Source organism: Granulicatella elegans (assembly GCF_020735385.1).
GTDB classification, from domain to species: Bacteria; Bacillota; Bacilli; order Lactobacillales; family Aerococcaceae; genus Granulicatella; species Granulicatella elegans_B.
Genome location: NZ_CP085953.1, coordinates 1,266,929 through 1,382,271 on the forward strand (window position 1 = coordinate 1,266,929; position 115,343 = coordinate 1,382,271).

The 115,343-nt window shown below is 32.8% G+C and carries 112 protein-coding genes, 2 pseudogenes and 1 other annotated feature (2 of these 115 running past the window's edge); of the genes and pseudogenes, 99 read left to right on the top strand and 15 right to left on the bottom strand.

The window, feature by feature from the left end; all coding sequences use genetic code 11:
- The 6 genes from pgfS to LK443_RS06360 form a co-directional block, all read left to right on the top strand.
- A protein-coding gene (gene pgfS / locus LK443_RS06335) for a glycosyltransferase PgfS (protein ID WP_227931101.1) crosses the window boundary here: on the top strand, positions 1–696 show its 3' portion. 246 nt of this gene lie to the left of the window's left edge; only the last 696 of its 942 coding nucleotides appear in the window; its start codon lies beyond the left edge, outside the window; it ends in the stop codon at positions 694–696.
- Positions 689–3,310, top strand: coding sequence for a YfhO family protein (locus LK443_RS06340; protein WP_227931102.1), 2,622 nt, complete (start codon positions 689–691; stop codon positions 3,308–3,310). Before pgfS ends, LK443_RS06340 begins: the two co-directional genes overlap by 8 nt.
- A 742-nt stretch (positions 3,311–4,052) precedes the next feature.
- On the top strand, positions 4,053–4,736 hold the full coding sequence (locus LK443_RS06345; protein WP_227931103.1) for a 5-bromo-4-chloroindolyl phosphate hydrolysis family protein: 684 nt from the start codon (positions 4,053–4,055) through the stop codon (positions 4,734–4,736).
- A 12-nt stretch (positions 4,737–4,748) separates the two neighbouring features.
- Positions 4,749–5,942, top strand: coding sequence for a toxic anion resistance protein (locus LK443_RS06350; RefSeq protein WP_227931104.1), 1,194 nt, complete (start codon positions 4,749–4,751; stop codon positions 5,940–5,942).
- Positions 5,943–6,091: 149 nt separating this feature from the next.
- Positions 6,092–6,610: a helix-turn-helix domain-containing protein gene (locus LK443_RS06355; RefSeq protein ID WP_227931105.1), complete on the top strand. Its 519-nt coding sequence runs from the start codon at positions 6,092–6,094 to the stop codon at positions 6,608–6,610.
- Between the two features lie 11 nt (positions 6,611–6,621).
- Positions 6,622–7,080, top strand: a complete 459-nt coding sequence (locus LK443_RS06360) for a hypothetical protein (RefSeq protein WP_227931106.1) — start codon at positions 6,622–6,624, stop codon at positions 7,078–7,080.
- 54 nt (positions 7,081–7,134) lie between these two features.
- Here the strand turns inward: LK443_RS06360 and LK443_RS06365 are convergent, their stop codons facing one another.
- A complete protein-coding gene (locus LK443_RS06365; protein WP_227931107.1) occupies positions 7,135–8,037 on the bottom strand; it encodes a TDT family transporter in 903 nt (300 codons plus the stop codon).
- 181 nt (positions 8,038–8,218) lie between these two features.
- On the opposite strand from LK443_RS06365, the gene LK443_RS06370 reads away from it, so the two are divergent.
- Both LK443_RS06370 and ileS read left to right on the top strand, forming a co-directional pair.
- Positions 8,219–10,402, top strand: a complete 2,184-nt coding sequence (locus tag LK443_RS06370) for a peptidoglycan D,D-transpeptidase FtsI family protein (RefSeq protein ID WP_227931108.1) — start codon at positions 8,219–8,221, stop codon at positions 10,400–10,402.
- Between the two features lie 414 nt (positions 10,403–10,816).
- Positions 10,817–13,606, top strand: a complete 2,790-nt coding sequence (ileS, locus tag LK443_RS06375) for an isoleucine--tRNA ligase (RefSeq protein WP_227931109.1) — start codon at positions 10,817–10,819, stop codon at positions 13,604–13,606.
- A gap of 274 nt (positions 13,607–13,880) precedes the next feature.
- Here ileS and LK443_RS06380 read toward each other — a convergent pair.
- From LK443_RS06380 to LK443_RS06400, 5 genes and pseudogenes are all read right to left on the bottom strand, one after another.
- A protein-coding gene (locus LK443_RS06380; protein WP_227931110.1) for an IS3 family transposase occupies positions 13,881–15,244 on the bottom strand; the annotation gives its coding sequence in 2 pieces (ribosomal slippage) (positions 13,881–14,803 and positions 14,803–15,244; 1,365 coding nt in all).
- Positions 15,244–15,636 carry a DUF5960 family protein gene (locus LK443_RS06385; protein ID WP_227931111.1) on the bottom strand — a complete coding sequence of 131 codons (393 nt, stop codon included), beginning with the start codon at positions 15,634–15,636 and terminating at the stop codon, positions 15,244–15,246. Before LK443_RS06385 ends, LK443_RS06380 begins: the two co-directional genes overlap by 1 nt.
- Entirely contained in the window at positions 15,611–15,991 is a 381-nt protein-coding gene (locus LK443_RS06390) for a hypothetical protein (RefSeq protein ID WP_227931112.1), read from the bottom strand. The genes LK443_RS06385 and LK443_RS06390 overlap by 26 nt, the downstream gene beginning before the upstream one ends.
- A pseudogene (locus LK443_RS06395) lies at positions 15,988–17,402 on the bottom strand (Y-family DNA polymerase). Before LK443_RS06395 ends, LK443_RS06390 begins: the two are co-directional and overlap by 4 nt.
- Positions 17,403–17,411: 9 nt before the next feature.
- Positions 17,412–18,095 carry a LexA family transcriptional regulator gene (locus tag LK443_RS06400; protein ID WP_227931113.1) on the bottom strand — a complete coding sequence of 228 codons (684 nt, stop codon included), beginning with the start codon at positions 18,093–18,095 and terminating at the stop codon, positions 17,412–17,414.
- Between the two features lie 136 nt (positions 18,096–18,231).
- Between LK443_RS06400 and LK443_RS06405 the strand changes: the two genes are divergently transcribed.
- The 3 genes from LK443_RS06405 (at position 18,232) to LK443_RS06415 (ending at position 21,757) form a co-directional block, all read left to right on the top strand.
- Positions 18,232–19,488: a hypothetical protein gene (locus LK443_RS06405; RefSeq protein ID WP_227931114.1), complete on the top strand. Its 1,257-nt coding sequence runs from the start codon at positions 18,232–18,234 to the stop codon at positions 19,486–19,488.
- 12 nt (positions 19,489–19,500) lie between these two features.
- Positions 19,501–20,205, top strand: a complete 705-nt coding sequence (locus tag LK443_RS06410) for a CpXC domain-containing protein (protein ID WP_227931115.1) — start codon at positions 19,501–19,503, stop codon at positions 20,203–20,205.
- A 232-nt stretch (positions 20,206–20,437) separates the two neighbouring features.
- A complete protein-coding gene (locus LK443_RS06415) occupies positions 20,438–21,757 on the top strand; it encodes an ISL3 family transposase (protein ID WP_227931116.1) in 1,320 nt (439 codons plus the stop codon).
- Positions 21,758–21,809: 52 nt separating this feature from the next.
- On the opposite strand, the gene LK443_RS06420 is transcribed toward LK443_RS06415, so the two are convergent.
- The 3 genes from LK443_RS06420 to LK443_RS06430 all read right to left on the bottom strand — a co-directional run bounded on the left by LK443_RS06420 (position 21,810) and on the right by LK443_RS06430 (position 23,898).
- A complete protein-coding gene (locus LK443_RS06420; protein ID WP_227931117.1) occupies positions 21,810–22,316 on the bottom strand; it encodes a phosphatidylglycerophosphatase A in 507 nt (168 codons plus the stop codon).
- Positions 22,317–22,384: 68 nt separating this feature from the next.
- Positions 22,385–23,386, bottom strand: coding sequence for an NAD(P)/FAD-dependent oxidoreductase (locus LK443_RS06425; RefSeq protein ID WP_227931118.1), 1,002 nt, complete (start codon positions 23,384–23,386; stop codon positions 22,385–22,387).
- 2 nt (positions 23,387–23,388) lie between these two features.
- Positions 23,389–23,898: a divergent PAP2 family protein gene (locus LK443_RS06430; protein WP_227931119.1), complete on the bottom strand. Its 510-nt coding sequence runs from the start codon at positions 23,896–23,898 to the stop codon at positions 23,389–23,391.
- A 152-nt stretch (positions 23,899–24,050) separates the two neighbouring features.
- Between LK443_RS06430 and LK443_RS06435 the strand changes: the two genes are divergently transcribed.
- From LK443_RS06435 to LK443_RS06450, 4 genes are all read left to right on the top strand, one after another.
- Positions 24,051–24,698 (top strand): CpXC domain-containing protein, encoded by a 648-nt coding sequence (locus tag LK443_RS06435; protein ID WP_227931120.1) that lies wholly within the window; start codon positions 24,051–24,053, stop codon positions 24,696–24,698.
- 94 nt (positions 24,699–24,792) lie between these two features.
- Positions 24,793–25,386, top strand: a complete 594-nt coding sequence (locus tag LK443_RS06440) for a peptidylprolyl isomerase (RefSeq protein WP_227931121.1) — start codon at positions 24,793–24,795, stop codon at positions 25,384–25,386.
- Positions 25,387–25,395: 9 nt separating this feature from the next.
- On the top strand, positions 25,396–25,788 hold the full coding sequence (locus LK443_RS06445; RefSeq protein WP_227931122.1) for a CvfD/Ygs/GSP13 family RNA-binding post-transcriptional regulator: 393 nt from the start codon (positions 25,396–25,398) through the stop codon (positions 25,786–25,788).
- A 60-nt stretch (positions 25,789–25,848) separates the two neighbouring features.
- Positions 25,849–27,195: a glucose-6-phosphate isomerase gene (locus LK443_RS06450; RefSeq protein WP_227931123.1), complete on the top strand. Its 1,347-nt coding sequence runs from the start codon at positions 25,849–25,851 to the stop codon at positions 27,193–27,195.
- A 203-nt stretch (positions 27,196–27,398) separates the two neighbouring features.
- Here the strand turns inward: LK443_RS06450 and LK443_RS06455 are convergent.
- Positions 27,399–28,012 (bottom strand): annotated as a pseudogene (locus tag LK443_RS06455) (response regulator).
- Positions 28,005–29,054, bottom strand: coding sequence for a sensor histidine kinase (locus LK443_RS06460; RefSeq protein WP_227931124.1), 1,050 nt, complete (start codon positions 29,052–29,054; stop codon positions 28,005–28,007). The pseudogene LK443_RS06455 and the gene LK443_RS06460 overlap by 8 nt, the downstream one beginning before the upstream one ends.
- Before the next feature lie 160 nt (positions 29,055–29,214).
- On the opposite strand from LK443_RS06460, the gene LK443_RS06465 reads away from it, so the two are divergent.
- The 11 genes from LK443_RS06465 to LK443_RS06515 all read left to right on the top strand — a co-directional run bounded on the left by LK443_RS06465 (position 29,215) and on the right by LK443_RS06515 (position 42,328).
- On the top strand, positions 29,215–30,159 hold the full coding sequence (locus LK443_RS06465; protein WP_227931125.1) for an ABC transporter ATP-binding protein: 945 nt from the start codon (positions 29,215–29,217) through the stop codon (positions 30,157–30,159).
- Complete coding sequence (locus LK443_RS06470; protein ID WP_227931126.1) at positions 30,156–31,220, top strand: ABC transporter permease; 1,065 nt, start codon at positions 30,156–30,158, stop codon at positions 31,218–31,220. The genes LK443_RS06465 and LK443_RS06470 overlap by 4 nt, the downstream gene beginning before the upstream one ends.
- Positions 31,207–32,346, top strand: a complete 1,140-nt coding sequence (locus tag LK443_RS06475) for an ABC transporter permease (RefSeq protein WP_227931127.1) — start codon at positions 31,207–31,209, stop codon at positions 32,344–32,346. Before LK443_RS06470 ends, LK443_RS06475 begins: the two co-directional genes overlap by 14 nt.
- Before the next feature lie 163 nt (positions 32,347–32,509).
- The gene (gene coaE / locus LK443_RS06480; protein ID WP_227931128.1) at positions 32,510–33,115 is read left to right on the top strand and encodes a dephospho-CoA kinase; all 606 of its coding nucleotides are present in this window, start codon (positions 32,510–32,512) and stop codon (positions 33,113–33,115) included.
- A 29-nt stretch (positions 33,116–33,144) separates the two neighbouring features.
- Complete coding sequence (gene nrdR / locus LK443_RS06485; RefSeq protein WP_227931129.1) at positions 33,145–33,621, top strand: transcriptional regulator NrdR; 477 nt, start codon at positions 33,145–33,147, stop codon at positions 33,619–33,621.
- Positions 33,622–33,633: 12 nt separating this feature from the next.
- Entirely contained in the window at positions 33,634–35,121 is a 1,488-nt protein-coding gene (locus LK443_RS06490; RefSeq protein ID WP_227931130.1) for a replication initiation and membrane attachment family protein, read from the top strand.
- Between the two features lie 2 nt (positions 35,122–35,123).
- On the top strand, positions 35,124–36,047 hold the full coding sequence (gene dnaI, locus LK443_RS06495; RefSeq protein ID WP_227931131.1) for a primosomal protein DnaI: 924 nt from the start codon (positions 35,124–35,126) through the stop codon (positions 36,045–36,047).
- A 59-nt stretch (positions 36,048–36,106) separates the two neighbouring features.
- Positions 36,107–36,317: a binding site (T-box leader), on the top strand.
- 76 nt (positions 36,318–36,393) lie between these two features.
- The gene (gene thrS / locus LK443_RS06500) at positions 36,394–38,337 is read left to right on the top strand and encodes a threonine--tRNA ligase (RefSeq protein WP_227931132.1); all 1,944 of its coding nucleotides are present in this window, start codon (positions 36,394–36,396) and stop codon (positions 38,335–38,337) included.
- A gap of 74 nt (positions 38,338–38,411) precedes the next feature.
- Positions 38,412–39,791 (top strand): MATE family efflux transporter, encoded by a 1,380-nt coding sequence (locus tag LK443_RS06505; RefSeq protein ID WP_227931133.1) that lies wholly within the window; start codon positions 38,412–38,414, stop codon positions 39,789–39,791.
- Positions 39,792–39,889: 98 nt separating this feature from the next.
- A complete protein-coding gene (locus LK443_RS06510; protein ID WP_227931134.1) occupies positions 39,890–41,269 on the top strand; it encodes a deoxyguanosinetriphosphate triphosphohydrolase in 1,380 nt (459 codons plus the stop codon).
- Between the two features lie 24 nt (positions 41,270–41,293).
- Entirely contained in the window at positions 41,294–42,328 is a 1,035-nt protein-coding gene (locus LK443_RS06515) for a M42 family metallopeptidase (protein ID WP_227931135.1), read from the top strand.
- A 56-nt stretch (positions 42,329–42,384) separates the two neighbouring features.
- Here LK443_RS06515 and LK443_RS06520 read toward each other — a convergent pair whose 3' ends face one another.
- Entirely contained in the window at positions 42,385–43,230 is an 846-nt protein-coding gene (locus LK443_RS06520; protein ID WP_227931136.1) for a DegV family protein, read from the bottom strand.
- A gap of 152 nt (positions 43,231–43,382) precedes the next feature.
- On the opposite strand from LK443_RS06520, the gene LK443_RS06525 reads away from it, so the two are divergent.
- The 4 genes from LK443_RS06525 to rpsO all read left to right on the top strand — a co-directional run bounded on the left by LK443_RS06525 (position 43,383) and on the right by rpsO (position 46,449).
- Positions 43,383–43,943 (top strand): DJ-1 family glyoxalase III, encoded by a 561-nt coding sequence (locus tag LK443_RS06525; RefSeq protein WP_227931137.1) that lies wholly within the window; start codon positions 43,383–43,385, stop codon positions 43,941–43,943.
- Positions 43,944–44,129: 186 nt separating this feature from the next.
- On the top strand, positions 44,130–44,564 hold the full coding sequence (locus LK443_RS06530; RefSeq protein WP_227931138.1) for a Fur family transcriptional regulator: 435 nt from the start codon (positions 44,130–44,132) through the stop codon (positions 44,562–44,564).
- Positions 44,565–44,583: 19 nt separating this feature from the next.
- The gene (locus LK443_RS06535) at positions 44,584–46,038 is read left to right on the top strand and encodes a polysaccharide deacetylase family protein (RefSeq protein WP_227931139.1); all 1,455 of its coding nucleotides are present in this window, start codon (positions 44,584–44,586) and stop codon (positions 46,036–46,038) included.
- Between the two features lie 141 nt (positions 46,039–46,179).
- On the top strand, positions 46,180–46,449 hold the full coding sequence (gene rpsO, locus LK443_RS06540) for a 30S ribosomal protein S15 (protein WP_006702365.1): 270 nt from the start codon (positions 46,180–46,182) through the stop codon (positions 46,447–46,449).
- A 98-nt stretch (positions 46,450–46,547) separates the two neighbouring features.
- Here the strand turns inward: rpsO and LK443_RS06545 are convergent, their stop codons facing one another.
- Complete coding sequence (locus tag LK443_RS06545) at positions 46,548–47,267, bottom strand: Type 1 glutamine amidotransferase-like domain-containing protein (protein WP_227931140.1); 720 nt, start codon at positions 47,265–47,267, stop codon at positions 46,548–46,550.
- 112 nt (positions 47,268–47,379) lie between these two features.
- On the opposite strand from LK443_RS06545, the gene LK443_RS09475 reads away from it, so the two are divergent.
- From LK443_RS09475 to LK443_RS06645, 21 genes are all read left to right on the top strand, one after another.
- Entirely contained in the window at positions 47,380–47,511 is a 132-nt protein-coding gene (locus tag LK443_RS09475) for a hypothetical protein (protein ID WP_322563552.1), read from the top strand.
- 173 nt (positions 47,512–47,684) lie between these two features.
- The gene (locus tag LK443_RS09480) at positions 47,685–47,930 is read left to right on the top strand and encodes a GNAT family N-acetyltransferase (protein ID WP_322563553.1); all 246 of its coding nucleotides are present in this window, start codon (positions 47,685–47,687) and stop codon (positions 47,928–47,930) included.
- Between the two features lie 114 nt (positions 47,931–48,044).
- Entirely contained in the window at positions 48,045–49,025 is a 981-nt protein-coding gene (locus LK443_RS06555) for a rhodanese-related sulfurtransferase (RefSeq protein ID WP_227931141.1), read from the top strand.
- 124 nt (positions 49,026–49,149) lie between these two features.
- Positions 49,150–49,626, top strand: a complete 477-nt coding sequence (locus LK443_RS06560) for a VanZ family protein (protein ID WP_227931142.1) — start codon at positions 49,150–49,152, stop codon at positions 49,624–49,626.
- A 96-nt stretch (positions 49,627–49,722) separates the two neighbouring features.
- Positions 49,723–50,781 carry a competence type IV pilus ATPase ComGA gene (gene comGA / locus LK443_RS06565; RefSeq protein ID WP_227931143.1) on the top strand — a complete coding sequence of 353 codons (1,059 nt, stop codon included), beginning with the start codon at positions 49,723–49,725 and terminating at the stop codon, positions 50,779–50,781.
- Positions 50,729–51,799, top strand: coding sequence for a competence type IV pilus assembly protein ComGB (comGB, locus tag LK443_RS06570; RefSeq protein WP_227931144.1), 1,071 nt, complete (start codon positions 50,729–50,731; stop codon positions 51,797–51,799). Before comGA ends, comGB begins: the two co-directional genes overlap by 53 nt.
- A 1-nt stretch (position 51,800) precedes the next feature.
- A complete protein-coding gene (gene comGC / locus LK443_RS06575) occupies positions 51,801–52,097 on the top strand; it encodes a competence type IV pilus major pilin ComGC (protein ID WP_227931145.1) in 297 nt (98 codons plus the stop codon).
- Positions 52,098–52,119: 22 nt separating this feature from the next.
- Positions 52,120–52,566: a competence type IV pilus minor pilin ComGD gene (comGD, locus tag LK443_RS06580; RefSeq protein WP_227931146.1), complete on the top strand. Its 447-nt coding sequence runs from the start codon at positions 52,120–52,122 to the stop codon at positions 52,564–52,566.
- Positions 52,544–52,939 (top strand): hypothetical protein, encoded by a 396-nt coding sequence (locus LK443_RS06585; RefSeq protein WP_227931147.1) that lies wholly within the window; start codon positions 52,544–52,546, stop codon positions 52,937–52,939. The genes comGD and LK443_RS06585 overlap by 23 nt, the downstream gene beginning before the upstream one ends.
- Positions 52,940–52,946: 7 nt before the next feature.
- Positions 52,947–53,456, top strand: a complete 510-nt coding sequence (locus LK443_RS06590; RefSeq protein WP_227931148.1) for a hypothetical protein — start codon at positions 52,947–52,949, stop codon at positions 53,454–53,456.
- Positions 53,416–53,805 carry a hypothetical protein gene (locus LK443_RS06595; RefSeq protein WP_227931149.1) on the top strand — a complete coding sequence of 130 codons (390 nt, stop codon included), beginning with the start codon at positions 53,416–53,418 and terminating at the stop codon, positions 53,803–53,805. Before LK443_RS06590 ends, LK443_RS06595 begins: the two co-directional genes overlap by 41 nt.
- Positions 53,806–53,870: 65 nt before the next feature.
- On the top strand, positions 53,871–54,752 hold the full coding sequence (locus LK443_RS06600; RefSeq protein WP_227931150.1) for a helix-turn-helix domain-containing protein: 882 nt from the start codon (positions 53,871–53,873) through the stop codon (positions 54,750–54,752).
- Between the two features lie 10 nt (positions 54,753–54,762).
- A complete protein-coding gene (gene pgsA / locus LK443_RS06605) occupies positions 54,763–55,350 on the top strand; it encodes a CDP-diacylglycerol--glycerol-3-phosphate 3-phosphatidyltransferase (RefSeq protein WP_227931151.1) in 588 nt (195 codons plus the stop codon).
- Between the two features lie 59 nt (positions 55,351–55,409).
- The gene (locus LK443_RS06610) at positions 55,410–56,651 is read left to right on the top strand and encodes a competence/damage-inducible protein A (RefSeq protein WP_227931152.1); all 1,242 of its coding nucleotides are present in this window, start codon (positions 55,410–55,412) and stop codon (positions 56,649–56,651) included.
- An 83-nt stretch (positions 56,652–56,734) separates the two neighbouring features.
- Positions 56,735–57,790 carry a recombinase RecA gene (gene recA, locus LK443_RS06615; protein ID WP_227931153.1) on the top strand — a complete coding sequence of 352 codons (1,056 nt, stop codon included), beginning with the start codon at positions 56,735–56,737 and terminating at the stop codon, positions 57,788–57,790.
- A 198-nt stretch (positions 57,791–57,988) separates the two neighbouring features.
- Positions 57,989–58,678 (top strand): response regulator transcription factor, encoded by a 690-nt coding sequence (locus LK443_RS06620; protein ID WP_227931154.1) that lies wholly within the window; start codon positions 57,989–57,991, stop codon positions 58,676–58,678.
- 20 nt (positions 58,679–58,698) lie between these two features.
- On the top strand, positions 58,699–60,159 hold the full coding sequence (locus LK443_RS06625; protein ID WP_227931155.1) for an ATP-binding protein: 1,461 nt from the start codon (positions 58,699–58,701) through the stop codon (positions 60,157–60,159).
- Between the two features lie 4 nt (positions 60,160–60,163).
- Positions 60,164–60,757, top strand: a complete 594-nt coding sequence (locus LK443_RS06630) for a 5-formyltetrahydrofolate cyclo-ligase (protein ID WP_227931156.1) — start codon at positions 60,164–60,166, stop codon at positions 60,755–60,757.
- Positions 60,729–61,427, top strand: a complete 699-nt coding sequence (locus LK443_RS06635; RefSeq protein ID WP_227931157.1) for a rhomboid family intramembrane serine protease — start codon at positions 60,729–60,731, stop codon at positions 61,425–61,427. The genes LK443_RS06630 and LK443_RS06635 overlap by 29 nt, the downstream gene beginning before the upstream one ends.
- 46 nt (positions 61,428–61,473) lie before the next feature.
- A complete protein-coding gene (locus tag LK443_RS06640; protein WP_227931158.1) occupies positions 61,474–62,442 on the top strand; it encodes an ROK family glucokinase in 969 nt (322 codons plus the stop codon).
- A gap of 18 nt (positions 62,443–62,460) precedes the next feature.
- Complete coding sequence (locus tag LK443_RS06645) at positions 62,461–62,841, top strand: rhodanese-like domain-containing protein (RefSeq protein ID WP_227931159.1); 381 nt, start codon at positions 62,461–62,463, stop codon at positions 62,839–62,841.
- A 514-nt stretch (positions 62,842–63,355) separates the two neighbouring features.
- Here the strand turns inward: LK443_RS06645 and LK443_RS06650 are convergent.
- The gene (locus LK443_RS06650; protein ID WP_227931160.1) at positions 63,356–63,655 is read right to left on the bottom strand and encodes a DUF1827 family protein; all 300 of its coding nucleotides are present in this window, start codon (positions 63,653–63,655) and stop codon (positions 63,356–63,358) included.
- Positions 63,656–63,928: 273 nt separating this feature from the next.
- Here LK443_RS06650 and LK443_RS06655 point away from each other — a divergent pair, with 273 nt between their 5' ends.
- The 25 genes from LK443_RS06655 (at position 63,929) to LK443_RS06775 (ending at position 94,872) form a co-directional block, all read left to right on the top strand.
- A complete protein-coding gene (locus LK443_RS06655; RefSeq protein ID WP_227931161.1) occupies positions 63,929–64,195 on the top strand; it encodes a phosphocarrier protein HPr in 267 nt (88 codons plus the stop codon).
- Between the two features lies 1 nt (position 64,196).
- Positions 64,197–65,924: a phosphoenolpyruvate--protein phosphotransferase gene (gene ptsP, locus LK443_RS06660; RefSeq protein WP_227931162.1), complete on the top strand. Its 1,728-nt coding sequence runs from the start codon at positions 64,197–64,199 to the stop codon at positions 65,922–65,924.
- Between the two features lie 166 nt (positions 65,925–66,090).
- Positions 66,091–66,690: an ECF transporter S component gene (locus tag LK443_RS06665; RefSeq protein WP_227931163.1), complete on the top strand. Its 600-nt coding sequence runs from the start codon at positions 66,091–66,093 to the stop codon at positions 66,688–66,690.
- The gene (gene coaBC / locus LK443_RS06670) at positions 66,683–67,891 is read left to right on the top strand and encodes a bifunctional phosphopantothenoylcysteine decarboxylase/phosphopantothenate--cysteine ligase CoaBC (protein ID WP_227931164.1); all 1,209 of its coding nucleotides are present in this window, start codon (positions 66,683–66,685) and stop codon (positions 67,889–67,891) included. The genes LK443_RS06665 and coaBC overlap by 8 nt, the downstream gene beginning before the upstream one ends.
- A 226-nt stretch (positions 67,892–68,117) precedes the next feature.
- On the top strand, positions 68,118–68,810 hold the full coding sequence (locus LK443_RS06675; RefSeq protein WP_227931165.1) for a sugar transferase: 693 nt from the start codon (positions 68,118–68,120) through the stop codon (positions 68,808–68,810).
- A gap of 27 nt (positions 68,811–68,837) precedes the next feature.
- Positions 68,838–70,052: a DegT/DnrJ/EryC1/StrS family aminotransferase gene (locus LK443_RS06680; RefSeq protein ID WP_227931166.1), complete on the top strand. Its 1,215-nt coding sequence runs from the start codon at positions 68,838–68,840 to the stop codon at positions 70,050–70,052.
- A 20-nt stretch (positions 70,053–70,072) separates the two neighbouring features.
- The gene (locus tag LK443_RS06685; RefSeq protein ID WP_227931167.1) at positions 70,073–71,878 is read left to right on the top strand and encodes a polysaccharide biosynthesis protein; all 1,806 of its coding nucleotides are present in this window, start codon (positions 70,073–70,075) and stop codon (positions 71,876–71,878) included.
- Positions 71,879–71,939: 61 nt separating this feature from the next.
- Positions 71,940–72,953, top strand: coding sequence for a glycosyltransferase family 2 protein (locus LK443_RS06690; RefSeq protein ID WP_227931168.1), 1,014 nt, complete (start codon positions 71,940–71,942; stop codon positions 72,951–72,953).
- A gap of 89 nt (positions 72,954–73,042) precedes the next feature.
- A complete protein-coding gene (locus tag LK443_RS06695; protein ID WP_227931169.1) occupies positions 73,043–74,362 on the top strand; it encodes an LCP family protein in 1,320 nt (439 codons plus the stop codon).
- 32 nt (positions 74,363–74,394) lie between these two features.
- Positions 74,395–75,435, top strand: coding sequence for an LCP family protein (locus tag LK443_RS06700; protein ID WP_227931170.1), 1,041 nt, complete (start codon positions 74,395–74,397; stop codon positions 75,433–75,435).
- A 15-nt stretch (positions 75,436–75,450) separates the two neighbouring features.
- Entirely contained in the window at positions 75,451–76,158 is a 708-nt protein-coding gene (locus tag LK443_RS06705; protein ID WP_227931171.1) for a 2-C-methyl-D-erythritol 4-phosphate cytidylyltransferase, read from the top strand.
- Positions 76,159–77,187, top strand: a complete 1,029-nt coding sequence (locus LK443_RS06710) for an alcohol dehydrogenase catalytic domain-containing protein (protein WP_227931172.1) — start codon at positions 76,159–76,161, stop codon at positions 77,185–77,187. It begins immediately after the preceding gene.
- Positions 77,188–77,202: 15 nt separating this feature from the next.
- Entirely contained in the window at positions 77,203–78,036 is an 834-nt protein-coding gene (locus tag LK443_RS06715) for a LicD family protein (RefSeq protein WP_227931173.1), read from the top strand.
- The gene (locus LK443_RS06720) at positions 78,026–79,150 is read left to right on the top strand and encodes a glycosyltransferase (protein WP_227931174.1); all 1,125 of its coding nucleotides are present in this window, start codon (positions 78,026–78,028) and stop codon (positions 79,148–79,150) included. The genes LK443_RS06715 and LK443_RS06720 overlap by 11 nt, the downstream gene beginning before the upstream one ends.
- 4 nt (positions 79,151–79,154) lie before the next feature.
- Positions 79,155–80,630, top strand: a complete 1,476-nt coding sequence (locus tag LK443_RS06725; RefSeq protein WP_227931175.1) for an O-antigen polysaccharide polymerase Wzy family protein — start codon at positions 79,155–79,157, stop codon at positions 80,628–80,630.
- Positions 80,623–81,657: a prephenate dehydratase gene (locus tag LK443_RS06730; protein ID WP_227931176.1), complete on the top strand. Its 1,035-nt coding sequence runs from the start codon at positions 80,623–80,625 to the stop codon at positions 81,655–81,657. The genes LK443_RS06725 and LK443_RS06730 overlap by 8 nt, the downstream gene beginning before the upstream one ends.
- Before the next feature lie 212 nt (positions 81,658–81,869).
- Entirely contained in the window at positions 81,870–83,042 is a 1,173-nt protein-coding gene (locus tag LK443_RS06735; protein ID WP_227931177.1) for an ABC transporter permease, read from the top strand.
- 10 nt (positions 83,043–83,052) lie between these two features.
- Complete coding sequence (locus LK443_RS06740) at positions 83,053–83,688, top strand: ABC transporter ATP-binding protein (protein ID WP_006702415.1); 636 nt, start codon at positions 83,053–83,055, stop codon at positions 83,686–83,688.
- Positions 83,689–83,708: 20 nt separating this feature from the next.
- On the top strand, positions 83,709–85,082 hold the full coding sequence (locus LK443_RS06745; RefSeq protein ID WP_227931178.1) for an ABC transporter permease: 1,374 nt from the start codon (positions 83,709–83,711) through the stop codon (positions 85,080–85,082).
- 188 nt (positions 85,083–85,270) lie between these two features.
- On the top strand, positions 85,271–85,927 hold the full coding sequence (locus tag LK443_RS06750; RefSeq protein ID WP_227931179.1) for a response regulator transcription factor: 657 nt from the start codon (positions 85,271–85,273) through the stop codon (positions 85,925–85,927).
- Positions 85,924–87,231 (top strand): sensor histidine kinase, encoded by a 1,308-nt coding sequence (locus tag LK443_RS06755; protein ID WP_227931180.1) that lies wholly within the window; start codon positions 85,924–85,926, stop codon positions 87,229–87,231. The genes LK443_RS06750 and LK443_RS06755 overlap by 4 nt, the downstream gene beginning before the upstream one ends.
- Before the next feature lie 111 nt (positions 87,232–87,342).
- The gene (locus LK443_RS06760) at positions 87,343–89,970 is read left to right on the top strand and encodes a helicase C-terminal domain-containing protein (RefSeq protein ID WP_227931181.1); all 2,628 of its coding nucleotides are present in this window, start codon (positions 87,343–87,345) and stop codon (positions 89,968–89,970) included.
- A 173-nt stretch (positions 89,971–90,143) separates the two neighbouring features.
- Positions 90,144–91,562: a glycogen synthase GlgA gene (gene glgA, locus LK443_RS06765; protein WP_227931182.1), complete on the top strand. Its 1,419-nt coding sequence runs from the start codon at positions 90,144–90,146 to the stop codon at positions 91,560–91,562.
- Between the two features lie 20 nt (positions 91,563–91,582).
- The gene (locus LK443_RS06770) at positions 91,583–93,976 is read left to right on the top strand and encodes a glycogen/starch/alpha-glucan phosphorylase (RefSeq protein ID WP_227931183.1); all 2,394 of its coding nucleotides are present in this window, start codon (positions 91,583–91,585) and stop codon (positions 93,974–93,976) included.
- Between the two features lie 203 nt (positions 93,977–94,179).
- Positions 94,180–94,872, top strand: a complete 693-nt coding sequence (locus tag LK443_RS06775) for a DUF554 domain-containing protein (RefSeq protein WP_227931184.1) — start codon at positions 94,180–94,182, stop codon at positions 94,870–94,872.
- A gap of 52 nt (positions 94,873–94,924) precedes the next feature.
- Here LK443_RS06775 and LK443_RS06780 read toward each other — a convergent pair whose 3' ends face one another.
- Complete coding sequence (locus tag LK443_RS06780) at positions 94,925–96,775, bottom strand: glycoside hydrolase family 13 protein (protein WP_227931185.1); 1,851 nt, start codon at positions 96,773–96,775, stop codon at positions 94,925–94,927.
- A gap of 284 nt (positions 96,776–97,059) precedes the next feature.
- Here LK443_RS06780 and glgB point away from each other — a divergent pair, with 284 nt between their 5' ends.
- From glgB to LK443_RS06895, 23 genes are all read left to right on the top strand, one after another.
- Positions 97,060–98,913, top strand: a complete 1,854-nt coding sequence (gene glgB, locus LK443_RS06785; protein WP_227931186.1) for a 1,4-alpha-glucan branching protein GlgB — start codon at positions 97,060–97,062, stop codon at positions 98,911–98,913.
- A 41-nt stretch (positions 98,914–98,954) separates the two neighbouring features.
- Positions 98,955–100,127: a glucose-1-phosphate adenylyltransferase gene (locus LK443_RS06790; RefSeq protein WP_227931187.1), complete on the top strand. Its 1,173-nt coding sequence runs from the start codon at positions 98,955–98,957 to the stop codon at positions 100,125–100,127.
- A 1-nt stretch (position 100,128) separates the two neighbouring features.
- Positions 100,129–101,241, top strand: coding sequence for a glucose-1-phosphate adenylyltransferase subunit GlgD (gene glgD, locus LK443_RS06795; protein ID WP_227931188.1), 1,113 nt, complete (start codon positions 100,129–100,131; stop codon positions 101,239–101,241).
- Positions 101,242–101,411: 170 nt separating this feature from the next.
- Complete coding sequence (locus LK443_RS06800; RefSeq protein ID WP_227931189.1) at positions 101,412–101,846, top strand: DUF5590 domain-containing protein; 435 nt, start codon at positions 101,412–101,414, stop codon at positions 101,844–101,846.
- 12 nt (positions 101,847–101,858) lie between these two features.
- Positions 101,859–103,046: a pyridoxal phosphate-dependent aminotransferase gene (locus LK443_RS06805; RefSeq protein ID WP_227931190.1), complete on the top strand. Its 1,188-nt coding sequence runs from the start codon at positions 101,859–101,861 to the stop codon at positions 103,044–103,046.
- Between the two features lie 29 nt (positions 103,047–103,075).
- Positions 103,076–104,377 (top strand): asparagine--tRNA ligase, encoded by a 1,302-nt coding sequence (gene asnS, locus LK443_RS06810; protein ID WP_227932461.1) that lies wholly within the window; start codon positions 103,076–103,078, stop codon positions 104,375–104,377.
- 63 nt (positions 104,378–104,440) lie between these two features.
- Complete coding sequence (locus LK443_RS06815; protein WP_227932462.1) at positions 104,441–105,133, top strand: DnaD domain-containing protein; 693 nt, start codon at positions 104,441–104,443, stop codon at positions 105,131–105,133.
- Between the two features lie 13 nt (positions 105,134–105,146).
- Entirely contained in the window at positions 105,147–105,785 is a 639-nt protein-coding gene (nth, locus tag LK443_RS06820) for an endonuclease III (RefSeq protein WP_227931191.1), read from the top strand.
- 195 nt (positions 105,786–105,980) lie between these two features.
- Positions 105,981–106,331 (top strand): DUF2187 domain-containing protein, encoded by a 351-nt coding sequence (locus LK443_RS06825; RefSeq protein ID WP_227932463.1) that lies wholly within the window; start codon positions 105,981–105,983, stop codon positions 106,329–106,331.
- 41 nt (positions 106,332–106,372) lie between these two features.
- Entirely contained in the window at positions 106,373–107,284 is a 912-nt protein-coding gene (locus LK443_RS06830; RefSeq protein WP_227931192.1) for a hypothetical protein, read from the top strand.
- A gap of 99 nt (positions 107,285–107,383) precedes the next feature.
- Positions 107,384–107,596: a cold-shock protein gene (locus LK443_RS06835; protein ID WP_227932464.1), complete on the top strand. Its 213-nt coding sequence runs from the start codon at positions 107,384–107,386 to the stop codon at positions 107,594–107,596.
- Positions 107,593–107,997 carry a ribonuclease HI family protein gene (locus LK443_RS06840; RefSeq protein ID WP_227931193.1) on the top strand — a complete coding sequence of 135 codons (405 nt, stop codon included), beginning with the start codon at positions 107,593–107,595 and terminating at the stop codon, positions 107,995–107,997. The genes LK443_RS06835 and LK443_RS06840 overlap by 4 nt, the downstream gene beginning before the upstream one ends.
- 12 nt (positions 107,998–108,009) lie before the next feature.
- On the top strand, positions 108,010–108,291 hold the full coding sequence (locus tag LK443_RS06845) for a glutaredoxin (RefSeq protein ID WP_227931194.1): 282 nt from the start codon (positions 108,010–108,012) through the stop codon (positions 108,289–108,291).
- Positions 108,292–108,349: 58 nt separating this feature from the next.
- Entirely contained in the window at positions 108,350–108,562 is a 213-nt protein-coding gene (locus LK443_RS06850) for a DUF1294 domain-containing protein (RefSeq protein ID WP_265416413.1), read from the top strand.
- A 10-nt stretch (positions 108,563–108,572) separates the two neighbouring features.
- Positions 108,573–109,250 carry a YoaK family protein gene (locus LK443_RS06855; RefSeq protein WP_227931196.1) on the top strand — a complete coding sequence of 226 codons (678 nt, stop codon included), beginning with the start codon at positions 108,573–108,575 and terminating at the stop codon, positions 109,248–109,250.
- On the top strand, positions 109,247–109,768 hold the full coding sequence (locus tag LK443_RS06860; protein ID WP_227931197.1) for a cysteine hydrolase family protein: 522 nt from the start codon (positions 109,247–109,249) through the stop codon (positions 109,766–109,768). The genes LK443_RS06855 and LK443_RS06860 overlap by 4 nt, the downstream gene beginning before the upstream one ends.
- 15 nt (positions 109,769–109,783) lie before the next feature.
- The gene (locus LK443_RS06865; RefSeq protein ID WP_227931198.1) at positions 109,784–109,975 is read left to right on the top strand and encodes a hypothetical protein; all 192 of its coding nucleotides are present in this window, start codon (positions 109,784–109,786) and stop codon (positions 109,973–109,975) included.
- Positions 109,976–109,987: 12 nt separating this feature from the next.
- Positions 109,988–110,338, top strand: a complete 351-nt coding sequence (locus LK443_RS06870) for a thioredoxin domain-containing protein (RefSeq protein WP_227931199.1) — start codon at positions 109,988–109,990, stop codon at positions 110,336–110,338.
- A gap of 33 nt (positions 110,339–110,371) precedes the next feature.
- Positions 110,372–111,724, top strand: a complete 1,353-nt coding sequence (locus LK443_RS06875; protein ID WP_227931200.1) for a DUF2130 domain-containing protein — start codon at positions 110,372–110,374, stop codon at positions 111,722–111,724.
- Positions 111,725–111,735: 11 nt separating this feature from the next.
- Positions 111,736–112,446: a B3/4 domain-containing protein gene (locus tag LK443_RS06880; RefSeq protein WP_227931201.1), complete on the top strand. Its 711-nt coding sequence runs from the start codon at positions 111,736–111,738 to the stop codon at positions 112,444–112,446.
- A gap of 72 nt (positions 112,447–112,518) precedes the next feature.
- Positions 112,519–113,577 (top strand): DNA polymerase IV, encoded by a 1,059-nt coding sequence (gene dinB, locus LK443_RS06885; protein WP_227931202.1) that lies wholly within the window; start codon positions 112,519–112,521, stop codon positions 113,575–113,577.
- Positions 113,578–113,891: 314 nt separating this feature from the next.
- Positions 113,892–114,998, top strand: coding sequence for a pyruvate dehydrogenase (acetyl-transferring) E1 component subunit alpha (gene pdhA, locus LK443_RS06890; protein WP_227931203.1), 1,107 nt, complete (start codon positions 113,892–113,894; stop codon positions 114,996–114,998).
- Between the two features lie 2 nt (positions 114,999–115,000).
- Positions 115,001–115,343, top strand: the 5' portion of a protein-coding gene (locus tag LK443_RS06895) for an alpha-ketoacid dehydrogenase subunit beta (RefSeq protein WP_227931204.1). It continues 635 nt past the right edge of the window; 343 of the gene's 978 nt are visible here — the first part of the coding sequence; its start codon is at positions 115,001–115,003; its stop codon lies beyond the right edge, outside the window.

The following is a 115,343-nucleotide window of genomic DNA, read 5'->3' on the forward strand; positions in this document are numbered from 1 at the left end:
TATGCAACGGGTGAAGCCGTTATTTTAATGGATGGAGATTTACAACATCCACCTGCACTGGTTCCTCAAATGATTGAAGCTTACCGTGAAGGGTACGATGTAGTGAGTGGTCGTAGAACTAGAACAGGTGAAAGTCAGTTTCGTACTTTTCTAGCGAATCGTTTTTATAAATTAGCGAATCGACTAATGGATACACCTTTAACGGATGGAATTTCTGAGTTTCGTCTATTTAGTCGAAAAGCAGTGCGAGCGATTTTATCATTGAATGAATATAATCGTTTTTCAAAAGGACTTTTCTCATGGATTGGTTTCAAGGAAAAAGTCATTGAATATGAAAATCATGTACGTGAAATTGGAGAAACGAAATATTCTTTAAAATTTTCATGGAATTATGCGATTCAAGGGATTTTATCATTTAATGATAAACCATTACGCGCGTGTATTAATTTAGGACTGGGTTGTTTATTATTATCTGTGCTATATATCGTGTGGATGTTCATTAAATATCTTATCGATCCGACTTCTTTAGTGAGTGGCTATTTTACAACGATTTTTGCAGTTGTCTTACTAGGAGGAATTCAGTTAATTTCAATTGGAGTTTTAGGAGAATATATCGGGAAAATTTATTATGAAGTGAAAAAACGTCCTCACTATTTAGTGGATAAAACGAATTTTGAGGAGGAGAAAGATGAGTAAAAAGAAAGTAGTTTACTTAACGAGTTTCTTCCTACCAATTGGCATTATGCTTGTTTCGTGGATCATTAATGGATTTTTCCCTTTTGGTGCAAAATCATTGATGGCAGTGGACTTTAATGCGCAATATATTGGTTTATATGCTTATTTAAAACATTTCTTTTTAAATGGAAATTGGAATAGTTTTTTCTATTCCTTTTCAAAATCCATTGGTGGGGGAATGTTGGGTATTTGGGGATTTAATTTAATTAGTCCGTTTAATGTATTGTATTTTTTCTTTTCAGAGCAAAATTTTCAATGGGCAGTTATGTTAACCATTGGTCTTCGATATGGAGTGATGGGACTTACTTGGACACATTTTTTTGTGAAGCGATATAATGGTTTAGAAAAAAATCCAGCATTTCTTCCTATATTTGGAAGTTTGTATGCTTTGAATGGTTTTAATGTCAGTTATCAAATGAATCCTATCTTTTATGATGGCATGATTATGTTGCCACTGGTATTAATGGGGGTAGAAGAAGTATTGGATAGAACAGGTGCTAAACGATATATGTTATTGTTAGCCCTAGCTTTATTACTGCATTTTTACATGGGATATATGATTTGTATATTTGTAGTTATCTATGCCTTATTTTATTTATTCAAATCAAAAGATAGAACGTTTAAACAAGGATTTCTTCAATTGCTTCAACTAGGATTTTATTCGATTTTAGCTGTCGGATTAGTGGCATTTATTCTTGTTCCGATTTTGATGAGTTTAGTTTCTACTAAAGGTGGACTTGAAAGTAAGTTATTATTTGAATGGAAATTACAAATTGATCCATTAGATATTTTTTCTAAATTATTTTTAGGAGCATTTGATAATTCTTCTTGGCCGGCAGGCCCAAATTTACCAAATATTTATGTGGGAACGCTCGGAATAATGGGGACGATTTATTATTTTATCAGTTCTACTATTCAACGCAGAGAGAAAGTAGCTTCACTTTTTGTTTTAGCTATTTTTATCCTATCTTGTATTCATGAATTTACGAGTAAATTATGGCATATGGGACAAAATCCTGCAGGATTTTTTTATCGCTTCTCATGGATAATGGCGTTTTTCTTAGTTTATTTAGCGTATTTAGCTTTAAGAGAAGTCGACCAATTACATTGGAAATCGTCCATCGTTATTGCAGGTGGGACATTAGTACTGTTTGCTATCGTAATGACGAGACAGTATTCCTTCTTAATTGTTCCACAAAAAATTGCAACAGTCGCATTAATTTTTGTGATGTTATCGATTTTAGTATGGCCTCAAATCAATAAAAGATGGGCATTTTTGGCAGCAGTCACAGCAATTGAATTAATGATGAATGCAACGATTGTCCAATCGAGAGTAGGATATACGGATGCGTATAAATATCAAGATGCGGTAAAACAATTACAAACGGCAGTAGCACCTATTCGACCAAATGATAAGGAATTTTATCGTATTCAAGGAAGCTTCCATTTAAGTAAAAATGATCCCTTTATGGCAGATTATCCAGGAATGTCTGTATTTAGTTCTAATCTTGAAAATTCCACAAGAGATTTATTTGAACAATTAGGTAATACCGGTATTAATGCGACGACTTATTATTATGGAACCCCATTAAGTGATGCCATTTTTAGTTTGAAATATTGGATGACACCAAAGCCGGTCTACACGAAGGATTATCCCGATACAAGTAAAATGTATGTATTTGGAAACTATGCCACTCGTTTAGATTTAACAGAAAACACGCCTGTTGTTTACGAAGAAGAGCGTACAGAAGTATTTCAAATTCCACAAACTCTTCCAATAGCATTTGGAGTGAATGAAAAACTAGCTTCATTAGAATTTAAAATGAATCAACCAATACAGACCTATAACAAAATTACAATGGCACAACTAGGAGAACAAGAGAAATATTTGGAAATGTTAGCGGCAAATGATATTACAACGGATAATTTTCAAGCAACCGATCGAACAGAAACTTATCGTAGAAAGGATTCGACCAAACCAGCTAGTATCACGTATCATTTAACGCCACAAACAGATGAAGAATATTGGGTTACGTTACCAACACGTTTTTCAAGAACGGATACAAATCTTATTCGAATTTTTCTGAATGGTGAAGAATTTCATTTCTTAAATAATTATCAAGCGACTCAATTCCTCAATATTGCTTCTCAATCAATGGATAAGCCAATTGAATTTAAAATCGAAGTGAATACGGACGAAGATTATTCCTTTAGTGGCGTTCGATTGGTCAAATCCAATCGCTCTGTTTCCAATCGTTTTATTCAGGAACGTCAAAGTCAAGCATTGAAGCTGACTCATTGGGATAATTCTCATATTCAAGGTACCGTTACAATTACAGATGATAGTAGTGTAATGTTTACTTCGATTCCATACGATAAAGGATGGAGTGTAAAAGTCGATGGAAAAGTCGTTGAAACAAGAAAGATTTGGAATAGTTTACTAGGTTTTGCGATTTCGAATGGAGAACATACGATTGAATTAAGTTTCATTCCAGAAGGATGGAAGATAGGAGTAGTGATTTCCATCGTTTCACTGATTGTATTTCTTGGCTTGATTTACAAGAAGTGGGTATAGTTTTTTTACAATAAGACTTCTATTGGTTACTCAGTTAACGGATAGGAGTCTTTAGTTAATATTAAATGAAAGAGGAATATTTGAGACCGAGGCTCAAATTTTAGCCAAGAGCTTCGCTTCTGCGAAGCTGCTGGCGTCCTTTGCAAGCTAAAAAATTTTTTTCTTTAATATTTATTCGATAATTTCGCTTGTTCGGTAAATCCAAGCGTTATTTTTAAAAATAAATAATGGCGGAGCAATTAAAAGAATAACTAAGCAGAAACCTATAAAAGCTTTTGTTAATTTAGAAAACTTTTTACTTAGAGATGATTTAAAACATAAATAGTAAATTCCTATTGCTACGAAAAATTCATAGAGAATCCACAGAAATGAACATCTACTATAAAAATAAGAAAATAGTAAATTGAAAATAAGAAGGATTGAAAACAATTTGTCATCTTTCGTTAAAGACTTAATCTTACACATTATAACCAACTCCTTTTATTATATTATACTTACATTATAATATAAAACACTTTTTTGAAAACGTTTTTAAAACAGACGTAAAAAATATTAAAGAAAAAATTTTGTACTAGCCATGAGATTCGCAATGCGAAGCTGCTGGCGTCCTTTGCAAGCTAAAAAATTTTTTCTTTAATATTTAGTTTCTTTAGAGAAATTACGAAATCATACTTTTGTCCCATTGTTGTAGGACGAGAATATGCTATAATTTTCTTAAGAGAGTTGATAAAGGAGAAGTCTTATGAAGAAACATATGATTCAAGCCATTAAGCTATTTTTCTTTGTAGCCGTTAGTGTAGGTGTTTATGAAAAAATGGATAATACAGCAGAAATGTTTTTATTCGCTCTGCTTTGTTATGGAATATTTTTCTATGTGCTATTCCGCAAAGAAATGAATCCACCAAATTGGAAAACATACCTACATAAGGAAAAAGAATTACAAGGCCCGTCAGAAAAACAACAAGAGATTTATGAAAAAGCAGGTTTAACAGAAAGTGATGTTTCTTTCTTTAGAGAAAAGATGAATCGAGCAAAAATTCAAATTCAACAAATTGAAGTTTATACAAAACAAAATAATAAACTAGAAGCGATTGCAAATCGTTATCAAATCATCACCGTTTTAAAAGATTATTTCAAGGAAATCGTCCAACATCCGGAACGATTGCATGCCGTTGATAAGTTTTTAAATACTTATTTGCCAGGTTTAGAAGAAATGATGGAAAAATATATTGAAATTGAACAACATATCTCTAAAACACAGGAAACTTACCAAATGTTGGATCAAACAATGGACTTCATAGGTGACTGTTGTCTACAGATTGAAGCAGATTATCAAAAATTCCAAGCACAAGATTTTAGTGATTTAAATTTAGAACGAGAACATCTTCAACAACAATCTCAAAAAGAAGAATTTGAAGACTTTTAGGAGGAACTATATATGACAGAAAAACAAACAACAGTGGAAGATTTAATTCAAAATCCATTTGGAGAACAAGTGAGTGTAACACCATTATCAGAGGTATCTCACGATTTTCCAGCAACACAAACGGAAGCAAGTCCAAAGAAATTAATGGATACATTGGATGAAAAACATCAAGAGCAAGCTCGTGCATTAGCGAAGCAAATTGATGAAAAAAATTTACAAGCGATTATTAGTTATGGGGCTGCAGCTCAAAAACAATTAGGAGAATTTTCTCACCAAATGCTTTCTCATGTACAAGCAAAAGACACTGGAGAAATTGGGGATATTTTAAATGACTTAATGGAGCGTTTAAATGAAACAGATCCAAATGATTTAGTAGCTGAAAATCAAGGATTCTTCCAAAAATTCTTTGGAAAAATTAAGAAGAGCATTTATGAAATGCAAGCTAAATATCAAGAAGTTGGTTCTCAGGTGGATAAAATTGCAATTCGTTTAGATCACGAGAAAAATGGTTTATTAAATGATAATTTATCATTGGAACAATTATATCAACGTAATAAAGATTTCTTTGATGCTTTAAATATTTATATTGCAGCGGGAGAAATAAAATTAGCGGAATTACAAGAGACATTAATTCCTGAAGCTTTAGAAAAAGCACGAGTAACAGGAGACCAAATGGATGTACAAGTCGTAAATGACTTAGAACAATTTTTAGACCGTCTAGAAAAAAGAAATCATGACTTAAAATTAACGCGACAAATGACGATTCAACAAGCACCACAAATTCGTTTAATTCAAAATACAAACCAAGCATTAGCTGAAAAAATTCAATCATCGATTACAACAACCATTCCATTATGGAAAAATCAAATTGCAATTGCGATGACCTTATTACGTCAAAAAGATGCTGTAACGGCACAAAGACAAGTTTCAGAAACAACAAATCAATTAATTCAAAAAAATTCAGAAATGTTGAAAATTTCTACAATTGAAACAGCTCGTGAAAATGAACGAGGCATTATTGATTTAGAAACATTACAAAAAACTCAAAAAGATTTAATTGAAACATTAGAAGAAACATTGAAGATTCAACAAGAAGGTAGAGCAAGAAGAAGAAAAGCAGAAGTTGAATTAACGAATATGGAAGAAGATTTAAGACAAAAATTATTAGTGTTAAGTCATAAAGAAAAACAAATTCACCAAGATTAATATGGAAAAACGTGGAGTAATTTTCTTATTTTGTAATAGGAATTATGATTCAGTAGTAAAGATGTAATCTGTTTTTAATAAAATAAACTTGCGATTTTTAAGAACATTCTTTACAATGGTAGTAAATATATTTTTAATGAGGTGAGAAAATGCACGTTTGGATCGTAGTAGTAGCATTATTAGCTTTAGCAGTATTTTTCTTATTCATTTCATTGTTCTTAAAAGACAATCAATATGAAGATGAATTAGATGAATTAAGTGAAGGCTTGTTAGAATTAAATCGAGAAGTGTATTCTTTAAAGAGAAAAATTCAAGAGTTGGAAGGAACACCAATTTATCGTGCTCCTGTTGAACAAGCTCAACAACCTGAACCGGAATTTACATTTATTCCACAACCAGTAGTTGGGCCAGAACCAACTTTTACTCCAAGATTTGAAGAAAAAGAAGAGAAAGTTCAACCTATGTTTGAACCAAAGCCAACAGTTTCTGAGCCAACTGTTTCACAAACAGAACAACCAGAAGAAGAGTTACACAGTATTACTCGTAAACACATTTTGACTTTATTTAGTCATGGTGGTTCATATGAAGAAATTGCTGAACAATTAAATTTACCAGTTTCAACTGTTCAATTAGTGATTGATAGCTATTTTGAATCAGATTCACATTAAGGAGGGGTATTATGAGTAAAACAAAATTTCGCTCTTTAGGTGTAGGTTTCCTTTTATCAGCAATTTTCTTAGCTTTAGCAACTGTAGCATGGCCATTTGTTCCTGAATCGTTGAAAAGTCAATTAGACAGTGTTCATTTACCATTAGTAACAGACACTGTTAAAACGACTGAAGAAACGACTAAAGAAACGACTGTAGCATCAACAAAAGCTACTCAAACAACTGAAGCCACTACAAAAACAACAGCAAAAGTTGCGAATAAACCTGTAACAATTACGGTTGAGAGTGGAGAAGTTTCAAGTGATGTTGCTCGTAAATTAAAAGAAGCAGGAGTAATCACTGATTCGAAAGCTTTTGTAGATTATTTATTAGAAAATAATATTGCAGAAAATATTTTGGCAGGAACATTTGAAATTCAACCAAATAGTAGTTTTGAAGAAATTGCTCGTACATTAGGAGCTTTACGTTAATTGATAAAAATAAGAGGTAGACACTGAGAAAATCGTGTCTACCTCTTTCTTGTTTTAAGACGAAGATTTTTTCATCCAGACTAGATAACTAAATAAGACAAAGATTAAAATCGTTAAGCTAATGAACACTTCAATAGTAACGAATAAATTCAGTAGAGGAAATTGTAAAATTCCTTGAGCCATTTTTAGTGAAGTTGCTGTAACAATTGTTGGGAATGTTAAAGATGAAAATGCAGGTTGAAATCCTTGCTTTAAAATTTGTGGTAAACGACTTAAGACTAAAAAGAAAAATATTTGAGATGAAATGATCATCATGATGATGGAGTAAGTTAATAATTGATGTCCACCTACACGTACTAATGAAGCTAGTAGTAACGAAAATGGAGCACAATAGATTCCTTCTTGTCCTAATAATTCATTTGGCAGTGGCCTTTTCTTCAAATCTTTGTAAATCCGTGGATATAAATAAAACGTTAAGATAAAGCCGAAAATAATCGTTGCATAGGCGATTTCAATGATTCTTACAACAGGATAAGTGAGCGCGGCTACTGCGATACCAACATATAATACGGTCCAAGATGGCGTTGCATAAATTTTTTCTTTTGAAGATAATAATTGAATAGTAAAATAAGTGATTAGTCCAATATCTAATAGGAATGAGAACCACCAAAGAACTTGTGCTAAGAGAGGTACACTTGGAACGGTACGTAGTAAATAAGTAGCTAAAATCATTCCTGCCATAGGGAAAGTAGCCATTCCAGATAAAACTGGTGGTTTCTTTAATTCATTTGCAGTATTTTGCCAATTTAATAAATGTGAGATTAAGAAGATAATCCATAATCCTAATCCAAGTACACTAAATACATGAGATAATTCAGGCAAGGTATCTGAGATAAGATTTCCAGCGCCAGCTAATCCTAGAAGGCAACCAGAAAATGCTAAAGGTAACTTTTTCATAAAATCCTCCAATAAACTTTTTGAGAAAAATATAACATAAAAATGAATGAAGTGAAATTTTTAAATTTTAAATTTATTTGATTAAGTTTAAATAATTTTAAATTCTGATAGAAATAGTACGAAACCCATCCTAAATTATGCTATAATAGAGCAGTGAATATTAAAAGATGGATGTGAATACATGATTAATAAAAGAAAGAATCGTCCTATAAAGAAAAAATCACATATTCCATTTCGATTAAATTTATTATTTTTTATCGTGTTTTTTTCATTTATGGTATTAATCGGACGATTAGCGTATGTTCAATTAGTCAAGGGTGATGATTTTATCGCTTTAGTGAAACGTACAGAAACTTCTACTGCTAAAAAAGCAGTTCCAAGAGGGTCGATTTATGATAGTAAAGGTAAAATATTAGTTGGAAATAAACCAAAATTAGCCGTTAATTATACACGTTCTTCAGATGCCACAGCGAAAAGCATGCTGGAAACTGCTAAAAAATTAACGGAATTCATTACAGTAGATACTAGCAAATTAAGAGAGCGAGATTTAAAAGATTATTGGTTTGCTACTCATCCAGACGATGCTAGTAAGTTATTAACCGCTGAAGAGAAGAAGCGCATTACAAAAGAAGGCTTATCGAATAGTCAAACATATGAAATGCAATTAGCACATATAACTGAAGATCAAATTAATTATTCAGATAGTGATAAACAAACGATTGCCATTTTTACGAAGATGAATAGTGCTTATGCTTTATCAACTGTTACGATTAAAAATGATTCTGTAACAGAACAAGAAGTTGCTCGTATAAGTGAACGTCTTGGAGAGTTAAAAGGTGTTGATATTGATTCGGATTGGGATCGTGAATATCCAATGGGTGATATGCTGAAAACGATTCTAGGTTCTGTATCATCTGAAACAACTGGGTTACCTTCTGATAGAGTTCGTTCTTTATTGACACAAGGATATTCATTAAATGACCGTGTAGGAACAAGTTATTTAGAAGAACAATATGAATCAGTATTAAGCGGAACAAAAACAGTGGTTCAAAGCCAAACGAATAATCGTGGTGAAATAGTCAATCGTGAAGAACGTTATGGTGGAAAAGCCGGTTCGAATTTAGTGATGACAATTGATACTGATTTTCAAAAGAAATTAGAAGATATTGTTACAAAAGCTGTAGAAGGTTTATCTGATGCAACAGCTGACCGTGTATATGTCGTAGCAATGAATCCAAAATCTGGAGATATTTTAGGAATTACTGGTAAAAAGAAAAAATATAATGAAAATTACGTGGTTACTGGAATTGAAGATGATGCTCTAGGTGCGATTAATGGTTCTTTCGGGATGGGATCTGCAGTTAAAGCAGCTACAGTTTTATCTGCTTACATGGATGGAGTTATTACACGAGAAGATAATACGATTGTCGATGAGCCGATTGAATTTGAAGCTTCTGCTCCAAAAAGTTCTGTATTTAACCGTGATGGGAAAATTCCATTAACCGATTTGGATGCGATTGAACGTTCTTCAAACGTTTATATGATTAAATTGGCGATGCGTATGGGCGGTCAATATGAATATAAAAAAGGCGGAAAATTAAATATTAATCTTAGCGTCTTTGATAAATTACGTGAGTACTATGCTCAGTTTGGTTTAGGAGTACGTACCGGAATTGATTTACCAAATGAAGGAAAAGGTTATAATGGTGGAACAGGTGCTGCCTTCTCTGCACTGGACTTTGCATTCGGTCAGTTCGATTTATACACGCCATTACAATTAGCGCAATATATGGCGACGATTGCCAATGGAGGAACACGTATTGCACCACGTTTAGTAAAAGAAATTCATGCAACAGGAAAAGATGGTGGAATTGGTGAATTAGAAACAGTTATTCCAACTAAAATTATGAATTCTTTACAAGTGGAACCAAGTTTGATTGATCATATTAAAGAAGGTTTGTATCGTGTAACTCATGGTTCTAATGGGACTTCAGCGTATACTTTTAAAAATTATACACCATCTGTTTCTGGTAAGACTGGTACGGTAGAGGCGTTCTATGGAGGTCCATTACCTCAATTTAAACAAAAGGAAGTAGAAAATTCGACATTTGCTTCTTATGCACCTTCTGATAATCCAGAAATTGTTGTATCAGTTGTTGCACCATATTTTTCAAATGGAATTCCATCAGACTTTGCAGCAGGAATTACAAAACAAGTGTATGATGCGTACTTCCATCAAGAAAGTTCAACGACATCAACAAATTCTACAACAGCTAATGGACAAACGAATGCACAACAAGCAACACAACAACAAACTACGAACAATCAAGTTCCTGTCGCTCCAGTAAGAAGACAAGGACAATAATTTTTGAAGGTTCTATAATTTATGACTTTTCTGATGTAGCGGTGGACGCTAGCAGCTTCGCGGTGCGAATCTCATGATTTCTGCTACGGCGAAAAGACATTTCTTCAAACTTAAGTACTTGCATTTTTAATAAAAATAGCGTATTATTTTGATATTCGTAGAAGAGAACGTTCTATTTTTGGATACAATTAGCGAGCTAATGATTGGTGAAAGTTTAGCATGTCCCTCAAAGATAGAGAATCATCTCTGAGATATATTTCCGAAATAATAGTAAGAAATATCGCCTAAATAGCGTTAACAATTTACCAAGTTGAAAAGTACTGAATACTTTTCAAGAATTTGGGTGGTACCGCGAAATTTTCGCCCCTGCTTTTGCAGGGGATTTTTTATTTTATAGACAAAGGAGGAAATGCAATGAAAATGAAAGAAACATTGCAAATTGGAAAAACAGAATTTCCAATGCGTGGAAATTTACCTACAAAAGAAATCGATTATCAACAAGAATGGGAAGAAGCAAACCTTTATGCGCAACGTCAGTTAAAGAATGAAGGTAAACCTTCTTTCGTATTACATGATGGTCCTCCATATGCCAATGGGGATGTTCACATGGGACATGCATTAAATAAAATTTCAAAAGACTTTATCGTTCGTAGTAAATCAATGAGCGGATTCCGTGCACCATTTGTTCCAGGTTGGGATACACACGGTTTACCAATTGAACAAGCTTTAGCAAATGCTGAAGGTGTCAATCGTAAAAAAATGTCTGTAGCAGAATTCCGTAAATTATGTGCAGAATATGCTTGGCGTCAAATCGATAATCAAAGAACAGTGTTCAAACGTTTAGGTGTAACTGGTACATGGGATAATCCATATGTAACATTAAAACCTGAATTTGAAGCAGAACAAATTCGTGTATTTGGTAAAATGGCTGAAAATGGCTATATTTATAAAGGATTAAAACCAATTTATTGGTCACCATCTAGTGAATCTTCATTAGCAGAAGCAGAAATCGAATATAAAGATGTAGAAAGTGCTTCTATTTATGTAGCATTCAAAGTAAAAGATGGAAAAGACTTACTTGGTGAAGATACTTCATTTGTTATTTGGACAACAACTCCATGGACACTTCCTGCAAACTTAGGAATTTTCGTTCATCCTGACTATGTTTATGCACAAGTGAAAACTTCTGCGGGTACATTCGTTGTAGCTAAAGATTTAGTAGAATCATTAACAGCTACATTATCATGGGAAAATGTCGAAATTTTACAGGAATTCCCAGGTAGTGCATTAGAATATATGACTGCTTGGCATCCATTCTATGAACGTGAATCTTTAGTAATGAATGGGGATTATGTAACTTTAGATGCGGGTACTGGTTTAGTACATACAGCTCCTGGACACGGGGAAGACGACTTCTATTATTCTCGTAAATATCATTTAGCAGTATTATCTCCAGTAGATAGCCAAGGTTGTTATACAAATGAAGCACCTGGATTTGAAGGTATGTTCTATGCAGATGCGAATAAAGTCATTACAGATTTATTAACTGAAAAAGGTGCACTATTAAACTTAAGTTATTTTGTACATAGTTATCCACATGACTGGCGTACGAAAAAACCAGTTATTTTCCGTGCGACACCTCAATGGTTTGCTTCAATCGATGCATTCCGTCAAGAAATTTTAGATGTGATTGAAAACGACGTTAAATGGTATCATCCATCCGGTCAAGTTCGTATTTATAATATGGTTCGTGACCGTGGCGACTGGGTTATTTCTCGTCAACGTGTTTGGGGAGTTCCATTACCTGTATTTTATGCTGAAAATGGTGAACCAATTATTACACCTGAAACAACAGAACATGTTGCTCAAATTTTTGAAAAACATGGTTCAGATGTATGGTTTGAATGGGATGCAAAAGACTTATTACCAGAAGGCTTTACTCATCCAGATTCTCCAAATGGTATCTTTACAAAAGAATTAGATATCATGGATGTATGGTTCGACTCAGGTAGTTCTCATGCTGGAGTTTTAGGAACTCGTGAAGAATTATCATTCCCAGCAGATATGTATTTAGAAGGTAGTGACCAATACCGTGGATGGTTTAACTCAAGTTTAACAACAAGTGTGGCGGTTCATAAAAAAGCACCTTATAAAGCAGTTCTTTCTCAAGGATTCGTAATGGATGGGGAAGGAAAGAAAATGAGTAAATCATTAGGAAATGTTATTTCTCCAGCTAAAGAAATGAAGAGTAAAGGGGCAGATATTATTCGTTTATGGGTAAGTTCTGTTGACTATGAGTCAGACGTTCGTATTAGTGATGAAATTTTAAATCAAGTATCAGAAGTTTATCGTAAAATCCGTAATACAATGAGATTTATGTTAGCTAATACAACTGATTTTGATCCTAAAACTCATGCAGTAGCATTTGAAAATTTACGTACAGTGGATCAATATATGTTAGTACGATTCAATCAATTAGTAGATAGTATTCGTAAAGCATATGATCACTATCAATTCTCAACGGTTTACCAAGGAGTTATTAACTTCTGTACAGTTGACTTATCACAATTCTATTTAGACTTTGCGAAAGATGTTGTGTATATTGATCAAGAAAATGGCTTTGAACGTCGTGCAATGCAAACAGTATTGTATGATATCTTAGTGAAATTAACAAAATTATTGAGTCCAATTTTAGTGCATACAACTGAAGAAGTATGGAAATACTTAAAAGAAGAGGAATCTTATGTTCAATTAGCAGAATTCCCTGAAGTAACTCATTATGAAGGAGAAGAAGCGATTTTAGCTCGTTGGGCTGAATTCTTTAAAGTTCGTAATACTGTATTGAAAGCATTAGAAGAAGCTCGTAATGAAAAATTAATTGGTAAAAACTTTGAAGCAAAAGTTACGTTATATCCAACTCAAGAAGTGGCTGATTTATTAGACAGCTTACAAACGGATGTTGCTCAATTATTGATTGTTAGTCAATTAGAAGTGGCTCCTGTAGGAACTGCAACTCCTGAAAATGCAGTTCAAGGTGAAGGGGTTTCAGTTGTTGTGGAACATGCACAAGGAGAAACTTGTCAACGTTGCCGTGCGGTGAAAGTAGAAGTCGGAACATTAGAAGATGCTCCAACATTATGCCATCGTTGTGCGACAATTGTGCGTGAATTTTATCCAGAAGCGCTTAACAGCGAAGAAGAGTAAATTTTTATTTAAATGACTTTCTAATATAGTAGCAAGGACGCCAGCAGCTTCGCTAAAGTGAATCTCATGGTTTGTGCTACCACAATAAAAAACAGCTCTTTCCTAATGAGGGGTGAAGTGACCCCAAAAAGTTAGACTTTTTTGAGACGACTTAAGTCGTCTCTTTTTGATTAATAAAACAAAATGTATGAATAACCCCCTAGGGGGTTCGCGCCAAAATTTTTGGCGCGTTTTTTCTTGGAAATATTATTAAACTTTCAATTAGATTTACTAGTTAAGCAATACGAGCAGAGTTTGAATGAGTTATTCTGTAATTTACAGGACTTAGTCCATCCAGTTTAATTTTTATACGTTTGTTGTTGTAATAATCAATATAATCGATAATAGCTTTCTCTAATTCCTCAAGAGACTTAAATTCTTTTTCAAATCCATAAAACATTTCTGATTTCAAAATACCAAAGAAAGATTCCATCATACCATTATCTGCACTGTTCCCCTTACGTGACATAGACGGCTTTATATCTTTACTTTCTAAAAATCGATGATAAGAATCATGCTGGTATTGCCAACCTTGGTCACTGTGGAGAATAGTATTTTTGTATTTTTCATCTGTAAATGCCTCGTTTAACATTGCCTTTAGTTGATGTAAGTTAGGTGAACGAGAAAGATTGAACGCAATAATTTCACTGTTAAATCCATCTAAGACTGGTGATAAATATAGTTTCTGTTCACTACTTGGAATGGCAAACTCCGTTACATCTGTGTAACATTTTTCCATTGGTTTAGATCCTTCAAAATCACGTTGAATCAGATTATCTGATTTCTTTCCAACATCTCCTTGGTATGAATAATATTTGCGTTTACGACGAATACGGGCAATTAAACCAAGTGCTTTCATTAAGCGTTGTACCTTCTTATGATTCACTTTAAAGCCACGATTTCTTAATTCTAAATGAATTCTACGGTAACCATAGTTTTCCTTATGTTCTGTAAAAATATCTTGTATTTCATCTTTAAGCTGTTGATCCTTATCCGGTTGGTTCATTTGTTTTAAATGGTAATAGTACGTTGAACGAGCTAAATTAATTACTTTAAGAAGAATATCCAATGGAAATTCATTGATTAATTCTTGAACAATTTCAGTTTTTCTTCTTTCTCTTTTTCCTCCTTCAATCGTAGTTCCCTCAACTTTTTTAGAACAGCAATTTCCGCCTTTAAGTATAGATTTTCTAATTCAAGATGTTCTAATTCTGTCATTTCTTCTAATTTTTTCTTTGGCTTACGTCCCATTGAATTTGGTCTCCCTCTTGTTTTCTCAACAATAGTATACCCATTTTTCTTATATTGTGCTAGCCAATTTGAAAGTAGGGAACGATTAGGAAGTGCATAATCAATAGCCACACTTGTTTGTGAACGACCTTCTAAAAGAACTTTATTCATTATTTCCTGCTTTAGTTTTGGTGAATAGTAACGATTTTTTTCTTTTTTAACAATTTCTATTCCATATTGATCAATCAATCGAACTAAGTATTTAATATTAGAATCGGCAATATCGTATTTCTTTGAAAGATTCTTTAAACTTTCACCTTGTTTTCTTAGTTGATAAATTTCTATTTTATCTTCATAAGTTAATTTCATTAAAAAACACCCCAAAAGTTAGATTTTTCATGTCTAACTTTTGGGGTGCAGTACAGGGAGAGCTGTTTTTTTTGTTGTGAAAGATACTGTTGTTTTAATTGCTCTAGTGAATGAGTCACGCAATGGTAGCGATAGAGACGAATCGATGGTTGAGTCGCTTCTTCTTCAATTGTAAAGAGAAAATAATGATCTTGATGATCCAATGCATTTTTCCCATTCAGTTTAAAATAAGGGCGATTTGCTTTTGCCATGGATAATAATACATCATCAATTAAAAAAGTCAGAGGAATCGTTAGAGAAGAATAGTGATAAAAATCTTCTTCAAAATGACGGTACTCTTCACTAAAATAATTCATTTGTAGTTCATTACGATAATAATCTTGCTGATTCATCCTGTTCCTCCTCTACTTGTTGAATAGAGACAATATTCTCAATAAAAATTCTTTGATACCCATTGTTGAGTTTTAATAAACATTCCGTAGCAGTGAGGTTTTCTAATGTGCCTGTATAGTGTAATAATTGCTTGTTTTCAAGAATAGAAATGTGAGCTTTTAAAGAATATAGCTGTAATTGCCCTAATAATAAATATTTTTCTTCTAAACTGAGTTGTGAATGAGTAGGGACAGGGATTGCATCATCTTCTAATGCACTTGTATGTTCAGAAAGAAAAAATCCCATCCACTTTGCCATTTTTCGATCTTGATATAAGCGAGCAGAACGAAAGGGTAAATAAGAACGATCAATCATTGTAATCCCTCCAATCCTCCAGCAGAATGTCCTCCAATGAGTTTGCTACGAGCAATATTTCTCGAACATTCTAATAGGGAAGTTCCTTTTTGAATAGATAAAAATCCAAATTCATCTCGAATCCCATCAATGGCTTGTTGTAATTTTTCTTCTTTTTCTATGAGAATGGGATCATCGAATAATGAAATGATGGAATATTTGTCCGAAACTAAGTCACTATAGCGTACTCCAATTTGGCGGACAGCACCGCTATGATATTTTTTGCGAAATAATTGTAAGACAGCCTTTGTTAAGACGGCTGTTTGATTGCTTGGATCAATAGCTTCTTGGCAATGAAGGGATGATTTCATTTCATATTTTGAAAAGCCAATATAAATAGAAACGAGTTTTGTTTTTTTGTGTCTTCTTCTTAAGCGAATCGCTACTTGTTCTGCCATTTCTGATAAGACAATTTCTATATCTTCTTGATGAATATAATCTCGTGGTAAAATCTGTGAATTACCAATTCCTTTTGATTGTACTTTATACGGTTGATGGATATTACTTTCGTCAACCCCATTGGCATGAAACCAAAGTTGGACTCCTATAATGCCAAATTCTTTTTGTAAATTATCTGGATTACTCTCAGCTAATTCACGAATACTATGAATGCCTAGTTTATGTAATCTTTTTTCAGTTCTACTTCCAATTCCCCAGAAATCGGTTAAGGAAGGAATAGCCCATACCTTTGTTTCAACATCTTCATAGGACCAATTGGCGCGCATTGTTTTTGTTTTTTTAGCTTCATTATCGAGAGCTAGTTTAGCAAGAAGAGGATTTGCATTGCTCATTCCAACAGTTGAGATAATGCCTGTTTTTCTCCATATTTCTTGTTGGATTTTGGAAGAAAGGACATCTAATTTTTCCTTCTTGGTTAATTGATGATGCGAGATAAAATAATTTAAGGAAGAAGTTAAATCAATAAAGGCTTCATCAATAGAGTAAGGAAGAATATCTGTTGGTGCAGCAAATCTTTGAAAAATCTTTTGGATTTCCATATTTTTTTCAATGTAGCGATCCATTCTGGGGGGACAATTACTGTTTTTTGTGCCCAATTTTCTATATAGCGTATAAAATTTCGATTGATGGGTAAACCTTGTCTTTTTGCAGCAGCTAGATTGAATTTTCTTGTTTGAATATGAAAAGGTAAATCATAAGAGCGACTGACATTAGCTTTACCAAAAATCTTTTTAAAAATAGGGGAAGAAGCAAGAATCAGTCCATTAGCATTATCTGCACGACTCATGACACAAAGGCAAGTTGTTAATGGATTCAATCCACGTTCTACACACTCCACACTAGCATAGAAGGATTTCATATCAATAAAGGAAATATCACTATGCGGTTCTCTTGCATAATCAATAATGGTCATTTTGAACCTCTAGGAAGCAGATACAGGTATAAAGTGATTCACGACGAGTCCAACTACTTGTGGATTTTCTTCATAAGGAATGAATTGTTCTGGGTAATTCGGATTTAAAGAAACCATTCTAAAGCCTTGTTCGTCTCGATATAATTTCTTAATATAAACGGCCTCGTTCCATGTTAGGGCATAGACTGCTCCATCATAGTCAAATCCATTGGCTTGAATAAGAGCAACTTCACCATTTTGATAAGTGGGACTCATCGAATCTCCTTGAATCCATGCAGCAATATCATACCCTCGTTGCTCTGTTGGAGAGTAGACAATTTCTGTTTCATATTCATCAAAAATTCCTTTTCCTAATCCGGCAGAAAGTTTTACTTCTGCTAATACGGTAATCGGATAGAGTATTTTTTGACTTTGTTGCTGATGAAGTAATTGCTCTACATAGTGTTCTGCTTTTTTTTGATTGTTTGAATGTAGTTGTAAATAGTTCGTCACAATAGTATATTCCGATTCAAAATAACTGGCTTCTACATTGAAAATGTCTGCTAATGCGATTAAATTTTTTTGATTTGGAATTGTTTTTCCGTTTTCCCAATGATGGTAAGCTACTCGACTAATTTCTAGTTGTTTGGCGATAAAGGATTGAGAATATCCTTGTTGCGTGCGGATTTCTTTTAAACGATTTGCTGAAAACATGAAACACCTCAGTTGTTAATTTATAACTTAACAATAGTTTAGCATATGAAATATGGAATAGCAATATCTTGTTTAGATTAATAGCGAATAAATTTGAAAAATGATAAGATACAAGTGAAGAATGGGGAGAAATCATATGAAAAATAAAGTTCGTTTTAAAGAAAAATTATTTTTAGGTACAACTTTGTCATTTGAGTTTGATGGAAGTACGATTGGAAAAGACGCTACTCTTAATCAATGGGTGAATGGAAAATGTTCGATTGAAAATGCTTTTGTATCTTTAAAAGTTAATGGAGAATTTCTCCGTGTAAGAGAAGTAGATCAGTGGATTGAATCTTTAAGAAAAATGAAAGAAAATGAAATAACAGAGTCTTGGCATTTATCATTTGAAGAAGAGGATATTGCTTTATATTTTTCTCCTAGAGAATATGAATCAGATGTTTGTTTATTAGGAATTCGATTGCGTCCTTTTATTAAAGGTGGAAGATATTTAACAGAATATTATGAGATTAGTTTATTTGAAGAAGAAATTTTTAAATTACTAGACTTCTTAGAATATTGTCGTGAGTATAGTGTTTCTCCATTGGAAAAAGTTGCACCAAGTGAACAAGATGGAGAATATAAATATTGCTGTGTAAGCTTTGAAGGCAATCGAAAACAATATGTGTATTTATGTCATAAAAACCTAGAAGTAGAAGTGGGTGATTATGTAACAGTTCCTGTGGGAGAATATTTCCAAGAAGTGGAAGCTTTCGTTGAAAAAGTTTTTTACGGAGATGAAGAGGCTACGGATTTTCCAATTGAAGAATTGAAATATATTACCAATGTTGTTTCTTCCCATCAAGAAGCTGTGAACGAGTATCAGTTATCGATTCCGAGAGATCAGATTATTTATAATTCTAGAGAAAATGAATTAAGAGAAAAAACAATTTTTGGAAGAAAAAATAAAACGGTCAATCCAGTGCATATTTTAAAAACAACGATTGGAGAATTTTGGCTGGAAGCAGATGGAGAAGTCATTCCAATGCATTACGAATTTACGCAATTGAGAGTATGGCAAGAAAATTTAGTCAATGGCTCGTATCGTTTAAGACCAGCTCAGTTAGAGGAATTAGTGGGAAAAACAGTTGGATTAAAGGCTTCGATGGATTTCGAGGAAATGCGCTATATTACATCTTATGAAGGAATGGATTTACTAGGAGCACAGTGGCAGTGGAATCAGTTAGCAGTTGGAATGTGGGCTGAAAAGGTAGATCCAGAACACTATGAAATTGAAGTGGACTCAAACGGTGTTGTTTATTATCCATCAACAGCTGAGAAGGCTTCCTTTGGAGTGGCTTGGACAACTTACGTGGATGATGAAGATGCTACGATTTGGATGAATATAGAGTAAATAGGTGATGAGATGACAGAGAAATTATTTTTGGATAGAGAGATTAGATGTTTGCATTGTAGACGACATTTTAATATACGTGAATATCAAAAAGTTGAATTACCAAGGCAACAAGAATTGATTCCTTATATTTTAGATGGATCTATTTTTGAATTTGAATGTCCTTATTGTCGAGAAGAACATACTGTGCTAATAGATCAAGATGAGTTTATCATTGAGAATCAGGTGAGAAAATATCGGATTTATTATAGTGATAATGAATTTGATAGTGGGGTTAAGCTCATGCAAGTGTCTCACAGTTTAGGAATTACGTCAGAAGAGGAAAAAGATTTTGTTCTTGATGTTCGTGCATTGGATGAACAAGGGTATCGTATTCGTTTTGAAGCTAACTATAGTGCTGTAGTAGAAAAGATGGTTATTTTTGAAGCGGGGTTAAATGATGTAGCGATTGAATTGCAGAAAGCATTTATGGAGCTTAAGTGTGATTTTGGTAAGGAATATGATAGTTTAGTATTTTTCGATGATGATGAGAGATCTTTTATTGGGGTACATGAAGGTCGTCCTGTATTTATGATGGAATTTGATGAAGAGGAATATGAGGCGATTTTAGAGGAGTTTGCAGAAGAGTGTGAAACGATGCAATATGAAGTTGATACTTATGAAATCAAGAAAATTATGAAAAAGCGTCTCGAAGAACTGGAAGAGGACGAAAACTAGGCTTTACTGAGGTTGCTATGGACGTAAGCAGACTCGCATTTTGCGAGTCTGCTTGCGCCCTTGCTACCTTAGAAAAGTTAATTTTATTTTAAGGTAATTTTATGGTATTAAATGGTTCTATAATTTATAGGGTTGATGGAGAAAATCCACCAACCCTATTTTAGTGTATACAAAAAGGGCTTCATCCCTTATATTAAAAGCGTCTAAACTATTTAAGAGGAGATGAAACCCTATGACTACTATACAAGAAGTTGTGCTACAAATCAAAGATAAAAATGTAAAATGGGAAGATAATGTAGAAGAAGGGTATTTTAAGAAGAAAAAAAGCTTGTTTTTCTTCGCTACCTATACCTATTGCCCAGATGCTTGCCCTAACTGTAGTTGTGTAAATCGTGATTTTTCTATTGTTAAAAACGGTACTCGTACTTCTAGAATTACGCTTAATCCGGTTTCTGGATTACCTGCTTTTCTTAAATTAAGAAAACAGCGTTTCTTCTGCCGTGAATGCTCTCATAGTTTTACTGCTGATACAACTAGTATCGTAGACCTTAATGCTTTTATTTCTAAAAATGTAAAAAATGAAATGAAAGTCAAAGCTTGCGAAACAGTTTCTGAATCTCATATCGCTAAAGAAATGAATGTTTCTGTTCATACTGTTCGCAGAGTTGTCAATGAAACTGCTGAATCTCTTAGAATTAAACCTTTAAATGAGTTACCTGAACATATGTGTTGGGATGAATTTAAGTCTGTAGCCTCCGCTGAAGCTAGTATGAGTTTTGCTTATTGTGACGCTATTACTCATCAACTTGTTGATGTTGTTCAAGATAGAAAAATGGAGAATTTAGTTCGTTATTTCAACCGATTTCCTTTACAAACTCGCTTAAATGTTAAAACAATTTCGATTGATATGTATGCTCCATACATTAAAGTGATTAAACATTTATTCCCTAAGGCTAAAATTATTATTGATTCATTCCATATTATTCAAGCTTTAAATAGAGAATTAAACAAGACAAGAACAAGAAAAATGAATCAAGTACGTTATAAAAACAGACGTCTTTATAATAAATTAAAACGTTACTGGAAACTAATCTTAAAAAATCGAGATGACCTTCAATCCTATCACTACAGCTATTACCGATTATTCGATTGGTTAACGCATTCTCAAGGAATTGTAGATTATTTATTACAAGAAGTACCTTCACTTAAACCAGAATATGAAACAGTACATCAATTAAGAGAAGCTTTTAAAGAGAGAAATTTCATTGAATTTAAAGAAGAATTGATGAGTGTACAACCAAAACTTCTGTCTGATGGATTAAATCGTGTTCTCCAAACATTTAAGAAATTTTTACCGTATTTACAAAATTCTTGTGAGTATACAACACTTTCAAATGGACCTATTGAAGGGATTAACAACAAGATAAAAGTACTTAAAAGAAATGCATATGGCTACAGCAGTTTTACTCATTTTAGAAATAGAATTCTACTAATGTCTAAACTATTTACTCCAACAACTAAAAAAGGAATTAAGCAACCTGACGCTGCTTAATTCCTTCACTAAAATTGTTTCATCAACCCTATTTGACAAAGAGCCTATTAAATTAATCTAATTCTGCTTCTTGATATTCTGGATATCCATGGGCTACACGACTTGCTGCTGCTGCTGCAATGGCACCTACGATATCATCTAGAAATGTGTGGCAGCAGCCACTTGATTTATCATTTAATAATTGTAAAATTCCTGGTTTTACTTTATCGATATAACCATAGTTTGTAAATCCGATAGAACCATAAACATTTACGATAGATAAAGCAAGAATTTCGTCTACACCATATAAACCTTCATCTTTTGTAAGAATATCATTTAATGGTTGTGATAGTTGATTTTTTTCTGCTAATTTATCTAACTCAATTCCTGTAATGATGGCGTTTTGTACTTCACGTTTTTTTAGAACAAATTCAACATTATTGTAGCAGTGTTCAATTGTTAAATTAGGAAAATATGGTTCTTGTAAGAAATGAACTAATTTTGCAATTTCTTCTAACTCAACTCCACGTTCGTGAAGAAGTGATAGTGCATATTCATGTAATTCTTTTGTATTTTTCATAAAAAACTCTCCTTCTACGTTTCCAATTGTTTAAAGTGGAAACGAATACATCATTGTACCATATATTATTAGAAAAGAGAAGAACTATGAATGGTTTGGGTTCTTTTTTCAGGATGAATGTATGCCATTGCTTGGTTGACAGCAATCGGCGCTTCACCAAATCCTGTTGCGATAATTTGAACTTTTCCTTCGTATGTAGCAATGTCACCAACGGCAAAAATACCTGGAAGGTTTGTTTCCATTTTACTATTCGTGATGATTGCGTTTCTTTGAAGTTCTAATCCCCAATCTTTAATGGATCCGATAGAAGAGGAAATACCATAGCTGACAATGAAGTCATCCACTTCTAATTCAATTTCTTCTTCTCCACGAGCTTGTTTAAATGTAACAGATTGTAGAGTATTTCCATCTCCGTTTAAGCGTTCAGGAATATATGGAGTGAAGATTTCAATAGAAGAATTTTGAACTAATTCAACACTATGTTCGTGTGCTCTAAATTGTGGACGACGGTGAATGATGCTAACTTTTTTGGCGATATTTTCTAACGCTAATGCCCAGTCAACGGCTGAATCTCCACCACCACAAATGGCAATGTTTTTATCTCTAAATCGTTCTAAATTCGTAACGAAGTAGTGCAGTTGATGATTTTCATAATTTTCTGCACCTTCTAATTCTAATTTGCGAGGACGGAAAGCTCCGTTTCCACATGCAATAATAATCGTTCTTGCAAAGTGTTTTTGTTTAGAAGTTCTAATTTCATAGTAGTCCTCGAATTTTTCAATTTGAAGAGCTTCTTCTTTTAAGCAAATTTGTGTAGCTTCAAATCGCTCTAATTGCTTCATTAAGTTTTCTACTAAATCTCCAGCTAAAATTTCAGGATAAGCGGGAATATCGTAAACCATTTTTTCAGGATATAACATTCCAGGTTGTCCTCCAAGTTGAGGAAGGCTTTCGATAATTTTTACACTAGCTTGACGAAGTCCAGCATAAAAAGCTGTAAATAATCCCACGGGTCCACCGCCAATAATGGCAATATCTACGATTTCTGTTGTTGTCATTTCATTCTCCATTCTTAGAAATATAAGAAGCGTAATAGGATAGCCATTACAATTCCTGTCATTGCTCCACCAAATACTTCTACTGGTTTATGTCCAAGATATTTCTTAATAATTAATTTTTTATTTTCTTCTGTATTAAATAATTGAATTGGTTCATCATCATCAATTTCAATGTCTGATAATTTTGTAGTTTCATCTCTTAATTGTTCTTCAAATAATTGTGATAATAAAATTCCTTGTTCACCACTTTGACGTCTAACTGCCATCGCATCAAACATAACAATAACACCAAATGTTGTGGCAATTGCTACAAGTGGAGAAGCAAATCCATATTCCAATCCAAGAGCTGTAATGAGTGAAGTAACGGCAGCAGAGTGAGAACTTGGCATTCCACCCGTACTTGTCATAAGGGATAAATGTGCTCCTTTTTTTCGAGTGAAAAAAGCAATTGGAAATTTAACAAATTGTGCAAATAAGATTGATGATAATGCTGCTATTAAAGGATAATTTTCAAAAATAGTCATATATATACACTCTTTCCTAATTAGTCCTTTATACTATACCATATTCTCAAACGTTATACCAAATAAGGAAAGGAAAAACAGTAAATAAAAGGGGAAAGTTTTTGATGGACGTGGTATACTAGGCTCAGTAGTGTTCGAAAGAAGGGATATTCATGACAGAAGTAAATCAAGTCCCAATTCACTGTGAAACATGTCAAAAGTCTTTTGACTATACGATTTATCAAAATGTGAATGTGACTGAAACTCCAGAGTTAAAAGAAAAATTAATGAATCAAACAGTATTTCAATGTACTTGTCCACATTGTGAGCAAAAATATTTTATTCCGTATATTTTGAATTATCAAGATATGGATAAAAAAATATTAATTCATTTCTTCCCGAAAGAAGAAGAAATGCAAAAGGAATTGCAACAAGTTTTAATCGATGATCAAACGACCAATCAAGATTTCTTAGATAGCGGATATGCTGTTCGTTATGTGGGAAGTTGTGATGAATTTTTTGAAAAGTTATGCATTGCAGAAGAAGGGTATGACGATCGTATTATTGAAATTGTAAAATATTATTGCGTAGATCGAATGTTGCAAAAAAACATCGTATTTGATCGTATTCTTTTTAGTAACCGACAAGATGCAGGAGTAGGAATTTATATTGTAAATGGAAAGAAAATTTCTCATTTTATTCCAGTTTCTGAAGAACTATTAAAAATTGCAGAAAAACAATTGGAAAAAGCAAAACCAGAAAAAGATTTGTTAGTGGATCGCTATTGGGCACAAATTGTCGCTTCTGTTGGAGAAGAGTAGGTTGAAACTTCGTCCATAAATTGATAAAAAAAGCATTTTATGGTTTAATTGAAACAGTATAAAACTTAGAAAAGAAGGGAAGGATAAGGGGAAAATGGTTATATTTCCACAATTAAGAAGACAATTAAAAGGGAACCCAGTTGTAATTTTACATACAAATATGGGGGATATTACGTTAGAATTATTTGAAAAGCGTGCACCAAAGACCGTTAAAAACTTTGTGACACATGCGAAAAATGGATATTACGACGGAGTAATTTTCCATCGTGTCATTGAAGACTTTATGATTCAAGGAGGAGACCCAACTGGTACTGGTATGGGTGGAGAATCGATTTGGGGTCCAAAATTTGAAGATGAGTTTTCAAAAGAATTATTTAATCTTTATGGAGCTCTTTCAATGGCAAATGCTGGTCCAAATACAAATGGTTCACAATTTTTCATTGTTACAGCAAAACATGTTCCTGCTCAAATGTTAACACAATTAAAAGAGATGGGATGGCCAGAAAAAATCGTTGAAGCTTATGCAAAAGATGGTGGAACACCATGGTTGGATCATCGTCATACCGTTTTTGGTCGTGTTGTTGAAGGAATGGATGTCGTATTAAAAATTGAATCCGTTAAACGTAATGGTCAAGATCGTCCATTAGAAGATGTTGTGATTGAATCAGCTACAGTAGTGAAAAGGTAGGGGTTGAACATGACACAGACGTATCGCATTGGAGATGTGATTACTGCTAAAGTGACAGGAGTTCAGCCTTATGGAATTTTTCTAGCTTTGGATGAAGAAACACAAGGATTAATTCATATTTCTGAATGTAAGCATGGATATATGGATAATGTGCATAATTTTGTAAAAATTGGAGAAGAAGTAACTGCAAAAGTGATTGATGTCGATGAATTTACCGATAAAATTAGTTTATCGATTCGTGCATTAGAAAAACTAGATGTACCTTCTACACCAACGAGAATTAAACGCAATAAGAAACGCTTTACTCCACCAATTGGATTTTCATCTTTAGCGCATCAATTGCCGTATTGGATTGAAGAAGCACAAGAAAAATTTGTAAAGCCGAAGGAAACTAAAGCATAGTAGTACTCATTTTATAGAAAAATTGATATAATAGAAGAAGAAATTTTTAGGAGGTTCATTATGGGACATATTTCATTTGATTATTCCAAAGCATTAGGTTTCTTTAAGCAAGAAGAAATCGATCAATTACAATCAACTGTAACAGCAGTTGACAAAGATTTAAGAGAGGGATTAGGAGCAGGTGCAGATTTCACTGGTTGGATTAACTTACCACGTGACTATGACAAAGAAGAATTTGCTCGTATCAAAGAAGCAGCTAAAAAAATTCAAGAAGATTCTGAAGTATTAGTTGTGATTGGTATCGGTGGTTCATATTTAGGAGCTCGTGCAGCAATTGATTTCTTAAATCATGCATTCTACAACTATTTACCAGCAGAACAACGTAAAGCACCTCAAGTGTTATTTGCAGGAAACAGCATTAGCTCAACTTACTTACATGGTTTAATTGAGTTAATTGGAGACCGTGATTTCTCAGTAAACGTTATTTCTAAATCAGGTACAACTACAGAACCAGCGATTGCGTTCCGTGTGTTTAAAGATTTATTAATTAAAAAATATGGTAAAGAAGAAGCGGTTAAACGTATTTATGCAACAACTGACCGTGCTCGTGGAGCATTAAAATCAGAAGCAGATGTTGAAGGTTATCAAACATTTGTCATTCCAGATGATGTAGGTGGTCGTTTCACTGTATTAACAGCTGTAGGTTTATTACCAATTGCTGTAACTGGTGCAGATGTAGATGCATTAATGCAAGGGGCTGAAGATGCTCGTGTGGCTTATAGCTCACCAAACTTAAAAGAAAATGAAGCTTATCAATATGCGGTAGCAAGAAATGTGTTATACCGTAAAGGTAAAGTGACTGAATTATTAATTAATTATGAGCCAACTTTACAATACTTCTCAGAATGGTGGAAACAATTATTCGGTGAATCAGAAGGTAAAGACTTGAAAGGTATTTATCCTTCAAGTGCGAACTTCTCAACTGATTTACACTCATTAGGTCAATATATCCAAGAAGGTCAACGTAATATCTTCGAAACTGTTATTAAAGTGGGTACTCCTAATGAAACTGTAACAATTCCTGAAACTGAGGAAGATTTAGATGGTTTAGGTTATTTACAAGGTAAAACAATGGATTTTGTAAATACAAAAGCTTTCCAAGGTACTTTATTAGCGCATACGGATGGTCAAGTGCCAAACTTTGTTGTAACAATTCCTGATATGTCAGCTTATACTTTAGGTCATTTAATTTACTTCTTCGAAATCGCTGTAGGTATTTCTGGTTACTTAAATGGTGTGAATCCATTTGACCAACCTGGTGTTGAAGCGTATAAGAAAAATATGTTTGCTTTATTAGGTAAACCAGGATTTGAAGACTTAGCAGAAGAGTTGAACAATCGTTTATAATATAAATATTTAATTGGAATTTCCGATATGTAGCAAAGGACGCCAGCAGACCTGCGGTCTCATGGCTAAATTTCGAGCCTAGGTCTCGAAATTTCCTGTGATTGGAACGGCTGTGCCGTTTCAATCACTACTGCCACGGGGGAATTCCTTTTTTTTATAATGGCACATTAAAAGACACCACTTTTTGTGGTGTCTTTGTTTCCTTATTCTACCAAATCTTTATAGTAATAAATGGCTAATTGGGTTCTGTCTCTTACGTTTAATTTTTCTAAGAGTAGGGAGAGGTAGTTTCGGATGGTGCCTTCACTTAGGTACATTTTTTCTGCGATTTCTTTATTATTGTATCCTTCTGCCACTAAATACAATAATTCATTTTCACGTTCATTCAGAAGTTTGCTTGTTTTTTTTGATAGACTTTTTTAACCGGCATATCAATTGTTGAATCATATACTATTTGATGATTCATAACCGCTTCGATGGCAGGGATAATGCCTTTAATATGTTGCTTTAATAAATAACCTTTACAGCCAATCGCTAATGCTTTTGTAATATACTCATCATCTTGAAAGGTCGTTAAAAATAAAATTTTTGCTTCAGGATAGTCTTGTAAAATTTGACTAGCTGCATCAATTCCAGAATTAGGTTCCATTCGAATGTCCATTAAAACTAAATCAGGCTGATGTTGTTCGTATAGTTGAATCGCTTCAGCTCCATTACTTCCCATTCCAACGACTTCAATATGAGATTGGGCAGAAAGAATAGTTTCTAATGCTTGTAACACTAAATAATCATCATCGATAAGAATGGTTTTAATCATGAGAGGCCTCCTGTTTTGGAATACGAATAAAAATTTCATATCCATTATTTGTTTGAAGTGTAAAATCTCCATTATGTTTTTCCACTAATTCCTTCATCATGGTTAGTCCCATGCCTGAGGGAGTATTCGTTGGACGGTCACCATTGTCTCTATAATTAATGGTGTAAGTTGTTTTTTGTTCTAAAAGGAATAATTGAATTTGCGTTCCATTAGAATGTTTCATAAAGTTTGTTGTCAATTCCTTACAGATCGTTAAAATATCATATTTTACATTAATAGGAATACTATCTGATATAGTGTTTGTAAAATTTAGCTGTGCTTTTTCTTTCAAAGGTTGAAGGAGTGTATCCATTCTTTGCGAAAGTGAGAATGAGTCATCATACATTTGATGGATTGTTAATCGAATGTCATCCATTTCCTGTTGTAAAATACTTGATAAATGTTCTAATTTTTCTTCTACAACGGGTTCAGTTGTAATAATTTGCAGCGCTTCTAATTGCATAATAGAAGCACTCAAAGTATGTCCTAGTTGATCATGTAATGCATGAGAAATCCGATTTCTTTCTTTTAAGGTCGCAATTTCCATTTGCTTTAAAACTTCATCAGAATTTGATTGTTGGCGCTGTATTAATTTCAAGCGTTCTAATTCTAAATTATTTTGGATTTGATAATTTTTCTTTTGAAAAGCTTCATCTTTTTGAGTTTGTATTAGGATATAGCTGCCAATGATGCCGAGGATAAGGGTAAATAAATTAGGCTGTAAAAATAAAATCCCCCCAGAAAAAATTCCCCATAAACCATATAAATGAACAGCATGCATAATGAACAGTACACTATAAAGTCCAGTCTGTGGGAATAGAATACAAAGTATTCCAGAAATCCCTAATGCAATCGATGAAATGAATTTTGAACTGACATAAGGGGAAAGTGAGAGGATATACATACAAAATCCTAGAAAAATTGTCAACAGTTCAATATTTTCCTGTGCTAAAAAAATACTGATGAGAATAAAAAATAATGATTTTTCAATGAATGTACGCAAGGCTATCCCTCCAATCTGCTTTTTATTGTAGTGTAACTGAAAAAGCCATAAAATTCTATAAAAATATGACAAATGTCATATGAAAATGATGATATTTGACACTAGGTAAGAGTGAAAACATTTTATATACTAAGATTGTGATGAAAGGATCGGTGAAAATATGGAAACAAGTATTGTAGTAAAAGGTTTAGTGAAACGATATAAAGATTTAATGGCGTTAAATCACTTTGAAATTGAAATTCAAAAAGGGGAGTTATTAGCGCTTCTTGGTCCAAATGGCTGTGGAAAAACAACTTTAATCAATTGTATGCTAGGATTTTTAACATTTGATAGTGGAGAGATTACAGTGTTAGGAGAAAATCAATTTCCATTATCTGCTAAAGCTAGAGGGCAAATTGGAATTGTACCACAAGAGTTAGCTTATTTAGAAAATTTAACAGTGGAAGAAAATATTGATTTCTTTTGTGGACTATACATTTCAGATTCAACATTGCGAAAACAATATGTAAAAGAAGCGATTGAATTTACAGAATTACAAGATTTTCGTAAATTTCTTCCGAAAAAATTAAGTGGTGGATTGAAACGCCGATTAAATATTGCTTGCGGAATTGTCCATAAACCTTCCTTAATTTTCTTTGATGAGCCAACTGTTGCAGTTGATACTCAAAGTCGTTCGTTTATTTTAGACGGAATTCGTCAATTAAATGAAAAAGGCAGTACCATTATTTATACCACTCATTATTTAGATGAAGTGGATGGATTAAGTGATCGTATTGTGATTATGGATAAAGGAAAGAGCATTATTTCTGGAACGTCTCAAGAATTAAAAGCATCGATTACTATTTCAGAAATTATTCAAGTAGAATTAACGACCATTCCAACAAGTGAACAATTAGAGCGATTAAGACAAATTCCTCAAATTTTAGTGATGGAAGAACAAAAACAACAGTTGAAGTTTCATTTTAAAAAGGGAAATAATCATTTAATGCATGTTGCCAACACGATTGAAGAATTGCAGTTAAATTATGTGCGTTTATATAGTGAACAACCAAGTTTAGATGATGTGTTTCTAGCCTATACTGGGAAAGGACTTCGTGATAGATGATGACATTTCTAAAGTTATTTAAGTATTTATTTAAAGATGCGGTAAAAGATTTTGCATTTTCATTTTGGGTATTATGTTATCCGGTAATTTTAACGACTTTCTTTTATTTATCTCTTTCTGGTGTGATTCATCAAGAATTAACTCCAGTTCGTGTGGCGATGACTAAGGATCATCCTTTTCATTTTGTATTCGAACAAGCAGGGGAGAATTTTGAAATTACAGATGTCACTTCAGCAGAAGAAGGAAAGCAGTTAACGCTTGATGGTGAAGTCGATGGATTTGTTGATGATCAGTTGGATGTTGTAGTCGCAAAAGAATCAGGTACTCCTCAAAGTGTGTTAAAAAATGTCATAACTCAAATTAAGCAAGTTCAGTCTCTTGGCCAAAGTGCCTCTTCGATTGATTTTCAAAAAAGTTGGATAACAGAAACAAAGAGTGAGGTCAGTGAAGGAACAATGATGTTCTATTCAAGTCTAGCAAGTTTTGCAATGTATTCAATCTTTAGTGGAGTTGTTTGTGTAGCATATATGAATGGTAATTTATCTGAAGTGGGACGAAGAGTTATGGGAAGTTCATTTAGTAAATGGAAATTTCTGATTTACAGTTTTGCTACAGGATTAACGTTGAATCTAGTTTCAAATATTATTTTATTAGTGTATTTAACGCAAATTCTTAAATTGCAATTATTTTCTGATTGGACAGGAAGTATAGCATTGATGGTTATCGGGAATATTTTTGGATTAGCATTAGGAATTTTAGTGGGGACACTTCAACAGCTCAGTATGCAAGGAAGAATTATCATTGCTTTAATGATGAATATGATTTTATCGGCTATTGCAGGGTTAATGGGAAGTGCTATTCGAGTATTTATAAATAGTAGTTTGCCATGGGTGAATCAGTTTAATCCGGTAGCTTTAATCATGTCTGGTTTTTATCAATTGAATCGTTTTAATGGAAGTACCCAAATGGGGAGAATTTATGGATTACTTGGAATTTATATTGCCCTCTTAACTGTATGTGCATTTTGGAGATTAAGGAGAACACGTTATGACAGTTTATAAATATTTTTTAAAACTTGCAAATCGGTATAAAATGTATGCCATCGTTTATTTAATAATTTTTATAGGAATGGCCTTACTTCAAGTCTCTGGAAAGAATGAAACGAGTAAATTTGAAGATACTTCTATTAAAATGATAATAAAAGATGAGTCGAATGGAACTGATGAAATCATGAAACATTTAGTTCAAACACTGCAAAAAAATCATAACGTACAGTTCACAACGAACAGTGATACAAGTGTGAAAGAAATGATTTATGCAGGGGATGTAGATGCAGTGTTATGGATTCCAAGTGATGTACATTCAAAATTGGAAAAAGAACAAGAAGTTGTTGCAATGGAAATCTCTCATTCATTATCGGGTCATTTAATTCGTGAGTACGTAAATGCATATATTCGATACGCAGTCGCTTTAAAAAAACAAGGGGATTTTAGTGCGGAAAAAATTGATACTATTATGTCTCAAGAAGCTAAAGTAACATTGCTATCGAAAGAAGTAGTATCCAGTCAATACTCTAAAGAAAAATTTGGTGAACATTATTTTGCTTATAGTCCATTTATCTATTTTTCAGTGTTCATTTATTTATTTGGTACAATTTTTTCTAAAATGAAAGGAAAAGAAGTTGCCAAGAGAATTGCGATTGCGATGAAAGATGAGCGTAGAGTGATGTTGGAACAATTTTTAGCAGGGTTAACGATTGTAGGTTTGATTGTTGGCATTAATCTGCTTTTTGTAGAAATATTATCTCCTGAATTTTATACGAGTTCTCAAGCGTTGAAGATTTTATTATTGAGTACAGTTTCGGCAATTTCAGCTTATGCTTTGTCATTTCTTTGTGCAGTAGTTATTGGCGAGAACCAATATGCTTATTCAGCTGCAAGTACAATATTTGGGATGGGGCTAGCGTTTTTATCTGGAATTTTTGTTCCTTTAGATCTCGTAAGTTCTTTTGGAGTGAATATTGCTAAATTCTTCCCTGTTTATTACGTGACTTCTGCAGCGAACAATTCTTCAACAGAGTTTTCAAGTTATGCATTCCATTTAGGGATGATTGTTTTATTTACTATTTTATATGTCGTAATGGCGTTTAGCGTGCAGCGCATTCGTCGCAATAAAAAATTTATTTAATTGGAATTTCCTTAAAGTAGCAAAGGACGCAAGCAGCCTCGCAAAAGCGAGGCTCATTGCTGCTACGGGGAAATTCCTTTTTTGTTTCTCTTACATAGTTTTTTATTGCATCAATCTTTGTTTTCATCTAACATAGAATAAAAGAGCTACAAGGAGGAATTTTATGAAAATTGTTGGATTAACAGGTGGGATTTCTTCTGGGAAATCCACGGTATCTTCTTATTTAAAACAATTGAAAATTCCTGTCATTGATGCAGATGAAGTTGCTCGTAAAGTAGTCGAACCTAATAGTCAAGGTGCCAGAGAAATTAGAAAAGTTTTCGGTAGTGATGTGTTTGAAGAAAATGGAAGCTTAAATCGTCAAAAATTAGGGGAATTAGTTTTTTCAAATGCAGAAAACCGTCAAAAATTAGATGCTCTATTACAGCCTCTCATTAAAATTATGATTTTAGATGAAATCGAAGAGTATCGTCAAAAAGGGGAGAATATGATTGTCTTAGATTTGCCACTATTATTTGAAAAGCATTACGAGGAATTATGCGAAGAAATTATCGTTGTTTATGTCCCAAAAGAAATACAATTAGAACGATTAATGAAGAGAAATCAATATACAAAACAAGAAGCGATGTCTCGAATCGATTCTCAATTATCCATCGAAGAAAAACGAAAAAGAGCGACAGTATTATTGGATAATCAAACTTCGATTCAGCAGTTATATCATCAAGTTGAACAGTGGCTAGTAGAAAAGAAAAATGATATACTACAATAAGAAAAAAGTAGAAGAAAGGGGACATCGTCATGCAATGTCCAAAATGTAAATTTAATGGTTCACGAGTGATTGATAGCCGTCCAGCAGACGATGGTCGTTCAATTCGAAGAAGAAGAGAATGCGATGAATGTGGTTATCGATTTACAACTTTTGAACGGTTAGAAAAAGCGCCGATTTTAGTCATTAAAAGAAATGGAAATCGTGAAGCGTTTAGTCGTGAAAAATTATTAAATGGATTAGTTCGCTCAGCTGAAAAACGTCCGATTCCATTAAGTCAATTAGAACAAATTGTGAATGAAGTAGAACATAAAATTAATCAAGAGGGAGAAAATGAAATCTCAAGTATGTTAATCGGAGAGATGGTCATGGATTACCTCGCTAAAATTGATGATATTGCTTATATTCGTTTTGCAAGTGTCTATCGTCAATTTACCGATCGAAAAATGTTCTTAAAAGAATTAGAAAGAATGTCTTTTGAAATGGATCGTAAAGATAGTCAATCATAATAGGAGGATCAAATGGACGAGAAATCAATAAAGTGGAGTCAGTTGAATCCACGTGATTGTATTCAAGTAACTCAGCAAGTTTGGCTGACACAACGTGAATTACAATTTGTGACACAATTATATGTACCATTTTTAGGGGTTCAAGCCTCAACTTTATATTTAGTCTTATTTAGTGAGCTTTCTCCGAATTCCTATCAAAGTGATGTCATTCGATTGGCGGATTTATTGGCGTTAGTGAATATGGGAATTCCAGATTTTTACCAAGCAAGAATCCGTTTAGAATCGGTTGGCTTATTAAAAACATATCGTTATGAAGATGAAGAATCGATTAGTGCTCAATATACATTTGAATTACAAGCACCAGCAAGTCCAAATTTATTTTTCAAAGATGCTTTATTATCGACACTTTTAGTGAATCAAGTGGGGCATCAACGTTTTGAAATTTTACAAAAACGTTTTAGTGTAAAAGAAAAGGCTGCTTATGGGGAAGAGGTGACCAGTACTTTCCAAGAAGGATTCCAATTACCTTTCAATATGTCACAGTACAAGAGAAATATTGCTCAAGAAAAACAAATGATTAAAGATGTGAAGCAACAAGAATCATTAGTCATGAATTCTACTATTGATTGGGAATTATTAACCGATCTATTAAAGAGTCAATTTGTTCATGAACAGGCTTTAACGCCTGAGGTGAAGCAAATGTTAAATAGCTTCCAATTATATTATGGATTAACGGAAAGAGAAATTGCGCAATATGTGATTTATGCTGCGGATTTATCAACGGGTGAAATCGATGAAAAGGAATTGTATTCCATTATTATAAATGCAAATCAGCATTTAGCAGCACCTAAACAAGAGGAGGTTATTGTAACTCCAGTTGTTTCTAAAAAAGAAAGTATGCCTGCAGTTTCAGAAGTTGTTGCAAAAGAAAAACAAAAAGCAAGTCAAGCGGCTACTCATTTGCCTCAAACGATTCAACGATTAATAACCTTAGCAAAAGAAATGACACCATTTGACTTTATGACAAGTATTAAGCAACAAAGAAATGGCTATGTTTCAAATGGAGAACAACGAATTATTTTAGATTTAGTTCAAGTAGGAACGATTCCATCAGAAGTGATTAATATTTTAATTCATTACGTATTAGTTGTTAAAAATAATCCAACGATTAATAAAAATTTAATCGATACCATTGCAAATGATTGGAGTCAAAAAGGCATTCAAACAGCTGAAAGTGCCATTGAAGCGGTTCGACAAAGAGATAAAGAGTTTAAAGCAAGTCGTAAAGAAAAAATCGAAAATCGACAAGCACAGTCATATTCAGGTAAAAAATATTATGGAAATGCTCCAAAAGGAAGAGTGGCTTCTGTTCCTGACTGGGCAATGAAACCAAATGAAACAAAAGAAAGTCCATTAGATGATGAAAATCTTCAATTGTTAAAAGCACAGCTTTCTCAATTGAAAACAAGTGGGAATTCTGAACAAATGAAGGGAGAATAGTGATGGAAGGAATGCAAGATTTATTTGGCAATAAAACAGCTACTACAGCATTTCAACAACAGTATCAGAAAATTATAGCAGAAGTTTTACAAGATAAAGAAGTTCAACAATTTTTACAAGAACATCAAGAAGAAATTCCGCAAGAAAATTTAGTGAAAAGCTATTCAGCCCTATTGGAATATATTCAACAACGTGATGCTCGTATCCAAGGAGTAGAAACATACATTAAAGGGATGGAACCCTTATTAAGGGTGAACCAAGGTTTTGTTGAAGTCGTGTATCGTCCGACTCAAGAGTTTATCCAAAAACAACAGAAGCAAGATTTAACGAATCGAATTCATGCCATTAATATGCCTAAAAATTTATTACAGGTGACATTAAATTCCTTAGATATTACAAAAGAGCGTCAAGAAATTTTTAAAGCTTCATTGCAATTTATTAATGAATTATCTGCAAAGCCAAATGAATTTCACCGTGCGATTTATTTAGTCGGGTCATTTGGAGTAGGGAAGACTTATTTCTTAGCAGCTATTGCAAATGAATTAGCTCAAATCGGATTTGAAACAACTTTAGTGCATGTTCCAAGTTTATCAAGTGAACTCAAAAGTGCGATTGGTGCTAATCGTTTAGAAGAAAAGGTTGAAATTTTAAAAACTTCTCCAATTTTAATGTTAGATGATATTGGAGCTGAATCAAATTCTGCTTGGTTTAGAGATGAAATTTTAATGATTGTATTGGAATATCGTATGATGCAAGAATTACCAACATTCTTTTCATCTAATTTAACGATTGAAGAATTACAAGAACATTTAAGTGTCTCTAATCGTGGAGATGTAGAATTATTAAAAGCAAAACGTTTGATTGAACGTGTACGTTTCCTATCGAAAGAAATTTTCTTAGCTGGAGAAAATCGTCGCTATTCATAATTTTAAAATAGCTTGATTTTTATAAAAAATAGTGGTTAAATATTAATGAATTAAATATTTTGAAAATGATGAAAAAGACAAGAAACTGTTATCTGGTTATCTAATAGAGAGAAGTGGGTTGGTGGAACACTTCATCCGAGATAGTTTTACCACTTTTGAATCCTTGTTTGAATGAAGTAAGGCAAGGCGTAGCGGAGCGTTAGTCCGTTTAAGAGATTCGTTTAAAACGAATGAATTTGGGTGGAACCACGTAGAAATAACGTCCCATAGTTTGTATGAGTATGCAAACTATGGTTTTTTTGTTTTTTTAAAGCATTTTTGAAAGGAAAGAAGGAGAACAATGTCAATGATTAAAGTTACATTTCCAGATGGAGCTGTAAAAGAATTTGAACAAGGGATTTCAGTAAAAGAAGTTGCTGAAAGTATTAGTAAGAGCTTAGCAAAAAAAGCACTTGCAGGTAAAGTAAATGGAGAATTAGTCGATTTAAATCAAGCATTAACAGAAGATGCAAGTATTGAAATCGTAACACCAGACCATGAAGATGCATTAGGAATTTTGCGTCACTCAACAGCACACTTATTAGCGCATGCGTTAACTCGTTTATACCCAGGAATTCATTTTGGGGTGGGACCTGCAATTGAATCAGGATTTTATTATGATACAGATATGCCAAACCAATTAACAGAAGATGCTCTTCCAGAAGTGGAAGCAGAAATGATGAGAATTGTAAAAGAAAACTATCCAATCGTACGTCGTGAAGTAAGCCGTGCAGAAGCGTTAGAAATTTTTGCAAATGATCCATATAAAGTAGAATTAATTAATGGTTTACCAGAAGATGAAACAATTTCTATTTATCAACAAGAAGATTTCGTAGACTTATGTCGTGGAATCCACGTACCTTCAACAGGACGTATTCAAGTCTTCAAATTATTATCTCTTGCTGGAGCATATTGGAGAGGAAATTCTGATAATAAGATGATGCAACGTGTATACGGTACAGCATTCTTTGATAAAGCAGATTTAAAAGAATTCTTGAAAATGCGTGAAGAAGCAAAAGAACGTGACCATCGTAAATTAGGAAAAGAATTAGACTTATTTATGATTAGCCAAGAAGTTGGCTCAGGATTACCATTCTGGTTACCAAAAGGTGCTACAATTCGTCGTACAATTGAACGTTATATTGTAGACAAAGAAATTTCTCTTGGATACCAACATGTATATACTCCAGTAATGGCTGATGTAGGTTTGTATAAAACTTCAGGTCACTGGGCACACTATCAAGAAGATATGTTCCCTCCAATGGATATGGGAGATGGAGAATTATTAGTATTACGTCCAATGAACTGTCCACACCATATGATGGTTTATAAAAATCATATTCACAGCTATCGTGAATTACCTATTCGTATTGCTGAGTTAGGAATGATGCACCGTTACGAAAAATCAGGAGCATTATCTGGCCTACAACGTGTACGTGAAATGACATTAAATGATGGTCATACATTTGTTCGTCCTGATCAAATTAAAGATGAGTTCAAACGTATTCTTGATTTAATTCGTGAAGTATATAAAGATTTCAATGTAAAAGATTATCGATTCCGTTTAAGTTATCGTGATCCAGAAGATAAACACAAATACTTCGATGATGATGAAATGTGGAATAAAGCAGAAGCAATGTTAAAAGAAGCAATGGATGAAATGGGCTTAGAATATTTCGAAGCAATTGGTGAAGCTGCTTTCTATGGTCCAAAATTAGATATCCAATTCAAAACAGCAATGGGCTTAGAAGAAACAATGTCTACAATCCAATTAGACTTCTTATTACCAGAACGTTTTGACTTAACTTATGTAGGTGAAGATGGTGACAATACTCACCGTCCAGTAGTTATTCACCGTGGGGTAGTATCAACTGCAGAACGTTTTGTAGCTTACTTAATCGAAGAATATAAAGGAGCATTCCCAACTTGGTTAGCTCCAGTTCAAGCGACTTTAATTCCAGTAAGTGTGGAACATCATTATGATGCAGCTCGTGCATTAAAAGAAAAAATGATGAGCTTAGGATTACGTGTTGAATTAGATGACCGTAATGAAAAAATGGGTTACAAGATTCGTGCCTCTCAAACACAAAAAATCCCTTATCAATTAGTAATTGGGGATAAAGAAGTAGAAGAAGGAACAGTTACAGTTCGTCGCTATGGTTCAAAAGAAACTGTTACAATGACAATTGAAGCATACTTAGAACGTGTTCAACGTGAAATTGCAAACTTCTCTCGTCCGTTAGAAGATTAATCTAATTAGTAAATAAGTTTCCATCGGTTTATCCGGTGGATATTTGTTTAAAGTTACAAAAAAGGAGTTCATATATGACAACGATTGAAAATCCGATGGGAACGCAACCCGTCAAAAAATTATTGATGCAATTAGCGATTCCCGCAATGATTGCTAATGTCGTCAATGCCCTATATAATATTGTAGATCAAATTTTTATCGGACAAGGAGTTGGGTATTTAGGAAATGCTGCGACAAATATTGCATTTCCAATTACAACGATTTGTTTAGCATTAGGTTTAATGACAGGAGTAGGGGCTGCATCCAATTTTAATTTAGAATTAGGGCGTAAAGAAGTCAATAAAGCTAAAAGAATAGCAGGAACAGCGGTTATTCAATTAATTGTGATGGGAATTGCAATTTTCCTGCTTGTTCAAATCTTTTTAGCACCATTAATGCAATTGTTTGGAGCAACGGAACAAATTTTTGATTATGCCATGGAGTATTCTCGCATTACGGCTTATGGTATTCCGTTTTTCTTATTTTCAACAGGATTTAATCCTCTTGTTCGTTCAGATGGAAGAGCGACATTTTCAATGATGGCAATTATTGTCGGAGCTGTTTTAAACACAGTATTAGATCCAATTTTTATTTTTGTATTTCAAATGGGAATCGCTGGAGCCGCTTGGGCAACGGTGTTAAGTCAAATGATTTCAGCACTGTTATTATTTTCTTATATTCCAAAGTTTCGTTCCGTGAAGTTTCAATGGGAAGATTTTATTCCGCATATGCAGCAAGTAGAAGCCATTGCTGCTCTTGGATTAACTTCCTTTATTTTTCAAATTTCTGCTTTAATTGTACAAATTGTTTCCAATAATTTATTAAAAACTTATGGAGCTATGTCTATTTATGGTAGTGAAATTCCAATCGCAGTTGGTGGCATTGTAGCAAAAGTATTTGTCATTTTTATTGCGTTAATTATTGGAATGACTCAAGGCGTTCAACCAATTGTTGGTTATAATTATGGAGCAAAGCATTATTTACGAGTACGTCAAACCATCTTTTTAGCTTTAAAAATTGGATTTGGTCTCTCATTTGTCACTTGGGCAGTGTTTGAAATTTTCCCATTACAAATTATTGAATTATTCGGAAATGGAAATGATCTGTATTTTGAATTTGGAGTTCGTTATATGCGTTATTTTATGATGTTTCTATTCATTAATGGGCACACGATTTTAATGACAACATTTTTCCCAGCAATTGGAAAAGCAAAAACAGGAGCGTTTTTATCATTAGCAAGACAATTATTGATTTTATTACCTGTCATGCTTTCGATGACGTATATTTTTGGAGTAGAGGGGATGATGTTTGCTACTCCTGTATCAGATGTGATTGCATTAGTTCTATGTGTGTATTTCTTTAAGCGAGAATTAGACGATATTCATAGGAAAGAAGAATTGATTTTATCCAAATAAACATTAGAGAGTGAAGTAGCTGAATACTTTGCTCTTTTTTCTTTCTAAGATGGAAATGTTTCGTAAATTGGTTTAAGATAGAGGAAAGGAGTGATGACATGGAATGGAAAACTTTATTGGCAACTACTCGTCTTTCAGACAAAGAGTCAAACCATCGTAACGAGTTTGATGATGATTATAAAAGAATTGTAACAAGTCCAGCTTTTAGGCGATTACAAGATAAAACGCAAGTATTTCCTTTAGAAAGATTAGACTTTATTCATACAAGGTTAACACATTCTTTAGAAGTAGCAATGATTGCAAGAACGCTAGTGAGTGAAATTGTACGGTCATTGCAACAAGAGTCATTGACTGAAACAGATTCCAGCAAACAAGAAATGATGAACTATCAAAGTGATATTGCTAGAATTGTAGAATGTGCTAGTTTATTACATGATATTGGTAATCCTCCTTATGGACATTTTGGAGAAGATATTATTCGACAATGGTTTAAGAAGAATTTACCTAAGATTTTAGCAGAATATTCAGATGTTGCAGATGAATTTTTAGAAAGTCCTTATGTACATGATTTTTATCATTTTGAAGGGAACGCTCAATCACTAAGAATTATATCGAAGTTACATGATTTTAAGGGAAACTTTGATGGATTAGATTTAACTCCAGCAACTATTAATACGATTTTAAAATACACACGTGCTTCAAATCAGCCGAAAACGGAGAAAATCACTTCGAAAAAAGTAGGATTTTTTAGATCTGAAGAAGATAATTTTCGTCAAATTACTTCGATTACAGGAACTGGTGAAAATCGCCATCCATTGACGTTTATTTTAGAAGCTGCAGATGATATTGCCTATTTAATAGCAGATATGGAAGATGCCATTGGAAAAGGTGCTTTAAGATTTGCCGTTGTAAAAGAATATTTACATTCCGTATTAAAAGAAGATAAAACTTCTCCGCATTCAAAAAAAGTCGTGAAAATATTAGAAACAATTGATGAAGAAATTTTTAGTATTAATCAATTTTTTGTCGATATAAGAACGATGTTAATCGATGCAGCGACAGAGTCTTTTGTCATTCATTATGATCAGATTATGAATGGTGACTATCAACAAGATTTATTAACGGAGTCTAGTGCGCATGGGTTATACACTCATTTAAGAAAAATTTCTGAAGATAAAATCTATGATCATAAGAGTATTTTACGATTAGAAATTTCAGGTTATTCTACTTTAACGTATTTATTAGATAGTTTTGTTCCACCATTAGTAGCCTATGATACAAACCGTCGATTGGATTATGTTGATTTGAAGAAAATTGGTATCATTTCAGAAAGTCAAAAACGTTCGTATCATTATTTTGCAGAAGGTAAATCTGAAGTAGAGAAATTATATTTACGCTTATTATTGGCAACTGATTTTATATCAGGAATGACGGATAGTTATGCGCATCAACTTTACCGAGATATGGTAGGAATTTAGTAGTTATTTGAAAGGAATTTATACATGAATCAAACATTAGAATATTTACAAGAATTATTAGCAGTCCCTTCTCCAACGGGATATACTGTAGGAGTGCAGGAGTATTTAATGAAAACTCTTGAAAAATTAGGATACCCTTATAAAAGAACACCAAAGGGAAATATTATCGTAACGGTAGAGGGGAAGGACAATGCTAGTAGTCGTGTAGTAACTGCCCATGTGGATACATTAGGAGCGATTGTTCGTGCCATTAAACCAAGTGGTCGTTTGAAATTAGATAAAATTGGTGGTTATCCATGGAATATGATTGAAGGAGAAAACTGTACCGTTCATATTGCTTCAACGGGTGAAAGTGTAACGGGAACAATTTTAATTCATCAAACAAGTTGTCATGTTTATAAAGATGCTGGTACAGCAGAACGGACGCAAGATAATATGGAAGTTCGTTTGGATCTAGTAGTCAATTCTGAACAAGAGACAAGAAGTTTAGGGATTGAAGTGGGAGACTTTGTTTCCTTTGATCCACGTACGACGATAACTCCAACGGGATTTGTAAAAAGTCGTTTCTTAGATGATAAAGTTAGTGCAGCTATTTTATTAAATTTATTAAAAACTTATCGTGATTGGCATATTCAGTTGCCAGTAACGACTCATTTTATGTTTAGTTGTATTGAAGAAACGGGAACGGGAGCGAATAGTAGCATTCCTGAAAATGCTGTGGAATTTTTAGCAGTAGATATGGGAGCTATGGGAGATGACCAACAAACAGATGAATATACGGTTTCTATTTGTGTGAAAGATGGTTCTGGTCCCTATAATTATACGCTACGTCAACATTTAGTAGACTTAGCAAAAGAAAATAAAATTGACTATCGATTAGATATTTATCCATTTTATGGAAGTGATGCTTCAGCAGCCATGTGTGCAGGAGCAGATGTTAAACATGCTCTACTAGGCGCAGGAATTGAATCGAGTCATTCATATGAAAGAACGCATATTAAATCAATTCAAGCAACTGAAGCTTTAGTAGATGCTTATTTAAAAAGCGAATTAGTATAATAAAAACGACTCTTATCGTTTGATAGGAGTCGTTTATTTTATGTTATAGAATGCAATTAATGAGTCTCATAACCCATTAAAATTCCGCCTTGTTCAGCATAGTAGCTACATAATCCACTAGTAGGATAAGCTTGAACATCGGCATTAGGAAATTCAGAGTGAATTGCTGTTGTAATCATGGCACAAATTTCTGGATTGTCACAATGACTAATGGCAACACGTCCACCTTGGTAATTGTTCTTTTTCATTTCATCCCAGATAGCAGTGACAGCACGCTTTTGTCCACGTGCTTTATGGAGTAATTCTAATGTTCCTTCTGTACTAGCTTGTCCAACCATACGAATATTCAGTAATCCAACGACACGTCCAACTAATTTACTTAGGCGACCGTTTTTAACAAGATTATCCACACTTGCTAGAGCAAATAATAGTTTTGTTTTTGAATGATAATTACGAGCTTTCTTAACAACTACTTCGAAAGAAGGATCTTCTTTGATGAAGTTTGCAATGGCTTGTGTGAGTAATACTATTTCTCCACTTGCTGATAAGCTATCGATAATTTCAATGTTTGCATCAGGGTGTTCTTCTAAGTACATTTTTTTGGCTAATTGCGCACTATTATGACTTCCAGATAAAGTACCAGTAATCGTTACAACAATAATGTTATCGGCACCTTCAAATGATTGTAAATAGCTCTCAGGGCTTGGACAAGATGAGGAAGTTTTCCCTTCATAGGCATACATTTTAACCATCATTTGATCAATTTCTAAAGCTTCATTATCAATAAATTCTTCCTCACCTACATGAATCGTTAAAGGAACATTCACATAAGTACAATGCTCAGGTAAAGATTCTACGTGTTTAATATCACAACCAGAATCCGTAATAATTTTCCAAGTCATTTGTTTCCTCCTAGGGATTATATTTTCATTTAATGAATTCACTATACTGATAAAAAAAAGAAATGTCAATGTATAACTGAAACGCTATCACTATTGAAAACAAGTATAAAAATCGTTAAAATAGAATGGAAGAAGAACAAGGAGGAGTTCTAATGAAAAGAGCAGCAATCGTGTTGACAACAGGTTTTGAAGAAATTGAGGCAATAGCGCCAATGGATATTTTACGTCGTGTAGGAGTAGAAGTCGATATAGTTGGAGTATCTGCTAATGTGGCAACGGGTTCTCATGATTTAACAATTTCCACAGATAAAGAATTATTAGCTGTGAAAAAAGAATTATATGATATTGTTATTTTACCCGGTGGTATGCCAGGAGCAAAATTATTAAAAGATCATCAAGAAGTGCAAGATTTTGTCAAACTACATTATGATGCAGGGAAATTGATTGCAGCTAATTGTGCTGCACCGATTGCGATTGAAAATTCTGGAGCATTAAAAAATCGTAACTATACTTGTTATCCTGGATTTGAAAAACAAATTAATGATGGTACTTATACAGGTGATTTTGTACATCAAGATGGACGAGTGATTACCGGATCTGGTCCAGCAGCAGCTTTTGAATTTTCTTATACAATTGTTGAAGCTTTAGGGATTGATGCAGCACCACTAAGAGAAGCGATGGGGTATCATCGTTTGGTACAACAAGGAGTTTAAAAAAACAGAATAATGGTTTAGAATTATTCGAGAATAAATATCAATTAAATGAAAATGGACTATGGTAATTGGAGTTTTAAGTAACGTTTAAGGCTAGTATTAATGTTACAAATATGTTACAATGTTACAGAACGATGTTATCATAGAAGAAATTATCCGAATATTAAAGAATAGAGAAGGGATTCTATGCACGAAAAAGAATTGAAACAATTAAAAGAGAGGCTAAGAGAAGATGGCGTTAGAATGACCACTCAAAGAATAGCCATTTTAGATTATTTAGCAGAGGCACATCATCCTACTGCAGAAGATATTTATACTGCTATTGTAGCTAAGGATCCAAATATTAGTATGGCAACCGTTTACAATAATTTAAATAAATTAACATATGAAGGATATTTACTAGAATTAACATATGGAGATGATGCTAGTAGATATGATTTTAATATCGGGAAGCATTATCATGTTGTTTGTCAAGAATGTGGTATTGTGGAGGATTTATTTTATCCCTTATTAGAAGATGTAGAATCAGTTGCAGAAAGTTTAACAGGGTATAAAGTTCTAGGACATCGAATGGAAGTTTTTGGAGTTTGTCCAAAATGTCAAAAAAATTATAAAAAGTGAAGATTAGGACGAGGTTACTATGAAGAAAAATTTGAAGGGAATAAAACGATTTGAACCACCTCAAATGATTGCGTTAGCTATCATGATTTTATTGTTAGTATTAGTGGAGTGGTTTGTAGTTAGCACTTTAGCAAAAAATCACTTAATTAGAAGAAATCAAGAAATCATGAAGAAAGTAGAAGAGGAAGATGCTAAACAATACAATGAAGCAGTAGAAGTTCAAACTCAAACAATAGGTAATACTGTAATTACTGTTTCCTATCCTACTATTGACCAACAAGTCGTAGAACCTATTCAAAAGCAATTAGATGCATTGTTAGAAAAAGCAAAAGAACAATATAAAGATGAATCTATTCGAACTTGGGTATATTTGAAAGTTTATCAATCTCATGTTTTAACGGGAATTCAAGATGTCTACTATTATCAATCTGTTTATCAGGAAACGAAAAAAGGATTGGAACAAGTAGCTTATGATGAATTAAATCATCAATTAGAAGGAAAAGAAAAGTCTGGAACAGCTGTTATTAGTGAATTATTTGTGAATGATTTAGAAGTTACGAATCATTTTGTAAAAAAAGCAATGAAAGTTGCTAAGGAACAATCGTTATCAGAGGAACAAACGGAGCAGTTGTTAAAAGAATTTGCATATGAAAATTGGAAGAATTTAGATGCCTCTATCATTCAAAATGGATTTAGATTCAATTTGAAAGAACCTATTCAAACTAGCAATGGAAAAACGTTACGCCAAATTTCATTTGCGTTCCAAGAGCTATTTCCAATTTTAAAGAGTGATCGTATTCCTGAAAGCCAACAAGAAGCTTATGAAAGTTGGAAAAATCAATTAGAAGAACGTTTAAATGAAAAACGTGTAGCAATTAGTTTTGATGATGGTCCAAGTAGTGAGTTGACTCCGAAAGTATTAGAGATTTTAAAACGTTATGGAGTTCATGCAACATTTTATATTATGGGGAAACATGTTCCTGGTAATGAAGAGATTATTAAACAAATTATTGATGAAGGACACGAGGTAGGAAATCATTCTTACAGTCATCCGTTGTTAACTACGTTAACTCCTGAAGGAGTCTATAAACAAGTAGCCGATACTCAAAAGTTAATTGGGGATGCTACTGGTGGAATTCGTCCAACAACTTTAAGACCTCCATATGGTGGTTTTAATCGTATGGTTGCAGAACAAGCAGGTATCGCAATTTTAAATTGGTCTGTGGATACTTTAGATTGGAAGAATCGTAATGTGAATAGTATTCTTCAAGAAGTTAGAGAAGGAACTTATAATGGTTCGATTATTTTAATGCACGATATTCATCCAAAAACAGTTGAAGCTTTACCAAGATTATTAGATTTCCTACAACAGGAAGGATATGCAATTGGTTCAATTGAAGAATTAATGGGTGGACAAGCAATGTTACCAAATCATGTATACTTCGATAGAAAATCACATAAAGAAGTTCAATAATAAACTTATCAAATTACTTGATTTTTTGATAGAGTTACGTTAATCTATTAGTGTGTTTTAACACAGACTTTGTACCGAGTTTTGCGATTCACCAACGTTTTACTCAGTAGAAGGAATATTATAAGAAAGAGGTGTTTAGAAATGGCTATTTCTAAAGAACAAAAAAACGCAATCATCAAAGAGTACGCGATTAAAGAAGGAGATACTGGTTCACCAGAAGTACAAATTGCTGTACTTACTTACGAAATCAATCACTTAAACGATCATATTCGTGTACACAAAAAAGACTACCACTCAAATCGTGGTTTATTGAAAAAAGTTGGTCACCGTCGTAACTTATTAGCTTACTTACGTAACAAAGATATCCAACGTTACCGTGAGTTAATCAACCGTTTAGGTTTACGTCGTTAATCAAAAGATTCAACAAGTCTCACTCCATCGTTTTTCGGTGGGGTGTTTTTTTATGAAAAAAGACGACCGAAGTGTCGTCTTAATAGGGTCATGATTGTTTACAGTGAAATAATCTGATCATTCGTATTCATTTTTTTGAAAATTTTATTTTTTAAGAGATACGCTTCTCCGTATAATTCTTCTATTCCATCATGTCCATAAATATAAGTTCCATCTGGGAAAATATAAAATTCTTGATTCATACTATCTTTCGTAGCGATTTCTTTAATGACATGTTTTCCATCTAAATATTCGTGTTTTAAAAAATTATAATGAGGAATGACTTGCTTCGTTGTTAATCCTAAGCCTGGTATAAATCTTTGATAGTTTGAATCGATGCTTTCTCCTTCTAATTCAGGATGAGCGTAAACAGTTTCTGCTGCATTCATTGTTCCAGCACTAATACCAATGATGACACCTTCAAACGACTGAATTTTTTTAGTTAATTGAATTTCTTGGAAAAATTGATTTTGTGTAGGAACATGCCCACCGGATAAAATGACTAAATCGACTTCATTTAAATAGTCTTGAATATCTACATTTTGGCGGTGGTCAAAAATAATAAATGGATCAAAATGTAGTCCAACTTCTTCAAATCCTAATTTTGTATAAGATGAAAAGTCATTTGTTAATTCAAATGCATCTGGATCAGAAGAAATATATAAGGTTTTAATGGTTGATTTACCGAGAACGTTTTTCAAGTTTTCAACGAAACCATTCGCAGTATTAACTTTATAAGATTCAGGAATGCTTGCACTACTTGTTAAAAAATATTTCATAAAATTCATCCTTTCAATGTCTATAGGATAAGCCTAAAAGAGAAAAAAATTTTTGTCAATAATGAAGCTATACTACGATAAAATGAAACTGATAAGAGGAAAGGAATTTTGAATGACAATTAGAGTAGCAACAATAGAAGATGCACCAGTATTAGTAGAAATTTATCGCTATTATGTAGAAAAAACAGTAATTACGTTTGAATATGAGGTTCCAAGTGTTGAAGAATTCGAAAGAAGAATTTAAACGACTCTTGAGAAATATCCATATTATGTAGTCGAAGAAGAGGAAGAAGTGCTTGGTTATGCCTATGCAGGACCTTTTGCAAGTAGAAAAGCATTCTCATGGTCTAGTGAAATTAGGATTTATTTGAAGCAAGGGCAGTTAAAAAAGGGATATGGAAAAAATTATATCAATTGATGGAAGCGAAATTGCAAGAATTGGGGTATCAAAATGTCTATGCTTGCATTGCTACACCTGAAGTGGAAGATGAATATTTAACAAATAATAGTGTTCAATATCATGAATATATGGGATATCGATTAGTTGGGGAGTTTAAACGTTGCGGGTATAAATTTGATCGTTGGTATCATATTGTTTGGATGGAAAAATGGATAGGAGAGCACAAAACTCCAATGGAAGAACCAAAAAGATTTTCAGGTTAAAAATAAAGATTGTGAAAATTCTATCTAACAGTTTATTTGAAGCAGTTTCTTTGATATTGATTTGTGCAGATGATATAATGAGTACTCATTAAGAAATTACTTTGGAGGTAGTTTATGTCAAAAAAAATTCGAGTACTATTGTACTATAAATATGTACCAATTGAAGATGGAGCACAATTTGCTGCAGAACATTTGGAATTTTGTAAATCAATCGGACTAAAGGGACGTATTTTAGTCGCTGATGAAGGAATTAATGGAACTGTTTCAGGAGACTATGAAACAACTCAAAAATATATGGACTATGTTCATTCTTTACCAGGAATGGAAGACTTATGGTTCAAAATTGATGAAGAAGAAGAACAAGCTTTCAAGAAAATGTTTGTTCGATACAAAAAAGAAATTGTTCATTTAGGATTAGAAGATAATGATTTTGATAATGACATTAATCCTTTAGAAACAACTGGAGCTTACTTATCTCCTAAAGAATTCAAAGAAGCTTTATTAGATGAAAATACAGTTGTATTAGATACACGTAATGATTATGAATATGATTTAGGACATTTCCGTGGAGCAATTCGTCCAGATATTCGTAACTTCCGTGAATTACCACAGTGGGTTCGTGATAATAAAGAAAAATTCATGGACAAACGTGTCGTAGTTTATTGTACAGGAGGCGTGCGTTGTGAGAAATTCTCAGGATGGATGGTTCGTGAAGGATATAAAGATGTAGGTCAATTACATGGTGGTATTGCGACTTACGGTAAAGATCCAGAAGTACAAGGCGAATTATGGGATGGAAAAATGTATGTTTTCGATGAGCGTATTGCGGTAGATATCAACCATGTAAATCCTGTTGTAATTGGAAAAGATTGGTTCGATGGTACTCCATGTGAACGTTATGTAAACTGTGCCAATCCAGAATGTAACCGTCAAATTTTAACTTCAGAAGAAAATGAAGCTAAATATATTGGTGGATGTAGTTCTGAATGCCGTGTTCACCCAAGAAACCGTTATGTAGCTGCAAAAGGATTGACTCCTGCAGAAGTAATGGAACGTTTAGCTGTAATTGGAGAAGAATTATCAGTTCAAGCTTAATTGTAATGTAAAACTCTTATTGTAACTGATGTTATAGTAAGAGTTTTTGTTTTTTCTTAAATCGCTTGACAATTTGTATATGGTAGCCAATAATGAATTTATTCTAGTAAATAGGAGGGATTTTATGACAAAATCCACTAGAGGAACAGTTTCGATTATCATTGCAATTGTGTTAATGGGACTTATATTTTATAGTTCGTCAATGCCTTATCATGATCAATCACTTGTTTCAAATATACAACAACTATTGCCATTTCAGCCATTTTCGGATGTACTTTCAAAAATTCATTTTACTTATGCAGATAAAGTCATTAGTATTCCTAGTTTAGGATATGCTCAATTTATTGAATTTTTTATTCGGAAGGGAGCCCATTTCTTAGTGTATTACTTCATTGGGTATCATTGGACGAGAGGATTAAAAGTGCATCTGAAAAATCCAGGATGGAGTTTAATGATTGCGATTTTTATTACCGTATTATATGCTATAACGGATGAGTTTCATCAAGGGATGACACCTGGAAGAATACCGCTAATTCAAGATATGGTATTAGATAGTTTAGGTGGAGTTTTTGGAGCCTTATTGGGATTTTTAAAAAAATAAAAAAATATTTTAAAAAAAATCGAGAAAAAAATATTTTCTCGATTTTTTTTCGTATATATAAGTGACTAGTCAATTTTGTATAAAGGAGGGAGAAACATGGAGGAGCTAACGAATGAAATTTTATTGGCAGCACTTCAATTCCGCATTGATGACATTCATTTATTGCCTTTTGGGGAGGAGTATCGTTTTTATTTACGAGATGGAGAACAGTTATCCTTACTTAAGACAATTGATTCGGATACTGCTAATCGGTGGATTACTTTTGTAAAGTATCGGTCTGGGATGGATGTAGGGGAAAAACGTAGACCTCAAAGTGGTGCAATGAAATATGAATGGAATAATGGAACAAGTATTGAATTAAGGTTATCAGTGATCACAAACTTTAAAATGCAAACTTCCGTTGTGATTCGTTTATTACATTTATCGATGGAGGAGAAAAAATCTGGAGAGATCTCCACCTATTTTCCAAAAGATATTGAGCTTCTTCAGAGAATGTTGCATTACAAGAGTGGGCTAATATTATTTTCAGGACCCGTTAGCTCCGGAAAAACGACAACGATGTATCACTTGTTAAGAAACCGTGTCAATGATACAAATTTGCAAGTAATCACAATGGAAGAACCAGTAGAAATGAGTGAACCGTTGTTTTTGCAAACAGAAATCAATGAAAAAGCAGGAATTACGTATGAATTGCTGATCAAAAGTTCATTAAGGCATCATCCAGATATGATGTTAATCGGAGAAATTCGAGATGAAATGACAGCAAAAATGGTAATTCGGGGTGCATTAACAGGGCATTTAATGTTAGCGACAGTTCATGCAAAAGATTGTAAAGGAGTTATTTCAAGATTAGAGGAATTAGGAGTTACAAAAGACTTATTAAGGCAAACATTAGTTGCAGTAGTAGCACAACGTTTAGTGCCACGATATTGTACTCTTTGTCAGAGTCATTGTTGCTTCCACTGTAATCATATTCCTCTTTCAAAGAAAAAGGCAACGTTATTTGATATTGCTTATGGAACTTCATTGCAACATTTAATTCAAGAAGAAGAGGTGTTGAATCCGTTGGAACATCCATTTAATGGAAAGTTGAGGAAAGCTTATGCACTTGGATATATTTCAAAACAAAGTTTCGAAGCCTACCAAATCTATTAAGAAATGGTCTAATAAAACGCAAGCATTATTTTTAAGTCAAGTTGGTGAGTTATTAGATGAAGGATTTACTTTGCAAGAAACATTGGAATTTGCCAAATTATTGATTCCAAAACAAGAAGCCGTCATTAGTATGATGATGGAACATTTATTGATGGGAGAAAGATTTGATGAAGTCTTACATTTGGTAGGATATTCCGATTCTATTTGTTCTCAAATTTATTTGTCGATGTCGACAGGTTCTTTTGCACTTTCTTGCCGTACCATTGGACAATATTTAACCCAAAAAGATATTCAACTTAAAAAGTTACGGCAAGTGTTAATTTATCCTTGCATTTTAATAGTTTTTCTAGTTTGTATGGTTGCCGCGATTCGCTATTTATTACTTGGTCAACTGCAATCGATGGTCCAAGTGGAAAGTATCAAAGACCATATGATGCTTTATTTGATATGGAATGGCTTTGTTCATTTACCTTGGATTGTATTAGGAGTTAGTCTATTCATGGGAACTGCAGTTGGCATAGTGTATTTATTTTGGAGAAATAAAACGATTTTGAAACGCATACGATTTTTAACTCGTCTTCCAATTGTAGGAGGTTTAGTGTGCCAATATTACACATTTTTATATGCAAGAGAATTTGCTTATTTTTTAGGAAATGGTCAGTCATTATTGCAAATGATTGAACAGATGAAACAAGCAGGTACAAGCCTTTTAACAAAAGCTATTGCTGAGTTTATTGAAGAGGAGATGCAAAAAGGGACTTCGTTTTCAAGTGCGATTCACCAATTGAATTTATTTCAACAACCACTCATTTTATTAATTGTTCAAGGAGAATTAACGCATCAACTAGATATCAAATTACGACAATTTTCCAAAAATTCATTTGAAGATTTTAAAGGAACACTGGAAAAGAAAATTTTGCTTGTTCAGCCAGTTTTATTTATTGGAATTGGGCTCATGATTATGTCAATGTACATTATTTTAATGTTACCAACATTAACAATGATAGGAGGAAATTAAGATGAAAAAATTACTAAAAAAGAAAAAAGGATTTACATTAATTGAGTTACTCATTTGTTTATTTATTATCGGGTTGATGATGCTACTTATTATTCCAAATATTGCAAATCAAAGACAAAAAGCACAGGAGAAATCGGATGCTGCGATTGTGAAAGTTATTGAAAATCAGAAAGAACTATACAAATTAGACAATAAACCAGATAAAGAACCAACTATAGATGATTTACAGACGGGAAAATATATTACTCAAGAACAAGCAGAAGCCTATAAAAAAGCAACGAAAAATTCAGCACAATAGCTATCACTAAGGAGGAACTTCTATGAAATCTCATGCATTTACTCTCGTAGAGCTACTCGTTTCATTCAGCATTCTAATTATATTATTATGGTTAGTTCCTCCGGCTATAGTGGATTTTGGAGAAACGTATCAAGAAAAAGTGTTTATGAAGCAGTTTGAAAATGATTTAAAATTGGTGCAGGCGAGTGCACAGGCAACGGGGAAAAATTCAACAGTAGAAATAAATAATCCTAATAATAATTATTATCACTTGAGCTGTCCAGGAAATGAATCATTAAATGCATATAGAATAATACCCAAAAGTATTTCGACAACCAATATTCCTTTAATTCGATTTAGAGGAGAAACAGGGAATATAACAACATTTAATGAGTTTCCAGAAATAACATTTAATGGGAAAAAATATTCTTATAGGTTTAGATTTCAATTAGGTGGAGGTAGGTATTATGTTGAAGTTTCAAAAAAATAAAGCTTATGCATTTGTAGAAGCTTTAATTGCATTAATGATTGCGACTTTAACCGTATTGTTACTATCTTTCATATTGGGAAATTCTTTAAAAAGAGAGAAAAATGAAACATGTACATTAAACGAATATTCAAATCAGTTAATGAAATTACATGAGAGTAGGCTATCAGTTCCTTATACTAAAAAAAATAAGGGAAAAGTGCTTGATTCTAAAAATAAAGAAGAAAAATCTTCCAAAACTAAAGAACAATTCCATTATAAAAAATCTACTTCAAAAATAGCACCGACTTCTATTTCCATTCATTGTAATAAAGAGGAGGTGATTCAAATTGAAGGGATGGGTTCTACGGAAAAAGTCAGCATTTCTTCTGATTGAGCAGTTAATGGCATTAGCGATATTTGCAGTTAGTTTTCTACTGATAAGTGGAGTTTATCAAGTATTAACGAAAGTGCAAAGCAAATTAGAAGTACCGAATTGTATCGAGTGGCATTTAATGGTGACCCAATTGGATACTCATTTACAAGGATATGCAAGACCTCCTATTGTATTCGAACATAAATTTGAAGATGGACGTCCTATAAAGGAAGAATCTTATTTTATTAGAGCAAAATCAGAAAATAATCAATCAAAAAATACTTTATGGATTAGTAAAGGAGAAGGAAAGAAAAAAGGGTATCATCCTTTATTAATAGGATACGAAGAATTGCATATGCACGGTGAAAAAGATGGAGTACGATTTAAAGCCACCCTTCGAAATAAAGAGATATTTGAACTATACTTTATTCCAGGAAATCGAGTTATTTCACTTGAAAAAGAGGTCATTCAAGAAGAACATAAAAAGGAGAAAACTAATGATGAAAAATCGGCTATCGTACCAAAAGATAAAAGCTAGCTTAGTAGTTCCTTTTTTATCCTTATTGTTTATTACTAGCTTAGTGACAGTAGCGCTTTATCAAATCCGAGTCGCAAATGCCAATCAATTTCGATTACTCCGTGATACGTATCGTCTGAAAATAATGTTAGAATTAACAACTCAAAATTTAGATAGTCATTTAGAAGTAAAAGATAACGAAATGAATTTTCCGAGTAGAATAGACTTTTCGACTGGAAATGTAGAAATTAAATGGGATGAAAAAAATAAGGCTTTTGATTTAACTGCTCATTTAAAAAATGGTTCAACACGCTCTGAAAAAGTTTATCTTGTAGTTAATGAGAAGAAAGTTAACGAAAAAACACAGTGAATGAGTTTGTTTCATATGCAATCTATGGTATACTTTTTATGACAATATGAAAAGTTGGTGATTAAATGGAACAAACAATTGGAGAAATCTTAAAACGTGCTCGTCAACAAAAAGGCTATACTTTAGATGACTTGCAACAAATTACAAAAATTCAAAAAAAATATTTAATTGCAATCGAAGAAAATGACTTTGATTTGATGCCTGGAGACTTTTATACTCGTGCATTTATTAAGCAAGTAGCAGAAACAGTTGGAGTAGATGGTGTTCGATTATTAGAAGAATTTGCATTAGAAACTCCAAAAAATCTTGGAGGAATTTCAGAGGAAGAATCTGTATTAGCAGATAAAAAAATTATCTCAAGTCGTTTATCAAATAATCGTGAAGCGCAAACTTCTGTCACAAAAGTTTGGGGACAATTTAAAAATTATTTACCTACAATTTTATTAGGAATGTTAGCAGTAGCGATTGTATTTGCCATTGCACAATCACTATTAAATAAACGTTCAACACCAAAGCCGGCAACCGTTTCGACAACAGTTACAGTTCAAAATACAACAACAGCTGAGAAAGCAGAAGAAACAACAGTAGCGGAAACAACACAATCAACAACTACTACAAAAGAATCAAAAGAAACAACGATTCGTTATTCTTATGCAAATGGAAATTCATTATATTACACTGCAAAATTAGCAGAATTACCTGCAAACTTAGTAGTAACGAACCGTGCAAAAACACAATTGTGGGCAAGAATTACAGCAAATCAAAAAGTAGTAGCAGATGGAGCTCCAACAACAGGACAACAATTAGTAGGAGTAATTCCTGAAGGAACTAATTCAATTGTTTTAAACTTTGGTTATACACCAGTTGGTACAATCACTTTAGCAGGACAAGAAATTCAAATTCCTGATGGAGTTAGTGCTACAGCTATTTATATTACAGTAGAATAGAGGGAATTGCATGAATATTGCCAATCGATTAACCATTGCTCGTATAGTCATGATTCCTTTGTTCTTGCTAATAATGTGTTTTCCAAAAGATGTTTTAGGAATGGTGAATGTTTTTCATTCAAACTTAAGTATTAGTTGGGTATTGGCAATGATTATTTTTACGATTGCTAGTATTACAGATTTTTTAGATGGATATTTAGCTAGAAAATATCACTTAATTACAAACTTTGGAAAATTTGCCGATCCTTTAGCAGATAAATTATTAGTGATGACGGCTTTTATTACATTAGTAGGAGCTGGAGTCATTCCAATGTGGATTGTAGCAGTGATTGTATGTAGAGAACTGGCTGTAACAGGGCTTCGTTTATTATTAGTTAATGATGGTGAAGTACTTGCAGCAGCATGGCCTGGAAAAGTTAAAACAGCAACACAAATGTTAGCGATTATCTTTTTATTGATTGATGATTTTCCAGTAAAAGGATTGCCATTTTCAATTGGAACGATTTTGCTATATGTGTGTTTAGTTGCAACAGTATATTCAGGAGTAGATTACTTTATAAAAAATAAACATGTTTTTGCAGATTCATTTTCTGTTTAATGGTGGAGGCTGGGGTTTACCCAGCCTTTTGTTTTTTTATAAATGAGGAGTAGTAAAGTATGAAAGCAGAAATTATTACAGTCGGAACAGAATTATTAATGGGACAAGTTATTAATACAAATAGTGCAACTATTGCTAGAGAATTAGCAAAGTTGTCTATTCCAACTTATTACCAACAAACCGTTGGAGATAATCCAGAAAGAATGTTTGAGAGTATTCAACTAGCTAGTAGTCGTAGTGATTTAATTATTTTAAGTGGTGGATTAGGTCCTACGACAGATGATATTACAAAACAAGTTTTAGCTAAATTTGTTCAAAAAGAATTAGTAGAAGATGAAGAAGCGATGGATAAAATTATTCGTTTCCATAAACATTCTCATCGTCCAATGAGCCCTAATAACCGACTCCAAGCATTAGCTTTTGAAGGTGAAATAGTTTTTAAAAATCACAATGGTTTAGCGGTTGGTGGTGCAGTAGAAACAGATTCAACTATTTTTATTGTGTTACCTGGACCTCCAAGTGAATTAAAAATGATGCTTGAAAAAGAGGCGATACCATATTTAAAAGAAAAAGTTTCAAATGAAGGAACTTTTGTATCTAGGTATCTACGTTTCTTTGGAATTGGAGAATCAAGATTAGTAACCGATTTAGAACAATTAATTGCAGAACAAATGAATCCGACGATTGCTCCATACGCAGGAATGTATGAAGTTGTTCTTCGTTTAACCGCAAATGGGGATACAAAAGAAGAGTGTGAACAGTTATTAGATGAATTAGAAGAAAAAATATTATCCGTTGAACGTGAGTATTTTTATGGATATGGAGAGTATGAAACACTATTATCGATTACAAGCGAATTATTAAAAAATAGTGGATTAAGTATTGCTTCTGCAGAGAGTTTAACAGGAGGGCTTTTTGCTTCAACATTAATTTCTGTTGAAGGAAGTTCACAGTATGTATTAGGTTCTTGTGTTGCTTATCAAGAAGCTGTAAAGAAAAATCAATTACAAGTTTCTCAAGAAATATTAGAAACATATGGAATGGTCAGTGTTGAGTGCGCTGAAGCGATGGCAGAAAATGTACGGAAAATATTTGGAAGTGACTTAGGAATTTCTTTCACAGGAATAGCCGGTCCATCTCCAATGGAAGAAAAAGAAGTAGGAACTGTATTTGTTTCATTAGCAGATGGGTTAGAAACCAAAACAATAGAATTACATTTAGCAAGAAATCGTAATGGTAACCGAGAATTTGCAGTTCAATATGGATTAAATGAGTTAAGGAAATATTTATTAAAAAAATAACAGAACAAATGTTCGTTTTTCTTGCTTTCACTATTGAGTATAGTGTATGATAAGGATGAATTAAGAGGACATGGAGGTTTAACATGGCAGATCAAGAAAATCGTCAACGTGCATTAGATGATGCATTGAAAAAAATTGAAAAGAGTTATGGTAAAGGTGCAGTAATGAAATTAGGAGAAAAAGCTGATTCGCAAGTTCAGACAGTTTCTTCAGGTTCATTAGCACTAGATATTGCATTAGGAGCAGGTGGATACCCTAAAGGAAGAATTATTGAAATTTTTGGTCCTGAATCAAGTGGTAAAACAACGGTTGCTTTACATGCGGTAGCAGAAGTACAAAAACGTGGTGGAGTAGCAGCATTTATCGATGCGGAACATGCTTTAGATCCAGAATATGCAAGAGCATTAGGCGTTAATATTGAAGAATTATTATTATCTCAACCAGATACTGGTGAACAAGGACTTGGAATTGCAGATGCATTAGTGGCTTCAGGGGCAGTTGATATTGTAATTGTCGACTCAGTAGCTGCATTAGTACCACGTGCAGAAATTGAAGGAGATATGGGACAATCTCATGTGGGGCTTCAAGCTCGTTTAATGTCTCAAGCGCTTCGTAAATTATCGGGGACAATTAATCGTACGAAAACAATTGCAATCTTTATTAACCAATTACGTGAAAAAGTAGGAATTATGTTTGGTAATCCAGAAACAACTCCTGGTGGACGTGCATTAAAATTCTATGCAAGTATTCGTTTAGATGTTCGTCGTAGTGACCAAATTAAAAATGGAACAGAAATTTTAGGAAATCACACTAAAATTAAAGTCGTGAAAAATAAAGTTGCGCCACCATTTAAAATAGCTGAAGTGGATATCATGTATGGAGAAGGAATTTCTCAAATTGGAGAAATTTTAGATATGGCTTCTGGTTTAGATTTTGTGAAGAAGAGCGGTGCTTGGTATGCCTACAATGATGAAAAAATTGGCCAAGGCCGTGAAAATGCGAAGAAATACTTAATGGAACATCCAGAAATTGTTGAAGTATTAACACAGAAAATTCGTGCTCACTATAATATTGGTGGAGAAGTTCTTTCTCAAGAGGCAGAAGATTTAGGTCAAACAAATTTATTAGATGAAGAATAGCATGATAGAAGAGAATGATTTAGTTTTGATCATTCTCTTTTTTTGAAAAATTCTAATAGAAAAAAACTAAGGATGAATATCGGTAGAAATTCAAACAAATGATGGTGTTTTTTTCATGGAAGGGCTATAATGAACTTGAAGAATATGTTATGATAGCAATGAATATAAAAAATATTAGGGTGAGGTGTATCCGTGTCAATGAATCAAAGAATCTTAATTATTGAAGACGAAAAAAACTTAGCACGATTTGTAGAATTAGAATTACAACATGAAGGATATGAAACAAAAATTTGTTTCGATGGACGTAGTGGCTTACAAGTAGCTACTGAGGAAGAATGGGATGTTATTTTATTAGATTTAATGTTGCCAGAATTAAATGGACTAGAAGTGGTTCGTCGTCTTCGCCAAGTGAAGAAAACACCAATTATCATTATGACTGCTAGAGATTCTGTAATGGACCGTGTAACGGGTTTAGATCAAGGGGCAGATGATTATGTTGTTAAACCGTTTGAAATTGAGGAAATCCTAGCAAGAATTCGTGCATTGTTTAGACGATTAAGTATCGAAGAAGAAGCGCGTGTACAAAAACAGACGATTTTAGAATATCGAGATTTAGTCATTGAAAAAGAAAATCGTACAGTGCGTCGTAATGGAGAATTAATTGATTTAACGAAAAGAGAATATGAATTACTATTAATGTTAATGGAAAATATTAATGTCGTTCTTTCACGAGAAGTTTTATTAAACCAAGTATGGGGATATAAAATGGAAGTAGAAACGAATGTTATTGATGTATATATTCGTTATTTAAGAAATAAAATTGATATTCCAGGACGTGAAAGTTATATTCAAACCGTTCGTGGAACTGGGTATGTAATGCGTCGTTAGTCAAGAAAATGGAGGATATCATGAAAGAAAAACATGAAAAAACTTCCGTTGGGAAAAAATGGTGGTTGATTATTTCGACCACTATTTTTTTACTATTCACATTGGTTACGATTGGATTTTTAATGTTTGAAATTCAATATTATCAAAGTCAAAAAATAGCCTTAACGGAAAAATATAGAGAACAATTAAGCGAAAAATTATCAGAATACGAATCACCACTCACTTCAGCCAATATTATAGCTACATTGAATCAAAATAACAGTTATCAAAAAGATAAAGATGGTATTTACCAAAAGAAATTTTATATTAATGATCAACAATTTAATGTACAAGTATATGGAACAAATCGAAAAGAAATTTTCAGAACTCAATCTTGGAATGATGGAGAATTGATTGGGAATGACTCTAAAACTCAGATTAAGAAATTAAAAAATGGACAAACAATTTTTCAAACTTCTATGCCTATCATTTCTAACAAATCAAGAGTTTTGATAGGGTATTTAGTAATTACAAACCGATTAGATAATTTAAAACAATTAAAAGAGGAATTAAATCGGTTAGCTCTGTCAATTCTTTTTATTTCAGCAATTATTGCTGTCATTTTAGGATACTTATTATCGAATCAAATGACTAAACCGATTAAAAAAATTCAAGAAATCATTTCATCCATTAGTGAAGAAAATATTTCAACGAAGCGAATCAAAGTTTCAGAAAAGAACGATGAATTCGCAATTGTTTCTGAACATTTTAATGAATTATTAGATAAGATTAGTTTTTATATTGAACAACAAAAACATTTTGTAGAAGATGTTTCCCATGAATTAAGAACACCTGTAGCGATTGTAGAAGGGCATTTAAAATTATTAAACCGTTGGGGGAAAGATGATCCAGAAGTGTTAGAAGAATCCCTTCAAGCTTCACTAGTAGAGTTGCAAAGAATGAAAACTTTAGTCCAAGAGATGTTAGATTTATCTCGTGCACCTCAAGTGAAAGAACATTATAAAGATGCTACAACAAATGTTACTGAAGTTACCAAGCAAGTGGTGCATAATTTCAGAGTGTTATATCCTGAATTTACCTTTATATTTGATGATGATTTAAATCGTGATTTATTCATCCCTATTTATTTAAATCATTTAGAACAAGTAGTCATTATTTTAATGGATAATGCCGTGAAATATTCTCTTGATCGAAAAGAAATTATATTAAGTTTATCAAAAGGGGAAGAGCATGTAGAAATTGCTGTTCAAGATTTTGGAATGGGAATGACGGAAGAAGATCGTAAAAAAGTTTTCTCAAGATTTTACCGTGTAGATAAAGCTCGTTCAAGAGAACGAGGCGGTAATGGTTTAGGATTATCCATTGCGAAAGAATTAATTGAAAGTTATGATGGAGAAATTTCAGTGACAACTTTATTAAATCATGGCTCAATTTTTAAAATTACATTACCTTTGACGAAAAAAGATAAAGGAATGAAATAATGGAATGCGAAAAAAAGATAAAGACTACGCAAGAAGAATGGCCAAAGAAAATTTATTGCGGTTGAGTAAGGAAGAAAGAATCGTTCAAGAAGATAAGATTATTGCTTATCTAGAAAAGAATGCTCAATGGAAAAACGCTCAAGTAATTGCATTAACGAAATCAATGCCTATCGAGTTTTCATTGGAAAAAGTTGTCGAGATAGCTCGAAAAATGAATAAGAAAATTGTAGTTCCCGTAACTTTACCACATCGACAAATGAAATTTGCGTTTTGGGATGAAAAGACTGAATTTCAAAAAAATTCCTTTGGAGTCGAAGAACCAATCCATCCCGTCTGGGTAGAGGAAGAGCAGATTGATTTAGTCATCGTTCCTGGACTTGCCTATTCTAAAAAAGGAGAACGATTAGGGTTTGGTGGAGGATATTATGACCGATTTTTAGAAAAACACAATTATTCTACACTGAGTCTTGCTTATAAAGAACAAGTCTATGATGAAGTGAGTTGGGAAATTGAAGTGTTTGATCAATGTATTCAAACACTGATTACAATGGAAGGAGTGTCGAATACAAATGAATTATTGGAGAAAAGAAAGATATAAAAGAACCATTTTACAAAATTTAACGGTTTCAAATGCATTTTTATTGATACAAATTGTGATGTTTATCATGATGACATTACAAGGTGGTTCAACAAATCCCGCAGTATTAGTCTGTTATGGAGCAAAATATAATCCGTTTATTATCGCTTTTCATCAATATTGGCGTTTTATTACACCAATATTTTTACATATTGGAATAGAACATCTTGTAATGAATAGTATCTTTTTATATTTTTTAGGAAATCAACTAGAAAGTATTATTGGTCATGGAAGATTTTTTGTAATCTATCTACTAAGTGGTATCATTGGAAATGTGGCAAGTTTTGCTTTTAGTCCATCTATTTCAGCGGGGGCAAGTACGTCATTATTTGGTTTATTTGGAATTATTTTATATTTATCTACAAAGCATAAATATATTTATTTTTTCAGGGAATTAGGAATGCAATATAAAGCTCTGTTGATCATGAACCTTATATCCAGCTTGTTTTTAAGTAGAGTAGATGTTTATGGACATCTTGGTGGTTTAGTGGGTGGATATATGGCTACTGCTGTTTTTACATTTAGAGGGGATGGAGTAACAAAATTTTATGAAAGAATCTTATTTGGGATTGCTTATATTATTGTGTTTATCGTGTTGTTCTTTATTGGACTAACACAATTTATACTATGAAATCCCTTTACAAACTGATATACTATAAATATATGAGGTGAGTATTATGAATAAAAAAATTATTGGTATTGATTTAGGAGGTACATCTATTAAGTTTGCTATTTTAACACAAAATGGTGAAATTCAAGAAAAATGGTCTATTCCTACCAATATTTTAGATGAAGGAAGCCAGATTGTACCAGATATTATTCAATCTATTAAACATAAACTAACGGTATTAGGATTAACAAAGGATGATTTTTTAGGAATTGGAATGGGTTCTCCTGGTGTAGTAAATCGTCAAGAAGGAACTGTTATTGGTGCGTATAATTTAAACTGGAAAACATTACAACCAATTAAACAACAAATTGAATCAGAATTAGGCTTATCATTTTATATTGATAATGATGCGAATGTGGCTGCTCTAGGAGAAAAATGGGTTGGCGCAGGAAATAATGAACCAGATGTTGTTTTTGTAACACTAGGAACTGGTGTTGGTGGTGGAGTGATTGCCGGTAACCAATTAATCCATGGATTTAGTGGTGCAGGTGGTGAACTTGGTCATATTGCTGTTGATTTCGAAGAACCGATTGCTTGTACATGTGGTAAAAAAGGTTGTTTAGAAACAGTAGCTAGTGCAACGGGTGTTGTGAATTTAACACGTCGTTACGCAGAAAGATATGCTGGAGATTCAGCGTTAAAAGTAAAAATTGATGATGGTCAACAAGTCACTGCTAAAGATGTTTTTGATTTGGCAAAAGAACAGGATAAATTAGCGTTAATCGTGATTCGTCATTTTTCAGAATATTTAGGAGTAGCATGTTCACATATTGCCAATATTTTAAATCCATCAAGAATTGTGATTGGTGGTGGCGTGAGTGCTGCTGGAGAATTTTTATTAAAAGCTGTTCGTGAGGAATTTGAAAAAAATGTTTTTCCTCCAATTAAAGATTCAACTGTTTTAGCATTGGCTGAATTAGGAAATGATGCTGGTGTTATTGGAGCAGCTTCATTAGTATTAATTGGAAAAGTATAATTAGAAAGGTAGTATTGTATGTTATTTTGGATTGTATGGAGTATTTTAGCAGTATATGTTGCGTATATTGCAGTATTATTTTGGATGCGTCGTAGTTCAGCAGAAACTTTAGATGCAGCGGAATTTAGTAAAGATTTACGTCATGGTCAATTGATTGATTTGCGTGAAAAGGATGAGTTTAGAGCGGGACATATTTTAGGAGCTAGAAATATTCCTTATTCTCAATTTAAGGATCGTATGTTTGAGTTAAGAAAAGATCAACCGATTTATTTATATGAGCAAGGAATGACGATTTCTGGAAGAGCAGCGTATCGTTTAAAACGTAAGGGTTATTCGAATATTTTCATTTTGAAAAATGGATATGACGCATGGAAAGGGAAGGTCAAAAAAGGGTACTAGAGATTAAAATAGATTTTATCTTGTGTAGCAAGGGACGGCAGCAGCTACGCAAAGAGAATCTCATGCCTGAAAATCTGCCTCATGGCAATGCTATAGTGAGAGCCATATTTTTTGCGATTTCAAAACGAAACTTTTTATTTGACAAAGGGAAAAATTTGCTTTTTGCTGTTAAAAATTTGAATAACTCATCTTTAATGTGATCCAGAGAAGTCAGCAAAGAGTTTATAATTTTTTTGATGAGCAAATCATTTTCAAACGAAAGGAATTGATGTCGCAAAAAGATTTCGCTAAGCAGTAGTAGTTCGTAACAAAATGTAATAAGCACTATCTTTTTAAAATAGTCCAGAGAGGCTAACAAGGGATTGAATTTAACATTACAAGCTTATTTGAGCATAGATTTTTTGAGTCACCATTCAAATAATAACTTAAATTTAAAGATAAAAATCATGACCACTCGTCTAACGGGTGGTCATGATTTCGTAATGGTAACAGTCAGGTGTTCCTTAAAACATTTTTAAGAAAAGTTTATTTTTGGTTTCTCTACTGGAATACTAATTTCGACAAAATTATCTGCGTAAATAATATCTAAACCTTCGCAAGTTGTATGAAGTAAACGATGGACTACAAATTCAATTTCATTGTCTTTTACACGGCGTTTGCGGTTGATAATAATGATATCTTTATGAGTAGCAGCATTCTCATAAATAACGGTTGTTTGTCCTAGTGAATACACTTTTACAAAAAATGCATCCGTATTGGCTAATTGTTCTTTAACAAGTTTTAAGTGACTATTGGTAATATCAATTAACTTCATTTTCATACACCCTTTACTGTAATCTCTTTCTATTATTATACTCTTTTTTTCTGAAAAATTCATTATTAAAATTTAAAAAAATGAAAAAACATAATTTAGAAGACGAAACAGCAAATGATGATAAAAATTTATTAAAAAATGTATAGAAATAGTTGTTAAAATTATAAAAACATGGTAACCTAACTAAATGAGAGGAGTGTATACGTTTGCTAGGTATACTAGTGAGAATACAATCCTTAATAAAAAATTTTATTTTCAAAGGAGTTTTTTTTCATGGAAAAGAAAGAATATCACGTAATTGCAGAAACAGGAATTCACGCTCGTCCAGCGACATTATTAGTTCAAACAGCTAGCAAATTTTCTTCAGATATTCAATTAGAATACAAAGGTAAATCTGTTAACTTAAAATCAATCATGGGTGTTATGTCATTAGGTGTTGGTCAAGGTGCTGACGTAGTGATTACAGCTGATGGTGAAGATGCTGCAGAAGCACTTGCTGGAATCGAAGAAACAATGAAAAAAGAAGGATTAGCTGAGTAATATGAAACCTACTTTACAAGGTATTGCAGCCAGTGATGGTATTGCAATCGCAAAAGTTTATACATTAATTGAGCCAGATTTAAGCTTTACAAAAATTAGTGTAGAAGACACAGATAATGAAATCTCACGTTTAGAAAAAGCTTTAGAAGTTTCTACAAAAGAGATTGAATTAATTAAAGAAACAGCATTAAAAAATCTTGGAGAAGAAGAAGCTCAAGTATTTGAAGCTCACTTAATGGTATTAAGTGACCCTGAATTAGTAGGTCAAGTAAAAGATGCGATTACTTCTCAAAAAGTAAATGCTGAACATGCTTTAAAAGAAGTTTCAGATATGTTTATTAGCATTTTTGCTAGTATGGAAGATAATCCATATATGCAAGAACGTGCTGCGGATATCCGTGACGTATCAAAACGTATTTTAGCAAATTTATTAGGTGTTAAAATCCCTAGCCCTGCTACAATCAAAGATGAAGTAGTAGTTGTTGCTGGAGACTTAACTCCAAGTGATACAGCTCAATTAAATCGTCAATATGTTAAGGCGTTCGTAACAGATATCGGTGGACGTACTTCTCACTCAGCGATTATGGCTCGTTCATTAGAAATTCCTGCTATTGTAGGTACAAAAGAAATTACATCATTGGCTAAAGATGGTGATTTAATTATTATCGATGGTCTTTCAGGAGAAGTATTCTTAAATCCTTCTGAAGAAGTAGTTGTTGAATACCGTACAAAAGCAGAAGCATTTGCAGCACAACAAGCTGAATGGGAAAAATTAAAAGATGCTGATACATTTACAAAAGATGGTCATCAAGTTGAATTAGCAGCAAACATTGGAACTCCAAAAGATTTAGAAGGAGTTATTAACAATGGTGCTGAAGGTGTTGGTTTATACCGTACAGAATTCTTATACATGGATTCTCATGATATGCCAACTGAAGAAGACCAATTTGAAGCTTATAAAGCTGTATTAGAAGGAATGAATGGTAAACCAGTGGTTGTTCGTACAATGGACATCGGTGGAGATAAAGAATTGCCATACTTACCTTTACCACACGAAATGAATCCATTCTTAGGATACCGTGCGATTCGTATTTCATTAAATGAACCTGAAATGTTCCGTACACAATTACGTGCATTATTACGTGCATCAGTTTATGGAAAATTACGTATCATGTTCCCAATGATTGCGACATTAAACGATTTCCGTGGAGCAAAAGCATTATTATTAGAAGAAAAAGCTAAATTAGTTGCAGAAGGTGTTGCAGTTAGCGATGACATCCAAGTAGGGATTATGATTGAAATTCCTGCCGCAGCAGTATTAGCGCATCAATTTGCTAAAGAAGTTGATTTCTTCAGTATTGGAACAAATGACTTAATTCAATATACAATGGCTGCTGACCGTATGAACGAACGCGTTTCATACTTATACCAACCATACAATCCATCAATTTTAACATTAATTAAACATGTGATTGATTCAGCACATAAAGAAGGTAAATGGGCTGGAATGTGTGGAGAAATGGCTGGAGATCAAACAGCTGTGCCATTACTTGTTGGTTTAGGCTTAGATGAATTCTCAATGTCTGCATCTAGCGTATTAAAAACACGTAGCTTAATTTCTAAATTAACGTTAGAAAATATGAAAGAATTAGCAGATAAAGCAATCAATGAATGTGCAACTGTACAAGAAGTTGAAGCTTTAGTTGAAGAAGCAGTTTCAAAATTATAATTTGAAATGATTTGGAGTGAGAGAAATCTCACTCTTTTTTGTTTGTTTCTTTGTCAAATAGCATTGTTTGAAAAATAGAAATTGTTTCCATTCTATGAGATTTTGTCATTGCATGACAGAATTTCAAAGGGTATAATGGGGAAAACGTGTAAATGGAGGTGTTCAGATGAAGAAAGATAAAATCTTTCAGTTAGTGTTTACAGCAATTTTAATTTCAATTATTATTTTACAAAGTTTTATTCCATTTTTAGGGAATTTACCTTTGCTAGTTATTGATATTACGATTATTCATATTACAGTCATTATTGGAGCTTGTTTAATGGGGTGGCAAACGGGACTATTATTAGGGACAGTTTGGGGAGTATGTTCTTTTATTCGCGCATTTACTTCGGGAAGTGCTATTAGTTTATTAGTCTTTACGAATCCATTAATTTCAATTATGCCACGAGCATTAGTTGGTTTACTTTCTGGCTTACTTTTTGTTGCTTTGCAAAAAGGTATTTCATCTAGCCATTTAAGAATGAGTATTGTTGGGGCTTTTGGTAGCTTATTAAACACAACTTTAGTATTATCGTTGATTTATTTATTAGTTGGAAATCAATATGCTGAAAAATTACAAACAAGTCTTGGTCAATTACCCGTCTTATTAATGACTATTGTTGGAACAAATGGAGTACCGGAAGCAATTGCTTCTGCTGTTATTGTACCAGTTGTGGGTGGAGTTCTTTTAAAATTAATGGGAAAACGGAGAATGAAAAATGCTTAATCAAAAGAAAGTAGCCGTGTATGTTACAGGTGGAATTGCAGCATATAAAGATCTTTTATTTGTAAGATTATTAATAAAAGAAGGTGCAAAAGTAAAAGTTGCAATGACTCAATCAGCTTGTCAATTTGTTTCACCTTTGACGTTTCAAGTGTTAACGAAAGAAAAAGTAATAGTGGATACATTTGATGAAAATGATCCATCAGTTGTTCAACATATTCATTTGGCAGATTGGAGTGAATTAGCGATTGTCATTCCAGCTACAGCTAATACTATTGCTAAGATGGCGAATGGAATAGCGGATAATTTTGTAACAAGTGCATTACTTGCTACAACTGCTCCTAAAGTAATCGTTCCCGCTATGAATGAACATATGTGGGAAAATCCGGCTACAGTAAGAAATTGTGCTCAATTACAAAAAGATGGAGTGTTTTTCATTGAACCATCTGTTGGTTTCTTAGCTGAAGGTTATTCAGGAAAAGGTCGATTGCCAGAGCCAGAGGAAGTTCTTCAACAAATTAAAGAATTGAATTTGTTTGAGGAAGAAGAAAAGACTTTATTAGGGAAAAAGGTTTTAATTACAGCTGGTGGAACAAAAGAAAGAATTGATCCAGTTCGCTATATTTCCAATGATTCTTCTGGGAAAATGGGGTATGCCTTAGCAGAAGATGCTTTAAAAAAAGGGGCAGAAGTCATTTTAATTTCTGCAACAACGGCATTACCTGTTCCGAATGGAGTGAAAATGGAGTATGTGGAATCTGCTAGAGAAATGCAAGAAAAAGTATTAAATCATTTTTCATCTGTAGATATTGCCATTATGGTAGCTGCTGTATCGGATTATCGAGTAAAAGAACCTGCCACTCAAAAAATAAAAAAAACTGATGATGAAAATGAAATGACCTTAACTTTGGTAAAAAATCCTGATATTTTAAAACAATTAGGAAATTTGAAAAAAGAAGGACAAACGGTTATTGGATTTGCAGCAGAAACTCATCAAGTCATTGAGTTTGCTAAACAAAAGCTTGTTAAGAAGAATGCAGACTTTATTATTGCTAATGATGTTTCGGATCAGTCGATTGGATTTGGGGCTGATATGCATCAAGTAACGATTCTTTCAAAGAATGGGGAAGAAATTTTGTTGCCGAAAGTTTCTAAACATTTATTAGCAAAAGAAATTTGGAAGCATTTAGTTCCAAATTTATAAATACGAACTAAATTAGACTTTTCAAAAGTAGTAAACGATATTGTTAGAACTACTTTGAAAAGTCTTTTTTTGTTACCTCAATGAAAAAATGAAGGAGGATTATCAAAAATTTTAAGAAAAATTCAGAAAACTTTACTTGATTTATTAAAAAACTATGTGAAAGCTATTCCAGTGGTCGAATTTGTGCTATAATGATGAAGGTTTGTTAGGCATGAGAGGAGTAGATATGAAAACAGAATATCAAATGCCAGAATTTATGAAAAATCATTATACTTTAAAAGCTATGGAAGTATTACAAAAGAAAAAAACGACGTTGTTTTTCAAACGTCTTTTTGACATCTGTTTGTCACTAATACTTTTAGTAATATTATCACCAATCTTTTTAGTTTTAAGTATTTGTATTAAGCTAGAAGATGGCGGACCTATCTTTTATCGACAGCAACGAATTACAACATTTGGAAGAGTATTTAGAATTTTTAAATTCCGTACAATGGTAATGAATGCTGATAAAATGGGACCATTAGTAACTCAAGATAATGATTCAAGAATTACAAAAATTGGGAAAAAGATTAGAAGTTTCCGTTTAGATGAAGTACCACAATTGATTAATGTGTTAATTGGAGATATGACATTTGTTGGGACTCGTCCAGAGGTTCAAAAATATGTGGATGCCTATTCTGAAGAAATGATGGTGACGTTATTGTTACCAGCAGGAATCACTTCAAAATCAAGTATTAAGTTTAGAAATGAAGCAGATAAAATTTCTAAATGGATGGAACAAGGATTAACAGCAGATGAAGCTTATATCCAAAAGATTCTTCCAGAAAAAATGAAATATAATATTGATTATATTGATGAACTAAGTATTGCTCAAGATATAAAAGTAATGCTTCAAACTGTATTTATTGTTTTAAGATAGTAAATAAACATTCGGAGGTTAAAAGACATGATTAGAAATATTCCATTTTCACCACCAGATATTAGCAATCGAGAAATTGAATTAGTAACAGAAGTGCTTAAATCAGGTTGGATTACAACTGGACCAAAAACAAAAGAATTTGAAAGACAATTAGCAGCCTATTTAGGAACTGGTAAAACAGTTTGTTTAAATTCAGCAACAGCTGCATTAGAACTAGCTTTACGAGTGTTAGGGATTGGTGAAGGAGACGAAGTCATCGTTCCAGCTTATACTTATACTGCTTCATGTAGTGTGATTGAACACGTTGGAGCAACTCCAGTATTAGTAGATATTCAAGAAAACCACCATGAAATGAATTATGATTTATTAGAACAAGCGATAACTCCAGCGACTAAAGTAATTATTCCTGTAGAATTAGGTGGAGTGCCTTGTGATTATACTCGTATTTTTGAAGTAGTAGAAAAGAAGAAAGACTTATTCTCAGCAAATAATGCCTTGCAAGCTCATTTTAATCGAATCATTGTAGTTTCAGATTCAGCTCATGCGATGGGAACTACGATTAATGGGTTATCAGTTGCACAAGTGGCTGACTTTGCTTCTTATTCATTCCATGCAGTTAAAAATTTAACAACAGCTGAAGGTGGTTGTATTACTTGGAATCCTAAAAATGGATTAGATGATGAAGAAATTTATCATGCTTTCCAAATTTATTCCTTACATGGACAAACAAAAGATGCCTTAGCGAAGACAAAACCAGGTTCATGGGAATATGATATTGAAATTCCAGGATATAAATGCAATATGGCAGATATTATGGCTGCTATTGGTTTAGCACAATTAGAGCGTTATGAAGAAATTTTAACACGTAGAAAAGAAATTATTCGCCAATTTGATGAAGGATTGAAATCTGATACTATTCAAGTGTTAGCACATCAAACAGATTGTTATAAATCTTCAGGACATTTATATATTACAAGAGTAAATGGTGCTTCTTATGAACAAAGAGGTTTGATTATTGAAAAAATGGCAGATCGAGGTATTTCATGTAATGTGCATTATAAACCATTACCATTATTAACAGCCTATAAAAATTTAGGATTCGATATTAAAGATTATCCTAATGCTTATCGTTATTTTGAAAATGAAGTGACCTTACCATTACACACATTACTAACGGACGAAGATATTCAATATATTGTTCAAAATTATAAAGAAGTCGTTCATGAAGTATTAAATGCTTGATGGAGTAAGGAGAAGTGTAGATGAATAATCGATTAAAAATATTATTTCTATTTGTATTAGACTCGATCATCGTACTGGGTTCTGTATTTTTAAGTTTTAGACTAGTAACGGAAGGGCTAATTCGTAATATTCATGCCTTAACTGTTACAGCATTATTATCTTTAGCAGCTTATTATGTATTTTCTTATTTCTTAAATTTATATTGGAGAGATTGGGAATATGCGAGTGTTTATGAAGTTATTACAGTTGTAAAATGTGTAAGTGCTTCGGTAATTGTTTCTACTGTTGCAGGAATTGTTTGGTTCAAAACATTAGTAACATGGCAATTTGTAGTAGTGTTATGGCTATTACTTGTCTGTGCAGTAGGTGGCGTTCGTCTGTCAATGCGTATTTTCAGAGAGTACTTTGTAGACAGCGTTGTTATGGAAAATGCAAAACCAACTTTAATTGTTGGAGCAGGGGCAGCAGGAACTTTATTAGTTCGTCAAATGCTAATGCATCCAAAAATGAGAATGATGCCAGTAGCCTTTGTTGATGATGATCCAGAAAAACAAAGAAAAGATATTTATGGCGTTCGTATTTTAGGAACTACAAAAGATATTGAAAAAATTGTTCAACATATGGGAATTACTAAAGTTGTTATTGCGATGCCTTCATTACCAAATAAAAAATTAAATGAAGTTTATGATATTGCTCGTAAAACCGGAGCAGAATGTGTCATCCTTCCAAATATTGATGAAGTCATGTCAGGAAACTTACATGTACAACAATTGAGAAATGTTGAAATTGAAGATTTACTTGGACGAGATCCAATTGAATTGGATCAAACGTTAATTGAAAAACAATTACGTGGAAAACGAATTTTAGTAACTGGGGCAGGAGGCTCCATCGGTTCTGAAATTTGTCGACAAGTTTCTTCGTTCCGTCCAAAAGAATTAATTATTTTAGGACATGGAGAAAATAGTATTTATCAATTAAATATGGAATTACTTGGAAAATATGCTGAGCATTTTAGAATTACTCCTGTCATTGCGGATGTTCAAGATAGAAAGCGTATTTTTGAAGTGATGGAAAAATATCGTCCAGACGTTGTGTACCATGCTGCAGCGCACAAACATGTGCCTCTAATGGAAATTAATCCTAGAGAAGCAGTGAAAAATAATATTTTAGGAACTCGAAATGTTGCAGAAGCTGCGAATCATGCAAAAGTAAAAACTTTTGTGATGATTTCAACTGATAAAGCTGTTAACCCACCGAATATTATGGGAGCAACAAAACGCCTATGTGAAATGATTGTTCAAGATATGGCAACGAAGAGTGATTCAACGAAATATGTAGCAGTGCGTTTCGGGAATGTATTAGGATCGAGAGGTTCTGTTATTCCATTATTTAAGAAACAAATTGCAAAAGGTGGACCAATTACAGTAACTCACCCAGATATTGTTCGTTACTTTATGACGATTCCAGAAGCAGCACAATTAGTGATTCAAGCTGGTTCTCTAGCGCGTGGAGGAGAAATTTTCGTGTTAGATATGGGTAAACCAGTTCGTATTTTGGACTTAGCGAAAAATCTAATCCGTTTATCAGGATACAGTGAAGATGATATCGAAATTAAATTTACTGGTTTACGTCCTGGTGAAAAAATGTATGAAGAGTTATTGAATGAGGGTGAAGTTAATCCAAAACAAATTTTCCCTAAAATTCATATCGGAATTTCGGATAATTCAAAAATTAATCGTGTGTATGACTTTATTGAAAAGTTCGAAAATTATTCAGAACAAGAATTACATGATGAATTGATTGATATTGCGAATAAAAAGAAATAAAATAGAGAAGGCTGGATAATGCTCCAGCCTTCTTTTCATAAACACAGATTAAGGAGAAATTATGTTAGTATCAATATCTATTAGTGCATACAATGAAGAAAAATATTTGCCAGCATTATTTGAAAGTTTAGTCCATCAAACGTATCCTCATAAACAAATTGAAATTGTTTTGATAAATGCGATGTCAACAGATTGTACGAGAAGTTTAATGAATGAGTTTCAAGAAAACTATCAACATGAATTTTATGCTATTAAGATTTTTGATAATCCTAAAAAGACATTGAATACAGGATTAAATTTAGGATTTAAACATTCGGATGGAGATTGTTATTTAAAAATCGATGCGCATTCTCATATTCCAGAAGATTTTATTGAAAATAATGTAGCTGTGATCCAAACAGGAGAACGAGTTTGCGGAGGAAGAAGACCAACGATTGTTGAAACAGATGATGAATTAGCGAAGACATTACATATCGTTGAAGAATCTGCATTAGGTAGTAGCATCGCAAATTATCGTAAAGGTGATGAGAGTCGTTATGTCGATTCTGTATTCCAAGGAATGTATCATAAAGATGTCGTAGATAAAGTTGGATATTTTGACGAAAAGTTAGTTCGTACAGAAGATAATGAGTTCCACTATCGTATTCGAAAAAATGGATTTAAAATATGGTATGATACTTCGATTGAATCATTTCAATATATTCGACCAACTTACTCAAAAATGTTAAAACAAAAATATGGAAATGGTTATTGGATTGGTTTAACAAGTCATGTATGTCGTGAATGTTTATCGCTATTCCATTTTGTACCTGGAATTTTTGTGAGTACATTATTAGCAACGGTTTTATTTGCTGGAATTTCTGCATTACCATTTTTATTATTAGTAAGTGTTTATTTATTAGCGATTATTGGATTGTCACTATTTGAAATTTCAACCCATCCATTTCATGTCACTCGTTTATTGATTCCATTTATGATGATTTCTGTTCATTTTTCTTATGGAATCGGAACAATCCGTGGGTGGATTGAAGGATTTTGGTGGAAGAAAACGTATTATTCAATGAATGAAGATTAAAATTGTTAAAAAGTGGTAAATCTCTCCTCATGGTGTAGAGGAATTATGGTATAATAAATTGATTGTAGTTAAAAGTGAGGTTGAAAAGTTTGAGTAGAGTTGAAAATCATATTCATAAAAAAATTTTAAAAAATAAACGAAAAAAATGGACGATATTTTTTATCGTTTTACTGGCAACTTTAATAACAGTATCAGGAGCTTATATTCGTGCTCGATTAGCAAAAGTAGAAAATGCGATTCATCAAGAAGTAGAAACGGTGAATTTACGTGAAAAGGAAATTACAGATAATGATAGTTTTTCCGTTTTATTATTAGGAATTGATAACGGGGCGTATGGGCGAGGAACAGAAGTCGGCCGTAGTGATACGATGTTAGTTGTAACAGTTAATGAAAAGTTAGGTAAAACAACAATTGTTAGTATTCCACGTGACTCTTACACAGAAATTGTTGGTTATGGAACCAATGACAAAATTAACCATGCCTATGCATTTGGTCAAGAAAAAATGTCTATTAATAGTGTACAAAATATGTTAAATGTCCCAATTGATTATTATGTGACTGTTGATATGGGAGGTTTAATGGGCTTAGTCGATGCGGTTGGTGGATTGGATATTACACCAGTATTAACTTTCACTTATGAAGGAGAATCCTTTACAGAAGGAGAAGACAGACATGTTGATGGTGAAGCAGCATTAAGATATGCAAGAATGCGATATGATGACCCAGAAGGAGATATGGGACGTCAAAAACGTCAACAATATGTAATCCAGAAATTAGTAGAAAAACTATTAAATATAACTTCTATAACTCGTTATGAAGAAATTTTAAAAACTTTAGAAAATTCAGTTCGTACGAATTTTACACTTGATAAATTATTATCGATAAAAAATAATTATCCAAAAGCTTTAAAGAACTTTGAAAGTGATAAAATTAGTGGTTCGGGTACAATGATTGGTGGTATTTATTATTTTGTAGTACCAGAAGATGAAAGATTACGTATTTCTAATCTGTTACGTGAGAATTTAGAACTTCAAAAAGTAGATTCACTCAAACATATTGAAACAAACGAGACACAGATTGTTCCTGAAGTTGAAAATCATCAGCCAACAAATTCATCATTTTACCAAGAAGAGATTGCAGATGAATATGTTGAACCAGCTACTGTTCCTCAAGCAGAAAATAATCAACCTGTAGCTCCAGCAACGACTGTTGCCCCAACTACAGTAAATACTACAACAGTAGCCAATACTCAAAAAAATGATGATAAAAAGGCTGAAACTACAAAAGATACTCAACCAACGACTGTTGCCCCTACTAAACCTGAAACTAGTTCTGTAGAACTTGCACCAGTGCCAAGTAATTCAACGATTGAACCAAAATCAGCTGCAACAGAAACAAATAATCAATAACCAATATTACAAAGGAAATTTGAGGAAATAAAATGGTAGAACAACATGAGTTTGGTCTTCGTTCAAAAAGAAGACAAAAAAAGAAAAAAGGAAAGTTATTATTTATTTTCATATTGATTTCTGCTTTTCTGGTAGGAGCATCTATTGTTTTTGCTGATAAATTAAATTTACTCCACCAAACAATTAGTACGATTACTCAAGATGTTGGGAATAGAACTAAAGAAGAAGCACAAGAAATTATTGAAAATGCTAAACCTATTAATATTTTATTATTAGGGATTGATAATGGTGCATATGGTCGACCAACTGAAGATGGTAGAAGCGATACGATGTTGTTATTAACATCGAATCCAACTGAGAAAAAAGCACAGTTATTGAGCATTCCACGTGACACTTATACAGAAATTGTTGGAATGAACTACTATGACAAAATTAATCATGCTTACGCATATGGACAAGCCAAAATGGCGATTAATTCTGTAGAAAAATTATTTGATACAAGCATTGATTTTTATATGGAAATTAATATGTCTGGTTTAATGGAATTTGTTGATGCAGTTGGCGGCATTGAAGTAACAAGCCCATTAACTTTCACTTATGAGGAACGTTCATTTGTAGAAGGAAAAACGGAATTATTAGATGGCGAAAGTGCATTACGCTTTGCAAGAATGCGTTATGATGATCCAGAAGGAGATTATGGCCGTCAAAAACGTCAAAGAATTGTTATTGAACAATTAGTGAAAAAAATGATGTCCTTTAATTCGATTACGAATTTTGAAAAAATTATGAATGCTGTAAGTAAAAATGTTAAAACAGATATTCCAATTGGAAAAATTATGGCATTGAAAAACACATATGGCCCTTCATTTGACCATTTAGAACAAGCATTTATTGAAGAACGTTCATTATTATTGAAAAATTCAATAGGAGAGCAAATTTATTATTCGTATGCTACAGATGAAGAATTATTAGAAAAATCTAATTTAATCCGTGAATATTTAGGTCAAAAACCTGTTAAAACTTATCCATTATTACAACAAAGAGAAAACTTATTTTATTTAACTACGCCATAGAAAGAAGGAAATCAAATGATTTACGCTGGAATACTTGCTGGTGGAACGGGAACTCGTATGGGAATTCAAGATATGCCTAAACAGTTTTTAACATTAGGAAAAAAACCAATTATTATGCATACCGTTGAGAAATTCTTGTTTGTTCCTGATATTGATATTATTTATGTAGCTGTTCATCCTAATTGGATGACATACTTTGAAGATTTGCTCCATAAATATGTTCCAACACAAAAAGAAAGAATTCGTGTTGTTTCAGGTGGAAAAGATAGAAATGATAGTATTATGAATATTATTCATGATATTCAAGAAAAATCTAATGAAACGACAGATGATATTTTAATTACTCATGATGCAGTTCGTCCATTTGTATCTTATCGTATGATTGAAGAAAATATTGCTGCTATGAAAGAATATGATGTAGCAGATACAGTCGTTCTTGCAAATGATACAATTGTTGAATCTGTCGATGGAAAAGTTATTTCATCTATTCCGAATCGTACACATATGTACCAAGGCCAAACGCCACAAACTTTCAAAATTCGTGCATTTGTAGATATTTACGAATCGACGGAAGAAGAAGTCAAACAAATTTTGACAGATGCTTGTAAAGTGTTTGTATTAAATAATACGCCTGTTGGATTAGTTCAAGGGGAATATTCAAATATTAAAATTACTACAGTAACGGATTTAAAAATTGCTGAAGCGATGTTGGGGGAGATCTAAGTGATTAATCGAGTATATCAATTGATTCGTCCGCATTATTTTTCTGTGAAATATGAAGACGTTGAAATAGAGCAAGAAGACACAGTCGTTGTTCGACCAAATTATATTGCACTATGTCATGCAGACCAACGTTATTTCCAAGGGACACGTCCACCAAAAATTTTACAAAAGAAATTGCCAATGGCATTAATTCACGAATGTTGTGGAATTGTTGTCAGTGATGTTTCAGGAACATATAAAACTGGAGATAAAGTCGTCATGATTCCAAACCAACCTCCAAAAGAATTTGAAGAGGGAACAGAATTTTATGAAAACTATGTAACAGGTGCTTATTTCCGTTCAAGTGGGCATGATGGATTTATGAGAGAATTTGTTACAATTCCTAAAAATCGTGTGGTGAAATACGAAACAATTCCATCAAAAGTTGCTGCAATTACAGAATTTGTTTCCGTTGGGATTCATGGTATTACAAGAATGAAACAAGTAGCACATTCAAGAAGAGACCGTATTGTGGTATGGGGATCTGGAAGTCTAGCTTATGTGGTTGCGACACTTGCAAAAGAAAAATTCCCTAACTCAACGATTATTGTGGTTGGAAAAAATCATGATAAATTGCGTTTATTCTCATTTGCAGATGAAGTATATGATGTCAGTGAAATTGAGGATGATTTCACGTTTGATCATGCTTTTGAATGCGTGGGTGGAACTGGAACTCAAGAAGCATACCGAGATATTATTAAACATATTAGACCGCAAGGTACGGTTATTATGATGGGAGTAAGCGAGTTTGAAGTTCCATTAAATACACGAGATATATTAGAAAAAGGTTTAACTTGGGTGGGTAGTTCACGTTCAGGACGTGAAGATTTTGAAGGAGCCGTTGAAATGATGGAACGTCCTCAAGTACATTCAAGATTGAATTTAATTATTCATGAATCAAATAAAATTCAAGATATTCAAGATATCTATCATTTCTTTGAAGAAGATACTGTTACACCATTTAAGACAGTTGCGAAATGGGATATTTAATAATGAGGTGAAATCATGGAACCACTTCAAGCGAAGTGTTTAGAGATGGCAGAGTATTTCGTCCAATTTTGTAATGAAAATAATTTACTTTGCTATTTATGTGGTGGAGGAGCGATTGGAACTCTACGACATAAAGGATTTATTCCTTGGGATGATGACTTAGATTTCTTTATGCCAAGAAAAGATTATGAAAAATTAGCACAACTATGGCCACAAAAGGCAGATAGTCGTTATCAACTTTCTAAAAGTAATGAAAATTATATTGACCGTAATTTATTTATTACGATAAGAGATACTCAAACGACATGTATCAAACCTTATCAACAAGATTTGGATATCCCACATGGATTAGCATTAGATGTGCTTCCGTTGGATTATTATCCAGCTAATGGGCTATCACGAAAAAAACAAGTGATAGCTGCTTTAGTCTATTCACTATTTTGCGCCCAAACTATTCCAGAAAAGCATGGTGGAATTATGAAGTGGGGAAGTCAAGCATTATTAGCACTTGTTCCATCTAAAAAACTTCGTTATAAAATTTGGAAAAAAGCTGAAGCTGAAATGACGAAATATACAAAAGAAGAAAGTGATGGCATTACTGAACTGTGTTCTGGTCCATACTATATGAAGAAGAAATATCCTATTTCTAGTTTTGAGGGTGCATTGTGGCTTCCTTTTGAAGAAACGGAATTACCAATTCCAGTTGGATATGATGCTTATTTAAAAACTGCTTTTGGAGATTATATGACACCTCCACCAGTAGAAAAACAAGTAGCTCATCATGATGCAGTTTTACTTGATTTAGAAAAGAGCTATACTCATTATAAAGGTGAATATTATGGCAAGTAAGAAAAAAGTACTCTTCTTTTTATGGTCGTTCTCATTAGGAGGAGGAGCTGAAAAAATACTTTCTACTATCGTATCAAATTTAGACTTATCTAAATATGAAATTGACATCTTAGAAATGGAACATTTTGATAAAGGCTACGAATCTGTTCCTGAAGGAGTACGAATTTTAAAACCGTATAAGAAGAAAAGTTATGGACGAGTGATAGATGCCATTTTATGGAGACTCAGAATTTATTTTCCATATTTAGTAAGAAAAGGGCTAGTTAAAGATGAGTATGATATTGAAGTTTCTTTTACCATTATGAATCCTGCTTTTCCTTTTTCTAAGAGAAAAGAAGTGAAAAAAATTGCTTGGATTCATGGAAGTATCGAAGCCTTTTTGGAAGAGGAACAAGCTCACTATCGTAACAATCATTTTGAACAATTGAGCCATGCAGATAAAATTATTGCAATTTCTAAAAAAACAAGAAAATCGATTGAAACAGTTTATCCAATGTTTAATGATAAAATTCAAACGATTTATAATGGTTACGATTTTTCCACTCTGTTTGAAAAATCAGAAGAAGTAGCTCTAGTTACATTAGAAAAAAATAGCATTTGTGTGATTGGACGTTTGGAAGCTTTAAAAGGAACAGATCGGGTGTTAGAAGTCTTTAACGAATTACAAAATGAAGTGGATGACGTTCATTTATACTATATTGGTAGTGGAGTACAAGAGAACTTCTTAAAAGAAGAAGTAGAACGTCTTCAATTACAGAATAAAGTTCATTTCTTGGGCTATCAGAAAAATCCATATTCTATTTTAAAGCAAGCTAAAGTCTTGCTATCTTTATCGAAGCAAGAAGGATTTTCAGGAGCAGTTGTAGAAGCTGTGACATTAGGAATTCCTTTTGTTTCTACAAATGTTGGTGGAGCTTTAGAATTATCGAATAATGGTCAATTTGGAGAAATGATAGAGACCAATCAAGAAGCTATTGATGCTCTAAAAAAATATATTACTGGAGAAAGAAACATTTCTGAGAATTATTCAGAATTTATCCAACAATTTACAATTGAAAAACAACTGCAACAAATAGAGGAGTTATTTCAATCATCAAAAGAAGAAAGGGGTTAGATAGATGCTGGATTCTTTAAGAAAACTTCATGCAGTACTCACAACTTTCTGCTATGGGTTAGCCATTGCTCTTTATTTGACTTATTTAAATAATAATCATTTAGAAACATTATTATATACAGTTGTGATGGTTTTTATTGCACATACATTATTTTGTGTTCATCTTTTAAAGTATCAATTAATTCATGCCTTGTTTTATATGACAATTTTTGTATTTTTATTTTCAAGACCGTTAATTGATTATTTAAGAACTGGAAGTTTTGAAACCTATCAACAGGATGCGTATGTATTTACCTTTAATGTCATACTAGTTTCTTTATTAGGATTATGGCTAGGTGGAATAATAGGTGTTAGATATTTTACCCGTAAAAAGGAAAAGCCTGTAGATGAAACTTCATATGCACGTTTGATTTTACAAGTTAGAAGAGTTTCACTAATAGTATTCTTGGTTACATATCCATTTTATGTATTAAGATTAGTCGAACGTTTAATGTTTAGATTACAGACAACTTATTATGGTTATTATGCAAATTTTACAAGTAAATTACCTTACTTCACTTATTTATTATCAGCATTTATGTTCTATGCATTATGTGTGTATCTAGCGACAAAACCATCTAAAAAAGTATCGATATTTATGCTAGGTTTATACGTTTCAGCAAATATGATTCATTTAGTGATTGGAACGAGAAATCCATTTATTTTAAGTTTACTATTTGCCTTTGTATATTTCTTCATGCGTCACTATTCTGATAAAAAAGAAGTTTGGCTTGGACGTAGAGAAAAAATTGCTCTAGGACTAGGAACTCCAGTCTTAATGCTTGCTATGGGAGCGATGAACTATGTTCGGGATGGAGCAAAATTAAAATTCGACAGTATTTTTGCTTTATTAGTTGATTTTATTTATAAACAAGGAACTAGTTTTGGAGTTTTAGCGAGAGGTTATCTCTACCGTAGTAGTTTACCAATTAGAGAAATGAGAAACTTTACATTTGGACCAATAATTGATTATTTCTATCGTGGTAGTATAGGTATGAATGTATTAGGAACTAAAGCTTTTAAATCGACAACGAATAGTATTGAATTAGCCTTAGAAAGTAATAGTTACGCTCATAATATTTCGTATCTTGTATTAAAAAAACAATATTTAGATGGACATGGTATTGGAAGTAGTTACATAATGGAAATTTATACGGACTATGGATTTATTGGCTTACTGATAGCAAGCTGTATTTTGGGGTTTATTTTAATTGCTTTACTGACTTCAGCTTATCGTAAAAATCTACTTGGATTTACGGTTTCGTTATTAGTTCTTGGAAATCTATTCTTTATGGCGAGAAGTAGTTTTTCAGAAAGTTTCTTTAGTTTATTTACAATGCAATTTTGGACAGTCATTATTGTAATTTTCTTAATGTCTTATTCAATGAAGAAACCAATTTATCATACAACATTAGCAAAGGATGGTTATATAAATGTTTGAAAATTATTCATTAGCTGATTTATTAGCTAATTTAAAGAAAAAGAAAAAATGGAATGCAATTGCTGTATTCGTCTTATTTATCTTAATGGCTGTACCGATGAGTTATAAAGCTATTACGTCAAAATCAGTCGTAAAAAATAATACAAGTTACTCAAGTTATATTATTTATAAAATTAATGCACCAGAAAAAGAATTTAAAACAGAAGCCAATACAAAGAATGATCAATTTAGTTTTTTTTATTCGAAATTAATTAGCTCTAATATGAATGGTGCGTATTTATTCAATGATTCAACCGATCAAGAAGTTGCAAGATTTGCAGGTGAAATTGCAAGTAATGCTACTCAATTAAGAAATTCTGATGTTGATTTCTGGGAAAAAAAAATTATTGTCACTTCATTAGGGGACTATACAGGGGTTTCTGTAAAAGCATTAACAACAAGTCCAACTTTAAATCAATTAATTGAGAAAAAAGTGGATGCTTTAATGAATAGTTATAAAGATATTTTTAAAGACGTAAAAATCAACAAATTAGAAACAGTTAATTCTCAAGAAGTGGGCGGAAGTGAAACAACCATTTCAAACTTCAATGTAAAACAATTAGTTTTAAGAATTGTTGTTGTTTTTGTATTTGCTGGATTTTTGGTTATCTTTATTAATTTTGCATGGTATTTATTTAATCCAACAATGAATCGTGCTGGTGATTTTAAAAAATATGATATGCATCAAATCTTTGAAATTGAAAATGCTGAAGTATTACGTCAATTAATTCGTTATAAAAAAGAAACTCATGGAGAGTTTGCTGTGGTAACTTCAAGTAAAGCAATTGCGAAACAATGGGAGAATAAAATTCAAGATGTAACGATTGAGTATGTAGAAGCATCTAATTTTGAAAGAATTTGTCAATTTGATGCTTACTTATTTGTAGAAGAATTTGGTAAGACTCGTTATGTTGATTTTGAAAAGAAATTACAAGAATTACATAATTTTGATAAAACAATTCTTGGTGTAGCAGTATTTCCACTATAATAAAAAATCTCGTCAGTTATTCTGGCGAGATTTTTTTGTTTTCATTTCATATACATTTCATAAACACTCCTTATAATAAGTTACAGATAAGAAATGAGAGAGGAGTCATTCTTTTGATAAAAAATGCAATACTTTATATTTTAAGAAAGAAAAAGAAAAGTTTAATATTAATCACGATATTTAGCGTTATTCTATCTTGTATATTTGCTTGTATGAGGTTATTATCTACGACTTCTATGGTGCAACATCAATTAAAACAAACGACAACTTCTTCGTTTGAATTTAGAAAAAAAGATGGAACAAGTTTTTCATTCAAACAAGTGGAAGAGATGAAGAAAGTTGCAGATAATGAGTCTTTAGAAAAACATTATCAAACCATTGCAAAATTAGAAAATCACTCAGTTGTGACAGGTGAAGAAAAAATTCAACGAGATGATATTGATGAAGAAATGCAAAATGTTGTTTCGCTCAATTCTAGTAGCCAAGTGAATCGAGAAAAACTATTCTCAAGTGGAGTTTTCTCATTGTTAAAGGGAAAAATGATAGAAGCAACGGATGTTCATAAAATTATGATTCATGAAGAATTAGCTTCTAAAAATCAATTAAATCTTGGAGATACGATAACCCTTGATGTAATCCAACAAGAAACTGGAGAGAAGAAAAAAGTAGACTATGAAATTGTTGGAATTTTTTCTGGGAAAAAGCAAGAAACGTATACAGGATTAACTTCTGATTTTAGTGAAAATACAGTATTTACGGATTATGAATCCATTCGAAAAGTAATCTCTAGTGAATTAGGGGAAGTTGTAACAGGATTAAATATATTTGCTTCTTCAAGTGAAGAATTACTAAAAATGAAACAAGCTATAGAAGCTTTACCATTCAATTGGGAAGAATTTGTAATCGAGGAGCAAAAGCAAGATTTTGATGATATTTTAGAAAGTATTACAGGTCTTCAAAGCATAGTTCAGTGGATGACAGTTGGAATTTTAATCGCTGGTGCGGTAGTTCTATCCTTAATGCTAATGTTAAGTGTGCGAGAAAGAATTTATGAGATTGGTATTTTATTATCGATTGGAATTCATAAAGCTTGGATTATTGGAAAATTTTTTGTTGAATTATTCTTATTAACGATTCCAGCTGTTTTTGTTTCGCTTGCATTAGCACCTATGATGGTTCATCAATTAATGAATGGATTTATATCGATGGATTCGGGACAAACTTCTTTAGGAAACTTTATTTCAAAAGGAGCACAACAAGGAGTAATGACTGTTTTTAGTCAAAGTTATGCATTATTAGCAATGGTGATTGTATTCTCACTTGCTGTAACATTAGGAATCTTTTTAATGAAAAAACCAAAAGAAATATTATCAAAAATGAGTTAGGAGAATGAACATGAGTGTATTATCAATGAATAAAGTAAGTTATCAATATAAGGAAGCACGTCAATCTGTGTTATCACAAATTGATCAAGAATTTGAAGCAGGTAAATTTTACGCGATTATTGGAAAATCTGGTTCTGGGAAATCAACATTATTATCTCTATTAGCAGCGCTAGATAATCCAACAAGTGGAAAGATTTTATTTGAAGGAGAAGATATTCAAGAAAAAGGAGATAGTTATCATCGTAAACATCATATTTCCTTAGTATTCCAAAATTATAATTTAATTGATTATTTAACTCCATTAGAAAATATTCGATTAGTTAATCCTACAGCTACAAAAGAAATTTTATTACAGTTAGGATTAGAAGAAAGTCATGTGAATCGTAATGTTTTAAAATTATCAGGGGGACAACAACAAAGGGTAGCTATTGCTCGTGCATTGGTTTCAGAGGCTCCAATTATTTTAGCAGATGAACCAACAGGAAATTTAGATGAACATACAGCGGGTGAAATTATAGATGTATTAAAATCACTGGCAAAAGAAAGAAAAAAATGTGTCATTGTTGTAACACATAGTAAAGAAGTAGCAAATGCTGCAGATACAATATTAGAATTACGTGAAACAAAACTTCACGAAGTGAAATAAGTAGAGGGAGATGGAATAGGATGAAAAATGCATTTGCTTATATTTCAAGAAAAATCTTCAAATCATTCGTATTATTTGTCGTTGTACTATCCATGGCGACATTAAGTATGATTGGATTATCCATGAAAGATGCAACAAATCAAGCTTCAAAAGAAGTATTTAAAAATATTACAAACAGTTTTTCAATGGAAATTAATCGTCGTGTGAATCAAGGAACACCTCGTGGTGGAGGAAACATTAAAGGAGAAGATATTAAAAAAATCTCTGAATCTCCAGATATCGAAGGAACGGTTAAACGAATTAATAGTGTAGCTGATTTAGCAGATTACGATATTATTGAAACAAAAGAAACTCAAGGAGTGTTAACACCTGATCGTATTAAGAAATTTAAACGTGCGGTTATGTTAACTGGGGTTAATGATTCTGCGAAAGAAAATAAATTTGTTTCTGGCGCTTATCAATTGGTAGAAGGAAGTCCACTAGTAGAATCAGATAAACATAAAATTTTAATGCATAAAGATTTAGCTGAAAAAAATCATTTAAAAGTAGGCGATAAAATTACATTAAAATCAAATATTTATGATGCTGATAATGAAAAAGGTGCAAATGAAACAGTAGAAGTTGAAATTAAAGGACTATTTGATGGTCACAATAAAACGAGAGTTACAGCAGCACAAGAATTATATGAAAATACTTTAGTAACTGATATTCATACAGCAGCTAAAGTATATGGAAATACAGAAGATACAGCAGTGTATCAAGATGCGACATTCTTTGTAAAGGGAAATAAAAATCTTGATACAGCGATTAAAGATTTAGGGAAATTAGCGATTAATTGGAAATCTTATAATTTAGTAAAAAGTTCTTCTAACTTCCCAGCCTTACAACAATCAATTTCTGGGATGTATGCTATCGCAAATAAATTATTTATTGGCTCTATTGCATTTGCAGGAATTACAGTGGCATTACTATTATTCTTATGGATGAATGCTCGTCAAAGAGAAATTGGTGTTCTATTATCGATTGGCTTATCTAAAATGGAAATATTTGGACAATTTGTATGGGAGTTATTGTTCATTAGTTTACCAGCCTTTGTAGGTGCAACAGGAGTTGCTATTTTGACTGGAAAAACAGTTGGAAATCAATTACTTGCAAGTGTTACTTCAAGTATTGCAAAACAAATGGGAAAACAAGCAGCCTCAACGGGTCTAGGTGGTGGAGCTGAAGTAGATGGCTTTAATAAGACATTAACTTCTTTAGAAATGGTGATTCAACCAACAAATGTACTTTATGTTGTTGGATTTATGATTGTGGTATTAGGCATTGCGTTAACGATTGCCAGTGTGAAAACATTTAGTAAAAATCCTAAAGAATTATTAATGGATGTTGAATAGAAGTTCAAAAACACAAAGGGAGAAAATGATGAACCTCTAGGAACCATAAACTGTAAACAAAAATGAAATAGATAAATAAAATGAGCAGACAATGAATAAAAAAGATTCTAAGTCTGCTCATTTTTTATGAAATGACAAGGACAGAAATAAGAAAATCATTTATAATAAGATTGAGAGGAGATGAAGCTGTGAGAATTTTAATGGTTGAAGATGAAGCACCGATTCGTGAAGGAGTCTGTGATTATTTAAGTGAATGTAATTATGAGATGATTGCTGCTAGGGATGGACAAGAAGCGATAGATTTATTTGATTCAAATGAAGTTCATTTAGTGCTATTAGATATTCAATTGCCGAAAAAGAATGGATTAGAAGTACTAGAATATATTCGAAGAAAAAGTTCAATCCCTGCATTAATGTTAACAGCTTTTAGCGATGAAGAATATCAATTAAAAGCGTATAGTCAATTAGCGGATGGATATATTGAAAAACCATTTTCCTTACCTGTTTTAAAAGCGAGAATTGATGCTTTAATGAAACGTTATTATCCGGACACAGAAGTGTTTACGTATCAAAATACGAGTGTGAATTTCTCTAGTTATACAGCAACTCTTTCTGGTGAAAAAGTAGATATGAATGCTAAAGAAATTGAGATTTTAAAATGTTTAGTCGATCATGAAGGGCAAGCATTAAGTAGGCAACAAATTATTGATCAAGTTTGGAAAGAAACAGATGAAATTCCTTTCGATCGAGTGATTGATGTCTATATGAAGGAATTACGTAAAAAATTAGCATTGGATTGTATTATTACAATTCGTAATGTGGGATATAAATTGGAGAGACTATGAAATCATTAAAAATATTTCCAAAAATTTTAGCGACAACTTTTTTCATTTTAAGTATGCTAGTTATCGGTATTCATATTTCGATTTATTTTATTTTTCCAAAAACTTATTTAGAAACGAAAAAACAGGAGCTAAGTATCAAAGCAGACCAAATTTCATCCAATCTAAACTTTAAAGAAGAAAGTCAAATTATGGATTTTGTGAACTTGTATTCCAAAGGAAATGATATTACTTTGATGGCAGGAGAGGGGACTGCTTCAAATGAATTGGAGATTAGTCAAGGAATCCCAGCTGATTTTTCAAGTCATACAAATTCTTTAGTCATTGAAGAGCGACAAATTCAAACGAAAACGGGAGAAAATTTAAACTTACAATTTATAACAACGACTGATTTACAAAAAGAAGCTATTTCTTTAAGTTGGAAATTTTTACCATATACTTTGTTAGTATCGTTCGTGATGTCATTGATGATAGCTTGGATTTATGCGAGAATTATAACGAAACAAGTTCAACAGATGAAAAAAAAGATGAGAAAAATGAAACAATTGGATCGTTATGCTTTGTTAGAAGTTCAGACGACTGATGAGATTGGTGAATTAAAATCACAAATTAATCAATTGTATATTAATTTATTACAAGTGATTGATGATGTAGAAGAAAAGAATGAAACGATTCTTCAATTAGAAAAAATCAAATATGAATTTTTCCGTGGACGTTCGCATGATTTAAAAACCCCTTTAGCAAGTTTAAAAATTATTTTAGAAAATATGAAATATCATATTGGAAAATATAAAAATCGTGATTATTATATTGATGAATGTATTCAAATTGTCGATGGACTTACAGAAAAAGTAGTTGAATTATTAAGAGAATCTAAGGAAGCTCTAGGAGAAAAAGCAAAATGGATTTCTATAGAAGAAGAAATTCAAAAAGTGACTCAGGAACATCAGTGGATTGCAATGAAGAGAAATTTAACGATTCATAGTCATATTGTTTCAAAGCAATTATTAATCGGACAGGAAGCGTTTAAAATGGTTCTTTCCAATATTTTTACGAATGCATATCAATATGCTAAAAAAGGTTCTGTCATTCGAATTGTTTCAGATGAAAATTGTTTCATGATTCAAAATGAAATAAATGATGCCATAGAAGAAATGAATGACCTATTAGAAGAAAATCAAAAGAAAACAGGAATTGGTTTATTAGTCGTTCAAAATTTACTAGAACATTACGGGTTTAGTTATCATCTAGAAAAGGGTGGAAAGCAAGTAACAGTTACAATAGAGTTTCCAAAAAATATGGAGTGAAAGAAGAGGTACATTTCCAAATAGAAGGAAGTGTGCTTCTTTTTTATGAGAATAGTTGCGTTTCCCTAAAAGAGTTAGTAAACTAATTTTATGAGAAAAGTAGGTGAGAGAATGAAAACGAGTTATGCAGTCGTGGATTTAGAAACAACGGGTCCTAAATTTGAAGAAGGTGGAAGAATTTTCCAATTTGGCTGTTCCATTATTGAACAGGGAGAAATTGTTACTCAAGTAGATTTGTATATCAATCCAGAGACAACGATTCCTTACGATATTCAGCAATTAACAGGAGTCGACAAGAAAGAAGTGAAGCAAGCACCGTATTTTGATGAAATTGCCTCAACTATTTTTCAATTATTAGAAGGAAAAACATTTGTAGCGCATAACATTGGTTTTGATTATTCCTACTTAGTAGAAAGTTTTAGAGAATTAGCAGGAATTGAATGGAGTGCTCCCTGTGTAGATACTGTTCAATTAGCGCAAATTTGTTATCCGACGATTGAGAGTTATCGTCTGCAAGATTTAACGCAATTATTAGAGATTCCACATCAACAAATTCATTCAGCAGGAAGCGATGCGTATGCAACTGCTCAATTATTTTTAAACTGTTTAGAGGAATTAGAACAATTGCCTGTCCCTACTTTACAGCAAATGTCATTATTTGCAGATAGTTTGATGGCTGAAACAGGGCAAGTGATTCGTGACTGTTGTCAAAATGTTTCATTAGCTTCAAAAGAATTTATTTTTATAGAGGGATTTGCATTGAATCCTATTGTTGAAAAAGAGGAAGTTGAGAGTCAGCCACAAAAATGGAATGCATTGGAACTTTATCATCAATTAGTAGAAAAACAGGTGATTGAGTATCAACCTTTACAAGTTCAATTAATCGAATTTATGTTAGAACGATTGAATTATGGACATTCGATTAGTTGGGTAGAAGCGGAACCTGGACTTGGAAAAACGTTAGCTTATTTATTAGTGTCTTTACAAGTACAGTCACAAAATCATCCAATATGGATTGCAACTTCGACGATTTTACTACAACAACAAATATTAGAGCAGGAAATAAAACCATTGGAAGAAGGGTTAGGAATCTCACTTTCAATCTCAACAGTTAAAGGACAAGAGCATTATCTTTCATTGTCTGGATTTAGAGAAGTGTTAGAAAAATATGAGCAATATCAAAATCAGAAAAGTGCTTTAACAGTCATTGGATTATTAAAATGGCTAGCACATACAACTTCAGGAGATTTATCCGAATGTAATTCTTTATTTTACCATCGTGAAATATGGAAGAAAATTACTAGAAAAGAAAGACAGTTTTCTAAAATGGATTTCTATCGTAGAGCGATACGACATGCGAGAAATGCTAAACTTGTGATTACAAACCAAGCGTTTTTAGTCCAATATTTAAAACAAGTTCCTCAAAGAGACCATTTTGATAAACCAATTGTGATAATGGATGAAGTACAACAATTGGAGCATGTTTTAGAAAGCCAAGAACAAAAATTATTAGAATTTGATGCATTATGGCAAATACAAATGGAGTGGAACGAATATCATTTAGAAAGTTATTTAGAAATGTCGAGTTCTCAAGAACATCAATCCAGACAAATTAATCGTCGATTACTTGAGATTTGTGACTTATATGAAGAATGGATGCAAATGATTCGAAAAGAAAGTTATCCTACTTCAGTGATATTGCTATCTGCAGAAGAATGGGAGAAGAGTATTCATCATCAAACATTAGCAGCGGTAAAATCAGCCTGTATTGATTTATTAAAACTAATATTTGATTTTAAAGGCAATGATGAACTGGTTCAAAAAACTCATGCTTGTTTACAAAAAAATGTTCAAGAAATGGTTCTCTTATTAAAACAAGAAGAGGGATATGTAGCAGTTTCATATGTATTGAAAAAAGGGCAATATAGTTTACAGCTAGAAAGTATGAAATCTGCATTAAAAATGTGGAGAGACATTCAACCCTATATTCATCAGTATATTGGGATTTCTGCAACCATTCCAATCTTCACGCCACTATTTCATTCAATTGTAAAATCAGAAGAGGGATTATTTTTACCAAAAACATATCAAAATTTTGAACACACTGTATTGATACCTACGGATTTACCGACTCCTTCTATCATTGTGACACCTGAAAGAGTGGATTTATTAGCGAAACAATTACTAGAAATTTATCAAAGAAAACAAGGAAGATGTCTAGTATTAGTTCATTCAATTGAAATGTTAGAGGAATTGGAACAAGTGTTATTAGAACATCCAGAAATTCCTTTATTAGTCCAACGAACCAATCAGTCTAGTAGAAAAGTTCAGCGGAAATTTCAACAACAAGAATCTGTCTTATTATTAGGCGTGTATAGTTTTTGGGAAGGCTTTGATAGCGGAGATGTTTCGATTGATCAATTAATCATTCCAAAACTTCCGTTTCCAAATCCTACGCAATTAGAACAAAGAGTCATTGCTGAGGAAATGAAATTACAAAATCGTCATTATTTCCAAGATTATGCTTTGGAAAAAATGTTGCAACAATTTTATCAAGGATTAGGAAGAATGAATCGTCCGCATCAAGAAAAGGCAGAAATATGGATTTTAGATACACGTTCTATCAATTCTCCATATGCGAATCGAGTGATGCAATGTATTCCAAATCGAGCAAAGGTTTATGCTCAAACTTTTAGAAAATTAATTCATAAAACAATCAAAGAAAATGGCAGTCTATAATGCTGTCGTTTTTTGTATTCAAGTAATTTTTGAGAAATCCAATGAAAAAAGTTTAAAAATGAACAATATTTAGTTTAAAATCTTGTAAATAAGAGTATAATAGGAAGAAATTAGTGTATCGTTTTCACACTGATTAGAAGCAAGTTCCTATTACAATTATAAGGAGAATGAGGATGAAAATATTATTTATTGCTGCAGAAGCATCCCCTTTTGTAAAAATTGGTGGACTGGGAGATGTGATTGGTTCGCTTCCAAAAGCATTACAAGCTGAAGGAGTAGAAGCTAGAGTGGTGTTACCTTTATATTCTAGTATCAATCGTGAAAAATTTCCTTTAGAATATAAAAAATATATTTTTGTACAGTACGGTTGGAGACATGCCTATTGTGGTATTTTTGAATGTCAAATTGATGGAATTACTTATTATTTCATTGATAATGAACAATATTTTAATCGCTCATCCGTATATGGACAAGATGATGATGGTGAACGTTTTGCATTCTTTTCTAAAGCTGCTTTAGAAATTTTACCACATATTGATTACCAACCAGATATCATTAATGCAAATGATTGGCATACAGCACTATCGATTATTTATTTAGATGATTTCAAATCAAGAGGTTTGGAATTTTATCAAAACATAAAATCAGTCATTTCCATTCATAATATCGAGTTTCAAGGGAAATTCAATCCATACGAGATGGGCAATTTATTTGGATTAGATAATAAATATTTTGACGCTCTAATTTATAACGGTGATTTGAATTTATTAAAAGGAGCCATTCAATTAGCGAACCGTGTGAATACAGTGAGTCAAACATATGCAAAAGAAATTTTAAATCCATATTTTTCATATGGTTTAGATAAAATTTTGCAAGTGGAACAAGGAAAATTAGTGGGAATCGTGAATGGACTAGACACGAATGTATTTAATCCAGAAACAGATTCACACCTTGAAAAAAATTATTCATTATCAACTATATCTGACAAAGTAGAAAATAAATTAGCCTTTCAAAGACAAATGGCCTTAGAAGAAAATCCTCACAAGATGATGGTAGGAATGGTTACGAGATTAACCCATCAAAAAGGAATTGATTTAGTATTAGATGTAGCTGACCAATTGTTAGACTTAGGAATTCAATTAGTGATTTTAGGAACAGGTGATGCACACTATGAATCAGCCTTACGTTCCTTAGAATATCGCAGACATGATGCTGTTAGAAGTTTAATCATGTTCTCAAGTGAAATGTCTTCAAAAGTATATGCTTCGTGTGATGCATTTTTAATGCCTTCTAAAACTGAACCATGTGGGTTATCACAATTAATCTCGATGCGTTATGGAACGGTTCCAATTGTTCATCGTGTAGGTGGATTGTATGATACAGTTCAACCATTTGATGGAGTTTATGGTACTGGATTTACTTTTGAAAGCTTTAATTCAGGAGATTTATTAGATGCAGTAAGACGTACAAAAGAGGTCTACGATTATCAAAAAGAAAATTGGGCTTCTATTGTATCTCAAGCAATGAGTAAAGATGTTAGTTGGAATCAATCAGCTAAGCAATATGTTTCGTTATATCAATCAATTTTATAAAAGGATAAAGGTGATTTATTGTGAATTCATTAAATTTTCAAAAACGTATGGAACAAACATTACAAATTCAATTTGGCGTAACGATTGATTATGCTAGTAAACGTCAAGTTTACGAAGCGATGATGAGAAGTGTTCGTGAGATTTTATCTCAAAAGAAATTCGGATATGAACAAGAATTAAAAAAACGTAGAGTGAAACGTGCATATTACATGTCGATGGAATTTTTAGTTGGAAGAACGTTAAGAAATAATTTATTTAACTTAGGAATTGAAAAAGAAATTGAATCTTATTTGAACCAATATCACATTTCTTTAGATGAAATTTATCAAATTGAACCTGATCCAGGTCTTGGAAATGGTGGTTTAGGTCGTCTAGCTTCTTGTTATTTAGATGCATTAACAAGTCAAGATTACTCAGTAACAGGATTTTCTATTCTTTATGAATATGGGATTTTTAAACAAGTGATTAATAATGGTTGGCAACAAGAGTTTCCAGATCACTGGTTAGATTTAGGGAAATATGGCTTAGTTTATCGTAGTGATGAAGAAGTAGAAGTTCGTTTCTATGGAAATATTAAAGAAGAAATGACACCAGAAGGATTCCGTGTGACTCATGAAGATTATACAGCTATTCAAGCAGAACCATATGATTTATTAATTTCAGGCTATGATACAGATACAGTTAATACATTGCGTTTGTGGGAAGCAAAAGCTAAAACTGGATTTAATATGAAATTATTTGAACGTGGAGAATATTCTCGTTCTTCAGAAGCAGAAGCAATTGCATCTTCTATTTCTAAATTATTATATCCAGCAGATAGCACAAGAGAAGGAAAAGAATTACGTATTAAACAACAATATTTCTTTATTAGTGCATCTCTACAACAATTATTGAAAAAACATTATCATGAATATGGAACTTTAGAGAATTTCCATGAATATGCAGCACTTCATATTAATGATACTCACCCTGCGATGGCAGTAGCTGAATTTATGAGATTATTAATTGATGAATATCATTATTCTTGGGAAAAATCATGGGATATCACTACGAAAACATTTGCGTATACAAATCATACGATTATGTCTGAAGCATTAGAAAAATGGGCAGTGGACTTATTCCAACCAATTCTTCCAAGAATTTATTCTATTATAGAAGAAATTAATCGTCGCTTCTGTCAATGGGTGATTGATATGGGGTATGAAATGACATTACCAGAAACAGCGATTATTTATGATGGTATGATTAAGATGGCGAACTTATCCATTGTGGGTAGTCATTATGTCAATGGTGTATCAAAATTGCATAGTGATATTTTAGTGGACTCTACTTTCCGTGCATTTTATTCTTTATATCCGGATAAATTTGGTAATGTGACAAATGGTATTGCACATAGAAGATGGTTAGGACAAGCTAATCCTGAGTTAACGAATTATTTAGAATCTTTAATTGGAATTGATTTTGTCAAAGATTTATCGAAAATTTCTAAATTATTAGAGTATCAAGATGATGAGAAAGTTTTACATGCATTAAAAAATATTAAACATCAGAAGAAACAACAATTAGCAGCTTATATTCAAGATACATTAGGAATTACGGTAAATCCAAATTCTATTTTTGATGTACAAGTGAAGAGACTTCATGAATATAAACGTCAATTATTAAATGCTTTGCATATTGTTTATTTATATCAAGCAATTAAATATCAAGGATTAAGACCAACACCAAGAACATTTATTTTTGCTGCAAAAGCTTCATCTGGATATGATATGGCGAAAAATATTATTAAATTTATTCATTCAATCTCGCAATTAATTGAAAGTGATGAATTAGTGAGAGAATATATTAAAGTAGTTTTCATTCCAGATTATAAAGTAAGTCTTGCAGAAATTATTTTACCTGCAGCGGATGTCAGTGAACAAATTTCTCAAGCGGGTAAAGAGGCAAGTGGTACTGGGAATATGAAATTGATGTTAAATGGAGCCATTACATTAGGAACATTAGATGGTGCCAATGTTGAAATTCTTGAAGCGGTGGGAGAAGACAATATTGTAATTTTCGGATTAGAAACAGAAGAAGTGAATCAATTAGTAGAAGAAGGATACAAACCTTGGGAATGGTATAATCGTTCTGAAAGAGTGAAACAAACACTTGATTTCATTCGTACGATGACGGTTGGTGGTATGAACTTTAATTTCTTAGTAGATTATTTATTGAATCATGATCCATTTATGTGTTTAGCTGATTTTGAATCTTATATTCTTGCGCAACAACAAATTGAAGCTGCATATAATAATGAAAAACAATGGCAAAAAATGAGTTTAGTAAATACTGCAAAAGCGGGTATTTTCTCAGCGGATCGTTCTGTTAAGGAATATGCGGACAGAATTTGGCATATTACCCAAGTGAAATAATAGAAATTGACTTTTCTGAAGTAGCGAAGGACGGTGGCGACTTCGCAAAAGCGAATCTCATGTCTAATGTTACTGCGAAAAGTTATTTTAATATGGGAGGCTAGGCAAAAAGTCTCTTTTTATAAAACTAAAGAATCTATTATAGATTTTCTAGTTTAATAGCGGTATACTTGTAGCAGTATTTCTAGAAGGAGCTAGAGTAAATGGGTGTAATCATAAATGTTATAGCGATTGTGATTGGTACAATCATTGGATTATTCTTAAAACGAGGAATGTCTGAAAAGATGTCTTCTCATATTATGCAAGGTCTTGCATTAATCACGTTTATCATTGGAATAAAAGGAGCTTTAGTAGATCAAGATATGATTTTGTTAATTGTTTCGATTTCACTAGGAGGATATCTTGGAGAAATGATGCAATTAGAAGAGAATATTCGAAAATTTGCAGAGTGGGTTCAAGATAAACTATCAAAAGAGGGGGCTCAAAATCAATTGGCAGAAGGTTTTGTGTCAGCTGTATTAATCTTTTGTGTTGGAGCGATGGCGGTAATGGGGTCTCTTGAAGCAGGATTGAGAAATAATCACGGTATTTTAATAACGAAAGCTTTAATTGATGGATTTGCTTCTATTATACTAACAACTACAAAAGGAGCAGGAGTGATGTTATCCGCATTAGCCATTCTTTTGTATGAAGGGGGAATGATGGTTCTCGCTCAATTTGTAGCACCTTATTTAAGTGAATCGATTGTCTATGCAATGTCTGCAGTGGGTTCTTTATTGCTCGTAGCATTGGGATTAAATTTATTAGAATTAACAAAAATAAAAGTCATGAACTTTTTACCTGCAATGTTTTTACCGATTCTGTTAATTCCATTATTTAGTCTCATTCGTGGATAAGATAAAAATAAGAGAGTGAATAGGATTTCTATTCACTCTCTTTTGTATGAAATTAAGCTAATTCAATCGCTCCAAAACTATTTGGTCCTACTACAATTCCGTGAGGAGTAGGGTAAAATTCACCTTTTTGGTAAAGGCTATCTCCTGAATAGTTTGCAAGGAAATGAGCAGAATCATCTAAATTGATAATACATAGTAATTTATCACGTTTATAAGCAATACAGCCATCTGTTACTTTAACGATGTCACAGTCTGCTTTAAAATCTTCTTGATGTTGATGTCTAAAGTTCGTTAATTCTTGATAGAATGCTAATACTTCATCATCTTTCTCGTTGAATTTGAAAGGCATACGATTATATGGATCTCTAAAGCCATACATACCAATTTCATCTCCATAGTAAATACAAGGAACACCAGGAAGAGTAAATTGAATAAAGGATGCGACAAAGAATCTTTCTTTTGCTAATTGATATTCACTAGCAGTCAGTTTATAATCTGGTCGTTTTTCAATAGGGAATTCTTCGGGTTTGTCAAACGCTAAAATCGTTAAAATTCTTTCTGTATCATGGCTCGATAATAAGTTCATTAAAACATCTAATGCGGGTTTTGGATAGTTTTCTAATAACTCTAGTAAAGCAAGAGAAAACTGACGGGCATCTTTATGTTTAACATAGCGAATAATCGCATTTCTCCAAGGATAATTCATCACACTATCGAATTGTTTTCCTAAGAAATATCTTCTTCTTGTGTTGTAAGAGAATTTTGTCGTAGCATCTTCCCAAACTTCTCCTAATAAGAAGCAATCTGGATCTTCTTGTTTAGCAGACTTTCTTAATTGATCAATGAAACAATCAGGAAATTCATCGGCTACATCAATTCGCCATCCGCTAATACCTAAACGTTGCCAATAAGGAATAACACCATTTTTAGCATTGAACATAAATTCTTGATACTCCTTATTTTCTTTGATAACAGTTGGTAAATTTGTGAATCCCCACCATGATTGATACACATTTGGAAACTCATTAAACGTAAACCATGGATAATAAGGAGAATCTTGAGATTGAAAAGCTCCTATACTGTCATAATGTCCATAACGATTGAAATATATACTATCTGCACCCGTATGGCTAAATACTCCATCTAATGTAATCCGAATATCTTGTTCTTTAAAATCTTTGCATAAATCTTTAAAGTCTTGAACAGTTCCTAAATAAGGATCCACATTAAAGTAATCAGAAGTAGAGTAGCGATGATTTTCAGAGCTTTCAACAATCGGATTTAAGTAAATACTATCAATCTTCAATTGTTTAAAGTAAGGTAATTCTTCATGAATCCCTTTTAAATTTCCCATAAAGAAATCTTGTGCACGATAATCTTCATGTGTAATAGAAGAATAAGGAATAGCATTCCAGTCGTCATGTCTAATACGCATATCTTCATTCGCAGCAACGGTTGCTTGATAATGAGCACTCTTCTTAAAGCGGTCTGGGAAAATTTGATACATAATACTTCCTTTCATCCAGTCTGGTGTTTGGAAGTCCGCATCATAAACTGTTAATTGCCATGAAGCATAAGACTGTTCTTCCATAGTAAAGACAGCATTAAATTCATGTTTTTTCAAATATCCGATAGAATCATCAAATGTGATTTCAAAATCGTAAAAATAAAGTCCAGTTTCTAATGCTGGAATGTTGGCAATATATTTACGAAATTGTTCTTTTAATACATCAGTTGGTTCCAATGTATAAATATATTTTTGTTGTGTAAAATCATTCAATAAGTTTAATGAAATTTGTTTAAAATAAAAATCTTGGTGAACCCATACTTCAAAAAGAATGTCTTGAGAAGAAGAGACTGCACCTTTTGGATATTTATCTTGAAGAGGATTAAATTGAATCAAGAAATATCTTCCTTTCTTTTTATAAGCAATATTAAATTAATTGTAGTATAAAATGATAAAAAAAGAAATAGTTTGTGCGAAAAAGAATTTGAAACATCTCAAAAAGATAAAACGCTTTACTTTTTTGTGGAAAAATGAAAAAAATATACGAAAAGTCACAACCTTATGCTATAATTAACCCATAAGTAAACAGAAACAAATGAAATAGCGCTTTTTTTATTAGCAGAAAATGAAAACGCTTTTTGTGAAAAGTAAAACGTATTGATAAAAAGGAGGATATTTCTATGGATTATTCTTTGGATAAATATTTATTTCATGAGGGGAAAAACTTTCGGACGTATGAATTTTTTGGTTCGTTTCTTGATGGCAATCAATGTACCTTTAGAGTCTGGGCGCCACATGCTCAAGCGGTTTTTGTTTCGGGTGATTTTTGTGGATGGGAACCAACAGTTCATGAATTAACAAGAATCAATAATGAAGGTATTTTTGAAGGAACTGTTTCAAATGTTCGCCCATATGATTCTTATAAATATGTGATTAAAGCTTCCGATGGAAGAGTGTTGTGGAAAGCAGATCCGTATGCAAGACATGCGCAAACTCGTCCAGAATCAGCTTCTAAAGTATATGAAGATCAAAATTATTTATGGAAAGATGAAACATGGTTAAAACAAAGATCCATTCCTTTCCAACAACCAATGAATATATATGAAGTTCATTTAGGCTCATGGAAGCGTGGAAAAAATGGAGAGTTTCTAAGTTATCGTCAATTAGCAGATACTTTAATTCCATATGTAAAGCAAATGCATTATACGCATATCGAATTACTGCCAATTACAGAATTTCCATATGATCCTTCTTGGGGGTATCAAGTGACAGGATACTTTGCTGTGACATCTCGTTTCGGAACTCCAGATGATTTTAAATATTTAATTGATAAAGCTCACCAAAATGGCATTGGCATTATTTTAGACTGGGTACCAGGACATTTTACAAAAGATGAGTATGGTTTATATGAATTCGATGGAGAATGTTGTTATGAATACTCTGATGAACGTAAAAAAGAACATAAGTCATGGGGAACACGAGTATTTGACTATGGACGTGGAGAAGTTTGTTCCTTCTTATTCTCTAGCGCTTGTTACTGGATTGAACAATTCCATTTGGATGGATTACGCGTAGATGCAGTAAGTTCTATGCTGTTTTTAGATTATGACCGTCCACAGCACTTAGCTGCTAAAAATATTTACGGTGGAAATGAGAATTTAGAAGTACTAGATTTCTTTAAAACATTAAATTATTATGTTCAAGAAAATTATCCAGGTGTGATGATGATTGCAGAAGAAGCAACAGCTTATCCGAAAATTACTGCACCAATTCAAGACGGCGGACTTGGATTCCACTTCAAATGGAATATGGGATGGATGAATGACAGTTTAGATTATATTGAAGAAAATCCAATTTATCGTCAATGGTCTCATAACAAATTAACGTTCTCTATGTGTTATGCATTTGTGGAAAGCTTTATTTTACCGATTTCTCATGATGAAGTCGTTCATTTGAAAAAATCATTATTAGATAAATTCCCAGTTGGTTATGATGATAAATTTTCTAATTATAAAACATTTTTAGGATATATGTTTGCTCATCCAGGTAAAAAATTAACCTTTATGGGAACAGAAATTCCCCAATTTATCGAATGGGATGAAAATAAAGAATTAGATTGGATGTTATTAGATTTCCCTTCTCATTATAATGCGCATCGATTCGCTCAAGAATTGAATCAGTATTATCGTAAAACACCAGCTCTTTGGCAACAAGATGGAGGCTGGGAAGGATTTGAATGGCATGTAGTCGATGATGCTTCTCATAATGTATTTGCTTTTTCAAGAAAAGCTGCTGATGGTCAAGAAGTACTTGTCATTTCTAATTTTTCTGGAGAAAATTGGGAACAATATTCTATTGGATTCCATGATGAAAGAAGCTATAAAATGGCATTAAATTCAGATGCTAAAAAATTTGGCGGACAAGGCATTATTAATAGAAATTTAAAAACAAAACAACAACAATGTGGAGAATTCCCATATACACTTCAATTGACGATACCAGCATTCTCAACAATGTATCTTGAGAAAAAATAAATATTTTATTCTGAAAAAATAATAATGTGGGGGATAAACAGATGGCAAGAAAGAAAGAAATGGTTGCAATGTTATTAGCAGGAGGCCAGGGGACTAGATTACAAGTCTTAACGCAAGATATGGCAAAACCTGCAGTACCGTATGGTGGAAAGTATCGTATTATTGACTTTCCATTGTCCAATTGTGCAAATTCTGGAATTTCAACAGTAGGGGTTTTAACACAATTTAAACCTTTGGAATTAAATTCCTATATGGGAAACGGACAACCATGGGACTTAGATAGAACGGATGGAGGATTGTCTATTTTACCTCCTTATACTGCTGGTAAAACTGGAGAATGGTATAAAGGAACAGCACATGCAATCTACCAAAATATTAAGTATATTGAACAATATGAACCTGAATATGTGTTAATTTTATCAGGTGATCATATTTATAAAATGAATTACAACAAAATGTTAGATTTCCATAAGGAAAAAGAGGCAGATTTAACGATTGCCCATATTAATGTCCCAATGGAAGAAGCTCATCGTTTTGGGATTTTGAATACAGATGAAGATTTGAGAATTGTGGAATTTTTAGAAAAACCAAAAAATCCAATTTCTACTAAAGCTTCAATGGGGATTTACATTTTCAATTGGAGAGTATTACGTGAATACTTAATTCGAGATGAAGCAAATCCAGAAAGTGAAAAAGATTTCGGAAAGAACATTATTCCAATGTTATTAGAAGAAGAAAAGAAAATTTATGCATTTCCATTTGAAGGATATTGGAAAGATGTAGGTACGATTGAAAGTTTATGGGAAGCGAATATGGATTTAATTAAATCTCGTGAAGCGTTTGATATTGATGATAAAACGTGGAGAATTTATTATCGCCATGAAGGACGTTTACCTCAATATTTAGGAGAACATGCTGATGTTCAATCTTCAATGATTTCTGATGGAACTTTAGTCTTTGGACAAGTAAAAGATTCAATTATTTCTTCTGGAGTGGTCATTGCAGAAGAAGCTGTTGTAAAAGATAGTATTATTATGCAAAATGTCACGATTGAAAAAGGAGCAACTGTCTATCACTCAATTGTAGCCGAAGGAGCAGTGATTAAAGCAGGCGTATCTATCGGTCACGAAAAAATTGAATTAGGAAAAGATATGATTACGGTAATTGGACGCAATGAAGTCGTCACTGAACCGAAGAAAGCGGGAGGATGCTAAAATGATAAAAGCTTTTGCGATTTTATTTGCAGATAACTATAGACAAGATGATTTACACGGATTAGTTCGTTTAAGAACTTTAGCTTCTCTACCGGTCGGTTCCAGATATCGTTTAGTAGACTTTATGTTATCGTCTTTAGTAAAATCAGGAATTGACAATATTGGAATAGTAACAAATCATAATTATAAATCTTTAAGAGACCATGTAGGCTGGGGAAAAGATTGGGATTTAAACAGAAAAAATAGTGGCTTAACATTAATTACGCCATTATCGAATTATTTATCAAATCGTATTCCTCAAAATAAAATTGAAGCGTTAGTCAATACAATGGTTTATACGGAAGATTTAAGTGAAGAGTATTGTATTTTGGCTGATACGAATATTATTGGGAATATAGATTTTAAAGAAATGTTCCAATATCATCTCGACACTGGATCTGATATTACGGTTGCGTATCACTATCGCAAGCCTGAAATTGGCGAATCTCAGATTATTTTTGACAAAGATTATAAAGTGTATGAAACGTTATATCATTTTAATGGTGGCAGAGAAAAATGTGCGACTCAAGCTAAAATTTATATTATGAAAAAAGAATTGTTAAATGGCATTATTAAAAAGGGAATGACTTTAGGTTGGGAAGATATTTTACGCGATTATGTTTCTAAAAATTTAGATACTTTAAATGTTTATGCGTATGAAATTAAAGGGTATTCAAAAGTCATCAATAGCGTAAAAGATTATTTTGACTTTAATCAAGATTTATTAAAGCCAGAAACATTGACAGCCGTATTTGATAGCGGAGTTGAGATTTTAACACGTGTACAAGATAGTGTTCCGACTCATTATGGAGAACATTCTAAAGTGAAGCGTTCATTATTAGGGGATGGTTCTAGTATTAATGGTACTGTTGAAAATAGTATTATTTTCCGTGATGTTATTATTGAAGAAGGAGCAGTTGTAAAAAACAGCATTATTATGGCAGACTCCATTATTAAAAAAGGTGCAAAACTAAATTACGTTATAACGGATAAAAGCATTGAAGTTCCTGAAGATAAAGAATTATTAGGAACAAGTGAATGTCAAGTCATTGTAGAAAAAAATAAATGTGTGTAATGTTTAGTATAGCTTCCAGTTTGGGAGCTATCTTTTTTTGCTTGTCACTATAAAATACTGGTGCTTTTTACTGGCTTATCGTATAATAAAATTATCTGAATTTAAAAATTAGAAAAGGTTGTGCATCCATGAGAAGACGTACGATATTGCTTTTCGTCTGCACGTTTTTAGTGATTTTTTTTGGAGCTGCTCGAATATTTTATCTTAGTCAATCAGAACGATTAAAGGCTAAAGATTTGGCATTGGAAATTGCAGCACAAAAAGTTCAATTTACAAAAATTACAGCTTTTTATTGGTTTAATACGGAAGAAACTTATTATTCATTAGCTGGAATTACGACAGAAGGTCAACAATTATATGCGATTGTTTCTCCGGACAAGAAAGAAGTAACCGTATTACAACAGGATGCTGTTATTAATGAACAAGAAGCGCGCTCAATCACAAAACAAGCGAAACATACAGATGAGATTTTAGAAGCAAGATTGGGAATGATAAAAGACGAACCAGTTTGGGAAGTCAATTATCGAACAAGCAATAAACGAATTGGATATTATTATATTTCCGCCAAAAATGGACAATGGATTAAAGATATTGAAAATATTTAAAGGTAGGTTATTATGGTAAAAATCTCAGAACGTGTCTCTAAAATTCTTCCTTCGGGAACTTTAGCGATGACACAAAAAGCAAGAGAATTAAAAGCATCAGGAAAAGATATTATTAGCTTATCAATTGGTGAGCCTGATTTTAATACACCTGAAAAAATTACAAAAGCAGCAATTGAATCATTATTAAAACATGAAACCGATCATTACACACCTACTTTAGGATTAGATGCATTAAAACAAGCGATTAGTGATTTTCATTTAAGAAAAGATGGTGTGAAAATTGATAAGCAACAAGTAGCTGTTTTTGCTGGAGCGAAGTTTGCGTTATATTCTGCGTTTCAAACATTAATTGATCCAGGAGAAGAAGTGTTAGTTCCAGTTCCTTATTGGGTGAGTTATGCAGAGCAAATAACATTAGCTCAAGGTGTTCCGGTCTTTGTAGAAACAAGTGAGGAAAATGCCTTTAAATTAACCGTAGATTTGTTAGAAAAAGCTTTAACAGAAAAAACAAAGGTATTAATTTTAAATTCTCCTTCTAATCCAACAGGATTAACGTATTTAAAAGAAGAATTATATGAAATTAGTCAATGGGCATTAAATCATCAAGTATTTGTTATCGCTGATGAGATTTATTACGAATTAGTACATGATGTGCCAAGTATTAGCGTGGCAAGTCTATCTGAAGAAATTCAAAATAATACATTAGTCATTAATGGATTATCAAAATCTGTTGCAATGACGGGGTGGAGATTAGGATATGCTTTCGGTCCAGTGGAAGTGATTCGTGCATTGAATGATTTAACTAGTCATACAACGAGTAATCCAGCTGCAGTCGTTCAATATGCTGCAATTCGTGCTTTTCAGGAAGATTTACAAGAAGATAAAGAAGCGATGCGCCTTCAATTCCAAAAGAGAATTGAATTATTCCATGCACTCATTCAGGAAATTCCTGGAATGTCATGTGTGAAACCAGGTGGAGCTTTTTATCTATTTGTTAATATTCAAGAAGCAATGAAAATAGTTGGAGTTGAAACTTCAGATGCATTTGCATTAAAATTACTAGAGGAAGTTGGAGTGGCGACTGTATCAGGTGAAAACTTCGGTTGTACTGGTTACTTGCGATTAAGTTGCGCAAGTAGTGAAGAAGAACTAAAAAATGCCGCTCAAAGAATCAATCAATTTGTTAGAAATTATTTGTAGAAAGAGGGATTATTTTGGAAAAAATCAGAATGAACCAAGCAAAAGATTATGTTGGAAAAACAGTCTTAATTGGAGCTTGGGTAGCTAATAAACGTTCAAGTGGGAAAATTGCATTCTTACAATTACGTGATGGATCAGCTTATTTCCAAGGGATTGTTGTAAAAAGCGATGTTCCTGAAGAAGTATTTGAAATTGCTAAATCATTAACACAAGAAACAGCTGTTTATGTAACAGGAGTTGTTCAAGAAGATACTCGTTCAAAATTAGGGTATGAATTATTAGTAACAGGATTAGAAGTGATTGGGGAAAGTCATGAATATCCAATTACACCAAAAGAACACGGTACTGATTTCTTAATGGATCACCGTCATTTATGGTTGCGTTCAAGTAAACAACATGCCATTATGCAAATTCGTAACGCTATTATTTATGCTTCATATGAATTCTTTGATCAAAATGGATTTATTAAATTTGATAGCCCAATTTTATCTGGAAATGCAGCAGAAAATACAACTGAATTATTTGAAACAGATTATTTTGGAGATCCAGCATTCCTATCTCAATCAGGACAATTATACTTAGAAGCAGGTGCAATGGCCTTCGGACCAGTTTTTGACTTTGGTCCAGTATTCCGTGCTGAAAAATCAAAAACTCGTCGTCACTTAACAGAATTCTGGATGATGGATGCTGAATATCCATTCGTGACTCATGATGAATCATTAGATTTACAAGAAGCTTATGTAAAAGCATTAATTCAAGGAGTTTTAGACCGTGCTCCTCATGCTCTTGAAACATTAGAAAGAGATGTAGAATTATTGAAGAAATATGTCAGTGAACCATTTAAACGTATTTCTTATGATGAAGCGATTGACTTACTAAAAGCTCATGAAGCAGATGAAGATACAGATTATGAACATTTAGAACACGGAGATGATTTTGGTTCTCCACACGAAACTTGGATTTCAAATCATTTTGGAGTGCCAACATTTGTGATGAATTATCCTTCGAATATCAAAGCATTTTACATGAAGCCAGTACCTGGTAATGAAAGCCGTGTACTTTGTGCGGACTTATTAGCTCCAGAAGGATATGGAGAAATTATCGGTGGTTCTGAACGTGAAGTAGACTATGATAAGTTATATGAAAAAATTAAAGAGAATGGCTTAAATCCAGATGATTATGCATTCTACTTAGATTTAAGAAAATATGGTTCAGTTCCTCACGCAGGATTCGGACTAGGGTTAGAAAGAATGGTAACATTCGTTGCAGGAACGAAACATATTCGTGAAGCAATTCCATTCCCACGTTTATTAAACCGTATTTTCCCATAAAATAGACAATTTCAAACCGATTTTTAGAATTTCTAGAAATCGGTTTTTATGTCAGAAAAAGAGGTGAAAATTTTGGAACAAACATTTCAACAATTTTGGATGTATCAAGGAGGAACAACCGTTCCAAATCCATTCATCCGATATTATCAACAATTACAATTAACGGCACAAGAATGCTTAATGCTTTCTTGGTGGTTACAACATTCCGCTTCAGAATATTTTCCATTGAATGTAGAAGAAGTCTGTGAGGTGTTTTCCATTAGTGAAAATACTTTATTCCAAATCATTCAGCATTTATTAGATCGACAAGTGGTATCTGTTACCCAAAAAGAAAATGATGAAGGGAAAAGGGAAGAGTACTATAGTTTAGCGCCGTTATTTCAACAATTAGAAATTTTATATCGACAAGAAGTGGCTAAAAAAGAAGAGAAAGAGAAGCCCAATTTAATTTTTGTCATTGAAAAAGAATTTGGAAGACCGATTAGTTCCTATGAAATTCAAATGATAAAAAGTTGGATTGACAAAGATGAATATTCGTACGAGTTAATTTTAGCAGCTTTAAAAGAAGCGGTATTAAACCAAGTATTTACGTTAAAATATATGGATAAAATCTTGCTAACATGGCAAAGAAAAGGGTTCAAAACGGTTCAACAAGTGATTCAAGATAAGAATCGTACGAGAAATGGCAATTTCACTGCAAAACCAAAAGATACAACACCAATTCCTCTAGTTCCATTAGATAATTGGTTGGATTAATGGGGGGAAGACAATGTTATCAAAAACAAAAACGATTGAAGCAGTTCAAACGATGGGAGATTTATTTCCGGATGCTCATTGTGAGTTAAGTCATCGCAATGCTTTTGAACTATTGATTGCTACGATTCTAAGTGCGCAAGCAACCGATGTCGGTGTCAATAAAGTAACACCAAAATTATTTGAGAGATGTCCAACTCCTGCGCATCTAGCGGAGGCGAGTGAAGAATCAGTGATTGAATGTATTCAGTCATTAGGATTGTATCGAAATAAAGCAAAAAATATTAGACTTTGTGCGCAGCAACTAATGGAACGCTTTAATGGAGAAGTTCCTCAAACAAGAGAAGAATTAGTGAGTTTAGCAGGTGTAGGCAGAAAAACTGCCAATGTAGTCATGAGTGTTGCTTTTAATATTCCAGCATTTGCAGTAGATACACACGTTGAAAGAATTTCAAAACGTCTCCAAATTTGTAGACAAAAAGATACCGTATTAGAAGTAGAAGAAACTTTATGTCGTAAAATTCCAAAAGAATTATGGTCTAGAGCACATCATTGGATGATTTTCTTTGGAAGATATCACTGCATTGCTCGAAAACCAAAATGCCATGAATGTCCCTTATTAGAAATGTGTGCTTTTGGTCAAAGAGAAGTGTAATAAATCGTAAACTAATATGATTAATAAAACGTTAACAAAAATTCCCAACAACTTCCCTTTTATAGCTTGAAAATGTCATAATAACAATGATTTTGAGATTTTTTAACTGACAATTAACGTTTAATGTGCTATACTGAACTTAGTAATATTGCAGATGTGTTGGATTTGGAAGACACGCGGGAAGAGGCGATAGGGATGGCACTTAAAGTGACAAAGAAAGTTCAAGGAATCGTTGAAACAGAACTTCGTAAAGGAACTAGCAAATCTCGTATTGCACATATATTGGGTGTTTCTTATGATGAAGTTCTTGTTGTCATTAAACGAGTAAAAGATTCTATTCGACCTGATGTAGGAGACCGAATTCATTTTACGTTTAGAGAACAGCAAATGTATGGTGAGATTTATAAGTTACTTTCAAATAGTGCAGTCGTGATTATTGACTGGGAATCTTCTACGACCGTTATGAAAGATATTTGTGAAGACCGCACCATCGTGAATTTTAAAGATATTATTGAATTTTTACCGGATGATGCTAAGGCAGACTAATCTTGGATTAGTCTGTTTTTCTTTTAAAGAGGAGGAAAAAGATGGGAAATACAATTGAATTTCCAAATCAAGAAGAATTTTATATTCAAAAAGCAACTCAATGTCAAAAAGAAGATGATTTAATCGGTGCTATTGATTGGTTAGAAAAAGGCTATATTAAGACTCGTTCAGATCAATTATTAGATGAATTATGGATTTTACTATGTCGTAGTCAAGATTGGAATGAAATGATTTGGCTCGTAGAAGAGTTTGAATTGAAGGAAGAAAAATATTTATCTGCTTATTTAGAAGCATTAATCTGTATGAATCGATTGGAAGAAGTGGAAGTATCTCTGAAACAGTCTGAACAGTTACAGTATCCATGGATTAACGATCTTCAACTAAAAGTGATGAATCAAAAATTAAAAAATGAACAAGAGAAAGTTCAGCAGTTACAAGAAATTGGGGAAGTGTTACAATCACCGAATAAGAATTTTTCTGTAGAGGAAATTCATTATATGACTCAAGTATTAATTGATTCAACATTACCTCAAAAAGAATTCGTGATTCAGTTATTTTTAATTCATTCAAAGATGCCCATGTTTGATAAAGCTATTTTATTAGATGAATGGTTGGATTCTGGAACGCTTAATACAATCCAATTATTATGGAATGGAGAAATGAAACTGATAGAACGAAATAAACTGTTTCCGATTTCTATATCACGCTTATATAAAGAAGAAGCTGTGTTATTAAATGAGTTGATGGGTTCTTTTTCAATGGAAGAAACTATGGTATTAGATCAAAAATGGAAACAAGATTTCATTCGATTACATCCGTTTCAAGAGGAGTATATAACTTCATTTGAAGAATGGATGGATTATTTTTCAGAAAGAGAAGACTTAATGCAAAGTTTATTTTATGATGATGCTACTTTTATCAAACAATACGAAGAATTTCGAGAAAATAGATGATGAAAATAGACTTGAAACAAATCATTTTAAAAAAAGAAATAGAACGTATATAATGAGATAAAAGCTGTCTGAGAATAGGAAAGGGTGGAGGGTTTCATGATGAAAAAAGGAATCGTAAAATGGTTTAGCAATGAAAAAGGCTATGGTTTTATTTCTGTCACTGATACAAAGGAAGATGTGTTTGTTCACTTTACAGGAATTTTATCTGAAGGATTTAAAACGTTAAAAGAAGGACAAATGGTTGAATTTGAAGTTGCAAGGGGTGCTCATGGTCTTCAAGCAACAGGAGTTCGGGTGATAGAATCAGAATGATTCGAGTAAGAACGGATGCCGCTGTCAATGGTAATCCAGGTAAAGTTGGAATTGGAATTGAAATTTTGTATCAAAAACAACAATTTTTATTTAAGGAAAATTCTGACCAATTAATGGATAATCATCAAGCAGAATTATGGGCAATTTATCGTGCATTATTGATTCTTCAGGAAAAAGAATGGCATCATGAAGTGATATTTTTGAATTCTGATTCGAAATTTGCGATGATGGCGATTGGAAAAAATTATACCAAACAAGTAGCTTACCAAGAGATTCTAAAAAAAGTTCAGAGAGAACGAAAGAATTTTCCACAATTATTTTTAGAATGGATTCCTGAAAAAGAAAACCGAGGTGCTGATCAATTAGCAAGACAAGCTTTACAACAAAACCTAGGAAGATAGGGAGTTTTAAAAATGGAAGAACATGTATTATATTTTAGTAGCTTATGTCCAGATACTAAAGCTTTTGTAGAGGAGTTACAAAAACAAAATATTAGCTATCGTGAGGTAGATATCACTGCAAGTATAGTAAATTTAAAAGAATTTATTCGTTTAAGAGATGATAAACCACAATTTGAAGGTCGTAAACAATGGGGAATGATTGGTATTCCATGTTTAGTGACTAAAACAGGTCAATATATTTTTGAAATTGGTCAATTAAATGGAACAAGTTGTGAGGCTGTACCAGTTGAGTAATCTGCCCATTATACTGTTAGGTTATTTTTTAGGGGTGAATCTTTTCTTATTCATTTTAATGGGAATGGATAAACGGGCTGCCAGACGAAATAAATGGCGAATACCCGAGAGAAGATTATTAACATTAGGACTGATTGGTGGAGGATTCGGTGGAATACTAGGAATGCTCGTTTTTCACCATAAAACTCACCGAATTTATTTTACCATTTGTTATGGAATCAATGTGTTTTGTTGGGGAATTGCTTTCCTATATTTTACGCAACAATTTTAAGGGGGAAGAGATGAAGCAACAAAAAGGAATATTATTTGCAATATGGATTGGACTTCTAAGTGCCCTTTCAGGATTCGTAAATATTACAACATTATTATTGTATGAAAAGCCTACTACTCATATGACGGGGAATGTTTCAGGAGTATTAATCCATGCGATGTCAGGTGAAACAAGTCATGCACTTACATTACTATCGATTATTATTAGTTTCTTAGTAGGTGGAGTTTGTTGTGGAATGATTTTTTCTGAAAAAGTTTTCCGCTTTGCAAACCGATATGGAATATTACTGATTGTATTAGGTTTGTTATTAGGAATCAGTTTTTGGTTACAATTAGAAGTTTTATGGATTTATCAATTAGCTTTTACAGTCGGGGTTCAAAATGGTATGTTTATTTATTACCGTGGGATGATTGTAAGAACCTCTCATTTTACGGGCTATTTAACGGATACAGGATTTGCGATTGGTAGATGTCTAAGAGGTCATCGTAAGGATAAAATAAAAATAATTTTTTATAGTTTAAGTATGTTGTTCTTTTTATTTGGCGGAGCATTAGCATTTGAAATAGCAACTTGGTCTAAAGAATTATTACTATTTGTCATTAGTCTTAGTTATGTATTTGTAGGTGGATATTATTTCTTATTCCGTCATTTATATGTATATTATCATTTGTTGGAGGAAGAAGCATGACCGATATTTTAGTTGTAGTGGATATGCAAAAAGATTTTGTCGATGGAGTATTGGGAACAAAAGAAGCAGTAGCCATTGTTCCTAATGTAGTGACAATGATTCGAGAGTTTTCTGGTAAAGTATTTTATACTTTGGATACTCATCATGAAAATTATTTAGAAACAGAAGAAGGGAAAAAATTACCAGTCGTTCACTGTGTCAAAGGAACTCCAGGTTGGCAATTAGATGCAACCGTACAAGAAGCTCTAATAGAAAAAGAAGCTGTTGGCGTTGAAAAACCTACTTTTGGATCGACAACATTAATGGAATTATTAAAGGAAATTCCTTCCATTAGCTCTATTACATTTTTAGGTTTATGTACAGATATTTGTGTCATTAGCAATGTCTTATTAGCAAAAGCTAACTTTCCTGAAGTACCGATTCATGTAAGCTCGACTTCATGTGCAGGGGTTACCCCTCAAACTCATCAGCAAGCATTGGAAGCTATGAAAATGTGCCAAGTGAATGTGGTAGAATAAAGTGTAGGTGAAAAAATGGATTCTAAAGAAAAATTAAAAGAACTAAATGTCCTGAATGCTATCATGTTAGTAGCAATTCTAATTGGGATTGGAATAGGAATTATCATTCAAGAATTAATCGGTGGAGTAGCGATTGGAATGCTCGGTGGGTTTATCACACGATTAATTTATTTAAGAAAAAAATATAAGGATATTAATCCAAAATAAGGAGAAATGAATATGTCACAAGAATTTTTTGAAGCAGTGGAAAAATTTGAAAATAAATCAATTAACGAAGTAGAAAGCTTCATTTCAAGTGGAGAAGAAGTAGTGTTATTTATCGGACGTCCAACTTGTCCCTATTGCCGTCGCTTTGCTCCAAAAATGAATGAAGCACGCCAAGCTTTAAATAAATCAGCTATTTTTGTCAATAGCGAAGATGTGACACAACTCAATGAGATTCAAGCTTTCCGCCAAAAATATGGTATTCCAACAGTACCAGGTTTATTAGTGGCTAAAGGTGGAGAGGCTCGTGTAGTTTGCGATTCATCAATTAGTGTAGAAGATATTGTTGCATTCGTTAATAAATAAGACTATTTTAATTTGAAAGAGGAGGAGAATTGTATGAACGAAATTAAATGTCCGCACTGTCAAAAGGTTTTTACCATTGATGAACATTCTTATGCAGATATTGTAAGTCAAGTTCGTAATCAAGAATTTACACAAGAAATTCATCAACAATTAGAATTCGCAAAAAAACAATTTGAAACAGAACAACAGTTAAAATCTCAACAAGCTCAATCTCATTTTGAAGAGAAATTATCAGATTATAAACAACAAATTGCTCTCTTAGAACAAGAGTTAAAACAGGCTAGTCAGAAAACGGAAGTTAAAGTTGAAAAAGAAAAACATAAATTAGAATTGGAATTATCTAAACTTCAACAAGAACAAGTGGTTTCAAAACAAGAATTGACTCAGCAATATCAAGAAAAAATTACGCAGCAAGAACAATTCATTCAATCTCTTCAAGCAAAAATTGACGCACAAGAAACAAAAGAAGCCTTGCGAGTTTCGCAGTTATCTGCTGAAAAAGATCGAGTTATTGCTGATTTAGAAGCGAAAAATCATTTGCAAGAAAAAGAGCAAGAAGTTCAAGCAGCTGCTTTAAAAGAAAAATATGAATTAGAATTACGTCAAAAAGACGAAACGATTGCCTTTTATAAAGATTTTAAAGCAAAACAATCGACAAAAATGGTCGGTGAAAGTTTGGAACAACATTGTGAGATTCAATTTAACCAATTAAGAATGACGGCTTTTCCAAGAGCAGAATTTGGTAAAGATAATGATGCTAAAACAGGAAGTAAGGGCGATTATATTTACCGAGAATATGATGATTTTGGAAATGAAATTTTATCGATTATGTTTGAAATGAAAAATGAAAATGATCAAACAGCAACGAAAAAGAAAAATGAACATTTCTTTAAAGAATTGGATAAAGATCGACATGAGAAGAATTGTGAATATGCGATTTTAGTTTCTTTATTAGAAGCAGATAATGAACTATACAATAATGGAATTGTGGATGTCAGCTATATGTATGAGAAAATGTACGTTGTAAGACCTCAATTCTTTATTCCAATCATTACACTATTAAGAAATGCAGCGTTAAATTCATTAAAATATAAACAAGAATTAGCGCAAATGAAAGAGCAACAATTAGATATCACACATTTTGAAGAAGACTTGCTAGCATTTAAGACAGCCTTTTCTAAAAACTATGAATTGGCGAGTAAGAAATTTAAAACAGCCATTGATGAAATTGATAAAACAATTTCTCATTTACAAAAAACAAAAGATGCGTTGTTATCATCTGAAAATAATTTAAGATTAGCGAATAATAAAGCAAATGATTTGACGGTTAAAAAACTCGTCAAAAATAATGCAACAATGAAACAGAGATTTGAAGAATTAGAATAGGAGAATGGAAGATGACAAAATTTATTGTAGAACCAGAATTTTGGGAATTATTTCCAGAAGGTCAAGTAAATGTATTAGTATTAAAAGGGATTAATAATACTGTAGATGAAACAGAAGATCCTTATTTTGAAGGAATTTTACAAGAAGCATGCAAAAAAGCTCAAGTTCATTTTACTGAAGAAGTGTTTAGTGATAATTTTGTCATTCAACAATGGAGACAAGCCTATTCTAAATTCAAAACGAAAAAAGGAGCACGTTCTTCTATTGAAGCATTGTTAAAACGTGTGTCTCAAGGACATACATTCCGTTTGATTACTCCATTAGTAGATATTTATAATAGTATTTCTATTGAATATGCTGTTCCATTAGGTGGAGAAGATTTAGACAAAATCCAAGGAGATTTACGATTAGGGAAAGCTAAAGGCGGAGAAAGTTTCTTCCCATTAGGAGCTGAAGAAGATTCACCAGCATTAGAAGGTGAAATTTGCCACTTCGATAATGAAGGAGCTGTATGTCGTTGCTTGAATTGGAGAGAAGCGAAGAGAACAATGTTACAAGAAGAAACAACTAATGCGGTTCTTATAATGGAATCTGTTACAAAAGATCAAGCTGAAAGAGCAACACTTGCGATGGAAGCATTAAAACAACGTTGCGAAGAGTACTTCAATGTAACAGGAGTAAGTTCAATTGTAACGCCTGAAAATAGCGAAGTTGAATTATAATAGGAAAGTGGTAGAGCATCCGTTCTGCCACTTTTTCAATGGTTTAGGAATACAAAAGGAAGGAGGAAACAAATGCGTAAAATATTACATATTGATATGGATGCTTTTTTTGCATCTGTTGAACAAATGGACCATCCACAGTTAAGAGGAAAACCAATTATTGTTGGTGGAAAAGTAAACCAACGTGGAGTGGTGGCAACTTGTTCTTATGAAGCAAGAGCATTTGGAGTCCGTTCTGCAATGCCAACAAGTAAGGCGATTCGATTATGTCCAAAAGCAATCATTATTCCTCCGAATTTTGAGCGTTATCGAGAGTTAAGTTTACAAATTCGAGAAATATTTCATCGATATACACCTTTAGTAGAACCGATGTCCATTGATGAAGCATATTTAGATGTTACTGAGAATACGATGAATCAATCTTCTGCTACGATGATTGCTCGAGAAATACAAGAAGCTATTTATAAAGAAGTAGGATTAACTTGTTCTGTGGGAGTATCTTTTAATAAATTTTTAGCAAAAATTGCATCTGGTCAAAGAAAACCTGCTGGAATTACCGTGATTGACCAAGAATCATTTCCAGAATTTATAAAAAGTTTGCCAGTAGAAAAGTTTTTCGGAGTAGGTAAAGCAACTGCACAAAAATTACATCAGAAAAAATTATTTACTGGGGAAGATATTCTGAATTGTTCAAAAGAGTATTTAATCGAATCTTTTGGAAAGCAAGGAGAAGCACTGTATCGACAAGTAAGAGGAAAATCCAATGATCAATTAACATTGTATCGTGAAAGAAAATCTTATGGAAAAGAAGAAACGTTGTTAGAAGACACAACAGATGAAGAAGTATTACAATCATACATTGAGCAATTTTCCGAACAGCTTTCAAAATGGTTAAAGAAAAATAACCTTGCGGCAAAAACAATTACAATTAAATTAAAACAAAGTGATTTTGAAACAAAAACAAGAAGTAAAACACTCGAAACCTATGTTCAGAGTAAAGAAAAATTAGCTATAGAAGCCTATCACTTATTGATGGAGCAGTATAATAATGAATCAATACGCTTAATTGGACTGACAGTTTCTCAGTTTGAACAGACGCATCATTTATTTGAACAAGTGAAACTGTTTTAAAAAGATTAATACAGTTTTTAGAACAGTATATAACACAGAATCTGAACTAGATTTTTCATTTATTTTCATTAAAAATGAAAAATGTTAAAAATATTGCACAAAATTTTGTAAATAAATGTATTGTTTATAAAGAATTTTTTGTAATGCTATTCACAAAAAATAAAAATTAAAACTTGAACTTAATTACTTGCATAACTAAAAAAAGCATGGTAAATTAGTATATGAAAATAATAGAAATGATACAGAAATAATATTCTGTTTCTTCATTTTTATTATGAAGCACAATTTCTTAAAGAAAAGGGGAAACAAAAAGTATGGCAACGAAGAAAAAATTCGATCTCGATGCACTTTTCACACCAAATAACACGAACTTTGAAATGGTTCAAGTGTTAGATCCAGAAGGAAATGTTGTAAATCCAGATCTAGTACCTGATTTATCAGATGATGAATTAGTCGAATTAATGACTGATATGGTATGGTCACGTATTTTACATGAACGTTCAACAGCATTAAACCGTCAAGGACGTTTAGGTTTCTACGCTCCAACAGCTGGTCAAGAAGCTTCTCAATTAGCTTCAATTAAAGCAATTGAAAAAGAAGACGTATTATTACCTGGTTACCGTGATGTACCACAATTAGTAAAACACGGTTTACCATTATCACAAGCATTCTTATGGTCTCGTGGACATGTTGCAGGTAACATGTATCCAGAATCATTAAAAGCTTTACCACCACAAATCATCATTGGTGCACAATATGTTCAAGCAGCAGGTGTTGCATTAGGATTACAAAAACGTGGTAAGAAAAATGTAGCCGTTACTTATACAGGTGACGGTGGATCTTCACAAGGGGACTTCTATGAAGGAATTAACTATGCTGGTGCATACAAATCACCTGCTATCTTCTTCATTCAAAATAATGGTTGGGCTATCTCAACTCCTCGTGAATTACAAACAGCTGCTACAACTTTAGCACAAAAAGCTGTTGCTGCAGGTATTCCTGGTATTCAAGTAGATGGTATGGACCCATTAGCAGTTTATGCCGTAACTAAAAAAGCTCGTGACTATGCAGTTGCAGGAAATGGTCCAGTATTAATTGAAACAATCTGTTTCCGTTATGGTCCACATACATTATCAGGGGATGACCCAACTCGTTACCAACCAGAAGGTATTCAAGACGAATGGGCTAAAAAAGATCCATTAATTCGTTTCCGTAACTACTTAACAGCTAAAGGCTTATGGTCTGAAGAAAAAGAAAATGAAGTTATTGAAGCAACTAAAGAAGAAATTAAAGAAGCAATCAAAGAAGCTGATAAACAACCAAAACAAAAAGTTTCATTCTTCTTGAAGACAATGTTTGAAGAACCAACAAACGTTATCCAAGAACAAATTGATTACTTTGAAGCAAAGGAGAATAAATAATTATGGCACAAATGACAATGATTCAAGCCATTACTGATGCATTGGCTTTAGAATTAAAACGTGATGAAAATGTCCTAATTTTCGGTGAAGACGTTGGTAAAAACGGAGGAGTTTTCCGTGCGACTCAAGGACTTCAAGATGAATTTGGTGAAGACCGTGTATTTAATACTCCTTTAGCAGAATCAGGTATTGGTGGTTTAGCTATCGGATTAGCATTAGAAGGTTACCGTCCAGTTCCAGAAATCCAATTCTTTGGATTCGTATTTGAAGTGATGGACAGTGTTGTGGCTCAAGCAGCTCGTACTCGTTACCGTATGGGTGGAACTCGTCAAATGCCTATCGTAT

What these genes read in the sequence shown, in the direction of transcription:
- LK443_RS06340 (WP_227931102.1), top strand. Translation starts at nt 689, where the DNA reads ATGAGTAAAAAGAAAGTAGTTTACTTAACGAGTTTCTTCCTACCAATT.
- LK443_RS06345 (WP_227931103.1), top strand. Translation starts at nt 4,053, where the DNA reads ATGAAGAAACATATGATTCAAGCCATTAAGCTATTTTTCTTTGTAGCC.
- LK443_RS06350 (WP_227931104.1), top strand. Translation starts at nt 4,749, where the DNA reads ATGACAGAAAAACAAACAACAGTGGAAGATTTAATTCAAAATCCATTT.
- LK443_RS06355 (WP_227931105.1), top strand. Translation starts at nt 6,092, where the DNA reads ATGCACGTTTGGATCGTAGTAGTAGCATTATTAGCTTTAGCAGTATTT.
- LK443_RS06360 (WP_227931106.1), top strand. Translation starts at nt 6,622, where the DNA reads ATGAGTAAAACAAAATTTCGCTCTTTAGGTGTAGGTTTCCTTTTATCA.
- LK443_RS06365 (WP_227931107.1), bottom strand. Translation starts at nt 8,037, where the DNA reads ATGAAAAAGTTACCTTTAGCATTTTCTGGTTGCCTTCTAGGATTAGCT.
- LK443_RS06370 (WP_227931108.1), top strand. Translation starts at nt 8,219, where the DNA reads ATGATTAATAAAAGAAAGAATCGTCCTATAAAGAAAAAATCACATATT.
- ileS (WP_227931109.1), top strand. Translation starts at nt 10,817, where the DNA reads ATGAAAATGAAAGAAACATTGCAAATTGGAAAAACAGAATTTCCAATG.
- LK443_RS06385 (WP_227931111.1), bottom strand. Translation starts at nt 15,636, where the DNA reads ATGAATCAGCAAGATTATTATCGTAATGAACTACAAATGAATTATTTT.
- LK443_RS06390 (WP_227931112.1), bottom strand. Translation starts at nt 15,991, where the DNA reads ATGATTGATCGTTCTTATTTACCCTTTCGTTCTGCTCGCTTATATCAA.
- LK443_RS06400 (WP_227931113.1), bottom strand. Translation starts at nt 18,095, where the DNA reads ATGTTTTCAGCAAATCGTTTAAAAGAAATCCGCACGCAACAAGGATAT.
- LK443_RS06405 (WP_227931114.1), top strand. Translation starts at nt 18,232, where the DNA reads ATGAAAAATAAAGTTCGTTTTAAAGAAAAATTATTTTTAGGTACAACT.
- LK443_RS06410 (WP_227931115.1), top strand. Translation starts at nt 19,501, where the DNA reads ATGACAGAGAAATTATTTTTGGATAGAGAGATTAGATGTTTGCATTGT.
- LK443_RS06415 (WP_227931116.1), top strand. Translation starts at nt 20,438, where the DNA reads ATGACTACTATACAAGAAGTTGTGCTACAAATCAAAGATAAAAATGTA.
- LK443_RS06420 (WP_227931117.1), bottom strand. Translation starts at nt 22,316, where the DNA reads ATGAAAAATACAAAAGAATTACATGAATATGCACTATCACTTCTTCAC.
- LK443_RS06425 (WP_227931118.1), bottom strand. Translation starts at nt 23,386, where the DNA reads ATGGAGAATGAAATGACAACAACAGAAATCGTAGATATTGCCATTATT.
- LK443_RS06430 (WP_227931119.1), bottom strand. Translation starts at nt 23,898, where the DNA reads ATGACTATTTTTGAAAATTATCCTTTAATAGCAGCATTATCATCAATC.
- LK443_RS06435 (WP_227931120.1), top strand. Translation starts at nt 24,051, where the DNA reads ATGACAGAAGTAAATCAAGTCCCAATTCACTGTGAAACATGTCAAAAG.
- LK443_RS06440 (WP_227931121.1), top strand. Translation starts at nt 24,793, where the DNA reads ATGGTTATATTTCCACAATTAAGAAGACAATTAAAAGGGAACCCAGTT.
- LK443_RS06445 (WP_227931122.1), top strand. Translation starts at nt 25,396, where the DNA reads ATGACACAGACGTATCGCATTGGAGATGTGATTACTGCTAAAGTGACA.
- LK443_RS06450 (WP_227931123.1), top strand. Translation starts at nt 25,849, where the DNA reads ATGGGACATATTTCATTTGATTATTCCAAAGCATTAGGTTTCTTTAAG.
- LK443_RS06465 (WP_227931125.1), top strand. Translation starts at nt 29,215, where the DNA reads ATGGAAACAAGTATTGTAGTAAAAGGTTTAGTGAAACGATATAAAGAT.
- LK443_RS06470 (WP_227931126.1), top strand. Translation starts at nt 30,156, where the DNA reads ATGATGACATTTCTAAAGTTATTTAAGTATTTATTTAAAGATGCGGTA.
- LK443_RS06475 (WP_227931127.1), top strand. Translation starts at nt 31,207, where the DNA reads ATGACAGTTTATAAATATTTTTTAAAACTTGCAAATCGGTATAAAATG.
- coaE (WP_227931128.1), top strand. Translation starts at nt 32,510, where the DNA reads ATGAAAATTGTTGGATTAACAGGTGGGATTTCTTCTGGGAAATCCACG.
- nrdR (WP_227931129.1), top strand. Translation starts at nt 33,145, where the DNA reads ATGCAATGTCCAAAATGTAAATTTAATGGTTCACGAGTGATTGATAGC.
- LK443_RS06490 (WP_227931130.1), top strand. Translation starts at nt 33,634, where the DNA reads ATGGACGAGAAATCAATAAAGTGGAGTCAGTTGAATCCACGTGATTGT.
- dnaI (WP_227931131.1), top strand. Translation starts at nt 35,124, where the DNA reads ATGGAAGGAATGCAAGATTTATTTGGCAATAAAACAGCTACTACAGCA.
- thrS (WP_227931132.1), top strand. Translation starts at nt 36,394, where the DNA reads ATGATTAAAGTTACATTTCCAGATGGAGCTGTAAAAGAATTTGAACAA.
- LK443_RS06505 (WP_227931133.1), top strand. Translation starts at nt 38,412, where the DNA reads ATGACAACGATTGAAAATCCGATGGGAACGCAACCCGTCAAAAAATTA.
- LK443_RS06510 (WP_227931134.1), top strand. Translation starts at nt 39,890, where the DNA reads ATGGAATGGAAAACTTTATTGGCAACTACTCGTCTTTCAGACAAAGAG.
- LK443_RS06515 (WP_227931135.1), top strand. Translation starts at nt 41,294, where the DNA reads ATGAATCAAACATTAGAATATTTACAAGAATTATTAGCAGTCCCTTCT.
- LK443_RS06520 (WP_227931136.1), bottom strand. Translation starts at nt 43,230, where the DNA reads ATGACTTGGAAAATTATTACGGATTCTGGTTGTGATATTAAACACGTA.
- LK443_RS06525 (WP_227931137.1), top strand. Translation starts at nt 43,383, where the DNA reads ATGAAAAGAGCAGCAATCGTGTTGACAACAGGTTTTGAAGAAATTGAG.
- LK443_RS06530 (WP_227931138.1), top strand. Translation starts at nt 44,130, where the DNA reads ATGCACGAAAAAGAATTGAAACAATTAAAAGAGAGGCTAAGAGAAGAT.
- LK443_RS06535 (WP_227931139.1), top strand. Translation starts at nt 44,584, where the DNA reads ATGAAGAAAAATTTGAAGGGAATAAAACGATTTGAACCACCTCAAATG.
- rpsO (WP_006702365.1), top strand. Translation starts at nt 46,180, where the DNA reads ATGGCTATTTCTAAAGAACAAAAAAACGCAATCATCAAAGAGTACGCG.
- LK443_RS06545 (WP_227931140.1), bottom strand. Translation starts at nt 47,267, where the DNA reads ATGAAATATTTTTTAACAAGTAGTGCAAGCATTCCTGAATCTTATAAA.
- LK443_RS09475 (WP_322563552.1), top strand. Translation starts at nt 47,380, where the DNA reads ATGACAATTAGAGTAGCAACAATAGAAGATGCACCAGTATTAGTAGAA.
- LK443_RS09480 (WP_322563553.1), top strand. Translation starts at nt 47,685, where the DNA reads ATGGAAGCGAAATTGCAAGAATTGGGGTATCAAAATGTCTATGCTTGC.
- LK443_RS06555 (WP_227931141.1), top strand. Translation starts at nt 48,045, where the DNA reads ATGTCAAAAAAAATTCGAGTACTATTGTACTATAAATATGTACCAATT.
- LK443_RS06560 (WP_227931142.1), top strand. Translation starts at nt 49,150, where the DNA reads ATGACAAAATCCACTAGAGGAACAGTTTCGATTATCATTGCAATTGTG.
- comGA (WP_227931143.1), top strand. Translation starts at nt 49,723, where the DNA reads ATGGAGGAGCTAACGAATGAAATTTTATTGGCAGCACTTCAATTCCGC.
- comGB (WP_227931144.1), top strand. Translation starts at nt 50,729, where the DNA reads ATGCACTTGGATATATTTCAAAACAAAGTTTCGAAGCCTACCAAATCT.
- comGC (WP_227931145.1), top strand. Translation starts at nt 51,801, where the DNA reads ATGAAAAAATTACTAAAAAAGAAAAAAGGATTTACATTAATTGAGTTA.
- comGD (WP_227931146.1), top strand. Translation starts at nt 52,120, where the DNA reads ATGAAATCTCATGCATTTACTCTCGTAGAGCTACTCGTTTCATTCAGC.
- LK443_RS06585 (WP_227931147.1), top strand. Translation starts at nt 52,544, where the DNA reads ATGTTGAAGTTTCAAAAAAATAAAGCTTATGCATTTGTAGAAGCTTTA.
- LK443_RS06590 (WP_227931148.1), top strand. Translation starts at nt 52,947, where the DNA reads ATGGCATTAGCGATATTTGCAGTTAGTTTTCTACTGATAAGTGGAGTT.
- LK443_RS06595 (WP_227931149.1), top strand. Translation starts at nt 53,416, where the DNA reads ATGATGAAAAATCGGCTATCGTACCAAAAGATAAAAGCTAGCTTAGTA.
- LK443_RS06600 (WP_227931150.1), top strand. Translation starts at nt 53,871, where the DNA reads ATGGAACAAACAATTGGAGAAATCTTAAAACGTGCTCGTCAACAAAAA.
- pgsA (WP_227931151.1), top strand. Translation starts at nt 54,763, where the DNA reads ATGAATATTGCCAATCGATTAACCATTGCTCGTATAGTCATGATTCCT.
- LK443_RS06610 (WP_227931152.1), top strand. Translation starts at nt 55,410, where the DNA reads ATGAAAGCAGAAATTATTACAGTCGGAACAGAATTATTAATGGGACAA.
- recA (WP_227931153.1), top strand. Translation starts at nt 56,735, where the DNA reads ATGGCAGATCAAGAAAATCGTCAACGTGCATTAGATGATGCATTGAAA.
- LK443_RS06620 (WP_227931154.1), top strand. Translation starts at nt 57,989, where the DNA reads ATGAATCAAAGAATCTTAATTATTGAAGACGAAAAAAACTTAGCACGA.
- LK443_RS06625 (WP_227931155.1), top strand. Translation starts at nt 58,699, where the DNA reads ATGAAAGAAAAACATGAAAAAACTTCCGTTGGGAAAAAATGGTGGTTG.
- LK443_RS06630 (WP_227931156.1), top strand. Translation starts at nt 60,164, where the DNA reads ATGCGAAAAAAAGATAAAGACTACGCAAGAAGAATGGCCAAAGAAAAT.
- LK443_RS06635 (WP_227931157.1), top strand. Translation starts at nt 60,729, where the DNA reads ATGAATTATTGGAGAAAAGAAAGATATAAAAGAACCATTTTACAAAAT.
- LK443_RS06640 (WP_227931158.1), top strand. Translation starts at nt 61,474, where the DNA reads ATGAATAAAAAAATTATTGGTATTGATTTAGGAGGTACATCTATTAAG.
- LK443_RS06645 (WP_227931159.1), top strand. Translation starts at nt 62,461, where the DNA reads ATGTTATTTTGGATTGTATGGAGTATTTTAGCAGTATATGTTGCGTAT.
- LK443_RS06650 (WP_227931160.1), bottom strand. Translation starts at nt 63,655, where the DNA reads ATGAAGTTAATTGATATTACCAATAGTCACTTAAAACTTGTTAAAGAA.
- LK443_RS06655 (WP_227931161.1), top strand. Translation starts at nt 63,929, where the DNA reads ATGGAAAAGAAAGAATATCACGTAATTGCAGAAACAGGAATTCACGCT.
- ptsP (WP_227931162.1), top strand. Translation starts at nt 64,197, where the DNA reads ATGAAACCTACTTTACAAGGTATTGCAGCCAGTGATGGTATTGCAATC.
- LK443_RS06665 (WP_227931163.1), top strand. Translation starts at nt 66,091, where the DNA reads ATGAAGAAAGATAAAATCTTTCAGTTAGTGTTTACAGCAATTTTAATT.
- coaBC (WP_227931164.1), top strand. Translation starts at nt 66,683, where the DNA reads ATGCTTAATCAAAAGAAAGTAGCCGTGTATGTTACAGGTGGAATTGCA.
- LK443_RS06675 (WP_227931165.1), top strand. Translation starts at nt 68,118, where the DNA reads ATGAAAACAGAATATCAAATGCCAGAATTTATGAAAAATCATTATACT.
- LK443_RS06680 (WP_227931166.1), top strand. Translation starts at nt 68,838, where the DNA reads ATGATTAGAAATATTCCATTTTCACCACCAGATATTAGCAATCGAGAA.
- LK443_RS06685 (WP_227931167.1), top strand. Translation starts at nt 70,073, where the DNA reads ATGAATAATCGATTAAAAATATTATTTCTATTTGTATTAGACTCGATC.
- LK443_RS06690 (WP_227931168.1), top strand. Translation starts at nt 71,940, where the DNA reads ATGTTAGTATCAATATCTATTAGTGCATACAATGAAGAAAAATATTTG.
- LK443_RS06700 (WP_227931170.1), top strand. Translation starts at nt 74,395, where the DNA reads ATGGTAGAACAACATGAGTTTGGTCTTCGTTCAAAAAGAAGACAAAAA.
- LK443_RS06705 (WP_227931171.1), top strand. Translation starts at nt 75,451, where the DNA reads ATGATTTACGCTGGAATACTTGCTGGTGGAACGGGAACTCGTATGGGA.
- LK443_RS06715 (WP_227931173.1), top strand. Translation starts at nt 77,203, where the DNA reads ATGGAACCACTTCAAGCGAAGTGTTTAGAGATGGCAGAGTATTTCGTC.
- LK443_RS06720 (WP_227931174.1), top strand. Translation starts at nt 78,026, where the DNA reads ATGGCAAGTAAGAAAAAAGTACTCTTCTTTTTATGGTCGTTCTCATTA.
- LK443_RS06725 (WP_227931175.1), top strand. Translation starts at nt 79,155, where the DNA reads ATGCTGGATTCTTTAAGAAAACTTCATGCAGTACTCACAACTTTCTGC.
- LK443_RS06730 (WP_227931176.1), top strand. Translation starts at nt 80,623, where the DNA reads ATGTTTGAAAATTATTCATTAGCTGATTTATTAGCTAATTTAAAGAAA.
- LK443_RS06735 (WP_227931177.1), top strand. Translation starts at nt 81,870, where the DNA reads ATGAGGTTATTATCTACGACTTCTATGGTGCAACATCAATTAAAACAA.
- LK443_RS06740 (WP_006702415.1), top strand. Translation starts at nt 83,053, where the DNA reads ATGAGTGTATTATCAATGAATAAAGTAAGTTATCAATATAAGGAAGCA.
- LK443_RS06745 (WP_227931178.1), top strand. Translation starts at nt 83,709, where the DNA reads ATGAAAAATGCATTTGCTTATATTTCAAGAAAAATCTTCAAATCATTC.
- LK443_RS06755 (WP_227931180.1), top strand. Translation starts at nt 85,924, where the DNA reads ATGAAATCATTAAAAATATTTCCAAAAATTTTAGCGACAACTTTTTTC.
- LK443_RS06760 (WP_227931181.1), top strand. Translation starts at nt 87,343, where the DNA reads ATGAAAACGAGTTATGCAGTCGTGGATTTAGAAACAACGGGTCCTAAA.
- glgA (WP_227931182.1), top strand. Translation starts at nt 90,144, where the DNA reads ATGAAAATATTATTTATTGCTGCAGAAGCATCCCCTTTTGTAAAAATT.
- LK443_RS06775 (WP_227931184.1), top strand. Translation starts at nt 94,180, where the DNA reads ATGGGTGTAATCATAAATGTTATAGCGATTGTGATTGGTACAATCATT.
- glgB (WP_227931186.1), top strand. Translation starts at nt 97,060, where the DNA reads ATGGATTATTCTTTGGATAAATATTTATTTCATGAGGGGAAAAACTTT.
- LK443_RS06790 (WP_227931187.1), top strand. Translation starts at nt 98,955, where the DNA reads ATGGCAAGAAAGAAAGAAATGGTTGCAATGTTATTAGCAGGAGGCCAG.
- glgD (WP_227931188.1), top strand. Translation starts at nt 100,129, where the DNA reads ATGATAAAAGCTTTTGCGATTTTATTTGCAGATAACTATAGACAAGAT.
- LK443_RS06805 (WP_227931190.1), top strand. Translation starts at nt 101,859, where the DNA reads ATGGTAAAAATCTCAGAACGTGTCTCTAAAATTCTTCCTTCGGGAACT.
- asnS (WP_227932461.1), top strand. Translation starts at nt 103,076, where the DNA reads ATGAACCAAGCAAAAGATTATGTTGGAAAAACAGTCTTAATTGGAGCT.
- nth (WP_227931191.1), top strand. Translation starts at nt 105,147, where the DNA reads ATGTTATCAAAAACAAAAACGATTGAAGCAGTTCAAACGATGGGAGAT.
- LK443_RS06825 (WP_227932463.1), top strand. Translation starts at nt 105,981, where the DNA reads ATGGCACTTAAAGTGACAAAGAAAGTTCAAGGAATCGTTGAAACAGAA.
- LK443_RS06830 (WP_227931192.1), top strand. Translation starts at nt 106,373, where the DNA reads ATGGGAAATACAATTGAATTTCCAAATCAAGAAGAATTTTATATTCAA.
- LK443_RS06835 (WP_227932464.1), top strand. Translation starts at nt 107,384, where the DNA reads ATGAAAAAAGGAATCGTAAAATGGTTTAGCAATGAAAAAGGCTATGGT.
- LK443_RS06840 (WP_227931193.1), top strand. Translation starts at nt 107,593, where the DNA reads ATGATTCGAGTAAGAACGGATGCCGCTGTCAATGGTAATCCAGGTAAA.
- LK443_RS06845 (WP_227931194.1), top strand. Translation starts at nt 108,010, where the DNA reads ATGGAAGAACATGTATTATATTTTAGTAGCTTATGTCCAGATACTAAA.
- LK443_RS06850 (WP_265416413.1), top strand. Translation starts at nt 108,350, where the DNA reads ATGGGAATGGATAAACGGGCTGCCAGACGAAATAAATGGCGAATACCC.
- LK443_RS06855 (WP_227931196.1), top strand. Translation starts at nt 108,573, where the DNA reads ATGAAGCAACAAAAAGGAATATTATTTGCAATATGGATTGGACTTCTA.
- LK443_RS06860 (WP_227931197.1), top strand. Translation starts at nt 109,247, where the DNA reads ATGACCGATATTTTAGTTGTAGTGGATATGCAAAAAGATTTTGTCGAT.
- LK443_RS06865 (WP_227931198.1), top strand. Translation starts at nt 109,784, where the DNA reads ATGGATTCTAAAGAAAAATTAAAAGAACTAAATGTCCTGAATGCTATC.
- LK443_RS06870 (WP_227931199.1), top strand. Translation starts at nt 109,988, where the DNA reads ATGTCACAAGAATTTTTTGAAGCAGTGGAAAAATTTGAAAATAAATCA.
- LK443_RS06875 (WP_227931200.1), top strand. Translation starts at nt 110,372, where the DNA reads ATGAACGAAATTAAATGTCCGCACTGTCAAAAGGTTTTTACCATTGAT.
- LK443_RS06880 (WP_227931201.1), top strand. Translation starts at nt 111,736, where the DNA reads ATGACAAAATTTATTGTAGAACCAGAATTTTGGGAATTATTTCCAGAA.
- dinB (WP_227931202.1), top strand. Translation starts at nt 112,519, where the DNA reads ATGCGTAAAATATTACATATTGATATGGATGCTTTTTTTGCATCTGTT.
- pdhA (WP_227931203.1), top strand. Translation starts at nt 113,892, where the DNA reads ATGGCAACGAAGAAAAAATTCGATCTCGATGCACTTTTCACACCAAAT.